At 61.6% G+C, this 112,936-nt stretch carries 105 protein-coding genes (1 of these 105 running past the window's edge); 52 read left to right on the top strand and 53 right to left on the bottom strand.

Going from position 1 to position 112,936, the window contains the following annotated elements; translation table 11 throughout:
• Positions 1-272 carry the 5' end (the start) of a YjfI family protein gene (locus AC193Q_RS16995; RefSeq protein ID WP_230679397.1) on the bottom strand. 310 nt of this gene lie to the left of the window's left edge, so the window shows 272 of its 582 coding nt (coding positions 1-272); its start codon is at positions 270-272; its stop codon lies off the left edge, out of view.
• A gap of 237 nt (positions 273-509) precedes the next feature.
• Positions 510-1,058 carry a cysteine hydrolase family protein gene (locus AC193Q_RS16990; RefSeq protein WP_047296893.1) on the bottom strand — a complete coding sequence of 183 codons (549 nt, stop codon included), beginning with the start codon at positions 1,056-1,058 and terminating at the stop codon, positions 510-512.
• A 100-nt stretch (positions 1,059-1,158) separates the two neighbouring features.
• Between AC193Q_RS16990 and AC193Q_RS16985 the strand changes: the two genes are divergently transcribed.
• From AC193Q_RS16985 to AC193Q_RS16975, 3 genes are all read left to right on the top strand, one after another.
• The gene (locus AC193Q_RS16985) at positions 1,159-2,139 is read left to right on the top strand and encodes a GlxA family transcriptional regulator (RefSeq protein ID WP_121187840.1); all 981 of its coding nucleotides are present in this window, start codon (positions 1,159-1,161) and stop codon (positions 2,137-2,139) included.
• A 233-nt stretch (positions 2,140-2,372) separates the two neighbouring features.
• A complete protein-coding gene (locus AC193Q_RS16980; protein ID WP_121187454.1) occupies positions 2,373-3,482 on the top strand; it encodes a DUF3182 family protein in 1,110 nt (369 codons plus the stop codon).
• The gene (locus AC193Q_RS16975; RefSeq protein ID WP_047296890.1) at positions 3,472-4,230 is read left to right on the top strand and encodes an alpha/beta hydrolase family protein; all 759 of its coding nucleotides are present in this window, start codon (positions 3,472-3,474) and stop codon (positions 4,228-4,230) included. The genes AC193Q_RS16980 and AC193Q_RS16975 overlap by 11 nt, the downstream gene beginning before the upstream one ends.
• Before the next feature lie 49 nt (positions 4,231-4,279).
• Here the strand turns inward: AC193Q_RS16975 and AC193Q_RS16970 are convergent, their stop codons facing one another.
• The 5 genes from AC193Q_RS16970 to AC193Q_RS16950 all read right to left on the bottom strand — a co-directional run bounded on the left by AC193Q_RS16970 (position 4,280) and on the right by AC193Q_RS16950 (position 9,644).
• A complete protein-coding gene (locus AC193Q_RS16970) occupies positions 4,280-5,254 on the bottom strand; it encodes a lysylphosphatidylglycerol synthase domain-containing protein (RefSeq protein ID WP_483878630.1) in 975 nt (324 codons plus the stop codon).
• Entirely contained in the window at positions 5,251-6,525 is a 1,275-nt protein-coding gene (gene clsB / locus AC193Q_RS16965; protein ID WP_047296886.1) for a cardiolipin synthase ClsB, read from the bottom strand. Before clsB ends, AC193Q_RS16970 begins: the two co-directional genes overlap by 4 nt.
• The gene (locus AC193Q_RS16960; protein WP_041074473.1) at positions 6,522-7,319 is read right to left on the bottom strand and encodes an endonuclease/exonuclease/phosphatase family protein; all 798 of its coding nucleotides are present in this window, start codon (positions 7,317-7,319) and stop codon (positions 6,522-6,524) included. The genes clsB and AC193Q_RS16960 overlap by 4 nt, the downstream gene beginning before the upstream one ends.
• Positions 7,316-8,242 carry a DUF72 domain-containing protein gene (locus AC193Q_RS16955; protein ID WP_476286325.1) on the bottom strand — a complete coding sequence of 309 codons (927 nt, stop codon included), beginning with the start codon at positions 8,240-8,242 and terminating at the stop codon, positions 7,316-7,318. Before AC193Q_RS16955 ends, AC193Q_RS16960 begins: the two co-directional genes overlap by 4 nt.
• A gap of 199 nt (positions 8,243-8,441) precedes the next feature.
• A complete protein-coding gene (locus AC193Q_RS16950) occupies positions 8,442-9,644 on the bottom strand; it encodes an MFS transporter (RefSeq protein ID WP_131671517.1) in 1,203 nt (400 codons plus the stop codon).
• A gap of 231 nt (positions 9,645-9,875) precedes the next feature.
• Here AC193Q_RS16950 and AC193Q_RS16945 point away from each other — a divergent pair, with 231 nt between their 5' ends.
• Complete coding sequence (locus AC193Q_RS16945) at positions 9,876-11,969, top strand: mechanosensitive ion channel family protein (protein ID WP_483878629.1); 2,094 nt, start codon at positions 9,876-9,878, stop codon at positions 11,967-11,969.
• Positions 11,970-12,111: 142 nt separating this feature from the next.
• Here AC193Q_RS16945 and AC193Q_RS16940 read toward each other — a convergent pair whose 3' ends face one another.
• Positions 12,112-16,413: a DEAD/DEAH box helicase gene (locus AC193Q_RS16940; protein ID WP_483878628.1), complete on the bottom strand. Its 4,302-nt coding sequence runs from the start codon at positions 16,411-16,413 to the stop codon at positions 12,112-12,114.
• Positions 16,414-16,737: 324 nt separating this feature from the next.
• On the opposite strand from AC193Q_RS16940, the gene AC193Q_RS16935 reads away from it, so the two are divergent.
• Entirely contained in the window at positions 16,738-17,622 is an 885-nt protein-coding gene (locus AC193Q_RS16935; protein WP_041074483.1) for a sugar nucleotide-binding protein, read from the top strand.
• Positions 17,615-18,544, top strand: coding sequence for an NAD-dependent epimerase/dehydratase family protein (locus AC193Q_RS16930; RefSeq protein ID WP_121187436.1), 930 nt, complete (start codon positions 17,615-17,617; stop codon positions 18,542-18,544). Before AC193Q_RS16935 ends, AC193Q_RS16930 begins: the two co-directional genes overlap by 8 nt.
• A gap of 265 nt (positions 18,545-18,809) precedes the next feature.
• Here AC193Q_RS16930 and AC193Q_RS16925 read toward each other — a convergent pair whose 3' ends face one another.
• The 5 genes from AC193Q_RS16925 to AC193Q_RS16905 all read right to left on the bottom strand — a co-directional run bounded on the left by AC193Q_RS16925 (position 18,810) and on the right by AC193Q_RS16905 (position 22,998).
• The gene (locus tag AC193Q_RS16925; protein WP_041074487.1) at positions 18,810-19,508 is read right to left on the bottom strand and encodes an OmpW/AlkL family protein; all 699 of its coding nucleotides are present in this window, start codon (positions 19,506-19,508) and stop codon (positions 18,810-18,812) included.
• A 248-nt stretch (positions 19,509-19,756) separates the two neighbouring features.
• Positions 19,757-20,275, bottom strand: a complete 519-nt coding sequence (locus tag AC193Q_RS16920; RefSeq protein WP_121187838.1) for a DUF3299 domain-containing protein — start codon at positions 20,273-20,275, stop codon at positions 19,757-19,759.
• 11 nt (positions 20,276-20,286) lie between these two features.
• Positions 20,287-21,552, bottom strand: coding sequence for an ABC transporter permease (locus AC193Q_RS16915; protein WP_108183943.1), 1,266 nt, complete (start codon positions 21,550-21,552; stop codon positions 20,287-20,289).
• A 1-nt stretch (position 21,553) separates the two neighbouring features.
• Positions 21,554-22,264, bottom strand: a complete 711-nt coding sequence (locus AC193Q_RS16910; RefSeq protein ID WP_003228669.1) for an ABC transporter ATP-binding protein — start codon at positions 22,262-22,264, stop codon at positions 21,554-21,556.
• Positions 22,265-22,395: 131 nt separating this feature from the next.
• Complete coding sequence (locus AC193Q_RS16905; protein WP_121187434.1) at positions 22,396-22,998, bottom strand: DUF2796 domain-containing protein; 603 nt, start codon at positions 22,996-22,998, stop codon at positions 22,396-22,398.
• A gap of 135 nt (positions 22,999-23,133) precedes the next feature.
• Between AC193Q_RS16905 and AC193Q_RS16900 the strand changes: the two genes are divergently transcribed.
• Complete coding sequence (locus tag AC193Q_RS16900; RefSeq protein WP_095668197.1) at positions 23,134-23,493, top strand: hypothetical protein; 360 nt, start codon at positions 23,134-23,136, stop codon at positions 23,491-23,493.
• A gap of 96 nt (positions 23,494-23,589) precedes the next feature.
• Here AC193Q_RS16900 and trxA read toward each other — a convergent pair whose 3' ends face one another.
• The 3 genes from trxA to AC193Q_RS16885 all read right to left on the bottom strand — a co-directional run bounded on the left by trxA (position 23,590) and on the right by AC193Q_RS16885 (position 25,775).
• A complete protein-coding gene (trxA, locus tag AC193Q_RS16895; protein WP_041074494.1) occupies positions 23,590-24,462 on the bottom strand; it encodes a thioredoxin in 873 nt (290 codons plus the stop codon).
• Positions 24,463-24,660: 198 nt separating this feature from the next.
• The gene (locus tag AC193Q_RS16890; protein ID WP_047296870.1) at positions 24,661-25,314 is read right to left on the bottom strand and encodes a class I SAM-dependent methyltransferase; all 654 of its coding nucleotides are present in this window, start codon (positions 25,312-25,314) and stop codon (positions 24,661-24,663) included.
• Positions 25,311-25,775, bottom strand: coding sequence for a YbaY family lipoprotein (locus tag AC193Q_RS16885; protein WP_041074498.1), 465 nt, complete (start codon positions 25,773-25,775; stop codon positions 25,311-25,313). The genes AC193Q_RS16890 and AC193Q_RS16885 overlap by 4 nt, the downstream gene beginning before the upstream one ends.
• 127 nt (positions 25,776-25,902) lie before the next feature.
• Between AC193Q_RS16885 and nrdR the strand changes: the two genes are divergently transcribed.
• The 12 genes from nrdR (at position 25,903) to AC193Q_RS16825 (ending at position 34,850) form a co-directional block, all read left to right on the top strand.
• A complete protein-coding gene (nrdR, locus tag AC193Q_RS16880; RefSeq protein ID WP_003228656.1) occupies positions 25,903-26,367 on the top strand; it encodes a transcriptional regulator NrdR in 465 nt (154 codons plus the stop codon).
• Positions 26,364-27,497 carry a bifunctional diaminohydroxyphosphoribosylaminopyrimidine deaminase/5-amino-6-(5-phosphoribosylamino)uracil reductase RibD gene (gene ribD / locus AC193Q_RS16875; protein ID WP_121187431.1) on the top strand — a complete coding sequence of 378 codons (1,134 nt, stop codon included), beginning with the start codon at positions 26,364-26,366 and terminating at the stop codon, positions 27,495-27,497. The genes nrdR and ribD overlap by 4 nt, the downstream gene beginning before the upstream one ends.
• A 47-nt stretch (positions 27,498-27,544) precedes the next feature.
• A complete protein-coding gene (locus tag AC193Q_RS16870; RefSeq protein ID WP_007955571.1) occupies positions 27,545-28,207 on the top strand; it encodes a riboflavin synthase in 663 nt (220 codons plus the stop codon).
• Positions 28,208-28,223: 16 nt separating this feature from the next.
• Complete coding sequence (ribBA, locus tag AC193Q_RS16865; RefSeq protein ID WP_007966103.1) at positions 28,224-29,315, top strand: bifunctional 3,4-dihydroxy-2-butanone-4-phosphate synthase/GTP cyclohydrolase II; 1,092 nt, start codon at positions 28,224-28,226, stop codon at positions 29,313-29,315.
• Between the two features lie 235 nt (positions 29,316-29,550).
• On the top strand, positions 29,551-30,027 hold the full coding sequence (gene ribH, locus AC193Q_RS16860) for a 6,7-dimethyl-8-ribityllumazine synthase (RefSeq protein ID WP_003228649.1): 477 nt from the start codon (positions 29,551-29,553) through the stop codon (positions 30,025-30,027).
• A complete protein-coding gene (gene nusB, locus AC193Q_RS16855; protein WP_047296866.1) occupies positions 30,024-30,524 on the top strand; it encodes a transcription antitermination factor NusB in 501 nt (166 codons plus the stop codon). The genes ribH and nusB overlap by 4 nt, the downstream gene beginning before the upstream one ends.
• 17 nt (positions 30,525-30,541) lie before the next feature.
• Positions 30,542-31,507: a thiamine-phosphate kinase gene (thiL, locus tag AC193Q_RS16850; RefSeq protein ID WP_095668201.1), complete on the top strand. Its 966-nt coding sequence runs from the start codon at positions 30,542-30,544 to the stop codon at positions 31,505-31,507.
• The gene (locus AC193Q_RS16845) at positions 31,504-32,007 is read left to right on the top strand and encodes a phosphatidylglycerophosphatase A family protein (protein ID WP_003228639.1); all 504 of its coding nucleotides are present in this window, start codon (positions 31,504-31,506) and stop codon (positions 32,005-32,007) included. The genes thiL and AC193Q_RS16845 overlap by 4 nt, the downstream gene beginning before the upstream one ends.
• A gap of 34 nt (positions 32,008-32,041) precedes the next feature.
• Positions 32,042-32,779, top strand: coding sequence for a transporter substrate-binding domain-containing protein (locus tag AC193Q_RS16840; protein ID WP_121187429.1), 738 nt, complete (start codon positions 32,042-32,044; stop codon positions 32,777-32,779).
• Positions 32,780-33,016: 237 nt separating this feature from the next.
• A complete protein-coding gene (gene ribA, locus AC193Q_RS16835) occupies positions 33,017-33,634 on the top strand; it encodes a GTP cyclohydrolase II (RefSeq protein WP_027612931.1) in 618 nt (205 codons plus the stop codon).
• Positions 33,631-34,050 carry a hypothetical protein gene (locus tag AC193Q_RS16830; protein WP_047296863.1) on the top strand — a complete coding sequence of 140 codons (420 nt, stop codon included), beginning with the start codon at positions 33,631-33,633 and terminating at the stop codon, positions 34,048-34,050. Before ribA ends, AC193Q_RS16830 begins: the two co-directional genes overlap by 4 nt.
• Complete coding sequence (locus AC193Q_RS16825; protein WP_121187426.1) at positions 34,050-34,850, top strand: cobalamin-binding protein; 801 nt, start codon at positions 34,050-34,052, stop codon at positions 34,848-34,850. The genes AC193Q_RS16830 and AC193Q_RS16825 overlap by 1 nt, the downstream gene beginning before the upstream one ends.
• Positions 34,851-34,963: 113 nt before the next feature.
• Here the strand turns inward: AC193Q_RS16825 and AC193Q_RS16820 are convergent, their stop codons facing one another.
• The 5 genes from AC193Q_RS16820 to AC193Q_RS16800 all read right to left on the bottom strand — a co-directional run bounded on the left by AC193Q_RS16820 (position 34,964) and on the right by AC193Q_RS16800 (position 41,372).
• Positions 34,964-36,850, bottom strand: a complete 1,887-nt coding sequence (locus tag AC193Q_RS16820; protein ID WP_483878627.1) for a TonB-dependent receptor domain-containing protein — start codon at positions 36,848-36,850, stop codon at positions 34,964-34,966.
• A gap of 154 nt (positions 36,851-37,004) precedes the next feature.
• Positions 37,005-38,903: a 1-deoxy-D-xylulose-5-phosphate synthase gene (gene dxs, locus AC193Q_RS16815; protein WP_121187421.1), complete on the bottom strand. Its 1,899-nt coding sequence runs from the start codon at positions 38,901-38,903 to the stop codon at positions 37,005-37,007.
• Between the two features lie 91 nt (positions 38,904-38,994).
• Positions 38,995-39,882, bottom strand: a complete 888-nt coding sequence (gene ispA / locus AC193Q_RS16810; RefSeq protein WP_121187419.1) for a (2E,6E)-farnesyl diphosphate synthase — start codon at positions 39,880-39,882, stop codon at positions 38,995-38,997.
• On the bottom strand, positions 39,879-40,121 hold the full coding sequence (locus tag AC193Q_RS16805; protein ID WP_007894317.1) for an exodeoxyribonuclease VII small subunit: 243 nt from the start codon (positions 40,119-40,121) through the stop codon (positions 39,879-39,881). Before AC193Q_RS16805 ends, ispA begins: the two co-directional genes overlap by 4 nt.
• A gap of 105 nt (positions 40,122-40,226) precedes the next feature.
• Positions 40,227-41,372 (bottom strand): Fic family protein, encoded by a 1,146-nt coding sequence (locus AC193Q_RS16800; protein WP_095668207.1) that lies wholly within the window; start codon positions 41,370-41,372, stop codon positions 40,227-40,229.
• Positions 41,373-41,653: 281 nt separating this feature from the next.
• On the opposite strand from AC193Q_RS16800, the gene AC193Q_RS16795 reads away from it, so the two are divergent.
• Genes AC193Q_RS16795 through AC193Q_RS16770 form a run of 6 tightly spaced genes read left to right on the top strand, consistent with a single transcriptional unit; the run spans position 41,654 to position 51,839 of the window.
• On the top strand, positions 41,654-42,445 hold the full coding sequence (locus tag AC193Q_RS16795) for a YfaP family protein (protein WP_047296857.1): 792 nt from the start codon (positions 41,654-41,656) through the stop codon (positions 42,443-42,445).
• Between the two features lie 38 nt (positions 42,446-42,483).
• Positions 42,484-44,196, top strand: coding sequence for a DUF2138 domain-containing protein (locus AC193Q_RS16790; protein ID WP_121187416.1), 1,713 nt, complete (start codon positions 42,484-42,486; stop codon positions 44,194-44,196).
• Positions 44,181-44,831: a DUF1175 domain-containing protein gene (locus tag AC193Q_RS16785; RefSeq protein WP_121187413.1), complete on the top strand. Its 651-nt coding sequence runs from the start codon at positions 44,181-44,183 to the stop codon at positions 44,829-44,831. The genes AC193Q_RS16790 and AC193Q_RS16785 overlap by 16 nt, the downstream gene beginning before the upstream one ends.
• Complete coding sequence (locus AC193Q_RS16780) at positions 44,828-49,402, top strand: alpha-2-macroglobulin family protein (RefSeq protein ID WP_121187411.1); 4,575 nt, start codon at positions 44,828-44,830, stop codon at positions 49,400-49,402. The genes AC193Q_RS16785 and AC193Q_RS16780 overlap by 4 nt, the downstream gene beginning before the upstream one ends.
• Before the next feature lies 1 nt (position 49,403).
• A complete protein-coding gene (locus AC193Q_RS16775; RefSeq protein ID WP_121187409.1) occupies positions 49,404-51,023 on the top strand; it encodes a DUF2300 domain-containing protein in 1,620 nt (539 codons plus the stop codon).
• Positions 51,024-51,026: 3 nt separating this feature from the next.
• The gene (locus AC193Q_RS16770; RefSeq protein ID WP_121187407.1) at positions 51,027-51,839 is read left to right on the top strand and encodes a DUF2135 domain-containing protein; all 813 of its coding nucleotides are present in this window, start codon (positions 51,027-51,029) and stop codon (positions 51,837-51,839) included.
• A 23-nt stretch (positions 51,840-51,862) separates the two neighbouring features.
• Here AC193Q_RS16770 and AC193Q_RS16765 read toward each other — a convergent pair whose 3' ends face one another.
• The 12 genes from AC193Q_RS16765 to exaC all read right to left on the bottom strand — a co-directional run bounded on the left by AC193Q_RS16765 (position 51,863) and on the right by exaC (position 63,237).
• Positions 51,863-52,297, bottom strand: a complete 435-nt coding sequence (locus tag AC193Q_RS16765) for a hypothetical protein (protein ID WP_047296849.1) — start codon at positions 52,295-52,297, stop codon at positions 51,863-51,865.
• A 15-nt stretch (positions 52,298-52,312) separates the two neighbouring features.
• A complete protein-coding gene (locus AC193Q_RS16760) occupies positions 52,313-52,873 on the bottom strand; it encodes a hypothetical protein (protein WP_121187404.1) in 561 nt (186 codons plus the stop codon).
• A gap of 157 nt (positions 52,874-53,030) precedes the next feature.
• Positions 53,031-53,270, bottom strand: a complete 240-nt coding sequence (locus AC193Q_RS16755; RefSeq protein WP_041064933.1) for a type II toxin-antitoxin system RelB/DinJ family antitoxin — start codon at positions 53,268-53,270, stop codon at positions 53,031-53,033.
• Positions 53,271-53,711: 441 nt separating this feature from the next.
• Positions 53,712-54,458: a S24 family peptidase gene (locus AC193Q_RS16750; RefSeq protein ID WP_047296837.1), complete on the bottom strand. Its 747-nt coding sequence runs from the start codon at positions 54,456-54,458 to the stop codon at positions 53,712-53,714.
• Between the two features lie 223 nt (positions 54,459-54,681).
• A complete protein-coding gene (gene ppa, locus AC193Q_RS16745) occupies positions 54,682-55,209 on the bottom strand; it encodes an inorganic diphosphatase (protein WP_003205933.1) in 528 nt (175 codons plus the stop codon).
• A gap of 112 nt (positions 55,210-55,321) precedes the next feature.
• Positions 55,322-56,134 carry a M90 family metallopeptidase gene (locus AC193Q_RS16740; RefSeq protein WP_047296836.1) on the bottom strand — a complete coding sequence of 271 codons (813 nt, stop codon included), beginning with the start codon at positions 56,132-56,134 and terminating at the stop codon, positions 55,322-55,324.
• 4 nt (positions 56,135-56,138) lie between these two features.
• The gene (locus AC193Q_RS16735) at positions 56,139-56,789 is read right to left on the bottom strand and encodes a DedA family protein (RefSeq protein WP_041064947.1); all 651 of its coding nucleotides are present in this window, start codon (positions 56,787-56,789) and stop codon (positions 56,139-56,141) included.
• Between the two features lie 275 nt (positions 56,790-57,064).
• Entirely contained in the window at positions 57,065-57,526 is a 462-nt protein-coding gene (locus AC193Q_RS16730) for a GNAT family N-acetyltransferase (protein WP_007958617.1), read from the bottom strand.
• Positions 57,527-57,640: 114 nt separating this feature from the next.
• Positions 57,641-58,465 (bottom strand): ethanolamine ammonia-lyase subunit EutC, encoded by an 825-nt coding sequence (gene eutC / locus AC193Q_RS16725; protein WP_047296920.1) that lies wholly within the window; start codon positions 58,463-58,465, stop codon positions 57,641-57,643.
• 5 nt (positions 58,466-58,470) lie between these two features.
• On the bottom strand, positions 58,471-59,865 hold the full coding sequence (locus AC193Q_RS16720) for an ethanolamine ammonia-lyase subunit EutB (protein WP_483878626.1): 1,395 nt from the start codon (positions 59,863-59,865) through the stop codon (positions 58,471-58,473).
• Positions 59,866-60,043: 178 nt separating this feature from the next.
• Positions 60,044-61,414: an ethanolamine permease gene (gene eat / locus AC193Q_RS16715; protein WP_047296833.1), complete on the bottom strand. Its 1,371-nt coding sequence runs from the start codon at positions 61,412-61,414 to the stop codon at positions 60,044-60,046.
• A gap of 302 nt (positions 61,415-61,716) precedes the next feature.
• Complete coding sequence (gene exaC, locus AC193Q_RS16710) at positions 61,717-63,237, bottom strand: acetaldehyde dehydrogenase ExaC (RefSeq protein WP_047296830.1); 1,521 nt, start codon at positions 63,235-63,237, stop codon at positions 61,717-61,719.
• A 463-nt stretch (positions 63,238-63,700) separates the two neighbouring features.
• Between exaC and AC193Q_RS16705 the strand changes: the two genes are divergently transcribed.
• The 4 genes from AC193Q_RS16705 to AC193Q_RS16690 all read left to right on the top strand — a co-directional run bounded on the left by AC193Q_RS16705 (position 63,701) and on the right by AC193Q_RS16690 (position 68,062).
• Positions 63,701-65,614 (top strand): sigma-54-dependent Fis family transcriptional regulator, encoded by a 1,914-nt coding sequence (locus AC193Q_RS16705; protein ID WP_047296829.1) that lies wholly within the window; start codon positions 63,701-63,703, stop codon positions 65,612-65,614.
• A gap of 177 nt (positions 65,615-65,791) precedes the next feature.
• Entirely contained in the window at positions 65,792-67,141 is a 1,350-nt protein-coding gene (gene mpl, locus AC193Q_RS16700; RefSeq protein ID WP_047296827.1) for a UDP-N-acetylmuramate:L-alanyl-gamma-D-glutamyl-meso-diaminopimelate ligase, read from the top strand.
• Entirely contained in the window at positions 67,138-67,785 is a 648-nt protein-coding gene (gene ubiX, locus AC193Q_RS16695; RefSeq protein WP_047296825.1) for a flavin prenyltransferase UbiX, read from the top strand. The genes mpl and ubiX overlap by 4 nt, the downstream gene beginning before the upstream one ends.
• Positions 67,778-68,062 carry a YceK/YidQ family lipoprotein gene (locus tag AC193Q_RS16690; protein WP_095668218.1) on the top strand — a complete coding sequence of 95 codons (285 nt, stop codon included), beginning with the start codon at positions 67,778-67,780 and terminating at the stop codon, positions 68,060-68,062. Before ubiX ends, AC193Q_RS16690 begins: the two co-directional genes overlap by 8 nt.
• A gap of 135 nt (positions 68,063-68,197) precedes the next feature.
• Here AC193Q_RS16690 and AC193Q_RS16685 read toward each other — a convergent pair whose 3' ends face one another.
• The 3 genes from AC193Q_RS16685 to AC193Q_RS16675 form a co-directional block, all read right to left on the bottom strand.
• Positions 68,198-68,839 (bottom strand): oxidoreductase, encoded by a 642-nt coding sequence (locus tag AC193Q_RS16685; RefSeq protein ID WP_007968134.1) that lies wholly within the window; start codon positions 68,837-68,839, stop codon positions 68,198-68,200.
• 27 nt (positions 68,840-68,866) lie between these two features.
• Complete coding sequence (locus AC193Q_RS16680; RefSeq protein ID WP_095668219.1) at positions 68,867-70,594, bottom strand: C13 family peptidase; 1,728 nt, start codon at positions 70,592-70,594, stop codon at positions 68,867-68,869.
• Between the two features lie 110 nt (positions 70,595-70,704).
• Positions 70,705-71,160: a MaoC family dehydratase gene (locus tag AC193Q_RS16675; RefSeq protein WP_003228575.1), complete on the bottom strand. Its 456-nt coding sequence runs from the start codon at positions 71,158-71,160 to the stop codon at positions 70,705-70,707.
• Positions 71,161-71,339: 179 nt separating this feature from the next.
• Between AC193Q_RS16675 and AC193Q_RS16670 the strand changes: the two genes are divergently transcribed.
• The 3 genes from AC193Q_RS16670 to AC193Q_RS16660 are packed head-to-tail and all read left to right on the top strand — an operon-like array spanning position 71,340 to position 73,019.
• Entirely contained in the window at positions 71,340-71,702 is a 363-nt protein-coding gene (locus tag AC193Q_RS16670; RefSeq protein WP_121187390.1) for a CidA/LrgA family protein, read from the top strand.
• Positions 71,702-72,418 (top strand): LrgB family protein, encoded by a 717-nt coding sequence (locus tag AC193Q_RS16665; protein ID WP_007960614.1) that lies wholly within the window; start codon positions 71,702-71,704, stop codon positions 72,416-72,418. Before AC193Q_RS16670 ends, AC193Q_RS16665 begins: the two co-directional genes overlap by 1 nt.
• Before the next feature lie 10 nt (positions 72,419-72,428).
• Positions 72,429-73,019, top strand: a complete 591-nt coding sequence (locus AC193Q_RS16660; RefSeq protein WP_007960613.1) for an LON peptidase substrate-binding domain-containing protein — start codon at positions 72,429-72,431, stop codon at positions 73,017-73,019.
• A gap of 119 nt (positions 73,020-73,138) precedes the next feature.
• Here AC193Q_RS16660 and AC193Q_RS16655 read toward each other — a convergent pair whose 3' ends face one another.
• Together AC193Q_RS16655 and AC193Q_RS16650 are read right to left on the bottom strand one after the other, a co-directional pair.
• Positions 73,139-74,455 carry a bifunctional DedA family/phosphatase PAP2 family protein gene (locus AC193Q_RS16655; protein WP_121187388.1) on the bottom strand — a complete coding sequence of 439 codons (1,317 nt, stop codon included), beginning with the start codon at positions 74,453-74,455 and terminating at the stop codon, positions 73,139-73,141.
• A gap of 114 nt (positions 74,456-74,569) precedes the next feature.
• On the bottom strand, positions 74,570-75,265 hold the full coding sequence (locus AC193Q_RS16650) for a DNA-3-methyladenine glycosylase (RefSeq protein ID WP_131671540.1): 696 nt from the start codon (positions 75,263-75,265) through the stop codon (positions 74,570-74,572).
• 177 nt (positions 75,266-75,442) lie between these two features.
• On the opposite strand from AC193Q_RS16650, the gene AC193Q_RS16645 reads away from it, so the two are divergent.
• From AC193Q_RS16645 to AC193Q_RS16585, 13 genes are all read left to right on the top strand, one after another.
• Entirely contained in the window at positions 75,443-76,714 is a 1,272-nt protein-coding gene (locus tag AC193Q_RS16645; RefSeq protein WP_047296817.1) for a glutamate-5-semialdehyde dehydrogenase, read from the top strand.
• Entirely contained in the window at positions 76,683-77,405 is a 723-nt protein-coding gene (gene nadD / locus AC193Q_RS16640; RefSeq protein ID WP_047296816.1) for a nicotinate-nucleotide adenylyltransferase, read from the top strand. Before AC193Q_RS16645 ends, nadD begins: the two co-directional genes overlap by 32 nt.
• 72 nt (positions 77,406-77,477) lie before the next feature.
• Positions 77,478-77,972 (top strand): ribosome silencing factor, encoded by a 495-nt coding sequence (rsfS, locus tag AC193Q_RS16635; RefSeq protein WP_047296815.1) that lies wholly within the window; start codon positions 77,478-77,480, stop codon positions 77,970-77,972.
• Between the two features lie 9 nt (positions 77,973-77,981).
• Positions 77,982-78,449, top strand: coding sequence for a 23S rRNA (pseudouridine(1915)-N(3))-methyltransferase RlmH (rlmH, locus tag AC193Q_RS16630; protein ID WP_003185785.1), 468 nt, complete (start codon positions 77,982-77,984; stop codon positions 78,447-78,449).
• Positions 78,450-78,459: 10 nt separating this feature from the next.
• Positions 78,460-80,355, top strand: a complete 1,896-nt coding sequence (mrdA, locus tag AC193Q_RS16625; protein WP_041064994.1) for a penicillin-binding protein 2 — start codon at positions 78,460-78,462, stop codon at positions 80,353-80,355.
• A 31-nt stretch (positions 80,356-80,386) separates the two neighbouring features.
• Positions 80,387-81,490, top strand: coding sequence for a rod shape-determining protein RodA (rodA, locus tag AC193Q_RS16620; protein ID WP_047296919.1), 1,104 nt, complete (start codon positions 80,387-80,389; stop codon positions 81,488-81,490).
• 17 nt (positions 81,491-81,507) lie between these two features.
• Positions 81,508-82,518, top strand: a complete 1,011-nt coding sequence (gene mltB / locus AC193Q_RS16615) for a lytic murein transglycosylase B (protein WP_047296814.1) — start codon at positions 81,508-81,510, stop codon at positions 82,516-82,518.
• Complete coding sequence (locus tag AC193Q_RS16610) at positions 82,518-83,528, top strand: septal ring lytic transglycosylase RlpA family protein (RefSeq protein WP_047296813.1); 1,011 nt, start codon at positions 82,518-82,520, stop codon at positions 83,526-83,528. The genes mltB and AC193Q_RS16610 overlap by 1 nt, the downstream gene beginning before the upstream one ends.
• A 187-nt stretch (positions 83,529-83,715) precedes the next feature.
• Positions 83,716-84,873 carry a D-alanyl-D-alanine carboxypeptidase family protein gene (locus AC193Q_RS16605; protein WP_003228546.1) on the top strand — a complete coding sequence of 386 codons (1,158 nt, stop codon included), beginning with the start codon at positions 83,716-83,718 and terminating at the stop codon, positions 84,871-84,873.
• Between the two features lie 85 nt (positions 84,874-84,958).
• Positions 84,959-85,234 carry a DUF493 domain-containing protein gene (locus AC193Q_RS16600; RefSeq protein WP_027612895.1) on the top strand — a complete coding sequence of 92 codons (276 nt, stop codon included), beginning with the start codon at positions 84,959-84,961 and terminating at the stop codon, positions 85,232-85,234.
• Positions 85,234-85,881: a lipoyl(octanoyl) transferase LipB gene (lipB, locus tag AC193Q_RS16595; protein ID WP_483878625.1), complete on the top strand. Its 648-nt coding sequence runs from the start codon at positions 85,234-85,236 to the stop codon at positions 85,879-85,881. Before AC193Q_RS16600 ends, lipB begins: the two co-directional genes overlap by 1 nt.
• 25 nt (positions 85,882-85,906) lie before the next feature.
• Positions 85,907-86,905, top strand: coding sequence for a lipoyl synthase (gene lipA / locus AC193Q_RS16590; RefSeq protein ID WP_162130488.1), 999 nt, complete (start codon positions 85,907-85,909; stop codon positions 86,903-86,905).
• Positions 86,906-87,032: 127 nt separating this feature from the next.
• Positions 87,033-87,980 (top strand): LD-carboxypeptidase, encoded by a 948-nt coding sequence (locus tag AC193Q_RS16585; protein ID WP_121187379.1) that lies wholly within the window; start codon positions 87,033-87,035, stop codon positions 87,978-87,980.
• 102 nt (positions 87,981-88,082) lie between these two features.
• Here the strand turns inward: AC193Q_RS16585 and AC193Q_RS16580 are convergent, their stop codons facing one another.
• The 5 genes from AC193Q_RS16580 to leuS form a co-directional block, all read right to left on the bottom strand.
• Positions 88,083-89,405 (bottom strand): lytic murein transglycosylase, encoded by a 1,323-nt coding sequence (locus AC193Q_RS16580; RefSeq protein ID WP_121187377.1) that lies wholly within the window; start codon positions 89,403-89,405, stop codon positions 88,083-88,085.
• Between the two features lie 61 nt (positions 89,406-89,466).
• Positions 89,467-89,631 (bottom strand): alternative ribosome rescue factor ArfA, encoded by a 165-nt coding sequence (gene arfA, locus AC193Q_RS16575; protein WP_047296807.1) that lies wholly within the window; start codon positions 89,629-89,631, stop codon positions 89,467-89,469.
• Positions 89,632-89,811: 180 nt separating this feature from the next.
• Positions 89,812-90,849 carry a DNA polymerase III subunit delta gene (gene holA, locus AC193Q_RS16570; RefSeq protein ID WP_025108700.1) on the bottom strand — a complete coding sequence of 346 codons (1,038 nt, stop codon included), beginning with the start codon at positions 90,847-90,849 and terminating at the stop codon, positions 89,812-89,814.
• 39 nt (positions 90,850-90,888) lie between these two features.
• Complete coding sequence (locus tag AC193Q_RS16565; protein WP_041065019.1) at positions 90,889-91,494, bottom strand: LPS-assembly lipoprotein LptE; 606 nt, start codon at positions 91,492-91,494, stop codon at positions 90,889-90,891.
• A gap of 88 nt (positions 91,495-91,582) precedes the next feature.
• Positions 91,583-94,189 carry a leucine--tRNA ligase gene (gene leuS / locus AC193Q_RS16560; RefSeq protein ID WP_483878624.1) on the bottom strand — a complete coding sequence of 869 codons (2,607 nt, stop codon included), beginning with the start codon at positions 94,187-94,189 and terminating at the stop codon, positions 91,583-91,585.
• Positions 94,190-94,445: 256 nt separating this feature from the next.
• Here leuS and AC193Q_RS16555 point away from each other — a divergent pair, with 256 nt between their 5' ends.
• The gene (locus tag AC193Q_RS16555; protein ID WP_047296802.1) at positions 94,446-94,769 is read left to right on the top strand and encodes a hypothetical protein; all 324 of its coding nucleotides are present in this window, start codon (positions 94,446-94,448) and stop codon (positions 94,767-94,769) included.
• A 105-nt stretch (positions 94,770-94,874) separates the two neighbouring features.
• Positions 94,875-95,636, top strand: coding sequence for an ElyC/SanA/YdcF family protein (locus AC193Q_RS16550; RefSeq protein ID WP_476286261.1), 762 nt, complete (start codon positions 94,875-94,877; stop codon positions 95,634-95,636).
• Between the two features lie 177 nt (positions 95,637-95,813).
• On the opposite strand, the gene lnt is transcribed toward AC193Q_RS16550, so the two are convergent.
• From lnt to miaB, 5 genes are all read right to left on the bottom strand, one after another.
• A complete protein-coding gene (gene lnt, locus AC193Q_RS16545; protein WP_483879637.1) occupies positions 95,814-97,337 on the bottom strand; it encodes an apolipoprotein N-acyltransferase in 1,524 nt (507 codons plus the stop codon).
• Positions 97,338-97,613: 276 nt separating this feature from the next.
• Positions 97,614-98,453 (bottom strand): CorC family transporter, encoded by an 840-nt coding sequence (locus AC193Q_RS16540; protein ID WP_027612886.1) that lies wholly within the window; start codon positions 98,451-98,453, stop codon positions 97,614-97,616.
• A gap of 5 nt (positions 98,454-98,458) precedes the next feature.
• Positions 98,459-98,953: an rRNA maturation RNase YbeY gene (gene ybeY, locus AC193Q_RS16535; RefSeq protein ID WP_095668226.1), complete on the bottom strand. Its 495-nt coding sequence runs from the start codon at positions 98,951-98,953 to the stop codon at positions 98,459-98,461.
• A complete protein-coding gene (locus tag AC193Q_RS16530) occupies positions 98,946-99,944 on the bottom strand; it encodes a PhoH family protein (protein ID WP_097089326.1) in 999 nt (332 codons plus the stop codon). The genes ybeY and AC193Q_RS16530 overlap by 8 nt, the downstream gene beginning before the upstream one ends.
• Before the next feature lie 284 nt (positions 99,945-100,228).
• Complete coding sequence (gene miaB, locus AC193Q_RS16525) at positions 100,229-101,557, bottom strand: tRNA (N6-isopentenyl adenosine(37)-C2)-methylthiotransferase MiaB (protein WP_483878623.1); 1,329 nt, start codon at positions 101,555-101,557, stop codon at positions 100,229-100,231.
• A gap of 133 nt (positions 101,558-101,690) precedes the next feature.
• Here miaB and AC193Q_RS16520 point away from each other — a divergent pair, with 133 nt between their 5' ends.
• Positions 101,691-102,020, top strand: coding sequence for a DUF1820 family protein (locus AC193Q_RS16520; protein ID WP_003185742.1), 330 nt, complete (start codon positions 101,691-101,693; stop codon positions 102,018-102,020).
• A gap of 166 nt (positions 102,021-102,186) precedes the next feature.
• Here the strand turns inward: AC193Q_RS16520 and AC193Q_RS16515 are convergent, their stop codons facing one another.
• The 4 genes from AC193Q_RS16515 to AC193Q_RS16500 form a co-directional block, all read right to left on the bottom strand.
• On the bottom strand, positions 102,187-102,741 hold the full coding sequence (locus AC193Q_RS16515; protein ID WP_047296791.1) for a tetratricopeptide repeat protein: 555 nt from the start codon (positions 102,739-102,741) through the stop codon (positions 102,187-102,189).
• Positions 102,742-102,966: 225 nt separating this feature from the next.
• Entirely contained in the window at positions 102,967-104,250 is a 1,284-nt protein-coding gene (hemL, locus tag AC193Q_RS16510) for a glutamate-1-semialdehyde 2,1-aminomutase (RefSeq protein ID WP_121187372.1), read from the bottom strand.
• 15 nt (positions 104,251-104,265) lie between these two features.
• Entirely contained in the window at positions 104,266-104,889 is a 624-nt protein-coding gene (thiE, locus tag AC193Q_RS16505; protein WP_041065048.1) for a thiamine phosphate synthase, read from the bottom strand.
• Between the two features lie 18 nt (positions 104,890-104,907).
• Positions 104,908-105,705 carry a hydroxymethylpyrimidine/phosphomethylpyrimidine kinase gene (locus tag AC193Q_RS16500; RefSeq protein ID WP_086793042.1) on the bottom strand — a complete coding sequence of 266 codons (798 nt, stop codon included), beginning with the start codon at positions 105,703-105,705 and terminating at the stop codon, positions 104,908-104,910.
• A gap of 473 nt (positions 105,706-106,178) precedes the next feature.
• Between AC193Q_RS16500 and AC193Q_RS16495 the strand changes: the two genes are divergently transcribed.
• From AC193Q_RS16495 to AC193Q_RS16480, 4 genes are all read left to right on the top strand, one after another.
• Positions 106,179-108,533: a hybrid sensor histidine kinase/response regulator gene (locus tag AC193Q_RS16495; RefSeq protein WP_121187370.1), complete on the top strand. Its 2,355-nt coding sequence runs from the start codon at positions 106,179-106,181 to the stop codon at positions 108,531-108,533.
• Between the two features lie 97 nt (positions 108,534-108,630).
• Entirely contained in the window at positions 108,631-110,280 is a 1,650-nt protein-coding gene (locus AC193Q_RS16490; RefSeq protein WP_121187369.1) for an acyl-CoA dehydrogenase family protein, read from the top strand.
• 192 nt (positions 110,281-110,472) lie between these two features.
• Positions 110,473-111,972, top strand: a complete 1,500-nt coding sequence (amn, locus tag AC193Q_RS16485) for an AMP nucleosidase (protein ID WP_167734182.1) — start codon at positions 110,473-110,475, stop codon at positions 111,970-111,972.
• 72 nt (positions 111,973-112,044) lie between these two features.
• Positions 112,045-112,680, top strand: coding sequence for a pseudouridine synthase (locus AC193Q_RS16480; RefSeq protein WP_041065061.1), 636 nt, complete (start codon positions 112,045-112,047; stop codon positions 112,678-112,680).
• On the opposite strand, the gene AC193Q_RS16475 is transcribed toward AC193Q_RS16480, so the two are convergent.
• Positions 112,675-112,884: a DUF2788 domain-containing protein gene (locus AC193Q_RS16475; RefSeq protein ID WP_003228500.1), complete on the bottom strand. Its 210-nt coding sequence runs from the start codon at positions 112,882-112,884 to the stop codon at positions 112,675-112,677. The two genes, AC193Q_RS16480 and AC193Q_RS16475, sit on opposite strands and share 6 nt — an antisense overlap.
• Positions 112,885-112,936: the final 52 nt, after the last annotated feature.

Below are 112,936 nucleotides of genomic sequence, written 5' to 3'. Positions count from 1 at the left end.
TCCAGCTTGATGCTGGGTTCGGAGCTCTGGATCAGAGACAGCGTGATCTCGTGCGAAGCCACCTCGTCCAGTGCCTTGAGGGCGTTGAAGAGGCTATCGATGTTCCAGTTGTTGCCTGCGCTCATGTAATTCTCCGACATGAATGAGCCAGCCAGAATCGGTTGGCGTAGCTGTTGCTCCATCTGCTTGAGCAAGCTTCGGTTTTCCGGAAGTACCCAAGTTTCGTGTTTCACATAACCGGCGGCAGCCAGGCCCGCGCGCATCTGCTTCATGTAGAAGCTCGACGGTTTTTTCGCGGACGGTTTCGAGCGCTCTCCCTTTGGGCTCTCTGACGCAACAGCGGGGGAGCGGCTTTTCATGGCAATGACTCCGTTATGAACATCTCACGCGTGAGCCACACTACAACCAATTCAAAGTGCCATCAATGGCTCACGCGTGAGATTTTCATGACAGATGAAAAACGCCCGCAACGTGGCGGGCGCAAGTTTTTACCGGTGTGTCGTGATGGATCAGCGCCCCAGAAACTCCTCGGCCGAGACCACGCTCGCGTAAGCGAAACCCAGTGCCGACATGAATGCCGCGTGGACCTGAGCGGCAGGCACCGTGACGCCGTTGAATTCCAGGTCACGGCAGGCGCAGGCGTCGTGGATTACCGTGACGCCGTAGCCCAGGTCCGCTGCCGCACGGGCGATGCCGTCGATGCACATGTGGCTCATGCTGCCGACAATCACCAGATCCCTGATGCCTTGTTCATCGAGAATCGATTGCAGCTCGGTCTCCCGGAACGAATTGACGAAGTGCTTGAGCACCACCGGTTCGTCCGGACGATTGAGTACTTTGGGATGCAGTTTTGCGCCGTCCGAGCCCGGGGTGAAAAACGGCGCGTCGGCCGAAGTGAATTCGTGGCGAATGTGCACCACCGGATCGCCCGCTTCGCGGAACGCGGCGAGCAGCCGTGCGGCGTTGTCGGCGGCGGCTTCAGCCCCCACCAGCGGCCACTTGCCTTGGGGGAAGTAGTCGTTCTGGATATCGACTACGATGAGCGCTTGTCTGGTCATGGGTGTGTCCTCGATGCATGGGCTGGAAGTGGATTCAGTATTGGCGCTGGCCGACGTTTCGAGGATTGGCCGGACCGACAATAAGCAGGGGAAAACTGACATGGGCGCAGAAAGGGCCGCCACGGTGGAACTGGGCGTACTGATGTACCCGGGCGTGCAACTGGCGGCGGTGCATGGGCTGAACGATCTGTTTGCGGTCGCCAACCGGATCGCTGCCGAGCGTCAGGCGGCGCAGTTACCGGTGCTGCGCGTCAGTCACTGGAAAGCCGACACCGGGCAGACGCCGCAGCGGGTGTACGACAGTCATCCCGGCGCTGACAGTCATTTGCTGGCAGTGCTGATTCCACCGTCCCTCGGCAGCTTTTCTGCGGCCAGCGTTTCAGCGCAATGGTTGCAATGGCTACGTGATCAGCATGCCCGTGGTGCAACCCTCGGCGGTGTCTGTGTGGGGTCGATGCTGCTGGCCGAAAGCGGCCTGCTCGACGGGCGTAGCGCCACCACGCACTGGACCTCGGCCAAGGCGTTTGCCGAGCGTTATCCGAACATCCGGCTCAAGGCGGATACGCCGATTGTCGATGACGGCGACTTGATCACCACCGCCGGGCTGATGGCCTGGTCGGAACTGGGCTTGCGCCTGGTCGACCGGCTGCTCGGGCCGAGCATCGCCAGCGGCACCGCGCGCTTTCTGGTGATGGAGCACAGCGACAGCGCCAGTGCCTGCGGGAGCAATTTTGCACCGATCCTCAGTCATGGCGACGCGGCGATTCTCAAGGTTCAGCATTGGCTGCAGAGCACCGGCGCCACTGATGTTTCGCTGACCTCGATGGCAGAGCGGGCGGGGCTGGAGGAGCGCACGTTTCTGCGTCGTTTCCGTGCGGCGACCGGGTTGAAACCGACCGAGTATTGCCAGCATCTGCGGGTCGGCAAGGCACGAGAGTTGCTGGAATACAGCAACGGCACTATCGATCACATTGCATGGACTGTGGGCTATCAGGACCCCGGCGCGTTTCGCGCGATCTTCAAGAAAATCACCGGGCTGACGCCAAGTGATTATCGGGCGCGGTTTGGTGTCTCGGGATAGTCCAGACACGCCATGACCTGTGGGAGCAAGCCCCCACCCACATTGAAATCTGGGGCTGCTGAAATCGTGCAAATTACCGGATCCTGACGCCCGGTCGTGCAGATTGAAACGGGCCTGATGCCATCACGTTTTCGGCAAGCATTTGATTCACCGAAGTTTTCCACAGCCCCCCGATTGGCCTGATCTCTGCACCGTTCATCACTCCATTCACCCATCCGCTGCAAGGGGGACGCATGACCCCGACGCCAGGCAGAAAAATCGTCGTCGCGCACTCGGTGCGCGCTGGCGCGCCACACCATGAAGTGCAGACCAACAAGGCGCTGGCTCGTTGGCTGGCGCAAATTCTCGGGCTCAAATTCGCTGGCAGCTACGACCCGGAAAAGCACCGTGGTCGGGATCTGTACTGGCTGCCGACGCAAACCATTGTCGGCGCCAGTCAGGCACAGGCCTTGGGCATCAAAAGCGCGGATGATTTATGGGGCGGATTCGTCGAACACGATTTCATCTGCACCAAAGCAATCAGTCACGGCCTGCGCAGCCATCTGGCCCAGGCGCCGCGAGGCTGGGCGCCGCTATTCTCCGAGCGCGTGCGCGACGTGGTGCTCGATGGCTTGACTGTGTTTGCCCTGGAAGACGCGCGGCCCGCCGCCGAGCACTTGCTGTACAGCGGTCCCATTCGCCTCAAACCGATTCACGCCTGTGCCGGTCGCGGTCAGGAAGTTATCAACAGCCTCGACGCGTTCGACGAAGTCCTCGCACGAGCGGATGCGGCAGCGTTGTTCCGCGATGGCGTGGTGCTGGAGCAGGACTTGAGCAAGGTCGTCACCCACAGCGTCGGTCAGTCATTCATCGGCGGCAAGGTGCTGAGCTACTGCGGTGATCAATACTTGACCAAGGATGCCCATGGCGAAGACGTATATGGTGGTTCGAATCTGTTGGTAGTGCAGGGCGGCTACGAAGATCTGCTGGCGTTGGACTTGCCGGATGACGTGCGACTAGCCATCAAGCAGGCCCAGATTTTCGACCGGGCGGCGGATGAGGCTTATCCAGATTTCTACGCCTCGCGGCGCAACTACGACATCGCTCAAGGCCTGGACAGCAATGGCAAACCGCGCAGCGGTGTGCTCGAACAATCCTGGCGCATGGGCGGTGCCAGCAGCGCTGAACTGGCCGCGCTGCAGAGCTTTGTCAACGCTCCGCAGATGCGGGCGATCCGTGTGTCGACCGTAGAAACCTACGGTGATCAAAGCCTGCCGGCGGACGCCATCGAAATCTATCGCGGCCCGGCCGAGAACAGCGACTTTCTCCTCAAATACGTAACGGTCAAATCCTATGACGGCTAGAAGCGAAAGCATTCAGATCGACATTGATGACGAACAGATGAGCGGGACGTTTCTCAGTCCCAAATCGAAAGTCCCCGGCGTGTTGTTTGTGCACGGCTGGGGTGGCAGCCAGGAGCGTGATCTGGAGCGCGCCAAGGGCATCGCCGGGCTGGGTTGTGTGTGCCTGACCTTCGACCTGCGCGGACACACCGGTGGCACCGGCATTCCGCTGACCCGGGTGACGCGCGAAGATAACCTGCGTGACTTGCTCGCGGCCTACGATCGCCTGTTGGCGCATCCGGCGCTCGACACTTCGGCGATTGCGGTAGTCGGCACCAGTTATGGCGGCTATCTCGCGTCGATTCTCACCTCGCTGCGCCCGGTGCGCTGGCTGGCGCTGCGAGTGCCGGCGCTGTATCGCGACGAGCAATGGCATACACCCAAGCGGGATCTGGACAAGGCTGATCTGCGTGACTATCGGGCGACGCTGGTGCGTGCCGACAGTAACCGCGCCTTGCACGCCTGTTCGCAGTTCACCGGGGATGTGTTGTTGGTGGAATCGGAAACCGACGACTACGTGCCCCACGCCACGATCATGAGTTACCGCGCCGCGTGTCAGCAGACGCATTCGCTGACGCACCGGATCATCGACGGTGCTGACCATGCGCTGAGCGACCCGGTTTCGCAGCAGGCCTACACCTCGATTCTGGTGGACTGGATTACCGAGATGGTGGTGGGTGAGCGGTTGAGCATTATTCAGTCCACATAGTGTGTTTTGTCTTTTCGGATACCTTCGCGAGCAAGCCATTACCAAAAACTCAGGAGGGCGTCTTCTCGATCCGCAACGCCTTCGCCTTGGCCTCGACCAGCAGGTACATCACCACGGTGATCAACAACGGCAAAAGAAAATAAATCGCCCGATACGCCAGCAATCCCGCCACCAGACTGCCCCGCGAAACTTCGTGTTGCAGCAGCGCGACGAACACCGCTTCCAACACTCCAAGCCCCGCCGGAATGTGCGTGATGACCCCGGCAATCGCACTGATCAACAGCACGCCAAGCACCAATGGATAATCCAGCTTGCCCGGCAGCAAGGTGAAAATCACCGCCGCCATCAACGACCAGTTCAGCGCCCCCAGCAGCAGTTGCAGGACGGCCATGCGCAGGGACGGCAGGTTGATTTCCACCCCGCGAATCGACCATTCGCGGCGCTTGGAGAACTGGCACGCGGCGAGGTAACCGCCACTCAGCAGCAACAACAGCACACCAATGCCCTGTAACGCATCGCTGCTGATTTTCCAGCCCGGCGGCATGCTCACCAGGCCACTGCTGAACACCGCGCCGGCGATCGTCATGTAGCCGAACCAGTTGGTGGCCAGGCTCAAACCGAGAATCTTGGCGATGTTGCTTTTGCTCACCCCCAGGCGCGAATACAGCCGATAGCGCATGGCGATCCCGCCGACCCAGGCGCTGAGGTTGAGGTTGAACGCATAGCTGATGATCCCCACCGGGAGGATCTGTTTCCAGGTCAGGTCCTGGCGGATGTAGGTGCGCCCGATCAGGTCGAAGCTGGCGTAGGTGAGAAAACTCAACAGGGTCACGCCGGCGGCGATGAGCAGTGTGCGCACCTTGAAGTCGGCCAGGGTCTGCAGCACTTCCGCCCATTCGATGCGGGTGGCAAACATCGTCAGCAACACGATCAACGCGAGGAAGAACAGCAGCGTCAGTGGGCGTTTCCAGCGACTCCATCGAGAATGCACGGCGGGCGCTGTCTGCGCTGGGGAATGGCTCATGACATGTGCCCCCGAAACGGCTTGAGCCGTGGTTTGTGCGCCGGCAGCCAACCGGCCATCGCCGGGAAATGCCGCAGGAAGTGGAACACCAGAAACCCCACGGTCATGTGCCAGATCCGTCCGCGTGGCACCTTGCTCGGGTCCATCGCCTTGCAGTGGTTATGGCTCAGGTCTTCGAGACGCTGGAACAAGTGCTGATTGAATGTGCGATCGCGGATCAGCACGTTGGCTTCCAGGTTCAGCGACAGGCTCAGCGGGTCGAGATTGCTCGAACCGACCGTGCTCCATTCCTCATCCACCAAGGCGACTTTGCCGTGCAGCGGGCGCTGGCAATATTCGTGGATCTGCACCCCCGCCTTGAGCAGGTAGTCGTAGGTCATGCGCGCCGCCAGTTTGGCCACCAGCATGTCCGGTTGACCTTGCAGGATCAGGCGCACCTCGACGCCACGGCGCGCCGCGTTGCGGATCTCGCGCAGCAGGCGGTAGCCGGGGAAGAAATAGGCGTTGGCGATCACCACCCGGCGTTTTGCCCGGCGCAATGCGTGCAAATACACGTCTTCGATATCGGTGTGGTGCTGATCGTTGTCACGAAACACCAGGCGCACCTGACCGTCGTGATCGTTGAAAGCCATGTCTGCCCGACGCTGGCGCCGACGTTGCCACCAGAAGCGTGCGCGGCCCGGCCGACCACTTTGCAGCAGGGCGAAGTGATGGATGTCGGCGACCGCCGGCCCCTGAACCTGCACCGCGTAATCCTGTTTCGCTTCGGGGCCGAAGTCGGCCAGGTGATCCCCGGAAAAGTTGATCCCGCCAATGAACGCGATCAGTCCGTCGACTACTACAATTTTGCGGTGCAGACGGCGGAACCAGTTGGTGCGAAAACCCAGGTGCTTGGGCGCCGGATCAAACATCTGCAGGTGCACGCCGGCGTCGCTCAATGCCGCGAGATAACCGGTGGTCAACTCACCACAGCCGAAACCGTCGAGGCTGACGGTGGTGCGCACGCCGCGCCGGGCGGCGTCGATCAGGATCTGCTGTAACTCTGCGCCGACCTTGTCTTCGAAAACGATGAAGGTCTCCAGCAGGATTTCACTCTTCGCCGCACGCATGGCGTCAAACACCCGAGGGAAATATTCCTCGCCGTTTTCCAGCAACTCGACACGGTTGTTGCCCTGCCAGTTGTACTCGACATCGACAGGTCCGGGCTCGCGTACAGGCGGGTTGATGCTGATCGGTTCCACGGCGGATTTCTCCAGCGGTGCGCTGCTCATAGTTCGATCTCCACCGATAACGGGGCGTGGTCGGAAAGGTGTGACCAAGGCCGTGTTGTCAACACGTTTGGCTGGCTGGCCTTGAGGTTACGTACGTAGATACGGTCCAGGCGCAGGATCGGCAGACGTGCCGGAAAACTGCGCGCCGGTTTGCCGTGATGTTCGGCGAACACTTCGCGCAGGCCGCAGGGCTCGAGCAGCGCATCGGCGCGCTGGCGCCAGTCATTGAAGTCACCGGCGACGATCACGGGAGCATCAGCCGGCAGTTGCGCGATGCGCTCGCCCAGCAGCTTCAGTTGCGCATTGCGATGGCTTTCGCGCAGGCCCAGATGCACGCAGATCGCATGCACCTCGACGCCATCGCCCGGCAGGCGCAGCACGCAATGCAACACGCCACGGTTCTCATGGCCGCTGATCGAAACGTCGAGGTTGTCGTGACGGATGATCTGGAATTTCGACAGCAGCGCATTGCCGTGATCGCCCTCCGGGTACACCGCGTTGCGTCCATAGGCGAATTGCGGCCACAGGCTGTCGGCGAGGAACTCGTACTGCGGCATCGTCGGCCAGTTGCTGTAGCGCTTGGGATGATGTTCATGGGTGCCGTGGACTTCTTGCAGAAACACCACGTCGGCGGCCACGCTGCGCACGGCTTCGCGCAACTCCGGGAGGATGAAACGTCGATTGAGTGCGGTGAAACCCTTGTGGGTGTTGACCGTCAGCACGGTGAAACGGCGCACCGAGGCTTCGACACGGGTCTGCTCGTCGGTGAACCCGACCGGTTCTGGAATACTCATGTCAGCACCCCTTCGGCAACGGGTTCGCCGGGGGCGGTGGCGAGTGTTTTATCCAGCTCAAAACAGTGGAGCAACCGGCGCGCGTCGTAGGGCGCGCGGACTTTGATGTCGTTGTCGAAATAGCAGAATACTTCGCGGGACTTGCGCGCCCGAGGCTTGAGGCGCGGCGCGATCAGGTGCGCATCGTCAGGCTGCTGACCGTGGTGCCAGGCCTCGATGCGTTTGGCCCAGTTCTGCAGCGCCGATTCGCTGTAGCCGCTGGCGTACAGCTCTTCGGCGCCATGCAGGCGCAGGTAGACGAAGTCGCTGGTAAGGTCTTCGCGATACGGCCATTTGCCGGCGGTGTCGGCGATCACCAGGGCGGTGTTGTAGCGTTTCAACAAGCGCACGAAGTCGGGATCGATGAAGCTGTCGTTGCGAATTTCGACGGCATGGCGCAGCGGTTTTTTGCGCCAGGCTTTCAGGCTGGCGTGGCCATGCAGGTGCGCGTCGTGCTGGCGGGCGAGGGCGGCGGCCGCCTCGGTATCGTGGGGCAACAATGAGAGGAAGTGTTCGAAGCGCTCGGGGTCGAATTTGAAGTTCGGCGGAAACTGCCAGAGGATCGGCCCGAGCTTTTCCTTGAGCTCCAGCACCCCGGAGGCGAAGAAATTCGCCAGTGGTTTCTCGATCTCGCGCAAGCGGCGCACGTGAGTGATGAAGCGCGGCGCCTTGACGCTGAACACGAAGTCGTCCGGCGTTTCGCTGTACCACTGCGCATAACGTTCGGGCCGTTGCAGGGCGTAGAACGATCCATTGATTTCGATGCTGTTGACCGCCCGTGATGCGAATTGCAGTTCGCGCTTCTGGGTCAGTCCCTTCGGGTAGAAATCCCCGCGCCACGGAGCGTAGCGCCAGCCGGAAATACCGATGTGAATCGTTGCCATGCCGCCCTCCCGTCGTCAGTCCTCATACAGCCTGTGTCTGTTGATGACTGTGGGCGGTTCGGGAAAGTTTCGACGGCGTTACGGACGGTAGTCTGTAAGAGCCGCCGAAGGCTGCGATCTTTTGATGTTGTTTTTCAAGATCAAAAGATCGCAGCCTTCGGCAGCTCCTACAGGGGATCTCATTGAGACAGCTATTTGATCAGTGACCGGTGACGACTCGTGTGGTGCTTTCGGCATAGGTCGGGCCGAGCCGATCCAGTCGCCCGCTCCACGCCGTCAGCGCGAGCGCCACCAACACCACCAGCCCGCCGATCCATGCTGTGTGAATCAGGCCAAGGTGTTCGACGATCAGCCCGCCGCCCCATGCGCCACCGGCAATCCCCAGGTTGAACGCCGCGATGTTCAGCCCCGATGCCACGTCCACCGCCTGCGGCGTGTGATGTTCAGCCTGACGCACCACGTACACTTGCAGCCCCGGCACATTGCCGAACGCCACCGCGCCCCACACCAGCACTGTGGCCAGCGCCAGCCATGGGTTGCCGGCGGTGAAGGTCAGTACGAACAGCACGGCGGCGAGCAGGGCGAAGATGATTTTCAGGGCGCTGATCGGCCCACGCTTGTCCGCCATTTTGCCGCCCCAGATATTGCCGGCCGCCACCGAGACGCCGTACACCAGCAGCACCAGGCTGACGGTACTGGCGCTGAAACCGGAGATGTCCTGCAGGATCGGCGCCAGGAAGGTGAAGGCGATGAACGAGCCGCCGTAACCGATCGCGGTCATGGCGTACACCAGCAACAGGCGCGGTTGTTTCAGCACTTGCAGTTGTTGCAACAGCGACGCCGGTTTGCTGTGGGCGATGTTGTTCGGCACATACAGCAGGCTGCCGATGAAGGCGATCACACCCAGCGCCGAGACCGCGAGGAAGGTTTCACGCCAGCCGAAATGCTGACCGATGAACGTGCCCAGTGGTACGCCGGTGACCAGCGCCACGGTGAGGCCGGTGAACATGATCGCAATCGCGCTGGCGGCTTTTTCCTTGGGCACCAGGCTGGTGGCGATGGTCGAGCCGATGGAAAAGAACACCCCGTGCGCCAGGCCCGTGACGATCCGCGCCAGCACCAGCGATTCATAACTGGGCGCCAGCCAGGCCAGCAGGTTGCCGAGGGTGAACAGCACCATCAGCGACAACAGCAACAGTTTGCGCGGGACTTTGCCGGTCAGGGCGGTCAGCACCGGCGCGCCAATGGCAACGCCCAGCGCATACAGGCTGACCAGCAGGCCGGCGGACGGCAGACTGACGCCGAGGTCGGCGCCGATGGTGGGTAACAGGCCAACGATGACGAACTCGGTCGTCCCGATGGCGAAGGCGCTGAGGGTCAGCGCGAGCAAGGCAATGGGCATGACAGCACTCCGGTAGAGGTTTGAATGGAGCGCAGTGTCGGGGTTTGGCTCGTGCGGAAAAATACAGGGCTGGGCATTTGATATTTGCCGCTGACGCAAATATCCACAGTCTGCTGTGAACCCTGTGGTGTGGGGAATGCAGTGGGCACTGGGGTTATTCAGGCAAAAACCGAACTTGTCCGCCATTCACCGATCAGTTCCTTACAGGTTCAGCCAAGAGGGATCGCAGTTTTGATCAAGTTCAGGATCGCCATTCTGCTGGGAGCGCTACTGTTTCTCGGCGCCAGCGAACTCGAAGCCGCCGCGCTGCCGGGGATTCCGGCTGCCGCTGAAGAGCCGGCCAAACCCGAGCCGATTGTGCAGGGCGGTCTGCTCGGCGCGATCAGTTCGAGCATCGACGACGTGCAGGACAAACTCGACCTCAATGAACATCTGGTCGATGCCTGGCGCCTGCGTGCCGACCGCGCGGCGGACGAAGTCGACAAACTGGTCAACCAGCCGTCGAACCGGTCCGGCTGGAGCGTCGCCGGGGATTTCCTGATGTTGTCCGGCGTCTGGCTCGGCGCGTTTGCGCTGCTGACCGTGATCGGCAGCCTGCTGGCCAAGCGGCTGAGTCAGGGCCGTTGGCTGCGGACCCGGCAGCGCAGTCAGGACCTGGTCGGCTACCTGCTGCCGTACACGCTGCCGGCGCTGATCTGTCTGCCGCTGACGCTGTACGTCAGCCACTTTCTGCAAGCCTCGGTGGGACGGGCGCTGGCGCTGTGTCTGGCGTATGCCACCAGCAGCGGTATTTTCTCCACTTCAATGTTGTTGTGCGTGGTGGTGATGTTCAACGTCGGGCACAAACGGCCTGCCGCGCGGATTATCCGCGACTACTGCCCGAAACCGCTGTTCCTGATCGGTTTCCTCGCGGCCCTCAGTGACGCGTTGACCAGCCCGCAGATCGCCCGTCAGTTGGGCGGCAACATCACCAGCAGCGTCGCGGTGTTCACCGGGCTGATCGCTTCGATCATCTTCGGTCTGCTGGTGATTCGCCTGCGCCGGCCGGTGGCACATCTGATTCGCAACCGGCCACTGGAACAGCGCCTGAAGCAGCCGTCGTTGCAGGAGTCACTGCGGATTTTTTCCGGGCTCTGGTACTGGCCTATCGTGTTGATGGTGCTGGTTTCGGTGGTCAATCTGATCGGCATCGGCGAGGACAATCAAAAGGCTCTGCGCTGCGCGTTGTTCACCACGGTGTTGCTGATCGGCACGGTGTTCCTCAGCACCATCCTCCAGCACCTGTTCAAGTCGCGCAAAGCCGAAGCGATCCAGCGCAGCAGCGCTTACAAGGAACGCTTTCTCAGCCTGTTGCACGCGCTGCTGCGGATCGTCATCGCGATTGCCTTCATCGATATTCTCGGGCGGATCTGGGGCGTTTCACTGCTCGATTTCGCTCAGAGCAGTACGATCGGCCGGGCGATCAGCAATGCGTTGAGCAGCATCGGCCTGATCTTCCTCGTCACCTGGCTGTTGTGGGTGGTGCTCGACACGGCGATTCAGGAAGCGCTGAAACCACCGGTCAGCAAACGCTCGTCGCGCCAGCCCAGCACCCGGGTGAAAACCATCCTGCCGCTGCTGCGCAACGCAATCAAAATCATCCTGGTGGTGATCTGCGCGATCACCACCATGGCTAACCTCGGGATCAACGTTGCGCCACTGTTGGCCGGTGCCGGGGTGGTCGGTCTGGCCATCGGTTTCGGCTCGCAACAACTGGTGCAGGATGTGATCACCGGGCTGTTCATCATCATTGAGGACACGCTGTCGATCGGCGACTGGGTGGTGCTCGATTCCGGGCATGCCGGCACCGTCGAAGGCCTGACCATTCGCACCCTGCGCCTGCGTGACGGCAAGGGGTTTGTGCACTCGGTGCCGTTCGGTCAGATCAAGGCAGTCACCAACCAGTCACGCCAGTTTGCCTTCGCGTTTTTCTCGGTGCAGTTCACCTACGACACCGATGTCGACAAGGCCATCGAACTGATCCGCCAGACCGGTGATTCAATTCGCGAAGACCCGTTCCTCAAGTACAACCTGCAAGGGCCGCTGGATGTATTTGGCGTGGACAGAATGGACTTGAACGGCGTGGTGCTGACCGCGCAATTCCGTACCGTGTCGGGCGGGCAGTATGCGGTGAGCCGGGCGTTCAATCAGCGTTTGAAAAAGCTTGTGGATAACAGCGCCGAGGTGCATTTCGCGCAAACTTATCCACAGCAGGTTTTGTTGCCAAGGCGGCAGGGTGAGGGGGAATGGGTAGCGAGCGAGGTGCCACAAAAGTCGAGTACTTGATGGGCGGATTGTGTAGTGGGGGTTCCGGCCTCTTCGCGGGCAAGCCCGCTCCCACAGGGTTCTGGGTGATGTTGAAATAGTAGGCACACCAAAAATCATTGTGGGAGCGAGCTTGCTCGCGAAAGGGCCGGAACTGTCGACATCAATGCCGGATCAGCTTGCTGCGCACCTGCTCCATGATTACCTGATCCAGCTCAGTCCAGAACACCTGCTTGCCGGCAATCTCGGCAGCAACCGGCAAACCATCTTGATACACCAGCCGATTACTCACCAACGCCGGCACTTTCGCCCCTGGCAACAACGTCCCTGCCAGGTTCAGCGGATCAACCCCGCACACCGCAACCAGACTGCCGTCATGCGCCCGGCGCCGAACCTCGCGCAGCAATGGAATCGCCTCCGGCAAGGCAAACTGCTCCCCCGCCAGACCACTGACAAAGCGCCCGCCGCGTATCTCGCCACGGGCTTCCAGCCGATGAAACGTGCGCAGCAATTCGCGCCAGCTCGGCAGCCAATCCGCTTCGCGCTCCAGCAGGCGCCAGAACACCACGCCATAGCGGCGCAGCAACGTCATGGCGACATGTTCGAGGGTTTCCGGTGACGCTATCTCAGCGCTTTCCTGCCGTGGCCCGCGGCGCAACAATGCCCAGCGCCCGGCATCGTCCATGCCACCGACAAACGCACCGCGCCCACGACGACTGCTGCGTTGCTGGCGCTTGCTCGCCGGGGTGATCAAGGCGCGCAAGCCGGCGAAGCTGTCGGCGTTTACCAGGCCGGCGCCGACCAGTTCCTGCAAGGCGATTTCCAGCTCGGTGCGCAGCAGATGCGCCTCGTGAATCAGCTCATCGAAAAACAGCGCGCCGTGCTGACTCAGCGCCTCATAAACCTTTTGCGTTTTCGGCGACAGTTCACTGACCGGCGTCTGCTCGGCCAGTCCACTCCACAGCCCGACCTGACTGCGCGGCAGCAGCACAATCGGCGTACTGCGCAACGCCGTGCCGCTGACTTTCTGTCGGGCGCTGAGGCGCGTCCACACCAGTTTGCCGTTGCGACACAGCTCATCCAGCCAGCTCGGCGAATAATCTTTCAGACGCGCCGGGAGAAGGTCGCTGTCCCACGCCGAAGCCGCTGCCGGGTAACCTTCGAACTGGCCGACAATCGCCGGCAGCACCGCGTGGCCCTGACCGCGCGTAGCAGCGGACAGGTGCTGCCAGTCGAACAGAAAGCGCATGAAATCCTGCAACGCCACCGGCTCGATTTCCCGGCGCAGACGCTTGACCGTGTAGCGATGAATGCGCGCCAGCAGATGTCGTTCGCACCATTCTTCAACTGCTTCGCCCGGAGTGAAATGACCACGCAGCACATAGCCTTCGCGCTCCAGCCGGGCGAGCGCTTGTGCGACTTGTGCAGTGGACAGCGCCAGCGGCTCGGCAATTGCCGGGAGCGGCAGCGGGCCGAACGCACCGAGGCGTGCGCGGACCACTTCGACCAGCGCGTCCTCGAAGGTCCACGGCTCCTTGAAGCCGGGCAGAGCCTCCTGCGGCGGGTGTAGCGTGGCGTGTGGATAAAGCGCCTGCAGGCAGGTCAGGCGTTCGCGTGCCAGCCACAACGAATGTTGAGGGTTGAGCTTCAGGCGACAGGCTCGACCACTGTCAGTCAATGTATCCAGCCATTCGCGCCAGGAGGCGTTGACCTGCGCCTCCGCCTCGCTGGCGCAGGCCAGGCTCATCAGCGCCTCGTGCATTTCATCGACGTTGGCCGGCGTCGGCCACGCTTCCTCGCGCACCGCGTTGATGGCGTCGGCGTCCAGTGCCCCGAGATCATCGGTGGATTGCGGATCGCTCCAGCGTCGGTTGATCACCGCTTGGGTGCGGCGTTCTTCCAGCGGTGCATCGTCGAGAAAGCTGTACGGTCGCGCACTGAGAATTTCCGCCGCCAGCGGCGATGGTGCCGGCAGATCGCGGCTGATCAACCGCACCTCGCCACGCTCCATGCGCCGCAGCAGCGTGAGCCAGCCGGCGCTGTCCATGGCCTCGTGCAAGCAATCGTCGAGGGTCTGTTCCACCAGCGGATGCTCGGGAATTTCCCGTTCGCCGGCGAGGTTTTCCAGGCAGGCGATCTGATCGGGGAACACGCTGGCGATGAGGTCTTCGCTTTTCATCCGCTGCAACTGCGGCGCGACTTTGCGCCCGCCGGTAAAACGTGGCAACGCCAGGGCCACGCCGGCATTCCAGCGCCAGCGCACGCCGAACAGCGGCGCGTCGAGAATCGCCTGAATCAGGATGTGCTCGGCGCTGTTGCTGTGCAGGTACCGCCAGACATCATCCAGTTCGAAACTGTGGCTGGTGGACAGCGACAGGACAATCGCGTCTTCGCTGGCGGCTGCCTGCAACTCGAAGTTGAACGTGCGGCAGAAACGCTTGCGCAAGGCCAGGCCCCAGGCTCGGTTGATGCGGCTGCCGAACGGTGAATGGATGATCAACTGAGTACCGCCGGACTCATCGAAAAACCGCTCCATCAGCAGCGTGTCCTGCGAGGGCAGGGCGCCGAGGGTCAGGCGAGCGCGGGCGAGATACTCCACCAGTTGTTCGGCGCTGGCACGGTTCAGGCCGAGGGTTGCGGTCAGCCAGTCGAGCGCCGGTTGCAGATCGCCGGGGCGGACGCCAAGCAGCTCGTCGAGGGTCGCTTGCAGGCGCGCCACCGCCGCCGACAATTCATCGCTGCGCCCCGGGGCTTCGCCGAGCCAGAACGGAATGGTCGGCGGCTGGCCCTGGGCATCCTCGACCCGCACCTTGCCGGTTTCCACCCGCAGGATGCGGTAGGAGGTATTGCCGAGCTGGAACACATCACCGGCGATGCTTTCCACGGCGAAGTCTTCATTGACGCTGCCGATGTTCAGACCCTGCGGTTCGAGCAACACGCTGTAGTCGGCATTGTCGGGGATGGTGCCGCCACTGGTCACGGCGGTCAGTTGCGCGCCGCGACGGCCACGCAGGGTGCGGCTGACGGCGTCGCGGTGCAAGTAGGCGCTGCGGATGCCCTGACGACCGTTGTAGCCTTCGGCGAGCATGGTCAGCAGCGCCTGATAGTGTTTCTCGTCGAGATCGCGGTACGGCGAGGCTTGGCGGAACAGCGCGAGCAAAGCGTCTTCGGGCCACTCCTGACAACTGACTTCGGCGATGATCTGCTGCGCCAGTACATCCAGCGGCGCTTCGGGGATGTGCAGGGTGTCGAGTTCGCCACGGCGCACGCAGTCGAGCAGCGCGGCGCACTCGATCAGGTCGTCGCGGGTGGTGGCGAACAAGCGGCCCTTGGGCGTGCCGCCGACCTGGTGCCCCGAGCGACCGACTCTTTGCAGAAACCCGGCAATCGAACGCGGCGAGGCGATCTGGCAGACCAGATCGACTTCGCCGATATCGATGCCCAATTCCAGTGAGGCCGTGGCGATCAGCACTTGCAGTTCGCCGCGCTTGAGCCGCTGTTCGGCGTCGAGGCGGAATTCCTTGGCCAGACTGCCGTGGTGCGCGGCGACTGCGTGCTTGCCGAGGCGCTCGCTGAGGTGGCGGCTAAGGCGTTCCGCCAAGCGCCGGGTATTGACGAAAATCAGCGTGGTGCGGTGCTCGCGGGCCAGTTCGGCGAGGCGGTCGTAGACCAGTTCCCAGACATCGTTGGCCATCACTGCCGACAACGGCACCGGCGGCACTTCGATGCCCAGATCCCGTGGCCGGGCGTGGCCGATGTCGATGATCTCGCAAGGGCGATCGGTGCCGACCAGAAACCGTGCCACGGCATCGATCGGCTTCTGTGTGGCGGACAAGCCGATGCGGGTCAAGGGTTCGGCGCACAGCGCCTGCAGGCGCTCGAGGCTCAGCGCCAGATGACTGCCGCGTTTGCCAGCCGCGATGGCGTGGATCTCATCGATGATCACCGTGCGTGTGCTGCCGAGCATTTTGCGTCCGGATTCGGAGCCGAGCAGCACGTACAGCGATTCCGGCGTGGTTACCAGAATGTGCGGCGCACTTTTGCGCATGGCGGCGCGGTCTTTCTGTGGCGTGTCGCCGGTGCGCACTGCCGTGGTGATCTGCAATTCGGCCAGGCCCATCTGGCGCAACTGCTCGCTGATTCCGGCCAGCGGATTTTGCAGGTTGATGCGGATGTCGTTGGACAGCGCCTTGAGCGGTGAAACGTAGACCACCAGGGTTTCGTCGGGCAGGCCCTCGGGGTTTTCCAGGCCACGGTGGACGAGGTCGTCGAGCACCGCGAGAAACGCGGTGAGGGTTTTACCGGAGCCGGTGGGCGCGGCGATCAGCGTCGAGCGGCGCTGGCGGATCAACGGCCATGCGCGGGCCTGGGCGGCGGTGACCGACGGGAAGGTGCTGCTGAACCAGGCGCTGACGGCGGGGTGAAAGCCAGTCAGGGCGGCGTCCTTGGGGATGGGCAGATTCATGCTCAAGTTATGCGGGTGGGGGCGGCAAGATGCAAGTACCGCTGGGGGATCTGCGCTGTTCATCAGGGCCTCATCGCTGGCCAGCCAGCTCCCACAGTGTTTGTTGTTGTTCAAAAGTTCGGCAATCAACACTGAACCCTGTGGGCGCTGGATTGCCAGCGATGGAGCCAGTTGATTCAGCACAATTCCCGGCGATCTACACTTTACGGGTGACGGTTGCGCACTAAACCCGCAAAATGCAACGATTCCGGCAATTATCGATGACGGTGTCACCCGCACCGTCGCTAAAGCCATCGTTCCAATCAGACTGGGCCTGCTGACTCTATGCGAATGCGCCTTATGTTACTGGGCGGCGGAAATGCCCTTGGGCAGGCGCTGATTCGCCTCGGTGCGGAAGAAGACATCGGTTTCCTCGCCCCCCGCCCGCCAGAAGACGGCTGGGATGCCGCGAGCCTGACGCAACTGCTCGACGATACCCGTCCGGATGCGTTGATCAACCTCGCCTACTATTTCGACTGGTTCCAGGCCGAGACGGTCAGCGAAAGCCGTCTGGCCGGCCAGGAACGCGCCATCGAGCGGCTGGCCGAACTGTGCCAGCACCACAACATCATTCTTGTGCAACCGTCCAGTTACCGAGTGTTCGACGGTTCGCGGGCGACTGCCTACAGCGAAAAAGACGAGCCGGTGCCGCTGGGCCTGCGCGGTCAGGCGCTGTGGCGCATCGAGCAAAGTGTCCGCGCGACCTGCCCGCAACACGTGTTGCTGCGCTTCGGCTGGCTGCTCGACGACAGCCCTGAAGGCACCCTCGGACGCTTCCTCGCCCGCGCCGAACAGCCAGATGAATTGCTCATGGCCGATGATCGCCGGGGCAATCCGACCCCGGTGGACGATGCGGCGCGAGTGATCATTTCGGTGCTCAAGCAACTCGATTGCGCGGCGCCGCTGTGGGGCACTTACCATTACGCCGGCCACGAGGCGACCACACCGCTGGCGCTCGGCCAGGCGATTCTGACCGAAGCACGCAGCCTGCATCCGCTGGCGATCGAAGCACCGACCGCTCAGGCCCATGCCGCGCGGCCGGATGCCGCCGAGGAACCGCAGCACGCGGTCCTCGCCTGCAAGAAAATTCTGCACACTTTCGGGATCAAGCCTCGCGCCTGGCGCGCCGCACTCCCGGCTTTACTGGATAGGTTTTATCGTCATGGCTGAAGGCCCTGTTTTAATCACCGGCGGCGCCGGTTTCATCGGCTCCCACCTGACGGATGCATTGCTCGCCACCGGCCATTCGGTGCGGATTCTCGATGATCTGTCGACCGGCAAACGCAGCAACCTGCCGCTGGACAACCCGAAGGTCGAACTGATCGTCGGTGACGTCGCCGATGCCGCGCTGGTCGCGCAGGCCATGCAAGGCTGCAGCGCCGTTGCGCATTTGGCGGCAGTCGCTTCGGTGCAGGCGTCGGTGGACGATCCGGTGAAGACGCACCAGAGCAACTTCATCGGCACCCTGAATGTCTGCGAAGCCATGCGCCAGGCCGGGGTCAAGCGTGTGCTCTACGCGTCGAGCGCAGCGGTATACGGCAACAATGGCGAAGGCGAGTCGATTGACGAAGACACGCCAAAAGCCCCGCTGACTCCGTATGCCTCGGACAAACTGGCCGGCGAACACTACTTCGATTTCTATCGTCGCCAGCATGGTCTGGAGCCGGTGATCTTCCGCTTCTTCAACATCTTCGGCCCACGCCAGGATCCGTCCTCGCCGTATTCCGGGGTCATCAGCATCTTCAGCGAGCGGGCGCAGAAAGGTCTGCCGATCACCGTGTTCGGCGATGGTGAACAGACCCGCGATTTCCTCTATGTCGAGGATCTGGTCGATGTGCTTGTGCAGGCAATCGACAAGCCTGAAGTGGAAGTGGGCGCGATGAACGTCGGCTGGAATCAGGCGATGAACCTCAAGCAGATGTTGCAAACGCTGCAGGAAGTGGTCGGCGAACTGCCACCGGTCAGCTATGGCCCGGCGCGCGCCGGTGACATCCGTCATTCGCGGGCGAACAACGCGCGTTTGTTGCAACGCTTCAAGCTGCCAGAGCCGACGCCGATGCGTGTGGGGCTGGCGCGGTTGCTGGGACGCTAAATCGAAAAAACAAAAAAGGCGCCTTTGCAGGCGCCTTTTTTGTGGGCGGGGTATCGCTTTAACGCTTGTGCAATCCCTGTGGCGAGGGAGCTCGTCGAATCGTCGCACCGTCCCGCTCGACTGCGCAGCAGTCGCAAATTCAGTCAACGCGGTTTTTCTGAAGCACCGCTTTTGCCTTGTTCAGGGCTGCTTCGCAGCCCAGCGGGAGCAAGCTCCCTCGCCACATTAGCCCGCATTCACCACCACGCGAATGTTCGAATGTTGCTTAGAACTTGTAGCCCAGACCCACCATGTACACAAACGGATCGACATCAACATTCACCTTGGCACGGGTGCCCGGTGCCACGGCGTTGTTCTCGACGGTGGCGCGAGTATCGATGTCGATGTAGCGCACCTGGGCGTTGAGCATGATGTTGTCGGTCAGCATGTAGTCGGCGCCGACCTGCCAGGCCAGGCCCCAGGAGTTTTTCGCTTTGAAGTTGCTGAAGCCGTTGGACTGGGCTTCGCTGCCGACGTGCTCGTCGTAGATCCAGGTGTAGTTGATGCCGCCGCCGATGTAAGGCTGGAACGGCGATTTCGCATCCAGCGGGTAGTACACGACGCTGAGGGTGGGCGGCAGGTGTTTCAGGGTGCCGAGTTTGCCGTTGGCCGCTGGCAGTGCGGTGCCTTTGATTTTTACGTCATGCTCGAACGGCGAGGCGGCCAGCAACTCGATACCGATGTTGTTGGTCAACATGTAAGCGAAGTTCAGACCCAGTTGGGTGTCGCTGCTCATGGTCGCCTTGCCGCCCAGGTTGGTGCCGCTCAACGGACCCTGATCGACTTTGACACTGGAGCTGTCGGCCTTCGGGTTGACGGTGATCGCACCGGCGCGAACGATGATGTCACCGGCTTCGTGGGCGTGGGCGAGCGGGGCTGCGAGCGCGACTGCAAACAGCGAGGCGCTGAGCAAGGACTTGTTCATGGGAGCTCCAAAAGGACGTTAAAAATGTCTGATGTCCTATGGTATGAAGCCAACTGATACGGTCTTTTGACTCAGCTCAATGAAACAGTGATGCCCCGGTTTTTTGTGGAACCTTGGCCGGCCCCTTCGCTGGCAAGCCAGCTCCCACGGGTTTCGTTGGTGTTCAAAAAATGGGTGAACGACTCGATCACTGTGGGAGCTGGCTTGCCAGCGAAGGGGCCATTAAAAACATCACAGAAGTGCCGGAACTACTCCGGCAGCTCATACACATAAATCTTGTCCGCCGCCATCTGATACCCGGCATCGGCCAGTTCGCTGGTGGATGCCTTGACCTGCAACGGTCCCTCGACCCAGTACGGCTGATACAGCTCGTCGAGCTTCACGCCCAGCTCGCTTTTCACATGCACGATCTGGTTCGACGGCGGTGGCGGCACGTGGATGCAGGCGCCGAAGTACGGCACCAGCAGGAAGTCGGTGGTGCGTCCTTCTTCATTGACTTCCAGCGGCACGATGTAGCCCGGCAGGCGGATGTTCTTCCCATCGAGACTTTGCACGACCGGCGCGTTGGGCATGTCCTGTTTCGCCGCTGGCGCCGACTCGGCGGAGAGCGCGTCGCCCATCTTCGACAGGTCGTGCAACGGCGTCATGTTCGGCACCTCCGGCGCGGCGTCCGGCGGGATCATCTCCGACCAGGTCAGGTCTTTCGGTGCCGCTGCCCACACGGGCAGGGCGACCAGCAACAGCAGCGCAAGCACAGCGCGGGGCATGGTGAACATCCTCATAAACGGATCGACAGGCCATCGGCCAAGGATTGGCGATACGCGCGCCAGGCCGGCACGCTGCCCATCAGCAGCGCGGCCGCCAGAATGCCACCGAGCAGCGTCCATTCATACTCGCTCGGCCACGCCAGCGGCAGATACAGCCCGTAATTGGCCTGCACGTAACCCTGCGCGGCGGCGATGCCGAGGTACAGCAACGCCAGTCCGGCGATTACGCCGGTCAGCGCCAGCGCGAAAGCTTCCAGCACCAGCAGACTCGCGATGTGCCACGGTCGCGCGCCGACCGAACGCAAAATCGCCATCTCGCGGCGGCGCTCGTTGAGGCTGGTGAGAATCGCCGTGAGCATGCCGATCAACCCGGTCAGCACCACGAACAGCGAGACCACGAACAGGGCCTTTTCAGCGGTGCTCATCAGGCTCCACAGCTCCTGCAAAGCCACGCCCGGGAGGATCGCCAGCATTGGCTCGCCCCGGTATTCATTGATCTCGCGTTGCAGGGCGAAGGTGGAAATCTTGCTATTGAGGCCGAGCATGAACGCGGTGATCGCCTGTGGCGTCAGATCCATGTTGCGTGCCTGATCCGCCGTGATTCGGCCGTTGCCGCGTGCCGGCACGCCGTTGTGCCAGTCGATGTGAATCGCCTCCATGCCGCCGAGGCTGATGTGCAGCGTGCGATCTACTGGCGTGCCGGTGCGCTTGAGAATGCCGACCACGGTGAACGGTTTGTCATCGTGCTTGACCAGACTGATCGCCGCTACGCCGTGGGCCAGCACCAGTTGGTCGCCGAGCTTGTAATGCAGCGCTTCGGCGACTTCGGCGCCGAGCACCACTTCGAACGGGTCGGTGGCGAAGGCACGGCCGTCGGCCAGTTCCAGATGTTGCTGACGACCGTACTGGTAATGCTCGAAATAGGCTTCGGTGGTACCCATCACCCGGTAGCCGCGATGGGAGTCGCCGAGGGACATCGGGATCGCCCACTTCACTTTCGGGTTGCTGGCGAAGTGTTCGAAGCTGTCCCAGCGAATGTTGTTGGTCGCGTTGCCGATGCGGAACACCGAGTACAGCAGCAGGTTCACCGAACCGGAGCGGGCGCCGACGATCAGGTCGGTGCCGCTGATGGTGCTGGCGAAACTGGCTTTGGCCTCGGTGCGCACGCGCTCGACCGCGAGCAACAGGCACACCGACAGGGCAATGGCGAACGCGGTGAGCAGGGCGGTGAAGCGGCGGTTGGCCAGGCTGGCCATGGCCAGACGAAACAGATACATCTCAGACCTCGGCAGACGTGGCGGCGCGATTGAGCTCGGCCAGGGACAGGTGACGGTCGAACAGCGGCGCCAGGCTCTGGTCGTGGCTGACGAACAACAGGCTGGAGCCGGCCTCGCGGCATTCGGCGAACAACAGACGAATGAAGTTTTCCCGGGCGTCGTAATCCAGCGCCGAGGTCGGTTCGTCGGCGATCACCAGTTCCGGCTGGCCGATCAACGCACGAGCGGCGGCGACCCGTTGCTGCTGACCGATCGACAGCGAATCGGCGCGACGGCCGAGGATGCTTTCATCCTTCAGACCCAGGTGGGCGAGCAGGGTGGCGGCAGCCTGGTCGACGCTGCCATGACGCTGTTTCGCCCGCTCGGCACGCAGCCTGGAGAAGTGGCAGGGCAACTCGACGTTCTCGCGCACCGAAAGAAACGGCAGCAGGTTGAATTGCTGGAAGATGTAGCCGGTGTGATCGACACGAAAGCGGTCGCGGGCGCCGGCACCGAGTTCGGTCAGTTCCTGGCCGAGCAGGCGAATGCTGCCGCGCCCGGGCTTCTGCACGCCACCGAGCAGGCCGAGCAGGGTGGTCTTGCCACTGCCGCTGGGGCCTTTGAGGAACAGGGTTTCGCCGGGCTCCAGGCGAAACGCCGGGATGTCCAGCAGCGGCGGGTGGCCGGGCCAGTTGAAGCCCAGGTCGGACAGTTCGATGAGTGCTTGGGTCATGGCACCAGTTTCATGTTTGATCACGGGCCCGTGTAGGAGCTGCCGAAGGCTGCGATCTTTTGATCCTGTTTTTAAGGCAAGATCAAAAGATCGCAGCCTTCGGCAGCTCCTACAGGGGATATTTCAGGCAGTCAGAATTTCAGGGCGGCAGCCTTGGCGGTCACTTCGGTGCCTTGCTGGCCGCTCGGGCCGATCAGTTGTACCTGAATTTTCTGGGTCGCCGGGAAGGTATTGAAGAGGTTCGCCAGATCCAGGGTCTTCAGAGCACCCGGGGCCGCGCAGCTGAATTGATAGTGGGCGTGGATTTCGCTGTGATCGTGGTGATGCGCTTCACCACCCTTGGCATCTTCGTCGTGGTCATCATCGTCATGCTCGTCGGCCGCCGGCTTGTCGCCGAACAGCGGACTTTGCAGTTCCTGGCTGGTGACCTTGCAACCGGCGGCGGCCGGCAGGCTGAACAGCGCCAGCGGGTTTTCCAGTTTGGCGCGGGCGGCGGCGACCTTGGCCTTGTCGGCGTCGCTGGTGGCGGCATGTTCGAAGCCCACCAGGTTCATCGCCGGGCTTTCCAGTTCCAGCTCCAGGGTCTGGCCGTCGAGTGCGGCGTTCAGTCGACCGACGCCATGTTCGTGGGCACCGAGGCTGCCGTGCTCGTGATCATGATCGTGCTCATCGGCGGCATGGGCGATGGCCAGCGGCAACAGGGCAAACGGCAAAGCGAGGAGCAGACGACGCATGGCGGTCTCCGGGAAGTAAAGTGAAGAGTTTGTTATGTAATCTTATAACGAAAGTGCGCAGAGTTTGCCCGTGCGCTTGGCGTTGCACAAGTCCCGTGGGAGCATGCAGGTCAGAAATGTGCAGGAGCGAAGCAGATGTTGCGGATACGCGGAACCGTTGGCGCGACCCCGGTGGATTTGACGGTGGAGCTGGATGACAGTGATTGGGCGAAGCTCGGCGCAGCCCTTGGCGCGCAGCCGCAGGGTGATCAGCCTGAAGCGGCATTGAGCACGCCGGCAGCGAAACCGCTCAACCAGGACGATGCGTTGTGGCAGGTTGCGCAGGATCTGTTGCGCAAGGCCGGGCAGCTCAGCGGGCCGGATCTGCTGGAGCAGCTTGAGGGATTGACTGGCAGCGCCTCGGCGGGCAAGCGCTTGCTGGTGCGCTTGCGCCACAGTTCACAGGTGAAAGTGGCGAGCGGCGGGGATACACCGCTTTACAGTTGGATCGAGTGAAACGAAAAAGATCGCAGCCTGCGGCAGCTCCTACAGTTTCATCCATGTTTTGCGGATGAACCTGTAAGAGCTGCCGCAGGCTGCGATCTTTTGATCTTAATAAAGCGCAGCGAACACCTTACGGCGGTATGCAGTCACCAGCGGATGATCATTGCCCAACAGTTCGAACACCTGCAGCAAGGTCTTGTGCGGCAGGCCTTCACCGTAGCTGCGGTTACGGATGAACAGCTTGAGCAAGGCCTCCAGCGCCGCTTCGTATTGCTGACGCGCCAGTTGCTGGATCGCCAGTTGATACACCGCTTCGTCGTCCTGCGGGTTCTGTGCAAGGCGCGCCTTGAGGTCGGCGGCATCCGGCAGGTCGCGGGCCAGGCCAAGGAATTTGATCTGCGCTTTGGCGCCGGCCAGTGCAGCCTTGTGCTCATCGCTCTTGACTGCGTCGAGCACGGTTTGCGCCTCACCCAGTTCGCCGCGTTCGGTCAGGCAGCGGGCGTAGAGGATCAGCGCTTTGGCGTTGCTGTTGTCTTCGGTGAGCATCACCACCAGCGCGGCTTCTGCTTCCGCGTAACGACCTTCATCGAACAGTGCCTGAGCCTGTTCGAACGGATCGGCGGCGGCCGGCGGCGGCATCTGCACATGCGGTTCGAGCAGGGCACGCACGGCCGACTCCGGCTGCGCACCGGCAAAACCGTCGACCGGTTGGCCGTCCTTGAACAGCACCACGGTCGGCAGGCTGCGAATGCCGAAGCGGGCGACGATGTCCTGTTCAATGTCACAGTTGACCTTGGCCAGCAGCAGTTCGCCCTGATAGCTCTCGGCAATACCTTGCAGCATCGGCATCAACGCCTTGCACGGCGCACACCATTCGGCCCAGAAATCCACCAGCACCGGTTTGTTGAAAGAAGCTTCGATCACCGACTGGTCGAAATCGGCAGTCGTGGCGTCGAAGATGTACGGCGTTTGCTGACTCATGGGGGATCTCGTAAAAGCGTGGATGGGGCAACTATACGGCTTGGCGGGGTGTGGCCGGAAGCGGGGCAGATTTGAGAGGTGTACCGCTAGGCAGGACGCCATCGCTGGCAAGCCAGCTCCCACAGGATTCTGTGTCGTAGAAGAAATGTTGGTTCGACTCGGTCACTGTGGGAGCGGGCTTGCCCGCGATGCTTTTGGTTAGCGCCGCGCATGGTAAAGACTGACATGTCTGAACTCTTCCGGCTCCGCCAGATCCGGCAAGGTCATCGCCTCAAGCATTTCGATCCGCTCATACAGCGGATGACGAAAGTCGCGAACCCGCGAATCCGCCACCAGCGCCTCACGGCCACGGCTGAGAAATGCATCGAGTAGCGGCAGGTTCTCGCGGTCGTAGAGCACGTCCGCCACCAGAATCAGATCAAAGCGATCAGCCTCGGCAAAGAAGTCCGTCGAATAACTCATCTGCACATCATTGAGTTCAGCGTTGGCCCGACACGCAGCAATCGCCAGCGGATCCAGATCACAGGCCACCACTTCCAACGCCCCGGCCTTGACTGCCGCAATCGCGGCGATCCCGGAGCCGGCGCCGAAATCCAGCACCCGTTTGCCACGCACCCACTCGGGAAACTCCGCCAGATAACGCGCCACCGCCAGGCCGCTGGCCCAGCAGAAGCTCCAGTAGGGCGGTTCGTGGAGGATGCGCCGGGTTTCATCCGGGCTGAATTCGCGATCCATGTTATCGCCGTCGATCAGCCACAACTGCAAATCGGTGCCCGGCAATCCGCAGGCCTTGAGCCGCGCATCACCGAGCAATTCACCCAGCGCCTGTTGCAGCTCGAGCGGTACGATCATGGTGCTTTGACAAATTGCAGCTGGCCCAGCGCCTGAGTGGTCGGCTGAGTAATGGTTTGCGACGGCAGGTGCAGGATCAACTGGCCCGATTGCGTGGCACGACCGCGCAGTTCAACCCGTGCGCCAGCCGGAAAGGCTTCCGGATTGAAGCGCAGGCGGAACGGCAGGATCTGGTTGTTGCCAATCAGGCTGGAACTGGCGAGCAATTGCTGCGGACGCGATTTTTCATCGATCACCAGCAGCGCCAGTTCGACTTCGGCTCCGGCCGGCACGCCTTGCAGGGTACCGCTCAGTTCCCGTTGATAGGCAGGCAGCGGACCCAGGTCGGCGGCTTCTTTGGCTTTTTTCTGCGCCTGTTGCGGCGCCGGGCCTGGTGTTGGCGGTTGCGGTTTGGGTTTATCGCTACCGCAGGCCACCAGCAGGGCGAAAAGACTGAGCAAAACGAGCGGTCGTAGCGACATTGGCAGCTCCAGAAAATGAAATCCGTGGATCAAACGATCATGGCAGTCTGTATACCGCAAACCCTATGGCTTGTCTTGCCACCGGGATGCGCTACCATGGCCCTCCCTTTTTTTGTTGCCAGCCACCATGCACTGTCCCTTCTGCGGTGCCAACGACACCAAGGTCATCGACTCGCGTCTGGTCGCCGAGGGCGAACAGGTGCGCCGCCGGCGTGAATGCCTGGCCTGCGGCGAACGTTTCACGACATTCGAGACGGCCGAACTGGTGTTGCCGCGCCTGATCAAAACCGACGGCAGCCGCCAACCGTTCGACGAAGAAAAACTCCGCGCCGGCATGCAACGCGCGCTGGAGAAACGTCCGGTGAGCGTCGAGCGTCTCGAATCCTCCCTGGTCCACATCAAGCACAAGCTGCGCGCCACCGGCGAGCGCGAGGTCAAATCCCTCGTGGTCGGCGAACTGGTGATGGCCGAGCTGCAAAAGCTTGATGAAGTCGCCTATATCCGTTTCGCTTCGGTATACCGACGCTTTCAGGACCTCAACGAATTCCGCGAAGAGATCGACCGCCTCGCCCGCGAACCGGTGAAAGAATGACCAGCGCCGCCGAGCAGGCGATCCTTGACGCCCGTTTCATGGCCCGCGCGCTGGAACTGGCGCGCAAGGGCCACTACACCACCCATCCCAATCCCCGGGTTGGCTGCGTGATCGTCAAGGACGGGCAGATTGTCGGCGAAGGCTTTCACGAGCGTGCCGGCGAACCCCACGCTGAAGTCCACGCCTTGCGCGCAGCCGGTGAGCTGGCCCGGGGCGCCACGGCTTACGTGACCCTTGAGCCGTGCAGCCACCATGGCCGCACGCCGCCGTGCGCCGATGCGCTGGTAAATGCCGGAGTTGCCCGGGTGGTCGCCGCGATGCGCGATCCGAATCCGCAGGTCGCCGGACGTGGCTTGCAGCGCCTGGCCGATGCCGGCATCGCCACCGAAAGCGGCGTGCTGGAAGCTGAAGCACGTCAACTCAATCAAGGTTTTCTGAAACGCATGGAACACGGCTTGCCGTTCGTGCGGGTCAAGCTGGCCATGAGTCTCGACGGTCGTACGGCGATGGAAAGCGGCGAAAGCCAATGGATCACCGGTCCAGCGGCGCGTTCCGCCGTGCAGCGTCTGCGCGCGCAGGCTGCTGTGGTGCTGACCGGGGCCGACACCGTGCTGGCCGACGGTGCGCGCCTGACCGTGCGCGCCGACGAACTGGGTCTGGATGCCGAGCAAACGGCACAGGCCATGAGCCGTCCGCCGCTGCGGGTGCTGATCGACGGGCGCCTGCGGGTGCCGCTGGATGCGCCGTTCTTCAAGGCCGGCCCGGCGCTGGTCGCCACCTGCATGGCGGTCGAAGAGCAATACGCCAATGGCCCGGAGTGTCTGATCGTGCCGGGCGATGACGGTCAGGTCGATCTGCATCAGTTGCTGATCGAACTGGCCAACCGTGGCGTCAACGAAGTGCTGGTCGAGGCCGGCCCGCGTCTGGCCGGCGCGTTCGCGCAGCGTGGTCTGGTCGACGAGTTCGTGATCTTCATCGCCGGCAAGTTTCTCGGTTCCACGGCGCGGCCGCTGCTGGACTGGCCGCTGGCCTATATGAAGGACGCTCCGGAGCTGAAAATCACTGAAATCCGCGCGGTTGGCGATGACTGGCGAGTCACTGCGACGCCAGTCGTTTCGGCGAGCGTATAATTCCCGGCCATCGCCTTAGCGCTGGCTTCGTTCTCAAGGAGAACCCCATGTTTACCGGCATCATCGAATCCATCGGCAGTATCCGTGCACTGACCCCCAAGGGCGGTGATGTGCGGGTGCATGTCGAAACCGGCAAGCTCGACCTGAGCGACGTCAAACTCGGCGACAGCATCGCCGTCAACGGCGTGTGCCTGACCGCGGTTGAATTGCCGGGCAACGGTTTTGCTGCTGACGTCAGCCGCGAAACCCTCGATTGCACCGCGATGAATGACCTGAAAAGCGGCAGCCCGGTCAATCTGGAAAAAGCCCTGACCCCGACCACCCGCCTCGGCGGGCATCTGGTCAGCGGTCACGTCGACGGTGTCGGCGAAGTGGTGTCGCGCAGTGACAATGCCCGCGCCGTGGAATTTCGCATTCGCGCGCCGAAAGAACTGGCCAAGTACATCGCCCATAAAGGCTCGATCACCGTCGACGGCACCAGCCTGACCGTGAACGCGGTGGATGGCGCCGAATTCCTGCTGACGATCATTCCGCACACCCTGAGCGAAACCATCATGGCCTCCTACAAGCCAGGCCGCCGGGTGAACCTGGAAGTCGATTTGCTGGCGCGTTATCTGGAGCGTTTGCTGTTGGGCGACAAGGCTGCAGAGCCGACGTCCGGTGGTATCACTGAAAGCTTTCTGGCCGCCAACGGCTACCTCAAATCCTGACTGAAGGGGGTGCCTTGTGGCGCTCAATAGCATCGAAGAACTGGTTGAAGACATCCGCCAAGGCAAGATGGTCATCCTCATGGATGACGAAGACCGCGAGAACGAAGGCGACCTGATCATGGCCGCCGAATGCTGCAAGGCCGAGCACATCAACTTCATGGCCAAGCACGCCCGTGGCCTGATCTGCATGCCGATGAGCCGCGAGCGCTGCGAGCTGTTGAAGCTGCCGCTGATGGCGCCGCGCAACGGTTCCGGTTTCGGCACCAAGTTCACCGTGTCGATCGAAGCCGCCGAAGGCGTCACCACCGGTATCTCCGCCGCCGACCGTGCGCGCACCGTGCAAGCGGCGGCGGCCAAAGATGCCAAGGCTGAAGACATCGTCAGCCCGGGCCACATCTTCCCGCTGATGGCCCAGGCCGGCGGTACGCTGGCCCGTGCCGGCCACACCGAAGCCGCCTGCGACCTGGCGCGCATGGCCGGTTTCGAGCCAAGCGGGGTGATCTGCGAAGTGATGAACGACGACGGCACCATGTCCCGTCGCGCCGAGCTGGAAGCGTTTGCCGCCGAACACAACATCAAGATCGGCACCATCGCCGACCTGATTCACTACCGGATGATCCACGAACGTACCGTTCAGCGGATTGCCGAGCAGCCGCTGGACAGCGAACTGGGCCAATTCAACCTGGTGACCTATCGTGATTCGGTAGAAGGCGACGTGCACATGGCGCTCACGCTGGGCACCGTTTGCGCCGAGGAACCGACCCTGGTTCGCGTGCACAACATGGACCCGCTGCGCGACCTGCTGATGGTCAAGCAACCTGGCCGCTGGAGCCTGCGTGCCGCGATGGCTGCGGTGGCCGAGGCCGGCAGCGGTGTGGTGCTGTTGCTCGGGCACCCGCTTGATGGCGACGTGTTGCTGGCGCACATCCGCGAAACTGCTGATCAGGCGGCGGTGAAAAAACCGACCACCTACAGCATCGTCGGTGCCGGTTCGCAGATCCTGCGTGACCTCGGTGTGCGCAAAATGCGCCTGATGTCGGCGCCAATGAAATTTAATGCGATATCCGGTTTCGATCTGGAAGTTGTAGAATACGTGCCCTCCGAATAATGACCCGGTGAATTCGGCATTGTTGATGTAGATCCTTGTGGTGAGGGGATTCATCCCCGACGGGCTGCGTAGCGGCCCTATTTGGTTGGGACTGCTGCGCAGTCCATCGGGGATGAATCCCCTCGCCACAGGGTGTAGTCGAACAGCAATGCGGTGTTTCCGGTCATGAATTTGTGGCTAATATCACTGAGGGATGCGTACGAGACGCGTCCCGGCTCTTTAAGAGATCTGACGAATGACCCTGAAGACCATCGAAGGTACCTTCATCGCCCCTAAAGGCCGCTACGCTCTGGTAGTGGGCCGTTTCAACAGCTTCGTGGTTGAAAGCCTGGTCAGCGGTGCAGTTGATGCCCTGGTTCGCCACGGCGTGAGCGAAAGCGACATCACCATCATCCGCGCACCTGGCGCCTTCGAAATCCCGCTGGTTGCGCAGAAAGTCGCCCAGAAAGGCGAGTTCGCAGCCATCATCGCCCTCGGTGCGGTCATTCGTGGCGGCACTCCGCACTTCGAATACGTGGCAGGCGAGTGCACCAAGGGTCTGGCCCAGGTGTCCATGGAATTCGGCGTACCGGTCGCGTTCGGCGTCCTGACCGTTGACTCCATCGAGCAAGCCATCGAACGTTCCGGCACCAAGGCCGGCAACAAAGGTGCTGAAGCTGCCCTGTCCGCTCTGGAAATGGTCAGCCTGCTGGCGCAGTTGGAGGCCAAGTGATTAGCGACGATAGCGATCGTTTCAACCCGCGCGATCCGAAACCTGCGGATGCCGGCAAGCCATCGAAGAGCGCCAAGCGCCGCGAAGCCCGTCAGCTCGCGACTCAGGCCTTGTATCAGTGGCACATGGCCCGGCAATCGCTGAACGAGATCGAAGCGCAGTTTCGCGTTGATAACGATTTCACCGATGTCGATGGCGCCTACTTCCGCGAGATCCTGCACGGGGTTCCGCAGTTCAAGACTGAAATCGACACCGCGCTCAAGCCATGCCTGGACATCGAAATCGAAGAGCTGGACCCGGTTGAACTGGCGGTTCTGCGCCTGTCCACCTGGGAACTGCTCAAGCGCGTTGACGTGCCGTATCGTGTGGTGATCAACGAAGGTATCGAGCTGGCGAAAGTCTTCGGTTCGACCGACGGCCACAAGTTCGTCAACGGCGTACTCGACAAGCTGGCTCCGCGCCTGCGTGAAGCTGAAGTGAAGGCGTTCAAGCGCTGATACGCGCTTGAGACCTCATGGGCGAGTTTGAGCTGATCCGCAATTTCTTCGCCGCCGCGCCTTGTGCGCAGGGCGGCGAGGGCGTTGCTCTGGGGATCGGCGATGACTGCGCCTTGCTGGCGGTTCCCCCCGGGGAACAGCTGGCGATTTCCACCGATACGCTGGTGGCCGGCGTGCATTTCGCCGACCCTTGCGATCCGTTTCTGCTCGGTCAGCGCTCGCTGGCCGTCGCGGTCAGCGACCTGGCCGCCATGGGCGCCACGCCCGTTGCCTTTACCCTTGCCCTGACTGTGCCGACGGTGACCGCCGATTGGCTGCAAGCCTACGCCCGCGGTTTGAACCGCATGGCGCAGAGCTGCGGCATCGCGCTGGTCGGCGGTGACACCACGCGGGGGCCGTTGAGCCTGACGGTGACCGTATTCGGTCGCGTTCCGGTCGGGCAGGCCTTGACCCGCAGCGGCGCACAACCGGGCGATCTGCTCTGTGTTGGCGGTGAGCTGGGCAATGCCGCCGGGGCGTTGCCGCTGGTGCTTGGCCAGCGCGAGGCCGAAGCAGATATCGCCCAGCCGTTGCTCGATCATTACTGGTCGCCGCAACCGCAACTGGCGCTCGGTCAGGCCTTGCGTGGCAAGGCCACATCGGCCCTCGATATCTCTGACGGCCTGCTCGCCGACTGCGGGCATATCGCTCTGGCTTCGGGGGTTCGACTCGAAGTTGAACGCGAGCGCGTACCGTTGTCCGATGCTTTAGTGGCGTTTCTCGGTCAGCGTGGTGCCGAACGGGCAGCGTTGAGCGGCGGCGATGACTATGTGCTGGCCTTCACGCTACCGTCCGTCGAGTTGCCGGCGCTGCTGGCCGATGGTTGGCCGATCCATGTGATCGGGCGTGTGGCGCAGGGCCAGGGTGTGGTGCTGCTGGATCGCGAAGGCCACGATATCACCCCGCAAATCCGCGGTTATCAACATTTTCAGGAGACACCGTGACAGATCACCCGAAACAGGTTCCGGCCGAATTCGTTCCGCCGTCGGTCTGGCGCAATCCCTGGCATTTCCTCGCGTTCGGCTTTGGCTCCGGCACCTTGCCGAAAGCACCGGGCACGTGGGGTTCGTTAGTTGCGCTACCCTTTATCCCGTTGTGGCAGATGCTGCCCGACTGGGGTTACTGGCTGATGCTCGGGATCACCATGCTGTTCGGCTTCTGGCTGTGCGGCAAGGTTGCCGACGATCTGCGGGTGCACGACCACGAAGGCATCGTCTGGGATGAAATGGTCGGGATGTGGATCACCCTGTGGCTGGTGCCGGAAGGCTGGTACTGGTTGCTTGCGGGGTTCCTGATGTTCCGCTTCTTCGACATTCTCAAGCCATGGCCGATCCGCTGGATCGACCGGCATGTCCACGGCGGCGTCGGCATCATGCTCGACGACGTGCTGGCCGGCGTGTTCGCCTGGCTGGCGATGCAGGGACTGGTGTGGATTTTCGCCTGATCCGGATCGTCAGGGTTAAGTGAGGAAACGAGGGATGGCTCGACGCTGGCTGGCGCTTGTGTTTTTGACCTTGCTGGGCACTGTTGCCAGTGCGCAGGAAGCTGCGCCGACGCCCGCGGTCATCCATCTGGCCAGCGAAGACTGGGAAGACTACACCGCCGCCGACGGCCACGGCCTGGGCTGGGACGTGCTGCGCAAGGTGTTCGAACCGGCCGGGGTGAAGCTCGACATCCGCACTGAACCCTATACGCGCTCCGTAGGTCTGGCCGAGCGCGGTGAAGTCGATGCCTGCGTCGGTTCGTATAAAAACGAGGCCAGCGACCTGCTATACCCGCGCTGGAACTTCGACACCGATCACATCTACGCCCTGGGCCTGGCGAGCAATCCGTCACCGACCCCGGAGACCCTCGGCAACTATCGCCTGGCGTGGGTACGTGGTTACGACTATCAGGATTATTTGCCCAATGTGCGCAACTACAATGAGGTCGTGCGGCGTACCGGGATCCTGTCGATGCTCACTCACAACCGCGCTGACTATTACATCGATGCCTTGACCGAAATCGATTACGTGCTTGGCCGGGCCAAGGATCCGACGCAGTTTCGCAAGACGCATATCGCCGAATTGCCGCTCTACCTGTGCTTCGCCGACACGCCGCAAGCGCGCACACTGTTGGCGCTGTTCGACAGGCGCATGGAGCAACTGGTCAAGAGCGGGGAGCTGAAGCCGGTTTTCGAGCAGTGGAAGCAGCCGTATCCGTTTGAGACGCCCTGATGCGAACCCCTGTAGGAGCTGCGGCACGCTGCGATCTTTTGATCTTGAACCAATGCAACCCGTCAAAAAGATCGCAGCCTCGTTTCACTCGACAGCTCCTGCAGGGATCCCGGTTGTCCGAGGAGTCATCAAACATTTTGATCGTTATGCCCGATAATTCAGCCTAAGCGTCTGCAGGAACCTGCTGTTACAATGCCGGCCTGCGAATCTTCAGACTTTTAGATCAGGAGCACACCGGTGCCTGTCGTTTTTGTCGCCGCTTCCAAGCTGCCAACGCCTTTTGCACAATTCACCATGCACGGTTTTCTCGATGAGGCCACCGGCCGCGAGCACGTTGTGCTGAGCCTGGGTGATTTCGCCGACGGTGCCCCGGTGCTCGGCCGGTTGCACTCCGAGTGCCTGACCGGTGACGCGCTGTTCAGCCAGCGCTGCGACTGCGGCTCGCAACTCGAAGCGGCACTCAAGGCCATCGCCCGTGAAGGCCGTGGCGTGCTGCTGTACCTGCGTCAGGAAGGTCGCGGCATCGGTCTGCTGAACAAGATCCGCGCCTACGAGTTGCAAGACGGCGGCGCCGACACCGTTGAAGCCAACGAACGTCTGGGGTTTGCCGCCGATCAGCGTGACTACGCCATGTGCCTGCCGATGCTCGAGCATCTGGGCGTGAAGTCGCTGCGTCTGATGACCAACAACCCGCGCAAGGTCAAAGCCCTGACCGACATGGGCATCGTCGTTGCCGAACGTGTGCCGCTGCACACCGGTCACAACCCGCACAACAAACTGTACCTGGCAACCAAGGCCAGCAAGCTCGACCACATGATGGGCAACGAGCATCAGGGCGAGGTAGACCGCGCGTGACCCGCGGTCAGGTGCGACGCCGCCTGGCGGTCGACTGGTGGAAGTATCTGGCGTTGGCGCTGCTGCCGCTGTTTGTCCTGAACCTGCTGTTCGGTCAGGGCGAGGGCATTGTGCCGGTGCTGACCATGCCATTGTTCATCGCCGGCGTTGCGTCGATGTTTGTCAGCCTGAAGTTCTTCGGGCGCTACAAACACGCGCTGATCACCACGCAGAAAGCCCTCGACACCCCTGATGAACCGGCGGCCTGGATTGCTTTGGCCACCCAGCGCCGTATTGCATTGCTCGCGGCATCGTTGCCGGCATGGATCGGTGCGCTGGCGGTGTTCGTCGGTCTTGAAGCCGTACCGCTGATGTTGCTGGCGCTGTCCACGGCCGTGCTGTTCTACCTCTACCGTATCCCGCGTCAACTCGGCTGATGCGCCGTCTGTGGCTGGCGGTTCTGCTGCTGGCCTGCGCGGGCCCGGTGCTGGCGAGTCTGCGGGTGGTCAGCCTCGCGCCTTCGCTGTCGGAAATCGTCGTTGAGCTGGATTCGGCGGACCTGCTGGTGGGCGTACTCGATGCTGGCGAGCGTCCTGCCGCCATTGCCGGTGTTCCCTCGGTGGGGCGCTATGGGCAACTCGACATGGAGCGCCTGCTCAGCCTCAAGCCTGATGTGCTGCTGTTGTGGCCCGGCAGTGTCGGCCCGGCGCAGCGCGACCAGCTCAAACGCCTGAACATCCCGACCTACGTCGCCGAACCGCACAATCTCCAACAGTTGTCAGCGCAGATCGAGACGATTGCCGCGCAACTGGGGCGACCTGAGCGTGGGACGAAACTGGCGGCAGACCTGCGCAAGAAAGTCGATGACCTGCGCCAGCGCTATCGTCGCGACACGCCGCTGAACGTGTTTTATCAAGTCTGGGACAAACCGCTGTACACCGTCGGTGGCGGGCAGATCATCAGCGATGCGCTTGAGGTGTGTGGCGCACGCAATGTGTTTGCCGACCTGAGTGTGCCGGCGCCGCAGGTGAGTATCGAGGCAGTGTTACAGCGCGATCCGCAGGTGATTCTGGCCGGTGATCAGGCCCAGCTGGATGCGTGGAAAGCTTGGCCGCAGGTAGCAGCAGTGAAGCAGGGGAAACTGCTGTTGATTACCGATAAAGGCCTTGAGCGCCCAAGCGGCCAAATGATCGATGCCACCGCCAGACTCTGCCAACTCATTCAGCCACACCGCTGACCCCTGTAGGAGCTGCCGAAGGCTGCGATCTTTTGATCTTGCTTGTGGCTGACTTGGAGTCGCTGAGGATCAAGATCAAAAGATCGCAGCCTTCGGCAGCTCCTACAGGGAGTTCAGTTAAGTCCTGGAGTCCAGGTGACCCCAAACATCCAGACTCGACCCTCCTCGCGATAGCCATACTGGCTGCCGTCATAGCTGTAATTCGCCCGGCTGTAGCCTTTGTCGAAAACGTTATCGACCTTCAGATCCAGCTTGATCTCGCGGTTCAGCGCCCAACTGCTGCGCAAGCCGAACAAGGCGTAGCCACCCAGCGGGTTTTCATTTTTCAGGTCGTCATAACTGTTGCTGACAGTCTGCCAACTCGCACCGACGCCGATCTGGTCAAACTGGCGAGCCATATCCCAGCTCAATGTGCGCCGCGCACGACGCGCCAGAGTGTGCCCGGTATCACGATCGCGCGGGTCGATAATCGCCACACCGAGATTGCTCTGCCAGCCGAACAGTTCCTGTTTCAGCGCGGCTTCGAAACCATTGATCCGCGCCGAGGCCACGTTCTCCGGGCGCGAGTTGCTGCCGAAGATGATCGCGTCTTGCAGATCCGTGCGGTAGATCGACGCTTCCAGACGGCTGCTATCGCTCAACTGACTGCGCCATTGCAGTTCGTAGCTTTTCGAGGTTTCCGGTTTCAGATCCGGGTTGCTGAAGTCCGGGTAGTACAGGTCGTTGAAGGTCGGCGCGCGGAAGCCTTCGCTGTAGCTCAGCAGCAGATCGTTGTCCGGGTTCAGCGGCAGGGTAAAGGTGCCGCTCCAGGTGTTCTGGCTGCCAAACTGCTGATTGTCGTCGTGACGCAGACCCAGTTCGGTGGAGAAGCTGTCGGCCTGATAGCGATGCTGGATGAACGCGGCGCGGTTCCAGCGGCTGTCTTCGTTGAATGCGGTGCTGCTGTTGACCCGGTCCTCGTACCAGTCGCCGCCGAGGATCAGGCTGTTGCGCGCATCCAGAGTCAGGTCGTTCTGCCAGTTCACCGAGTCGCGATAGGTATTGAATACCGTGCGCTCGTCGCTGAGCTTGTCGAAGGTTTTCTCGCGGTTCTCGCTGTGACCGAATTCGACGCGGGTTTTCCAGGTTTCGTTGAACCGTGCATCGACGTAGCTGCTGACACTGCTGACGTTGAAGTCGCTGTAGGGCTGCTGTTGCACCGATTCGAAGGTGGACGTATCGAAGCGGCCAAACGGATTGTCAAACTCGCTCTTGCCACGGTTATCCAGCAGGTTGGCGCCGACTTCAATGTCATCGGCCAGCGCATGGCTGAGGCTCAGGCTGACGGATTTATTGCGATAGGCATCGTGATCGCCGTCGCTGGGATAGGACTCGTGAGTGCGGTCGAGACCGGCGGTGTCATCGAGGCTGGCGCCCAAGTTGAAACGGGTCTTCTCGTCGCCACCGGACAGGCCGAGGCTGCGTTCCCAGGTCTGGTTACTGCCGAAGCCGACGTGCAGGCGTGGTTGCAGGCCTTGCTCGTTGCCGCGCCGGGTGAAGATCTGAATCACCCCGCCAATCGCATCGCTGCCGTAAATCACCGAGCGCGAACCGCGCAGCACTTCCACACGTTCGATCTGATCGATGTTCAGGTGCTGCAGGTTGCTGTCGCCGGAGGTCGAACTGCCGATGCGCTGGCCATCGACCAGCACCAGACTCTGCGCCGACTGCGTGCCGCGAATGTAGATCCCCGGCAGACTGCCGCGCCCGCCTGCCTGCGCCACTTGCACGCCCGGCACCCGTTGCAGCAGGTCGGTGACGCTGCCCGGTTGCAGGCGGTCGATGTCTTCGCGGGTGAACACCGTGTTGGCGGCGCTGCTGTCGTTGCGCGCTTCGACCTGGCGGTTGGCACTGATCAGCGTGTCCGGCAGTTTCAGGGCCTGATCGCGCTCGAAGGTGTCGGCGAGGGTATTGGCGGTGGGAAGCAGGAAGAGGGGCAGGGCGAGGCGCGCGAGTTTCATGGACGTTCCACTGGTGTTTCTGGTTTGCACAAAATTTCTAGCGACACAAAACACTGTGGGAGCGGGCTTGCCCGCGATGGCGTCGGTACATCCAACATCAATGTTGACTGTGTCGACCTCATCGCGGGCAAGCCCGCTCCCACAGGGATGGTGATTACTTGTTGAGCAGAGTCAGGCGCTCACGCACCGCCGCTTCGATCCCCACTTCATCCAGCCCGCACTCGGCCAGCATTTGCGCCGGTTTGGCGTGCTCGACGTAAATGTCCGGCAAGCCCAGGTGCAGCATCGACCTGAGGATGTTCTCGCGCGCCAGGAATTCGCTGATCGCACCACCGGCGCCGCCCATGATCGCGTTCTCTTCAATGGTCACCAGCAGTTCGTGGCTGCCGGCGATCTCGCGCACCAACGCTTCATCCAGCGGCTTGACGAAGCGCATGTCGACCACGGTCGCATCCAGCTTCTCGGCGACTTTCAGCGCTTCGGTCAGTTGCACGCCGAACACCAGCAGAGCGACTTTGCTGCCCTGACGACGAACAATGCCCTTGCCGATCTCGATCGGCTCGAGGTCTTTGTCGATGCTCGCATTCGGGCCGGTGCCGCGTGGGTAACGCACCGCCGCCGGGCCGTTGTACAGGTGGCCGGTGGTGAGCATCTTGCGCAGTTCGTTTTCATCGCTCGGGGTCATGATGACCATGCCCGGGATGCAGCGCAGGTACGACAGGTCGAAGCTGCCGGCGTGGGTCGGGCCGTCTTCGCCCACCAGGCCGGCGCGGTCGATGGCGAACAGCACGTCGAGGTTCTGCACCGCGACGTCGTGCACCAACTGGTCGTAGCCGCGTTGCAGGAATGTCGAGTAGATCGCCACCACCGGTTTGGCACCTTCGCAGGCCATGCCGGCGGCGAACGTCACGGCGTGCTGTTCGGCAATTGCCACGTCGAAATAGCGCAGCGGGAAACGTTCGCTGAATGCCACCAGGTCCGAGCCTTCCTTCATCGCCGGGGTGATCCCGACCAGACGCGGGTCAGCCGCCGCCATGTCGCACAGCCACTCGCCGAACACCGCCGAATACTTTGGCCCGCTGGCCTTTTTCGGCGCGGCGGCCGGAGCGTCGACCGGTTCGAGCTTGGTGATCGCGTGGTAACCGATCGGGTCGACTTCCGCCGGAGCGAAGCCTTTGCCTTTCTTGGTGACGATGTGCAGGAACTGCGGGCCTTTCAGATCGCGCATGTTGCGCAGGGTGGCGATCAGGGTCGGCAGGTCGTGGCCGTCGATCGGGCCAATGTAGTTCCAGCCCAGCTCTTCGAACAGGGTGCCGGGAACCAGCATGCCCTTGGCGTATTCTTCGGTGCGACGGGCGATTTCCCAGGCGCCGGGCAGGCGCGACAGGACTTTCTTGCTGCCCTCACGCATGCTTGCGTAGGTGCGGCTGGAAAGGATCTTCGCCAGATAATTCGACAGGCCACCGACGTTGCGCGAGATCGACATGTCGTTGTCGTTGAGGATCACCAGCATGTTGGCGTTGACTTCCGGCGCGTGGTTCAGCGCTTCGAAGGCCATGCCGGCGGTCAGCGCGCCGTCACCGATCACCGCAATCGCCTTGCGCTCGCTGTTTTGCAGGCGGGCGGCAATCGCCATGCCCAGCGCTGCGCTGATCGAGGTGCTGGAGTGGCCGACGCCAAAGGTGTCGTACTCGCTCTCGGCGCGACGCGGGAAGGCCGCGATGCCGTCCTTCTGGCGCAAGGTTTCCATGCGCTGGCGACGACCGGTGAGGATCTTGTGCGGATACGCCTGATGCCCGACGTCCCACACCAGCCGGTCATCCGGGGTGTCGAACACGTAATGCAGCGCGATGGTCAGCTCGATGACGCCCAGGCCGGCACCGAAATGCCCACCGGTCTGGCCGACCGTGTAGAGCAATTCCAGGCGCAACTCATCGGCCAGGGTTTCCAGCTCGGCTTCGCCTAACCGGCGCAGGCCGTCCGGCGTGTTCGCGCGGTCGAGCAGGGGCGTGGTCGGGCGCTTGCGGGGAATCTCATGAAACGTCGTGGGCATCAGGCGAATCGTTATAGGTATAAAAGATGCGGCAGTTTACCTGATGCATCGCCCCCTGCCCACGCGTTGGTCTTTTTTGGCGGATTCGCCGTCAGTTGCGCCGCTCGACAATATACCGGGCCAGGTCGCGCAAAGGCTCGGCGGCCGCGTCAAACGGTCGCAGCGCGTGCAGGGCTTGATCGCGCAGCTCAAGGGCATAGGTCTTGGCCGCCTCCAGCCCCAGCAGGGCCGGGTAGGTCGGCTTGTCGCGGGCGATGTCGGCGCCCTGGCGCTTGCCGAGGGTCTCGGTATCGCTTTCGACGTCGAGAATGTCGTCCTGCACCTGAAAGGCCAGACCGATGGCCTGTGCATAAGTCTGCAGGGCCTTGAGTTCATCCTGCTCGGCACGGCCGCTGGCCAGAGCGCCGAGTTTGACGCTGACTTCGATCAGCGCGCCGGTCTTGTGCCGGTGCATCTGCTCCAGCGCTTGTTGATCGAGCTTCAGACCGACCGAACCGAGGTCGATGGCCTGACCGCCGACCATGCCCGCCGGGCCTGCCGCGTGCGCCAGCGCCGTGACCTGTTGCAGGCGGATGTCGGCATCCAGATTGCTCAGGCGCGGATCGAGCAGGGCGCTGAAAGCCAGGCTCTGCAAGCCGTCGCCGGCGAGGATCGCGCAGGCTTCGTCGAATTTCTTGTGGGTGGTGGGCTGGCCGCGACGCAGATCGTCGTCGTCCATCGCCGGCAAATCGTCGTGCACCAGCGAGTAAGCGTGGATCAGCTCCACCGCGCAGGCCGCGCCGTTGGCTTGCTCAGCCTTGCCGCCCAGCGCTTCGCACGCGGCGTAGGCCAGCAGCGGACGCACGCGCTTGCCGCCGATCATCACGCTGTAGTGCATCGCCTCATACAGGCGCGACAGCTCCGGCAGCGGTGCCTTGAAGAGGATTTCCAGTGCCGCATTGACTCGCGCCTGGCTGGTCGCCGAATAGGCCGCAATCATTCTGGCTGGTCCGCGTCGAAGGGTTCCTCGGCGAGTTCGCCATCGCGCTCCAGCAGCACTTGCACTTTCTGCTCGGCCTGGGCCAGCGCTGCCTGGCAGTCACGGGTCAGACCGATGCCTTGCTCGAAAGCGGTCAGCGAGTCTTCCAGCGACAATTCACCGTTCTCCAGACGCTCGACCAGTGTTTGCAGGTCGGCGAGGGACTGTTCGAAATCCAGTGCAGCTTTTTTGCGGGCCATGGCGGCGATTTCCGGTTGACGTTAAACCGGCGCGACACTAGCAGATAGGGGGTTTATGGGCAAATGAGCGGGGCTTTCGTAAGCCCTCGCCAATGGGGCAGCGGTTCAATTGGAGGAATTGTCCGGGTAGGTGATTTTGTATCGCGTGCTCCGTCCGCCTCCGGGCATTCGCTGCAGACAACCCTTTTCCAGCAGTTCCGCCAGATGTCGCGTCGCCGTGGCTTTGGAGACCTTGGCAACCGCCTGATACTGCGCCGCGCTGATACCGTGTTCGAACCCGCGCTCTCCACCGTCGAGCAAACGATTGAGTACTTTGATCTGCTCCACCAAAAGCTCGGATTCACGGTGCGCCTGCCAAAACCGGGTTTTACCCAGCACACTTTCGATCCGCGCGATGGCTTGCTGCAGACTGCGTAAAAGCGTCTGCAGAAACCACGTGAGCCACTGGGTGACATCCAGTGTGGCTTTTTGACTGGCCTCAAGCACTCGGTAATAGCCGCTTCGGTCATCGAGGATGCTGGCCGACATCGCGTAAAACCGGATGGCCTGTGCTTCGCCTTGCGCCAGCGCCAGATCGGTGATGGTCCGCGTCAGGCGTCCGTTGCCGTCATCAAACGGATGCAGCGTGACAAACCAGAAATGCGCGATGCCGGCCCGCAGCAACGGATCCAGCGCTGTTTGATGCTGGCTGGCCTCGAACCAGGCAAGAAACCTGTCGAGCTGCCGCTCGAGACCTTGGCGCGGTGGCGCCTCGAAATGCACAGTAGGGCGGTCGAGACGACCGGAAACTACCTGCATCGGTTCGTCACCGCGAAGCGCACCGACATGCATCGACCTTGCGGTAAAGTCGCTTTCCTGATCCGGAAACAGCCATCGATGCCATTCCAGTAATCGCTCCAGCGTCAGTGGTTCAGCGAAGCGCCGGGTGGCGTCGAGCATCAGTTGCGCCAGGCCTTCGCTGCGTTGGCTGACTTTATCGCCGTCGGGCAATTCCAGCCCCAGGCGTCGAGCCAATGACGAACGCACTGAGCCGACATTCAACTGCTCGCCTTCAATCGCCGAGGAGGTCACGATGTTTTGCAGCAGTGCGTCGAGTTCGGTCTGAGCGCTCAGGGAGTTGCCAACAGATCCGGCCATGCCCATCAATTGGCCTTGTGCCTGCACGCACTCGCGCAACAGGGGTGCCAGACGTTCGGCCTGCCAGTTGAAATCAGGCCAGTCAGGTTGTTGCCAGATCCATTGAGTCGTCATCGGTTATTGCCTGTAATAGGGCTGTGAGCCGAATAGAATCGCTATTCGGCTCATTTGGTGAGCCGAATATGACGGCTATTCGGCTCACCGTCCACTTTACGGCGTGATTCTCGCCGCAAATCCACATGTATCCGATTGTTAAAAAACTGCCGAATCGCTAATCTTCGCGCCTTCTACGACCCGCTAGTCACGGGGTCTTTCAGACGAAACGCAGTTTCCACCGCTGTGAAGTACCGAGGATCGGGTGCAAGGTTTCGTTCAGGCATGGCAGGAGGCATTACATGCGTTCATTTCTTTGGCTGCTGATCGGTTGGGCTTGCGCGCCCGCGCTGCTGGCGGCGCCGACTGCCGAGCTGTCAGAGCCGTCCGGTGGCTGGCGTTATCACGGCCTGCTTGATCGCAGTGAAAACCCGCAAGTCGCCTATCCCACCCCGCCAATCGATCGTGGCATCCAGCGCAATCGCACGATGATCCAGGGCCAGCTCAAGGCTATCGGTCATCAGCGCGGGCCGCATACGCTGGCGGTCAACGGCAATCCATTGAATCTGTACACCGACGATGACGGGCGTTTCGCCCGGCCTTATGCGTTTGGCGCCGGCTCCAACAGTGTCGAAGTGCGCAGTGCCGAGGGTCAGTCGCTCAAGCGTGTGCAGTTCTATGAAGCGAACAACTTGCGCACTCCGGCGAAGATCCGCGTGGTGCTCGGCTGGGATGATCCCAAGGCCGAACTCGATCTGCACATCATTACCCCGGACGGCCAGCATGCGTTTTTCGCCCACACGGCATTAACCAACGGCGGCGGTCTGGATCCGGATGGCGTCGATGGCCCCGGCCCGGAAATGTTCACCATGACCGCGCCGCTGCATGGCACCTATCTGGTTTACGTCAACTATTGGGGCAACTTCGGCGACGGCGGCTATAACTTCGAGGAGGCCAGCAACCAGAACGAGGTCATCACCTCGCAAATCACGCTGGTGCTCAACGAAAACACGGTCGACGAAAAACGCGAAACATTCATCGTGCCCCTGCGGGCGATCGGTGATCTGCTGCTGGTCAAGACTTTCAACTATTAAGCATCCCGCTCCACGGATGAACTTCGGGTTTTGTGAACATGAGTGATAACGCTGCTTCTCCGGCTGTCCCGACTCCTGCCGGCCAACCTTCCCGGCGCTGGCCGGCGCTGCTGATCGGCCTGGCCCTGGTGGCTGGAGCAGCCGGTGGTCTTGGCTGGCTGCTGCACAAGCCCAAGGTGCCGGCGGCGGCATTGGCCAGCGACAAGCTCGGTCTGAGCCGTCCGGATGCGCTGCTGGAAACCCGCTCCCTGAGCCAGTTGCCCAAGGACCTGCTGACGGTGCCGTTCCTGAAGGCCACGCTCACCGAAGATTTCGTCTTCTATTACGAAACCCACGCCGACCGTCTCGGCCTGATCGGCAGCCTGCGGCGGATCATTTACGAGCACGACCTGAAGCTGCAGGACAGCCTGATCGAACAGCTTTTCGACCAACCGGCCGATGTAGCGTTGTGGCGCGGTGCCGACGGCCGGCTCAAGGATTTCCTGCTGGTGATGGATCGCGGCGGGTTGGCGAAGCTGCTCGAACCGTTGGCGAAAGTGGCGCTGGACGATTCGCAGCTCAGCGTGTTCGGCAGCCTCAAGGTCGGCGGTGACGAAGTGCCGCTGTACCAGCTCAGCTACAACGCCAGCAAATCGCTGTTGTTCGCGTCGCGCGGTGACAAACTGGTGGTGCTGTCCAACCCGAACAAATATTACGACCCGGCCAACGGTGAATCGGAAGAGTCCGGGCACGTCTCGCCACAAGCGCTGGCGGCCTTGCTCAATGGCGACAAACTGTTCCCCGAAGCCTTCGGTCTGCCAGGCAAGGCACCGGAGATCAAACAGCGTCTGTCGGTCAATTCCAGCGTCCTTGCCATGGGCTATCAGCGCTTCATCCCGAACTTCGCCGGGCTGCGTTTCGACATGGACGACAAAGGCTGGCACAGCTATCTCGCCATGGATGAGCTGGATAACCAGCCGGACTTCGATTTCAAACCGGTGTGGCAAGCCATGCCGCTGGGCGCCAGTGCCTGCGTGACCTTGCCGGTGGCGGCGGAACCGCAGAAACCGCTGCTGGTGAAACTCGGCGCCGACGAAGCCGTGGCGCAGAAACTCACCGAGCACGTCGCCGGTGCGGCAGGCCTGTGCTGGTACGCCGATTCGCGGTTGTACACGCCGTTGCTGGTCGCCAGCCTGAAGGATGAGGACAGCAGCAAGCTCGATGGCGACCTGGGCACGTTGTTCGGTTCGATGGTGGGCGCCTACGAGTCGAATGTCGATGAACACGCATTCCCGGTGGTCGAGAAACAGGAAGGCCAGAGCCATGTCTGGCAGCGTCAGGTCAGCTCCAATTTCGGCCCGTACGCCGCTAAGACTGCCGAGAATCCGGACGCGATCAGCGGCCGCGCCTTCATGAAAGTCAGCCTCGCCCGCCACGGTTCGACGCTGCTGTTTTCCCTCGACGACAAACTGGTGGACAAGGCTCTCGGTACTCTCGACAAGCGCTTCCCGCCGATGGCCGACGTGCTGCCGAAAGATGTGCTGATGCCGATCTACTTCGGCCCGGATTCGATGGCGCAACTGATGCAGCAGGAAACCCTCGACAGCCTGCCGCAGGACATGGAGCCGGTGTTCTACAACGCCGCGCAAACCTACCTGATCCCGAAACTGCGCACCCTCGGCGGTATGGGCAAATACGCCCTGACCTTGCCCGAAGGCAGCGAGCCAGACGGCCACTGGCAATGGCTGCCGCTGGAATGGAAAGCGCTGTGACGGCATTGATCCGCAGCCTCGGCTTGCTCGCGTTATTACTCAGCGCCAGTGCCCGAGCCATCGAAACGCCTGCGCTGGATCCGGCGCAGTCGCAGGTATTTCGCGCCTGGTTCGTGCGCATCGCTCAGGAGCAACTGAGCCAGGGCCCGAGCCCGCGCTGGTATCAACAGGACTGCGCAGGCCTCGTGCGTTTTGCCGCCAACGAAGCGCTGAAGGTCCACGACGACAAATGGCTGCGCAGCAATGGCCTGTCCAATCGCTACCTGCCGCCGGAACTGTCGCTCAGCGATGAGCAGCGCAAGCTCGCCCAGCAATGGCAGCAGGGCGGCGGCAAGGTCGGGCCGTACGTCAACGCGATCAAACTGATTCAGTTCAATAGCCATCTGGTCAGCCGCGACGTGTCCCAGGCACGCCCCGGCGACCTGATGTTTTTCGATCAGGGCGACGACCAGCACCTGATGATCTGGATGGGCCGCTACATCGCCTATCACACCGGCACGACCACCCCCACTGACAACGGCATGCGTTCGGCAAGCCTGCAGCAACTCATGACATGGAAGGACACCCGATGGATACCCGACGCAGCCAACCCCAACTTCATCGGCGTCTATCGACTGAACTTTCTCTCCCAATGACCGGTGCCCGCATGCTGCGACTCTGCGCTCGAATTCCTCTGCTGCTGGCGCTGTTGCTGCCATTGGCGACCGTCAACGCTGAAGATTCGGTGGAGCCAAGCGGCTACACGGCAGTCGCCGGTGAAAGCTTCTTCCTGCTGGCCGACAGCAGTTTCGCCGCCGACGAGCAGGCGATGGTGCGTCTCGAAGCACCCGGTCGCGACTACCGGCGCTTCCGCATGGAGCCGTATGGCGGCGCCGACATTCGCGTGTACCGCATCGACAAACCGCTGGATTTCCTCAAGCGCCAGAAGAACCTGCACCGCGTGGTCAGCGACGGTCAGTTCAAGGGCGAAGGCCTGTCCAACACCCTCGCGTACCTGTGGGACAACTGGTACCGCAAATCGCGGCGGGTGATGCAGCGCGCGTTCTCCTATGAGTCGCGCAAGCAGGTCACCGAGGAAGTGCCGGAGCTGAAGATGGGCACCGCCATCGCTGCGCCGACGCCGTACGACGCGCAGCCGCAATTCGCCTTGATTCCGGGTCTGCCGGTGGTCAGCCAGTTCCGTTATCCGCTGTGGCAGGCCAAACCGATCCAGCCGCCGGCCGGGGTCAATCTGGCCGGGTCCTCCAGCGAGTTCGTCAGCGTTGCGCCGGGTAACGTGTACATCCCGCTGGGCAACCTGAAGCCGGGCCTGTACCTGGTCGAAGCGCTGATCGGCAAGTACCGCGCGACCACCATGGTCTTCGTTTCCAACACCGTGGCGGTGAGCAAGATTGCCGGTGATGAATTGCTGGTCTGGGCCGCGCGCAAACACGAAGGCAGTTCGGTGCCGAAGGTCAATGTGCTGTGGACTGACGGCCTCGGCGTGATGAGCAGCGGTGCCACCGATGCCGATGGTTTGCTGCGCCTGAAACACGTCAGCCCCGAGCGCTCGTTCGTCATTGGCGAGGATGAAGAGGGCGGGGTGTTCGTCTCGGAAAACTTCTATTACGACAGCGAAATCTACGACACCAAACTCTACGCGTTCACCGACCGGCCGCTGTATCGCCCGGGTGATTGGGTGTCGCTGAAAATCGTCGGTCGCGAATTCAAGAATGCGCGGGATTCGGTATTGCCGGGTGCGGCTGACGTAACGGTCAGCGTACTGGATGCCACCGGCACCGAGCTGCAGCACCTCGACCTGAAACTCGATTCCAAGGCCGGTACACAAGGCCGGTTCCAGTTGCCGGACAACGCCGTGGCCGGTGGTTACGAGATCCGCTTCAACTACAAGGATCAGGCCTACAGCAGCGCTTTCCGTGTGGCCGAATACATCAAGCCGCACTTCGAAATCTCGCTGAACCTGGCCAAGCAGGATTACCGCACTGGTGAGCCGGTGAAGGGCAGTCTGGTGCTGCTGTACCCGGACGGCAAACCAGTGGCCAACGCCAAACTGAGCCTGAGCCTGCGTGCCCAGCAACTGTCGATGGTCGACAACGAGCTGCAATACCTCGGGCAATTCCCGGTGGAACTGACCAGCACCGAACTGACCACCGACAGCAAGGGCAACGCGACCCTCGACCTGCCGGCCGCCGACAAACCGAGCCGCTACATGCTCACCGTGTTTGCCAGTGATGGCGCGGCGTATCGGGTCAAGACCACCAAGGAAATCCTCATCGACCGTGGCGCCGCGAGCTTCCGCCTGAGCGCGCCGCAACGCTTCAGCGCGGTCAACGACAAAGTTGCGTTCCGCTACGTCAACGAGGGGGGCAGCGAGCAGAGCAAAGCCGTGACCCCGAGCAGCTACAGCTGGGTGCGTCTGGAAGACCAGAGTACCGGTGAAGGCAAACTGGCGGCGACCGACAAGGGCTTCAGCATTGCCTTCGAGCGTCCGGGTACCTACAACCTGACGCTGAAAGATCAACACGGTCGGGTCATCGGCGCCACCGGTCATTCGGTTACGGGGGAGGGTGTCAAAGCGGTGCCGGGCACTGTGGAAATCGTCCTCGACAAGCCTGAGTACAAGGCTGGCGATGAAGCGCTGGCGCTGATCACCTTCCCGGGGCCGGTCAACGATGCCCTGCTGTCGCTGGAGCGCGATAAGGTCGAGGCCACCGCGCTGCTGGCCAAGGGCGGCGACTGGCTGAAGCTGGAAAAACTCAGCGACACCCAATACCGCGCGCGGATTCCGGTGAAGGACAATTTCGCGCCGAACCTGACCTTCTCGGTGCTGTACACCAAGGGCGGGCAGTACAGCTTCCAGAACGCCGGGATCAAGGTGGTCGCACCGCAAATCGACGTGGCGATCAGCACCGACAAAGCGGTGTATCAGCCGGGCGACACCGTCACCGTCGACCTGACCACGCAGTTCGCCGGCAAAGCAGTGCCGGCGCACCTGACCGTCAGCGTGGTCGATGAAATGGTCTACGCGCTGCAACCGGAAGTCGCGCCGACCATCGACCAGTTCTTCTACCACCCACGGCGCAACAACGTGCGCACCAGCGCCAGCCTGTCGTTCATCAGTTACGACGTGGCGTTGCCGGGCAGCCCCGGCGCGCCGGGCAAGGCCAACCGCAGCGAACGCGGGGTAAAAGTGCTGGAGCGTCCGCGTCGTGAAGACGTCGACACCGCCGCATGGCAGCCAGAGTTGTTGACCGGTGCTGACGGCAAAACCCGCTTCACCTTCAAGATGCCGGACTCGCTGACCCGCTGGCGCATCACCGCGCGGGCCATCGCCGATGACGGTCAGGTCGGGCAGAAGAAGCAGTTTGTTCGTTCGGAAAAACCGCTGTACCTGAAGTGGAGCGGGCCGAGCAAATTCCGCAAGGGCGATCAGCCACAACTCGGTGTATTCGCTTTCAGCCAGGCCGAGAAACCGGTCAAGGCTGAGCTGGTCAGCCATTACGCCGGCGTCGAACAACGCCTGCCGGTGACGCTGAACAACGGCATCAACTATGTGCCGCTGCCAGCGTTCGCCCTGGCCTCCGGTGAGTGGACCGCCGAGCTGGTGCAGGACGGCAAAATCGCTGACGCCCTCGCCGTGCGCCTGAGTGCGACCGGTGACGGCTGGCAAGTCACGCAAACCCAGAGCCTCGACGTGGCCAGCGGCGACACACCGTTGAGTTTGCCAGCAGATGCCACCGATATTCGCCTGCGTCTGGATGACAGTCCGCAAGCGCTGTTCCGTTCCGCGCTCGATGATCTGCTGAGCTACCCGTACGGTGGCGTCGAGCAGACCGCCAGCCGCTTGCTGCCGCTGAGCATTGCTTATCCGTCGCTGGCGTCGAACCCGCAGATCCGCGATCGACTGCGCCTGATCATGCAGAACAGCCGCCTGCGTCTGGTGCAGATGGCCGGGCCGTCGGCGAGCTTTACATGGTGGGGCTTTGACGGTGAGCCGGACGCCTTCCTCACTGCTTACGCTTACTACGCCGACTGGAACGCCAGTCAGGTGCTGGAACTGACTCTGCCACCGGAGCATTGGCAGCGAGTGCTGGAGGTCTACGCCAAACAAGCGCCGAACACGCCATTGCTGCAGCGAGCGCTGATCCTGTCGTTCGCCAGGCAGATGCATCTGCCAGTGAACACCTTGCTCAGCGGTTTGATGGACGATCTGGCCAAGGCCGGTGAGGGCAACGCCGAAACCCTGATGGACGACGGTGAAGACAGCCTGGTGATGAGCGATCCGGATTCGGCGCTAGGGCTGGCGGCGGCGCGGGTATTGACTGCGGCGCTGGCGACCCAGTCGAAAGTCGCGTTGCCGGAGGCGTTCAATCGACAGGTCGGTGCGGCGCAACAGCGTCTGGCGGTCAGTTCGCAGCCGTTTGCCGAAGCGCTGAATTTGTCGCTGCAAGCGTTCGATCAGGCCCGCGCGACGGCGTTGCTGCAACGTCTGTTGCCGCAGCAATCGACCCTCGAACGCGCCCTGGCGCTGAGCTGGTTGCAACGCAGCATCGCTCAGGCCTCGCCGACCATCGCGCTGCTGCCGGGTGAAGGCTGGAAGAAAAACTACGGCGCCACCGGCGAGATGTACTGGACCTGGCAGGGTGCGACGCCGGTGCCGAGCGTGTTGTCGGTGTCCGGCACTCAGGAGCGTCCGCTGCGCGCGGCGCTGAGCTTCCAGACCCAGCAACCGGCGGTCGATCCAATGGCCGTGACGATCACCCGGCGTCTGTCGCGACTGGTGCCGGGCGACGAAGCGTTCACCTTCAAACTGGAGCCGGTCGGCGCTAAACCGCTGTCCAGCGACAGCCTGTACCTGGACGAAGTGATCCTCACCAGCAAGGCGCCGAAACCGCTGCGCTACGGCATGCTTGAAGTGCCGCTGCCACCGGGCGCCGATGTCGAACGCACCACCTGGGGCATCAAGTTGCAGGGCAAGGACGGCACCGAGCCGACCGCTCTGGAGAAGGCGCGCTTCGAGCCGGGGCAACTGGCCTACGCGGTGCCGGTGGATGCGCTGAGCGGCGAATTGCGTTTGCGCCATCTGGTGCGCTTCTCGCAGAAGGGCCAGTTCAACCTGCCGCCGGTGCGTTTCACTCAGGTCTACGCGCCGCAGCATCAGGCCCGGGAAGCGAAAGCCGCCCTCGGTCAGGTCACGGTCAACTGACATGAACCGGCCGCTGCTGTGGCTGCTGATGTGTGTGATGCCTGCGCTGGCGACGGCGCAGGATGAGCCGCTGCGGCTGGCGTACAAGGGTGAGTTGCTGTCGTTGAATCACACGCAACTGATCGCTCGCGAGCCGTTGCCGCCGACGCTGGAGACGCCGCTGGGCAGCCTGTGGAAATTGTTCGTCTACGCGTGGCTGGTGGATACCGGTGCCCGCGAGCCGGCGTATGAGTGTCGCGGACAGTCGAAGGACGAGGTTTATTGCTGTTCGGCGGGCGGCAGGATCGAGCGTGATCAGGCGTTGGTGAAATCCTGCGGCTTGTACTTCGAGCCGGCGCGGCTGGGCATTGCTGCTGCCGATTGGCGTACGTATTGGCAGGCGCGGCAGGCGCCGGCGTGGCTGCTGGATTTGCCAACCGTGCAACCGGCCACTCGGGTTTCCGTAGCTGACTTGCTGAAGGTGTTGTCGGTGTTGCCGGCGCAGGAGCAGATGCGCCGCGTGTTGCTCGACGTCGTGCTGAATGCGGCGGACGGCAATGTGGTTGGTGAGCTGGGCGGGCGCTTGCGGGTGAAAACCTGGAGCTGGCTCGGCGATCAGGATCCGCAGTCGCGCCAGGGTGGTTTCGCCGGTTGGACGGCGGACGGCTCGCCGATCTGGGCCGGTGGCCGGGGCACCAGTCAGATGGTTTTGCGCCATCACGGGCAGGCGTTGGCGACGGTGCTGCCTGCTTCCTGGCCGGCGGAAGCAGGGCGTTGTGTTGAGGTCGGACTGTTCTCGCGTTATCCGCTTTCGCGAGTTCTGTCGGGTGAGCGCGTTGCTGGTTCCGGGCCTTTGCAGGGCGACTACCGCGTCGAATTCGCCAACGGCAATGCGCTGGATATCCACAGTTCCGGCGAACTGTTTCTGCTCAACGACAAACTGGTCGCCAGACTTGATCGCGAAGAATACGTCGCCCGCGTCCTTGAGCGCGAAGCCAAACCTGAACCCGCCGAAGCTGCCAAAGCCTTGGCCGTGGCGATCCGCACCTATCTGCTGCAAAACGCCACGCGCAACGGCGATTGCCTGAGCATCGACGACAGTAGCAACCGTCAGCGCGTCGCTCCGCGCCCGGCCTCCGCCGAGTCGCGCAACATTGCGGCGTGGACCGCGGATCTGGTGTTGGCCGGCAGCACCGTCACCTATCACTCCGATCAACCCGGCCCGGACAAACTCGCCTGGCAACAAGCCGTCGAGCAGGCCAGCGCCGGCCAGCGCTATGACGCGATTCTGCTGCACGCTTATCCGCGCGCCAGCCTCAGCCGTTGGGACAACCCGGTCGCTTCCTGCGAAGCGCTGCCTGCCGCGCAAGACTGGCTGCAAAAGCAGCGTCGCGGCTGGCGTCCGACCCTGGAAAGCGAAACCGGCTACAACGAAGTCAGCACGTTCGCCGTGTGCAAACTGGCGTTCGGCCGCCCGTTTGTCGATCGCGAACGCCAGCGCATCTACGTGCGCGGCGTGCTCACGCTGCAGGATCGCCTCGACCTGACTCACGAATACCTGCACCTGGCCTTTGAGGCACATCCCAACGGCCAGGATGAAACCTACATCGAAGGGCTCGCCCGTCACCTCTTGCTGGAATAGACCATGACACTCCGTTATCCACAGGTCTTGCTGTTGCTCTGCGCGTTCAATGCATGGCCGATGGCGATGGCCGCCGACAGCGTCAAACTCGACACCCCGATTGGCGGCTGGCGCACCGGCGCGCCCGAGGGCGAAGGCGAAAACTTCCGCCAGACCGTCAACTACCCGGCCTCTTCGGTCAACACCCCGGTCGGCCAGGCCAACACCGCGCGCATCAGCGGCGAAATCAAAGCCACCCCCAAGAACAAGGAGCCCGGCCGGTTGATCGTCAATGGTGTCAGCATGCCGCTGAAAATCGACGACAGCGGCCGCTTCGACCGTCCGTTCTCCTTCCCCAACGGCAGCAACAGCGTCGAAGTGCGCAGCCCCGACGGCCAGCAACGCCATCGCACGCAGTTCCTCAACGCCAGCGGCGGCGCGACTCCGGCCAAACTGCGCGTGTTGCTGTCGTGGGACAGCGACGGTACCGACCTCGACCTGCACCTGATCACCCCCGACGGCGCGCACATCTGGTACGGCGATCGAGTCGCGCCCAATGGCGCGGCGCTCGACGTCGACGTCACTACCGGCTACGGCCCGGAAATCTTCGCCATGCCGGCACCGATCAAGGGCCAGTATCTGGTGTATGTGAACTACTTCGGCGGTGGTTATCGCGGGGATGATGAAGGCGGGGAAGAGGCGGTGCAGCCGCTGACCACGGCGCAGGTGTCGGTGATTACCGAGGAAGGCACGCCGAGCGAGAAGATGGAGACGTTTGTGGTGCCGATGCGGGCGGTGGGGGAGTTGACGTTGGTGAAGTCGTTCAGTTATCCCTGAGCAGGTAACTGCTCAGGGTTGCACTAGAAACCGGGCGGAATATAACCGGGCACGAACGGCACGTTGATGCACTTGCCGTGAATGATCTTTCCGTCCTCGATCCTGAACAGCACGATCTTTTTCGCCTTGTTGACGGTGGCTTCGAGTTTGCAATCGGAACTGTGGCCGACCGTCTGGTAATACTCGGTGTAAACCATGCCGTTACCGGTGTGATTCATTGAAGTCCCGGCCGCTTCCGTGGTGGTCCAACTGGACGATTTATACCAGGTGAGCACAGCCAGATTCTCGCCGTTGGCCCCGGTCTGTTTTTTCATCGAGTCGGGTTTGCCAAACAGATCGAGCGCTTCCTGAACATCGCGTCCTTCCCAGCGCGACTGCGCAATCAAGTGGCAGCCATTGATCAGCAAAACGGCGGGCGTTATCAGCAGCGCCAATAACGTTTTAGTCCATGGGTTCATCGTTATTCCCGCCGCTTACTTGTTGCCCAGGATCGAGTCGAGGTTATCCATCATCTGGCCTTTCTCCTGAATCGGCGCCAGTTTGAAGAACATCTGCTGCATACCCTGAATCATCTGCAGGTACTCCATCTTGCCCAGCGCAATCATGTCCTTTTTATTGGGTGAGCAAACAAACTCGCTGGTGCGCTGCACCCAGAACTCCTTCGGCTGCTGCCATTGGTCATTAACTTTCAGGTTGCGCATCATGTAGGCGATGCGATCAACCGACTGGCCATTGAGCATTCGGACCTTATTCGTCGAACACTGAACTTCGAGGTTGTAGGCATCGATCATCGGTTTGCCGGGTTCTTCATACACCAGTGTCACGGCGACCAACTTGGCCCCCTTGGTGTGCTTCGACGGCACGACTGAAGTGCTGTCGGCGACAAACATGATGTTCTTGTGGGGAATACCGTTGCCGTAAATGATCCACCAGTCACCAACAAGCTTCGGCTCGTCTGCCAAGGCTGAAGTGGTAGCGGTCAGGAGTACGGTCAGTAGAACAGCGAATTGATTGAGTTTGAAAAACGACGACATGGTGTTGCTCCATTCCTTGGTGCTTTTGTAATGCACAAAAACAGAATGGAAATTTAGTGGTGAGGTTGGGCGCGGGGCAATTAGGGCGGATGTGCTAATGGCTTATTGCGATGCCTGTTTGTTCCACTCCTTTAAAGCACGACGATCGAATTCAAGACTATAGGTCATCCAGACTTACCTTGACTCGTTGAGGGGAAGCGAGACGTTCGCTAACAACGGCAATGAGCGCTTCATCTTCTTCGCTGATAAGTGCGGTCTTGAACGGCAGTTTTCCCCGCTCAGCAACGTATTGAAGTGTTTGGCGCAGAAGCTCTGAAGGTGTGACGCCGAGCTTTTCCAACTCGGCGAAGGAGCGTTGTTTCAGCTCATCATCAATGCGGATGTTGATGGAGGCCATGATGCAATACCTGTAATGACGTTTGTCGTTACGGTAGCAGGGGCACCGAACCAGGCAAATGGGAATTCAGGTTTCAGACGTTAGGCCTGGCTTTCTTTCAGGCATTAAAAAGCCGGCTTGTGGCCGGCTTCTCGGGGACTGGCTTGGTTTATTTTTGGTAAACCGCGTCAGCCTTCAAAACGTACACCCGGATCTGCGTCCGGCTGTGGGACTTGGTCAGACGTTGGTCTGCCGCGTCAGGCGTCATCTGGGCCGCGGGAGCGGGGCGATGCGCAAATGTGGGGCGCAGGATACTGAGTTTTGTCGGGGATTCCCAGTCTCAAGTGCGGAATAGAGCCACTGCGGGGGGCAAAATTCGTCATTTGTACTGATTTTCGGGGCCTCTTCGCGAGCAGGCTCGCTCCCACAGGTGTTGGTGCAGGGTCGAAGGTCCGTATCCGATCAGAGAAACGGCACCACCGGCCGGCGTTTGCCCAGGGTCGACCACCAGAATACCCAGCCCAGGATATGGATTCGTTGCTCTTCGATCTGCGCGGCGCGAAAGATTTCGTCCGGGTGTTCGGCGCTGTTATGGCTGCGCAGGCGCAGGGCGTTGCCGGGCATACGGTGCAGGTATTTGATGCGCAGCATGCCGTCGTGTTCGATGGCGTAGATTTCGCCATCGACGACTTGGGTCAGGCCGCGGTCGATGCCGACGATAGAGCCGTCTTCGATGCGCTCGGCCATGCTGTTGCCGATCATGTGTGCGCAGATGGCGTCGGTGTGGCGGATTTCCAGTTGATCGAGGTGGGCGCGGGGCAGGCGGATGGTTTGTTCGGGGTCGAGGATGACGTGGGTTTTGCCGGCGCCGTTGGTGATCGGCGTTTCCTTGAAAAACGGCAGTTCGATGTCCCTGGGGTCTATGACGGTGTAGACGCCGCAGATGGCCTCGGCATCAAAGGTGTCGCCGTTGCTGGCAGGCGTCTGCAGGCGCGGTAACTCCTTGCTGCCTTCGCCGGTCTTCAGCCACTCGCTGTTGACCGAGAGCAGGCGCGAGACTTCCTCCATGCGATACGCCGGGACACCCCGGGTGTACCAGTTATGAATGTTTTGGGCTTCCGTGCCCCAGAACTTTGCGAATCCCGTGGTGGTGATGTTCGCTGCTTCCAGGAGTGCCTTGAATCTTGGACCGCTAGTGTTCTTTCTCATAAACACCGAGTCTACGGCCGTGCCAGAGCGGTTTGAATAAACCGGGTGTTCAAAAAAAGGCTGTATTTTGCGACTGGATGTAAGACGTGCTTGTGGGAAATCACTCACATCGAAACTTTTCTGTAGTCCGTGATAAACACCCTGTTTAAAACGCCATTGCTCAGGCACAAAAAACCCCGGATCAACCGGGGTTTTCTTCAGGCATCTTGCAGTCAGCAGGTGCTTAGCCCTTGTAGGCAGCAACCGACTTGGTGATCGCTTCGCGAGCGGCGTCAGCGCCAGCCCAGCCTTCGATCTTGACCCACTTGCCTTTTTCGAGATCTTTGTAGTTCGCGAAGAAGTGCTCGATCTGCTGGATCAGCAGCGGTGGCAGGTCGGTGTATTCCTTCACGTCGACGTACAGCTGGGACAGCTTGTCGTGTGGGACTGCGATGACTTTGGCATCGCCGCCGCCGTCGTCGGTCATGTTCAGGATGCCGACTGGACGCGCGCGGATCACCGAGCCTGGAGCAACCGGGTAAGGGGTCACAACCAGCACGTCGAGGGGATCACCGTCGTCAGCCAGGGTGTTCGGGATGTAACCGTAGTTGGCCGGGTAGAACATTGGGGTGGCCATGAAACGGTCAACGAACAGGCAATCGCTGTCTTTGTCGATTTCGTATTTGATCGGCGCGTGGTTGGCCGGGATCTCGATCGCGACGTAGATGTCGTTCGGCAGGTCTTTGCCAGCCGGAATCTTGCTGTAGCTCATTGGGCGTTGCCCCCGTAGTTGACCAAAAACACTTGGCCGGATTGACCAAAAAGTGGCGGCGATTATAGGCACATTCCTACGCCGACGCCACGTACCAGAAGTCGTGCAGCGCTTACGCGTGCGCCTGATAGACCGGGTCTGTGGCCTGAAGTTGCCGCAGCCTGCCCAACGGATCCTGCCGGTAGAAAAGCTGCAGTTGCAAGTAGACCTGTGGATAAGCCGCGTGCAGCAGATCCGGGGCGCTGAAAAAGTATTCGCTGGTGACCGCGAAGAACTCCGCCGGGTTTTCGGCGGCGTACGGGTCGATGGCGGTTTCGGCGTCGGGGTTGCGGTCGAGCTGGCGGTTGAGGTCATCGTAGGCGTGTTGCATGACCTCGGCCCAGTCGCTGACGCGCATGTCGGCGTGCAGCGGCGGCAGGCCGTTGGCGTCGCCGTTGAGCATGTCGAGTTTGTGCGCCAGTTCGTGGATCACCAGGTTGTAGCCTTCCCAGCCACCACTGGCCATCACCCCCGGCCAGGCGAGGATGATCGGGCCCTGTTGCCAGGCTTCGCCGCTGTGTTCACCGTCCCACTCGTGCTCGACACCGCTGGCATCGCGATGCCGTTGCGGGCTGAGAAAGTCATCGGGATAAAGGACGATTTCGTGGAAACCCTGATACCAGTTCAAGTCGCCGAGATTGAGCAGCGGCAACTGGGCCTGGGCGGCGAGCAACAGGCGTTGTTCCTGATGCAATTCGACACCGGGCAGGGCGGTCAGGTGTTTTTCTTCGAGGAACAGCACGCAGGCTTCACGCAACCACTGGTCTTCGGCGGCGCTGATGCCGTCGAGAAAACTCAGGTGATGGCGCACCCGTTGCCACATCTCGTCGGCAATCGGGTGCCTGGCCAGAATGCGCCGGCGACGCCAGGCGCTCAGTGACCACATCGGATCAGTGGGTTTCGACTTTGGCGCCGCCGAACCGGCTGCGCACCACACCGATGATCATCGGTACCAGCGACAGCAGGATGATGGCGACCACCAGCAGCGACAGGTTCTTTTTGATGAACGGCACGTTGCCGAAGAAATAACCCAGGGTCACCAGACCGCCGACCCACAGCACGGTGCCGAACACGCTGAATGCGAAGAAACGCGGATAAGGCATTTTCCCGACGCCGGCGACGAACGGTGCAAACGTGCGGATGATCGGCAGGAAGCGCGCCAGGGTCACGGTTTTGCCGCCGTGCCTGTCGTAGAAATCGTGGGTTTTTTGCAGGTAATCGCGACGGAAGATTTTCGAATTCGGGTTGCTGAACAGTTTTTCGCCCGCCGTTCGGCCAATCACGTAGTTGGTGCTGTCGCCGAGGATCGCCGCGAGCATCAACAGACCGCCCAATAGCACCGGATCCATGCCACCGCCCGCCGCCACGGCACCGGCGATGAACAGCAGCGAATCACCCGGCAGGAACGGCATCACCACCAGACCGGTTTCACAGAAGATGACTGCGAACAGAATCGCGTAGATCCACGGCCCGTAGTTGGTGACCAGCAAATCGAGGTACACATCGAGATGCAGGATAAGGTCGAGCGGGTTGAAATCCATGGGGGCACCTGTGGTAACGGCCCGACTCGGCAGGCCTGTGCGGATGATTCGGGTGTAAGCCTACAGCGGGGTGTAGTTTTTCTTACAAGCCGGAAAGCTCGGGATTATACGGTCTGAGAGGTGAAAAGCGCGTTGGTTTTGTAGCGAGGGATGTCGGGGTGTGATGAATTGTCAGGAATGACGGGAGGGGCTAAAAAGATCGCAGCCTTCGGCAGCTCCTACCTTTGGAATGCGTTATCCCTGTAGGAGCTGCCGCAGGCTGCGATCTTTTGATTTCAGAGCTCGTCGCTGATCGGCAACACGTAGTTCTTGAACTCGGTGTCTTCCTTGAAGCCAATGGATTCGTAGGTCTTCTGCGCCACCTCATTGTCAGCACTGGTGGACACGCGCATGCGCACGGCCTGGGTTTCCTTGGCCATTTTCTTCGCGGTGCGGATCAGGTTGTCGGCCACCAGCTGGCGGCGGGCATCTTCGGCGACATAGATATCGTTGAGGATCCACACGCGCTTGAGCGACAGCGAGGAGAAACTTGGATACAGCTGGCAGAACCCCATCAGTTTCTTGTCGTCATCATCGGCCAGGGCCAGATAAATCACCGATTCCTTGCGTCGCAGGCGCTTTTCGAGAAACGCGCGGGAGGAATCCGGGTAAGGCAGGGAACCGTAGAACTCGCGATACTTGACGAACAACGGGGTCAGCAAATCCAGGTGTTCGAGGGTCGCTTGAATAATCCGCATGATAGGTCTCGTCTTCAAGTGGCTGTCTTCAACTGCTCTGACGGCGATGGGAAACCCTGCGGCCGTGCTTCGATCCTGCCTTAAAACAGCGCAGAAACGCAATGCGGAAACGGTTCAGGTTGTGGGTGGATCAAGCAGGAAGTTTCCCTTCATGTCCGCACCGGTGTCCGACTCCAGCGTCTGTACTTGCGCTTCATCCTTCAGGTTGACCCCCGACAGCTGCCGCCGACAGGCTTCGCGCATCAGATACAACAAGCGATGCGCCGCCATGCCATAGCTCAAGCCCTCAAGCCGCACATTGGAGATGCAATTGCGGTAGGCATCGGTCAGCCCGACTTTTGGATTGTAGGTGAAATACACACCGAGGCTGTCGGGCGAGCTGAGGCCCGGACGCTCGCCGATCAGCATCACGACCATTTTTGCGCCCAGCAACTGACCGATCTCGTCACCGATGGCCACTCGACCCTGTTCCACCAGCACCACGGGGGCAAGTGACCAGCCGTCGGTGCTCATCTGCTCCTCCAGACGGCTCAGAAACGGCAAGGTATGGCGATGCACCGCCAGCGCCGACAAACCGTCCGCCACCACAATCGCCACGTCGACCCCGCCGGGATTGGCCTGCGCGTGCTCATGCAGGGCCTGCGCCGAGGTGTCGCTGAGCTTGCGCCCCAGATCCGGACGTTGCAGGTAGCTGTTGCGATCAGTCGCCGCGCTGTGCAGCAATAAACTGTCGCGCCCGCGTTCGCTCAGCTGCGCACTGAGCCCGGCATGATCGAACGGCAGATGCACCGCATCCCGCGCCTGAGCGTGGGCGAACTGGAAATCCAGCTGGGCGCGGGTTGGCAGGCTGGTGCCGGTACGGCCCAAGGCAATGCGCGCCGGGGTCAGGCGGCGCAACTCCAGCCAAGGGTTTTGCGGGTCCACAGGCGGTTTTTCCATCACACTCATCCCAGTTGCGCCAGCGCCTGGCGGAAGGCCGGCGGCAGGTTGTTGCCAAAGCGGACCTTGCCGTCCGCCTGGGTGAAAATACCCATGTTCGCCAGCCATTGCTCGAACTCCGGCGCCGGTTTCAGTCCCAAAGTCTGACGGGCGTAGAGCGCGTCGTGGAACGAGGTGGTCTGGTAGTTGAGCATGATGTCGTCGGAACCGGGGATGCCCATGATGAAGTTGATCCCGGCTACGCCGAGTAACGTCAGCAAGGTGTCCATGTCGTCCTGATCGGCTTCGGCGTGGTTGGTGTAGCAGATGTCGCAACCCATCGGCACGCCGAGCAACTTGCCGCAAAAATGATCTTCGAGGCCGGCGCGGATGATCTGCTTGCCGTTGTACAGATATTCCGGGCCGATAAAGCCGACCACGGTGTTCACCAGAAACGGCTTGAAGTGCCGCGCGACGGCGTAGGCCCGGGTTTCGCAGGTCTGCTGGTCGACACCGTGGTGGGCGTTGGCCGACAGCGCGCTGCCCTGGCCAGTCTCGAAATACATCAGGTTCTGCCCGAGGGTGCCGCGCTTCAGGCTCAGCCCCGCGTCATAGCCTTCCTGCAGTACATTGAGGTTGATGCCGAAACTGGCGTTGGCCGCTTCGGTGCCGGCGATCGACTGGAACACCAGATCCAGCGGCAAACCACGATTGATCGCTTCGATCGAGGTGGTGACGTGGGTCAGCACACAGGCCTGAGTCGGAATGTCGTAACGCTGGATGATCGCGTCGAGCATCTCCAGCATCGCGCAGATCGAGGCGATGCTGTCGGTGGCCGGGTTGATCCCGATCATCGCGTCGCCGTTGCCGTACAGCAGGCCGTCGAGAATGCTGGCGGCGATGCCGGAAGGTTCGTCGGTCGGATGGTTCGGTTGCAGGCGGGTCGACAGGCGTCCGCGCAGGCCGAGTGTGCCGCGAAATTTTGTGACCACGCGGATCTTCTGCGCCACCAGCACCAGATCCTGCACGCGCATGATTTTCGACACGGCGGCGACCATTTCCGGGGTCAGGCCGGGGGCGAGCTTGCGCAGGCTGGTCTCGTCCGCCGCATCGCTGAGCAGCCAGTCACGGAAACCACCGACGGTGAGGTGGCTGACCACGGCGAAGGCTTGTTTGTCGTGGGTGTCGATGATCAGTCGGGTGACCTCATCGGCTTCGTAGGGAATCAGCGCTTCCTGCAGAAAATGCGTGAGCGGGATGTCGGCCAGCGCCATTTGCGCGGCCACGCGTTCGCCGTCGTTGAGCGCGGCAACGCCAGCCAGGAAGTCGCCCGAGCGCGCCGGGCTGGCTTTGGCCATGACGTCCTTGAGGCTGTCGAAGCGATAGGTCTGGGCGCCGACGGAATGGGCAAATGCGGCCACAATATCCTCCTGTAAACGATAAACCCGCTGTAGGAGCTGCCGCAGGCTGCGATTTTTTGACTTTGATTTTCTAAAAACAAGATCAAAAGATCGTCTGAACGCGGCCCGAGTCTTCGGCAGCTCCTACAGAGTTCCAGCACAGTGCCTGGATGGGCGCTGTGCACTTTTATATGGCAGTTCAGATACCTTCGAGCATAGCGTCTGCCGGGGCGTCGGCGCGTTGTTTGGCGGTCAGCTGGAAGTACAGGTAGCCAGCGGCCATGAAGCCGAGGAACACGCAGCCGATCAGCGTGTTGAACCACGCCATCGCCACCAGGCACACCACCGCCAGAAACAACGCAATCGCCGGCACCACCGGGTAGCCCGGGGCGCGGAAGGTGCGTTCCAGGTGCGGTTCGGTTTTGCGCAGTTTGAACAGGCTGAGCATGCTGATGATGTACATCACGATTGCGCCGAACACCGACATGGTGATCATCGCGGCGGTCAGGGTCATGCCTTGCAGGTTGACCAGGCCGTCGCTGTAGATCGCCGCGATGCCGATCACGCCGCCAGCCAGAATCGCCCGGTGCGGGGTCTGGAAGCGCGACAGCTTGGCCAGGCTTTTCGGCAGGTAACCGGCGCGGGCGAGGGCGAAGAACTGTCGCGAGTAACCAAGAATGATCCCGTGGAAACTCGCCACCAGGCCAAACAGGCCGATCCACACCAGCATGTGCATCCACGAGGAGTTGTTGCCGACCACCGCTTTCATTGCCTGCGGCAGTGGATCGTTGATGTTCGACAGCTGGCGCCAGTCGCCGACACCGCCGGCCATCACCATTACGCCGATGGCGAGGAATACCAGAGTCAGAATGCCGCTGACATAAGCCCTGGGAATCGTGCGTTTCGGATCCTTGGCTTCTTCGGCGGCCATAGCCGCGCCTTCGATGGCGAGGAAGAACCAGATGGCGAACGGAATCGCTGCGAAAATCCCCGGGATCGAACCCAGTGTGAACTCGTTGGCGCCGGACCAGCCGTTGAGTACGAAGTTACTGAAGCTGAAGCCCGGCGCAACCACGCCCATGAACACCAGCAATTCAGCGACCGCCAGCACAGTGACCACCAGTTCAAAGGTGGCGGCGATGCTGACACCGAGGATGTTCAGGATCATGAACACGAAATACGCGCCGACCGCCGCGATTTTCGGGTCGAGTCCCGGATATTGCACGTTGAGGTAGGCGCCGATGGCCATGGCAATCGCCGGTGGGGCAAAGACGAATTCGATCAGCGTGGCGATGCCGGCGATCAACCCGCCTTTTTCGCCGAACGCTCGGCGACTGTAGGCAAACGGCCCACCTGCGTGGGGAATTGCGGTGGTCAGTTCGGTGAAACTGAAGATGAAGCAGGTGTACATGGTCGCGACCATCAGCGCCGTGACCAGAAATCCGAGGGTGCCGGCCGTGCCCCAGCCGTAACTCCAGCCGAAGTATTCGCCGGAAATCACCAGGCCGACAGCAATGCCCCAGAGGTGCAGGGTGCCGAGTGTGGGTTTGAGCTGTGTGGTGGAAGTCATAAGTCCTCTCTGTTTTTTATTGTTCGATCTGTTGGACTTTCGGGTGAAGCGGTTGAGGTGGATGGAAGCTGTTCACGCAGCGGCAGTTTTTTTGCAAAACCTGAATGACGGGTACGCAAGGGCCGTGCCAGAGCGGCCAGGCCTTGTGTTGTGTCATTGAGGACGCCATCGCTGGCAAGCCAGCTCCCACAGGTATCTGTGGTGTGCCCGTTATCGAGATCTGCAAAGATCCCTGTGGGAGCTGGCTTGCCAGCGATAGCTATTGGGAGGGCAACACAGAAACATCTGTGTTGCCCCGGGTTTTAGAAGAAGCCCAACGGATTGATGTCGTAGCTCACCAGCAGGTTTTTCGTCTGTTGGTAGTGATCGAGCATCATCTTGTGGGTTTCACGGCCGACGCCGGACTTCTTGTACCCGCCGAACGCGGCGTGCGCCGGGTACAGGTGGTAGCAGTTGGTCCATACGCGACCGGCCTTGATCGCGCGGCCCATGCGATAGGCGCGGTTGATGTCGCGGGTCCACAGGCCGGCACCGAGGCCGAACTCGGTGTCGTTGGCGATCGCCAGGGCTTCGGCTTCGTCCTTGAACGTGGTGATGCTCACCACCGGGCCGAAGATTTCTTCCTGGAACACGCGCATTTTGTTGGTGCCCTTGAGCAGGGTCGGCTGGATGTAATAGCCGGTCGCCAGATTGCCCTCGAGTTTTTCCACCTGGCCGCCGGTCAGCAGCTCGGCGCCTTCACCCTTGGCGATTTCCAGGTACGACAGGATCTTGTCGAATTGCTGCTCGGACGCCTGGGCGCCAACCATGGTGTCGGTGTCCAGCGGGTCACCGCGTTTGATCTGGCTGACTTTCTTCATCACCGCTTGCATGAATTCGTCATAGATCGATTCCTGGACCAGGGCACGGGACGGGCAGGTGCAGACTTCGCCCTGGTTGAAGAACGCCAGCACCAGACCTTCGGCAGCCTTCTCGATGAAGCTCGGCTCGGCCTGCATGATGTCTTCGAAGAAGATGTTCGGCGACTTGCCGCCCAGTTCCACGGTGGAAGGAATGATGTTCTCGGCGGCGCACTTCATGATGTGCGAGCCGACCGGGGTCGAGCCGGTGAAGGCGATCTTGGCGATGCGTTTGCTGGTGGCCAGTGCTTCGCCGGCTTCTTTGCCGAAACCTTGCACCACGTTGAGCACGCCCGGTGGCAGCAGATCACCGATCAGCTCCATCAGCACGCAGATGCCCAACGGTGTCTGCTCGGCAGGTTTGAGCACCACGCAGTTGCCGGCGGCCAGGGCCGGGGCGAGTTTCCATGCGGCCATCAGCAGCGGGAAGTTCCACGGGATGATCTGGCCGACCACGCCCAGCGGTTCATGGATGTGATAGGCCACGGTGTTGCCGTCGATTTCGGCCGCGCTGCCTTCCTGGGCGCGCAGGCACCCGGCGAAGTAGCGGAAGTGGTCGGCCGCCAGCGGGATGTCGGCGTTGAGGGTTTCGCGGATGGCTTTGCCGTTGTCCCAGGTTTCGGTGATCGCCAGGGTTTCGAGGTTCTGTTCGATGCGGTCGGCGATTTTCAGCAGGATCAGCGAGCGCGCCTGCACTGAGGTCGCGCCCCACGCATCGGCAGCGGCGTGGGCGGCGTCCAGTGCCTTGTCGATGTCTTCGGCAGTGGAACGGGGGAATTCGGCAATCGGCTGGCCATTCACTGGCGAGGTATTGGTGAAGTACTGACCTTTGACAGGCGCGACGAACTCGCCGCCGATGTAGTTACCGTACTTGCTCTTGAACGAGACTTTGGCGCCTTCAGTACCGGGGTGAGCGTAACGCATGATGTTGTTCTCCTTGGCTTTGTACTTATTAGAGAAACGCGCAAGTGCGCTTGCTATAAGCGTAGAGCAAAGGTCGGGCCATTGCCGCGCAGGGCAGGCAAATCAAGGCCTTGCGTAGTTTGTGTCGGACGGGCGGGCGCAGCCTGTGATGATTTCGGTACACAGCGGGTGACAGTTTGTACCGCTTTTGGCACAGCCTGTGACCGGCTGGTCTTGCCAGCATTGCAATGCGTCGATGGCTGGAGGATGCTGACTGCCAATTGTCCAGATGCACCCTTGTGGTGAGGGGATTTATCCCCGATGGGTTGCGAAGCAGCCCCAATAAAAAATTGTGGCGACTCAGATTCACCGCGTATGCCGGATTTACGACTGCTGCGCAGCCGATCGGGGATGAATCCCCTCACCACAAGGTATGTGCCAGCCAATAAAGAGGCGGTACTGATCTCGGGGAGAATAATAAGAAATGCACGACAACCATTTGAGTCGCCATGCCCAGCAGGTTCTCACCGTCAGTCAGGGCAAGCCGCACCTGCACGGACCCGGTGCCGATCCGTCGATTGCCCGTTCGTGGCTGCGCTGTCTCGAGGACTACCACCTCGATCCGGCCCTGACCATGGCGCCTACGGTGCTCGAACACGGGCGTGTGCTTGAAAGCCGCGAGCGCCTGCAACAGGTGTTACAGATTGCCGGCAATGAAATGAGCAGCCTGCATCAACAACTGTCCGGCGCCGGTCATGCGGTGCTGTTGACCGACGCGCGAGGAGTGATCCTCAACTGCGTCACCGCACCCGCCGAGCGCAAGATATTCGAACGCGCCGGGCTTTGGCTCGGCGCCGACTGGAGCGAAGCCTGCGAAGGCACCAACGGTATCGGCACCTGCCTGGTCGAGCGCCAGGCGCTGACCATCCATCAGGACGAACACTTTCGCGGTCGCCACACCGGCCTGACCTGCTCGGCGAGCCCGGTGTTCGACCCGCACGGCGAATTGCTCGCAGTGCTCGACGTATCCTCGGCGCGCCACGACGTTTCGCGCCAGAGCCAGTTCCACACCATGGCGCTGGTCAATCTGTCGGCGAAGATGATCGAGAGCTGCTATTTCCTGCGTTGCTTCGATAACCAGTGGTTGCTGCGTTTTCATCTGCAGGCCGAATCCGTCGGCTTGTTCAGCGAAGGGCTGCTGGCGTTTGACGGCGAAGGGCGGATCAGCGCGGTCAACCAGAGTGCGCTGAACCTGTTGGGGCATATTCGCGGTGGTTTGCTCGGCAAGCCGGTGGAAGCGTTTTTCGATTGCTCGCTGGACGAGTTGCTCGGCCGTGCCAGCGCCAATGCCAGCGCCAGTTGGCCGCTGCGCACCCGCGATGGGCGGCATCTGTTTGCCTTGCTGCGTGGCGAGTCGCGCAAACCGGCGAAAATCATGCCGGCCCCGGTCGTGGCCAAAGCTCAGCCACTGGCGGGCATCTGCCTCGGTGACGCCGCGCTGCAAGCGGATTTTCACAAGGCGCTGCGCGTGTTCGAGCGCGACGTGCCGCTGCTGATCAATGGCGAAACCGGCTCCGGCAAGGAAGCCTTCGCCAAAGCTGTGCATCATGCCAGCCAGCGTGCCAACAAAGCCTTCGTCGCCCTCAACTGTGCGGCGATCCCCGAGAGCCTGATCGAGAGCGAGCTGTTCGGTTATCGCGGTGGCAGTTTCACTGGCGCGCGCAAGGACGGCATGCGCGGCAAGCTGCAGCAGGCCGATGGCGGCACCTTGTTTCTCGATGAAATCGGTGACATGCCGCTGGCGCTGCAAACCCGTTTGCTGCGTGTGCTGGAAGACCGGCAGGTGGTGCCGATCGGCGGCGAGCCGGAGGCGGTCAACGTGCGGATCATCAGCGCCACGCATCGCCATCTGCTGGAGCGGGTCGAAGACGGCAGCTTCCGTGAAGACCTGTATTACCGGCTCAATGGCCTCGAAGTTGCGCTACCGGCGCTGCGCGAACGCAGTGATAAATCGCAGTTGCTGGATTTCCTGCTGGCCGAGGAGGCCGGCGGCGAGACAATCGTGATTGACGAGGCGGCCCGTCAGGCGTTGCTGGCGTTCAACTGGCCGGGCAACGTGCGGCAGTTGCGCAATGTCCTGCGTACGCTGGCGGCGTTGTGCGATGAAGGGCGGATCGGGGTGGAGGACTTGCCGGCGATGATTCGCCAGGCGCAGCCGCCGCTTGCGCTGAAGACGGTTGAGTCCGAGCATCCGCTGGAGGACGCCGAACGCCTGGCGTTGCTCAATGCCCTGGAGCAAGCGCGCTGGCACATGACCCAGACCGCGCAGCAGCTCGGGGTCAGCCGCAACACCCTCTACAGAAAGCTGCGCAAACACGGAATCGCCCGAACCGCATAAATCCCCCTGTAGGAGCTGCCGGAGGCTGCGATCTTTTGATCTTGTTCTTTACAGGATCAAAAGATCGCAGCCTCGTTGCACTCGTCAGCTCCTACAGGTGGGGTGATGGTGATCAGCTAAAGAGTGCGATTTCCCCCTCCCTGCGCTAACCTGCGGCGATGTTTTACGAGGTCGACTATGCACATTCATATTCTGGGTATCTGCGGGACTTTCATGGGCTCGATGGCGGTTCTGGCCAAAGAGCTGGGCCACCACGTGACCGGCTCCGACGCCAACGTCTATCCGCCGATGAGCACGCAGCTTGAGGCCCAGGGCATTCAACTGACCCAGGGCTACGACCCGGCCCAACTTGATCCGGCACCGGATCTGGTGGTGATCGGCAATGCCATGTCGCGCGGCAACCCGGCGGTGGAATATGTGCTGAACAAAGGCCTGCCGTACGTCTCCGGCCCGCAATGGCTGGCCGATCACGTGCTGCAAGGGCGCTGGGTGCTGGCGGTCGCCGGTACGCACGGCAAAACCACCACCAGCAGCATGCTCGCCTGGGTGCTGGAACACGCCGGCATGAGCCCGGGGTTCCTGATCGGCGGCGTGCCGCAGAATTTCTCGGTGTCGGCCCGTCTGGGCGGTACGCCGTTCTTCGTGATCGAGGCTGACGAATACGACAGCGCGTTCTTCGACAAACGTTCGAAATTCGTCCATTACCGCCCGCGTACCGCGATCCTCAACAACCTTGAGTTCGATCACGCGGACATCTTCCCCGATCTGCCAGCGATCGAGCGACAGTTCCACCACTTGGTGCGCACTATTCCGAGTGAAGGTCTGGTGATTCACCCGACCACCGAACCGGCCTTGCAGCGCGTGATCGAGATGGGTTGCTGGACCCCGGTGCAAACCACCGGTGCCGGCGGTCAGTGGCAGGTCAAGTTGCTCAAGGACGATGGCTCGGCGTTCGAAGTGCTGTTCGAAGGTGAGTCCCAAGGCACCGTTGAATGGGAATTGACCGGTCAGCACAACGTCGCCAACGCCCTGGCTGCTCTGGCCGCGGCGCGGCATGTCGGTGTGGTGCCTGCGATGGGCATTGCCGGGCTGAGCGCGTTCAAGAACGTCAAGCGCCGGATGGAGAAGGTCGCCGAAGTGCGCGGCATCACCATCTACGACGACTTCGCCCACCACCCGACGGCCATCGCCACCACCCTCGACGGTTTGCGCAAGCGCATCGGCGACGCACCGCTGATTGCGATTATCGAACCGCGCTCCAACTCGATGAAGCTCGGCGCGCACCGTGACGGTCTGCCGGACAGCGTGGTCGATGCCGATCAGGTGATCTGGTATGCCCCGGCCAACCTCGGTTGGGATCTGGCAGCCACCGCGGCACTGTGCAGCGTGCCGTCGATTGTCAGCGATTCGCTCGAAGGCATCATCGAACGGGTGAAGAGCCAGGCTCAGCCCGGCACCCATGTGGTGATCATGAGCAACGGCGGCTTCGGCGGCCTGCACGGCAAGCTCGCCGAGGCACTGCAATGAACTCGTTTGCCCAGAGCGGCGGTCCGGAACGCATCACGCTGGCGATGACCGGCGCGTCCGGCGCGCAGTACGGGTTGCGCCTGCTCGATTGCCTGGTGCGCGAAGATCGTGAGGTGCACTTCCTGATCTCCAAGGCTGCGCAGCTGGTGATGGCCACCGAGACCGATGTCACGCTGCCGCCAAAACCGCAGATGATGCAGGCTTTTCTCACCGAGTACACCGGAGCGGCTGCCGGGCAGATCCGTGTGTACGGCAAGGAAGACTGGATGTCGCCGGTGGCCTCGGGCTCCGGCGCGCCAGCGGCGATGGTTGTGGTGCCGTGTTCCACCGGTACCTTGTCGGCGATTGCCACCGGTGCCTGCAACAATCTGATCGAACGCGCAGCGGACGTCACCTTGAAGGAGCGTCGCCAGTTGATTCTGGTGCCGCGCGAGGCGCCGTATTCGAGCATTCATCTGGAACACATGCTCAAGCTGTCGAACATGGGCGTGACCATCCTGCCAGCGTCGCCGGGCTTCTATCATCAGCCGCAGACCATCGACGACCTGATTGATTTCGTTGTCGCGCGGATTCTCAATCTGCTGGGTATTCCTCAGGACATGCTGCCGCGTTGGGGCGAGCATCATCTGAGCAGCGATGAATAAGCTGCTGACGATTGTGCTGGCGCTGCAACTGGCCGGCTGCGCCACCGCGCGCACGCTGGATGCAGCCAAACCTGGCGCGCCAGTGGTGTATTCCGGAACGCGTCTGGATTTGTATGCGATGAATGGCGGATGTTGTGCGATGGATCGCTTCGGCGCTGAGGCGCCGAGCTATCCGGGGGTGGACCTGCCGGCGAGTGCGTTGCTCGATACGCTGCTGTTGCCGCTGTCGTTGCTGACCGTGATCGGCGTCGGGTTCCAGGCGACGGGTGGATTTTAGGGGAGTGCTGCGCACTCCATTCGCGGGCAAGCCACGCTCCCACAGTGATTGATGTCGTGCGACAGGTTTGTGTTCGCTGGAGACTACTGTGGGAGCGGGCTTGCCCGCGAAGAGGCCAGCCCAGGCACCACAAAACTACTTGCCGAGCTTGCGCAGCTCATCCGACTCGACGATCCGCACCCCATCCTGTTCTTCCAGTGCCAGACGCCACATCGCCCGGGCCAGTTGGCAGGCTTCGATGCCGCGGTATTTGCCGGGAATCAATTTGGAAAACGGCGCGGCCAGCTGTTCGCCCAGGCGCGGCTCGGTGCGATCGCCCAGCAACAGCGATGGTCGGCAGATGGTCAATTGCGGCCAGTCCTGCGCGCGCAACGCCTGCTCCATCTCACCTTTGACCCGGTTGTAGAAAATCGACGATTTCGGATCGGCGCCCAGTGCGCTGATCACGATCAGGTGTCGCGCGCCCATCTCCCGCGCGCGTTTGGCGAACGCAACGACCATGTCCAGATCCACCGCGCGGAACGCGGCTTCGGAACCCGCCTGTTTGATGGTGGTGCCGAGGCAGCAATAGGCGATATCGACGCGACCACTGAGCTGCGGCAGAAACGCCTGTGGGTCGCCCACCGGGTTTTCCAGGTGCGGATGTTCCGCCAGCGGCCGGCGGGACGGGGCGAGCACGCGGGTGATCGTCGGCTCGTTGAGCAAACGGTCGAGCAGGTGCTCACCGGTCAGTCCGGTGGCTCCGGCAAGCAATACGTGCTGAGGCGTCAAGTACATAGTGTTTCTCCCTTGATACTGTTCAGCTTAGTTGCTGTTTGTGGCTCCGTCGTTCAACGCAGCACTCTGCAACGCTTTTCTGGCCTGCTGCTTACGCAGCAGTTGCCAGTGCGCCAGCACGGTTTTCGGTGCCCAGATCTGCGGCTCCGAGGCTTCGAAGTTGTCCGCTAGTTCGCGCTCGGCGACGGTGGCCTTGGCCAGTTTGAAGGCTTGCTCCAGGTCGTCGGTCTGGTTCAGCGCCTGAGCGAACAAGGCGTCGCCGAAGTAGGTGAAGTTGGCTTCTTCCGAGCAACCGAACGACACGCGGTCGGCGCGCGAGGCGGTCATGATCAGGGTGCGCTCATCTTTCAGCGCGGGGATGAAACCACCGGAATAGCACGATGAAATCACGATCACCTTGTCGCGATTCTTCAGCGGCGCCAGCACCGTGGCGAGTTCGTCGGCGGGCAGGTCGGCCAGTTCCATGCGCGGCTGGTCGAGCACCAGTTCGTGTTCGGCGGTGCCGTGGCTGGTCAGGTAGATGAACACCAGGTCTTCCGGGCCGCTGCGCTCGGCCAGGGTCTGCGCGGCGCGGCGCAGGTTTTCGCGGGTGGCCATCGGCCGGTCGGTGAGGTGGTCACGGTGGTTGACCAGACGGATCTGGCCGTAAGCGCCGAAACGTGTGGTGAGCATGTTGGCGACGTAGTCGGACTCGCGCAGGAACACGCTTTGCTTGCCGTCGCCACCGAGGGTCAGGGTGTACAACTCCACCGCCGGGGTCGAGGCGGGCACGGCGGCCAGCGCGTTATCGAGCAGGCGGCCCTGGGCCAGCAAGCCGAGTTCGAGGGTGTCGGGCAGCAGCTTGCCGTCGGCGTCACGCACGCGCTGGCCGTTGATCCAGGTGCCGCTGAGTACGGTGCCGTCGGTCAGCACCAGGGTGCCGCGCCCGGCGTAGCTGTCGCTGTCGAACTCGCCGATGTAGAAGCTGCCGTCAGACAGGTTCAAACGGCCCTGGCCGCTGAAGCGCCAGTCATTGAAATAGCCGATGTAGTGGCTGCCGTCGGCGCCGATCAATTCGCCCTTGCCGGTCAGCGCGCCTTCCTTGAACTGGCCGAGCCAGACGTCGCCGTCGGCGTTTTCATAGCGGCCCTTGCCGTGCAGTTGGCTGTTCTTGAAGCCGCCGACATAGATGTCGCCATCGGCGCTGTTGAAGGTGCCATTGCCTTCGAGCTGGCCGTTGACGAAATGGCCGCTGAAGGTGTTGCCGCTGGCATCGCCGCGCTGGCCTTCGCCGTTGGGTTTGCCGTGGGCGAACTGGCCCTGATAGGAACTGCCGTCGTCCATTTCCAGACGCCCCAGCCCGGAATACTGGTCAGCCTTGAACTCGCCACGGTAAGTCATGCCGTTTTCTTTCAGCGTGCCTTCGCCATCGCGTCGGCCCTGCTTGAAACCGCCGGTGTAACTGCTGGCGTTGGTGGTCAGACTGCCTTGGCCGTCGAACAGGCCCTGCTGGAACTGGCCGCGATAAACCTCGCCGTTACTGCCGTGCCATTCGCCCTGGCCATGCCATTGGCCCTTGTCGAACTGCCCGGCGTACCAACTGCCGTTGGGATAGTCGACGCGGCCCTGGCCTTGCAGCAAGCCGTTGACCAGTTCACCGCGATAGCGTCCGCCGTCCGGCAGCCTTGCATCCGGGGGCAACAGCGATTCGCCGTCGCCGCACGCGGTCAGCATCAGGGTCAGGGCAAGGGGTGCAAGAGAAGCGAGTGGGCGCATAGCGGGATCCGGGCAATTAGGCGACCGAGTATGCCGCAGCCATGTGACCTTATACAGCCGGGAAAACAGCGCGGATGCGAAACAGCGTGCGCTGTTTCGCATCCGGTGACTTAAACGAAGCAGAGCGACAGCGGTTCGGCGATATAGGCCGGTTTGTCCGAGCCTTCTATCTCAAGCGTCGCGGTGGCCTTGAGCAGCCATTGACCGGGTTTTTTCTCGGTGACTTCGGCCAGGTCGACTTTCAGGCGCACTTTTGAATTGACCTTCACCGGCTGGATGAAACGCACGCTGTCCAGGCCGTAATTGACCACCATCTTCAGGCCTTGCGGCAGCACGAGGATGTCTTCCATCAGTTTCGGGATCAGCGACAGCGACAGGAAACCGTGGGCAATGGTGCTGCCAAATGGCGTTTGCGCGGCTTTGACCGGATCGACATGGATGAACTGATAATCCCCGGTGGCTTCGGCGAACAGGTTGATGCGCTCCTGATCGATGGTGAGCCATTCGGAACGTCCGAGTTCCTTGCCGACATAATCTTTGAGCTCTGCAACGGGAACATAGGGCATTGAGACTCTCCTTGGGTTCATCGGTTTTATAGTTTTTCAGGTGGGGGATTTGACCGCCCTGCGAACCACTGTAGATCATCATGGCGTTTTGCTCCGGTCAACCGACCATGCTTTTGGCGAATGCCGATCCATAGCGCCGCCGTGCTTATAATGCCGAGGACTTGCGGGGGAGATGTCTGATGTTGTTACGTGGCCTGACCATGCTGGTGCTGTTTCAACTGCTCGGCACGGCACTCAACCATTTGCTGTTGCCGGTGCTGCCGGGGCCGATCATCGGCCTGCTGCTGTTGCTGGTGTTCCTGATCATGCGTGGTGAAGTCGGCGAGCCGCTGAACCTCGCGGCCGGCAGTCTGTTGCGTTATCTGCCGTTGCTGCTGGTGCCGCCAGCGGTGGGCGTGATGGTGTATGCGAGCGACATTGCTGCTGATTTCTGGGCGATTGTCGGCGCGCTGGTGCTGTCGTTGATCCTGTCGATGGCCTTCGCTGGGGTGCTGATGCAACGGCTGGTCAAGCGCCACGCGCCCCGGTCGGAGGAATCCTGATGCTCTTCGATTGGCAAGGTGCCTGGGCTTCGGTCATTCATCATCCGCTGTTCGGCATCGGCATCACCCTCGGTGCCTATCAACTGGTGCTGGCGGCGTTCGAGAAAACCCGCTGGATCTTTCTGCAACCGGTGCTGGTCTCCATGCTGTTGGTGATCGGCGTGTTGGTCGGCTGCGGTCTGACGTACGCCGAGTACCGCAAGAGCACCGAGATCCTCAGCATTCTGCTGGGCCCGGCGACGGTGGCGTTGGCGGTGCCGTTGTATCTGAACCTCAAGCGCATCCGCCAATTGTTCTGGCCGATTTTTACTACGCTGGTGATAGGCGGGGTAGTCGCCACGGGCATGGGCGTGTTGCTCGGCTGGTGGTTCGGCGCCGAGCACATGATTTTGATGACCATGGCGCCAAAGTCGGTGACTTCGCCGATTGCGATGCTGGTGGCCGAGCAGATCGGTGGTGTCGCGGCGCTGGCGGCGGTGTTCGTGTTGATCACCGGAGTGATTGGCGCGATCTTCGGCCCGGCGTTGCTGACCCGGCTCGGCGTGCACAGTCCTGAAGCGCGCGGCATGGCGCTGGGCATGACCGCACACGCGGTTGGCACCTCGGTGGCGCTGCAGGAAAGCGATGAGTGCGGCGCCTTCGCGGCGCTGGCGATGAGTCTGATGGGCGTGGCCACGGCGGTGTTCCTGCCGTTGGCGGTGTCGATGGTGGTCTAAGGAAATGTCTATGAGTCTGCCGCTTTTCCCGCTGAACACAGTGCTGTTTCCCGGCTGCAACCTCGACTTGCAGATCTTCGAGGCGCGCTACCTGGACATGATCGGCCGCTGCATGAAACAGGGTGGCGGCTTTGGCGTAGTGTGCATCCTCGACGGCCACGAAGTCGGCGTCGCGCCCGAAGGCTTTGCCCTGGTCGGCTGCGAGGCGCGGATCACCGATTTTCAGCAACAGGACAACGGCCTGCTCGGGATCCGGGTGCAGGGCGGGCGGCGTTTTCAGGTGTTGCGCACAGAGGTGCAGCGCGATCAGTTGATCCTCGCCGACGTCGAATGGCTGGACGATGAGCCGGAGCAACCACTGCAGGACGAAGACGCCGATCTGGTGGCGTTGCTCAAGGCCTTGGCCGAGCACCCGATGGTCGAGGCGCTGAACATGGGCACCGAAGCGCTGGGGCAGCAGTCGCTGGCCAATCAACTGGCGTATCTGCTGCCGTTCGCCGAAGAAGACAAGATCGACCTGCTGCAACTCGACGATCCGCAGCAGCGACTGGATGCGATCCAGGCGCTGCTCGATGAGCTGCAGGGCGAGCTGTTCGCCTGAGCGAAAAAGATCGCAGCCTGCGGCAGCTCCTACATGAGATTCATTTCATACCCGCGCCATCTTGCGCATGTGAAATCAAAACCCTGTAGGAGCGGCCGCAAGCTGCGATCTTTTGCTTCTCAATAAGCGTAACGCAACATCGTGTCCGGCAAATGCCGCAGAACGAACAGGCTGAACAGCACCAGCAGTGCCGGCAGAATCAGCCACCAGACCTTGAACGGCATGGCGTTGAGCGGCGCCTTGCGCTGACTCAGCCACAAGCCCGCCGCACACACGCATGCCGCCAGCATCGCACCTGCCAGAATATCCGTCGGCCAATGCGCGCCCAGATAGACTCGTGAAAAAGCAATCGACAGCGCCGGAATGCAGCCGAGCAGCAGCCAGGTCAGGCGCATGCGCGGCGGTTGGCCGCGACCGGCGAGGACTGCGAGTACCAGAAACAATGCGAACGAACCGGAAGCATGGCCGCTAGGCATGCTGTAGCTGGTCAGTGGATCGGTCAGCACCTCCGGGCGGACCCGGGCGAAAAACTGTTTGGTGACGGTGTTCAGTAGCGCGGTACACAGCAGCGTGCCGCCGGCAAAGATTGCCTGACGCCATTGCCGGCACAGCAGCAACAGGCCGGTGAGCAGGGCGCTGAACATCAGCATGTTGCGGAATTCACCGATCAGGGTGAACGTCACCGCAATCTCGTCCAGCATCGGTTGGCGATGTTCCTGCACCAGGGTCATCACGCCCTGGTCGAGGGCGTGCAGATACGGATAGCCAATAAACAGGCCGATCAGAATCAACAGGCTCATGCTGCTGATCCAGATCGTCGCCCGACGATGCTGGCGCAAGCTGCTGTTGACGCTCAGGCCGACCATCACTGCGATACTGGCGGCGACGATGCCGGCCTGCAGCCAGAAACCTTCCGGCAGCGGCAAACGGATCGCCGCGCCGGTGGCCCAGCCCGGCAGCAGGTAGGCGACGCTCCAGCCGGCCGCCGCCAGCAGGCTGACGGCGGCGAAGCGCGGGAAGGGCATGTCGCACATCCCGGCGACCATAGGCAGCATCGGTCGCAGCGGACCGATGAAGCGCCCGACCAGCAGACTGGCGATGCCGTAACGCTGGAAGTAGGTTTCAGCCCCGGCCATCCATTCCGGATGGTGGCGCAAACCTGGCAGGCGGCGGATGTTCTGGTGGAAGTGACGGCCCAGGTAATACGACACCGCATCGCCCAGAATCCCGCCGAGAAAGCCCAGCAGCAGGGTTTCACTCAACGACAGTGCACCGCTGCCGGCCAGTACGGCGACGGCAAACAACAGCACGGTGCCCGGCACGATTATTCCGGCAATGGCCAGACACTCCACGAATGCGACGATAAACACCGCAGCGGCCAGCCACTGCGGATTGGCCGCCAGCCATCCGGTTACGCTATCGAGCCATGGGCCCATACCAAAAAACTCCAAACCATTGATGATCCCTGTAGGAGCTGCCGCAGGCTGCGATCTTTGCTGTTAAAAGATCAAAAGATCGCAGCCTGCGGCAGCTCCTGCAGGGTTACGTGTTTACAGCAGGAAATAATCGCGACCTTCGACCTGACCCCGGCGCAACGGGTTCCGCGTGCACCACTGGGCATACGTGGCGTCGACGAACCGGTACATCAGGTGCTCGTCGCGGCCCTGGGGAATGCCCAGGCGTGTGGTCTGAATGATCTGCGTCGGCGTCGGGCCGGTGTCTTCCACCAGCAGCAGTTCATGGTCGAAACGCTTGGCGTCCCACATCGGTACCTTCAAGCCCAGCGCCTTGCACAGCAACGTCTGGCCGGCGCACAGTTTTTGCGAAGGACGCGGGCGGCCTTGGGCATCGGGATTGTTCAACAGCATCTGCGCCAGGCTCGCCGGCCCGCTGACCTCATCGACCCATGGGTAGGCGGATTTGATCAACACCGCATTGCCCGGCCCCTGAGCGCTGAAGTTCAGTGAATCGCCGCCACGGGCGTAATACATATAAATGTGTCCACCATCCAGAAACAAAGCCTTACGCTTTTCCGTGTAGCCGAGGGAGGCATGACTGCCTTTTTCCGCGCAGTAATAGGCTTCGGTTTCGATGATCCGGGCACTGAGCCACAGATCGCCGACCCGGTGGCGGATGACTTTGCCGAGCAGATCGCGCGCCAGCACTTGCGCGTCACGGTCGAAAAAAGTGTTCGGAAGGCCCAGTGGCAGGCGCTCGGCGGTGGCGCGAACGGTCAGGTTGGACATGGCAAACGGTGGTTATCCAGGCGAAGGAGGTCGCGATGATAACAATCCCCGGCTTAATTACGGCTGAACGTCGGCAAATTGCAGTCCATTTCGACCATCCGCCCGTCACCGCTGTTAGTCCCGGGACGCGACAGCTATAATCTGCCGCTTTCCTCTTTGCCAAGACCCCAGCAGACCATGACTGAGTCCGTTCTTGACTACATGACCCGATTGGGTCGCGCCGCCCGCGAAGCTTCCCGGGTCATCGGCCGTGCCAGCACCGCGCAGAAAAACCGCGCCTTGCAGGCTGCTGCCAATGCGCTGGACGCTGCGCGCGCCGAGCTGGCCGCAGCCAACGAACAGGATCTGGCCGCTGGTCGCGCCAATGGTCTGGAGCCAGCCTTGCTGGAACGTCTGGAACTGACTCCCGCGCGCATCGATGGCATGATCGTCGGCCTGCGCCAGGTGGCAGCACTGCCGGATCCGGTCGGTGCGATCCGTGACATGAGCTTCCGCCCGTCCGGCATTCAAGTCGGCAAGATGCGCGTGCCGCTGGGTGTGATCGGGATCATCTACGAATCCCGGCCCAACGTGACCATCGATGCCGCCAGCCTGTGCCTGAAGTCCGGTAACGCGACCATCCTGCGCGGTGGTTCCGAGGCGATTCATTCCAACCGGGCGATTGCCGCGTGCATCCAGCGCGGTCTGGCCGAGGCCGAATTGCCGGCAGCCGTGGTGCAAGTGGTCGAAACCACCGACCGTGCCGCCGTCGGCGCGATGATCACCATGCCTGAGTACGTCGACGTGATCGTGCCGCGCGGTGGCCGTGGCCTGATCGAGCGCATCAGCCGTGACGCCCGCGTGCCGGTGATCAAGCACCTGGACGGCATCTGCCACGTTTATGTCAGTGCCCACGCCGATCTGGCGAAAGCCCAGCGCATCGCCTTCAATGCCAAGACTTACCGTTATGGCATCTGTGGCGCGATGGAGACCCTGCTCGTCGATCAAAGTGTTGCCAAGGATTTCCTGCCGTCGATGGCAGCCCAGTTCCGCGAAAAAGGCGTCGAGCTGCGTGGCTGCGAGCGCACCCGGGCGATCATTGACGCGAATGCGGCCAGCGAGGACGACTGGAGTACCGAGTATCTGGCGCCGATCCTGTCGATTCGCGTGGTCGACGGACTGGATCAAGCCATTGAACACATCAACCATTACGGCTCGCACCACACCGACTCGATCGTCAGCGAAAACCTCGCCGACACCCGACGTTTCGTCGCGGAAGTCGACTCGGCATCGGTGATGATCAACACCCCGACCTGCTTCGCCGATGGATTCGAATACGGATTGGGTGCCGAGATCGGCATTTCTACTGATAAGCTGCACGCCCGCGGCCCGGTGGGTCTCGAAGGGCTGACCTGCGAGAAGTACATCGTGGTCGGTGATGGCCAGTTGCGCGGCCAGGCGACGGTCTGACTTGACCGACCTCGACCTGACAGCGCCGCAAACCGGCAGCGAGTCTCGCCCGCAACGCATTGGCGTGCTGGGCGGCACGTTCGATCCGGTGCACATCGGCCATTTGCGCGGTGCGCTGGAAGTCGCTGAAGCGCTTGGGCTCGACGAGCTGCGCATGATGCCCAGCGCCCGGCCGCCGCATCGCGATACGCCGCAGGTGTCGGCGCAGGATCGGCTGGCCATGGTTGAGTGCGCGGTGGCCGGAGTGCCGCCGCTGGTGGTGGACGCCCGCGAATTGCAGCGGGACAAACCGTCCTGGACCATCGATACCCTGGAGTTGATGCGTGCCGAAATGGCCGCCGAGACCCAGGTTTTTCTGCTTTTGGGCTGGGACGCATTTTGCGGCCTGCCCACTTGGCACCGCTGGGAGGAGTTGCTCCAGCATTGCCATATCCTGGTGCTACAGCGCCCGGACGCCGACAGCGAACCGCCGGATGCCTTGCGCAACCTGCTGGCAGCGCGTTCGGTGAGCGACCCGCTGGCCGTCAAAGGGCCGAGCGGACAGATTGCATTCGTCTGGCAGACACCGCTCGCGGTTTCCGCCACCCAGATCCGTCAACTGCTGGCCAGCGGTAAGTCGGTACGTTTCCTGGTGCCCGACGCGGTCCTGGCCTACATCGATGCGCACGGTCTGTACCGTGCGTCGAACTGAACAAGGCGTGCTTCACTGATACGAATCCACGTATCGCCAAGCCGCCGAATACATGAGCAAAACGAGTTTTATATGACCGACAAAGATGTAAGCAAAGTTAAGCGCAAAGGCACGTTCAAGAGCGCGCCGCTGCCGGAAGTCGCCAACACCAACGAGCCGCTCAAGGGCGACGAGCTGGTCAAGGTTGCCGTGGCAGCCCTGGAAGACGTCAAGGCACAAGACATCCAGATCATCGATGTTCGCGACAAGCAGAGCATCACCGATTACATGATCATCGCCACCGGTACCTCCAATCGCCAGATCAACGCGATGCTGGACAAGGTCCGTGAAGAGGTCAAAAAGCAAGGCGCCAGGCCGCTGGGCGAAGAAGGCAAGGGCGACAGCGACTGGGTGCTGCTCGATCTGGACCTGGTGATCGTGCACATGATGACTGCCTCGGCACGTCAGTTCTACGACCTGGAGCGCCTGTGGGCCGGTGCCGAGCAAAGCCGTGCGGCAGACGCCAAGCACCACAGCCCGGAAAACACCCACGAGCATTTCACCAAGCTCAACAAAGACCAGCTGTAAGGGATTGCTGTGCGACTGCGACTGATCGCCGTCGGTTCACGCATGCCCAAGTGGGTGGAAGAAGGCTGGCATGAGTATGCCAAGCGTCTTCCGTCCGAGCTGGCGCTGGAACTGGTGGAAATTCCGCTCAATACCCGTGGCAAGAACGCCGACGTGGCCCGTTTCATCCGCCAGGAAGGCGAAGCCATGCTGGCCAAGGTCGGGCCGAATGAGCGGATCGTCACGCTGGAAGTGCATGGCAAGCCCTGGAGCACCGAGCAACTGGCGGTCGAACTCGACCGTTGGCGGCTGGATTCGCGCACGGTCAACTTCATGGTCGGTGGCCCCGAAGGGCTGGCGCCGGAAGTCTGCGCTCGCGCCGACCAGCGCTGGTCGTTGTCGCCGCTGACCTTGCCGCACCCGCTGGTGCGGATCCTGATCGGCGAACAGCTGTACCGTGCCTGGACCGTGCTGTCCGGTCACCCTTACCACAAGTAGTCCTGCCCTCATGTCTCAGCCGATCCGCATCAAGGACCACGAAAAGGACGCCCGCCTGGTGCGTAGCCGCGTCGTGTTCGGGGCTGTTGCGGTCATGCTGTTGATCGGCGTACTGATTGCGCGGCTGTACTACTTGCAGGTGATCCAGTACGAGTACCACTCGACACTCTCGGAAAACAACCGCGTCCATGTGCAGCCGATTCCGCCGACCCGCGGGTTGATCTTCGACCGCAACGGCGTGGTGGTGGCGGACAATCGTCCGAGCTTCAGCCTGAGCATGACCCGCGAGCGCTCCGGCGACTGGCAGCAAGTGCTCGACGTGATCGTCGAAGTGCTGCAACTGACGCCCGAGGACCGGGTAATCTTCGAAAAACGCATGCGCCAGGGGCGTCGGCCGTTCGAGCCAGTGCCGATTCTGTTCGAGCTGACCGAAGAGCAGATCGCCCGGATCGCGGTGAACCAGTTCCGCCTGCCCGGGGTGGAAGTGGTCGCGCAGTTGGTGCGTCATTACCCGCAGGGCGCGCATTTTGCGCACTCGGTGGGTTACATGGGGCGGATCAACGAGAAAGAGCTGAAGACCCTCGACCCGGTCAACTACAGCGGCACCCATCACATCGGCAAGACCGGCATCGAGCGTTTTTACGAGCCGGAACTGCACGGGCAGGTGGGTTACGAGGAAGTCGAGACCAACGCCCGCGGCCGCGTGCTGCGCGTGCTCAAGCGGACCGATCCGATTCCCGGCAAGGACATCGTCCTGAGTCTGGACATCAAACTGCAGGAAGCGGCGGAAGCTGCACTGGGCGGGCGGCGCGGCGCGGTGGTGGCGCTCGATCCGAACACCGGTGAAGTATTGGCAATGGTCAGTCAGCCGAGTTTCGACCCGAACCTGTTCGTCACCGGCATCAGCTTCAAGGCCTATGCCGAGCTGCGCGATTCCATCGACCGGCCGCTGTTCAACCGGGTGCTGCGCGGTCTGTACCCGCCGGGTTCGACGATCAAGCCAGCGGTGGCGATTGCCGGTCTCGATGCCGGTGTGGTGACGGCGTCGAGCCGGGTGTTCGACCCCGGTTACTACATGCTGCCCAACTACGATCACAAGTACCGCAACTGGAACCGCACCGGTGACGGCTTCGTCGACCTCGACACGGCGATCATGCGTTCCAACGACACCTACTTCTATGACCTGGCGCACAAGCTGGGCATTGATCGGTTGTCGGCTTACATGAACAAGTTCGGCATCGGCCAGAAGGTCTCGCTGGACATGTTCGAAGAATCTCCCGGCCTGATGCCGTCCCGCGAGTGGAAGCGTGCGACGCGCAAACAGGCGTGGTTCCCGGGCGAGACCCTGATTCTGGGGATCGGCCAGGGCTACATGCAGTCCACACCCTTGCAACTGGCGCAGGCCACGGCGTTGGTGGCCAACAAAGGCATCTGGAACCGGCCGCACCTGGCCAAGACCATCGAAGGCGCCAAACCGGTAGATGAAAACCCGATGCCGGATATCGTTCTGCGCGATCCGTCGGACTGGACCAAGGTCAACCACGGCATGCAGCAAGTGATGCACGGCGCCAGAGGGACCGCGCGCAAGGCGGCAATCGGTGCGCAATACCGCATCGCCGGCAAGTCCGGTACGGCACAGGTGGTCGCGATCAAGCAAGGTGAAAAATACGACCGGTCCAAGGTTCAGGAGCGCCACCGCGACCACGCCTTGTTCGTCGGTTTCGCTCCGGCCGACAACCCGAAAATCGTTGTTTCGGTGATGGTCGAGAACGGTGAGTCCGGCTCCGGTGTCGCCGCGCCGGTCGTGCGTCAGGTCATGGATGCCTGGCTTCTGGATCAGGAGGGTCGATTGAAGGCCGAATATGCCGGTCCTATCAGTGCGGAGGCTACGGCCCGTGATGAATAATTTTGATCGCATGCTCTCCAGTGAGGATGTGATGCGTCGTCGTGCGACGCTGCTGCAACGTCTGCATATCGATGGCCCGCTGTTGATCCTGCTGCTGATTCTCGCCGCGGGCAGTCTGTTCGTGCTGTATTCGGCGAGCGGCAAGAGCTGGGATCTGCTGGGCAAACAAGCCACTTCGTTCGGCATCGGCCTGGTGTCGATGATCGTCATCGCCCAGTTCGAACCGCGGTTCATGGCCCGCTGGGTGCCGCTCGGTTATGTGGTCGGCGTGGTGCTGCTGATGGTGGTGGACATCATGGGCCACAACGCCATGGGCGCGACGCGCTGGATCAATATCCCCGGAGTGATTCGCTTCCAGCCCTCGGAGTTCATGAAGATCCTGATGCCGGCAACGATTGCCTGGTATCTGTCCAAGCGCACGCTGCCGCCGCAGCTCAAGCACGTCGGCATCAGCCTGATGCTGATCGGTGTGCCGTTCATTCTGATCGTGCGCCAGCCTGACCTCGGGACGTCGCTGCTGATTCTGGCCGGCGGCGCGTTCGTGCTGTTCATGGGCGGGCTGCGCTGGCGCTGGATCCTCAGCGTGCTGGCTGCGGCCGTGCCGGTGGCGATCGCCATGTGGTTCTTCATCATGCACGACTACCAGAAGCAGCGGATCCTCACGTTCCTCGACCCGGAAAGCGACCCGCTGGGCACTGGCTGGAACATCATCCAGTCGAAAGCCGCGATCGGTTCCGGCGGCGTGTTCGGCAAGGGCTGGCTGCTGGGCACCCAGTCGCACCTGGACTTTCTGCCGGAGAGCCATACCGACTTCATCATCGCCGTACTCGGCGAAGAGTTCGGTCTCGTGGGCATCTGCGCGCTGCTGCTGATCTATCTGTTGCTGATCGGTCGCGGCCTGGTGATCACCGCCCAGGCGCAGACGCTGTTCGGCAAATTGCTCGCCGGTGCGTTGACCATGACGTTTTTTGTTTATGTTTTCGTCAACATCGGTATGGTCAGTGGCCTGTTGCCGGTGGTGGGGGTGCCGTTGCCCTTCATTAGCTACGGAGGAACTTCGCTGGTGACACTGCTGTCAGCGTTTGGGGTTTTGATGTCGATTCATACGCATCGCAAGTGGATCGCACAGGTTTGAATAAGGTGAAGAGTTCAATGCAAGTCATGCGCAGCTGGGCGACTCGTTACGCGCCGTGGGTCGGCCTGGTCGGCATCCTTGGCAGCGCGCAGGAAGTGCTGGCCGGCGATTACGAAGGCTCGCCACAGGTGGCTGAATTCGTCGGCGAAATGACCCGCGACTACGGTTTTGCCGGCGAGCAACTGATGGCCGTGTTCCGCGAGGCCCAGCGCAAGCAGGCGATTCTCGACGCCATCTCCAAGCCCGCCGAGCGGGTCAAACAGTGGAAAGAATATCGCCCGATGTTCATCACCGACGCGCGCATCGCCCGTGGTGTGGACTTCTGGCGCCAGCACGAGGCCGTACTGGCCCGTGCCGAACAGGAATACGGCGTACCGGCACAAGTCATCGTGTCGATCATCGGCGTCGAGACCTTTTTCGGACGCAATACCGGCAATTACCGGGTGATAGATGCGTTGTCCACGCTCGGATTCGACTATCCTCCCCGTGCCGAATTTTTCCGCAAGGAATTGCGTGAGTTCCTGCTGCTGGCCCGTGAGGAACAGGTCGATCCATTGACCCTCAAGGGCTCGTACGCCGGGGCGATGGGCTTGCCGCAATTCATGCCGAGCAGCTTTCGCGCCTATGCGGTGGATTTTGACGGTGACGGTCACATCAATATATGGACCAATCCGGATGATGCGATCGGCAGCGTGGCCAGCTATTTCAAGCGTCACGGCTGGGTCGCCGGGGAACCGGTGGTGAGCCGCGCCGACGTGCGCGGCGAACAGGTCGACGAAGGTCTGACCACCGGCATCGAGCCGACGAAAACGGTTGGAGAGTTGCGGGCGCTGGGCTGGTCAAGTCATGATGCGCTGCGCGATGATATGCCGGTTACTGCATTTCGCCTCGAAGGCGACAACGGCCCTGAATACTGGATGGGCCTGAAGAATTTCTACGCGATCACGCGTTATAACCGCAGCGTGATGTACGCCATGGCCGTACATCAACTGTCTGAAGAGCTGGTAAAAGCACGGGGCGTCAAGTAATGCGGGCATTGCCTATCAATAAACCCCTGAAGCTGGTGGCATTCGCCGCGTTGGCGGTGCTGGTCGCCAGCTGTTCGACCAGCCGCGCGCCGACCCAGAAGACCCCGTCCACTGCGGTGCGTGCGCAGCCGGGACTGGACATCAACCGCGCGCACAAAGATGGCGCGCCGTGGTGGGATGTCGATGTTTCGCGCATCCCCGACGCCACGCCGACCCTGCACACCGGTCCTTACAAGGCCAACCCGTACACCGTGCTGGGCAAGACCTATTTCCCGTTGCAGGAATCCAAGACCTACGTCGCCTCGGGCACCGCTTCCTGGTACGGCACCAAGTTCCACGGGCAGAACACCGCCAACGGCGAAGTGTATGACCTGTACGGCATGAGTGCCGCCCACAAGACTCTGCCACTGCCCAGTTACGTGCGTGTGACCAACCTGGACAACAACCGGAGCGTGATCCTGCGGGTCAACGATCGCGGGCCGTTCTATTCGGACCGGATCATCGACTTGTCCTACGCAGCTGCGAAGAAGCTCGGTTATGCCGAAATCGGCACCGCGCGGGTCAAGGTCGAGGGTATCGATCCGCAGCAATGGTGGGCCGCCAAGGGCCGTCCGGCGCCGCTGATGCTCAACGAGCCGCAAGTCGCGCAGAATAGCGCCCCGGTGATCACGGCGTCGGCCGGTACCATCGAGCAGTGGACCCCGCCGCCGCAACAACATGCCTCTGACACTGTCCCTGTACAGATCAGCGCAAAAAAAAACGCTTCTGCACCAGCGTCTGGCCAGTATCTGCAGGTGGGCGCGTTCGCCAACCCGGACGCTGCAGAACTCCTGAGGTCGAAGCTCAGCGGGATGGTGAGCGCTCCGGTGTTCATCAGCTCGATCGTGCGCAATCAGCAGACCCTGCACCGGGTACGCCTGGGGCCGATCGGTTCGCCGGGTGAAATCGCCCAGGTGCAGAACAGTGTACGCCTGGCCAATCTCGGCTCGCCGAGCGTGGTCACCGAGTAAGAAACGTAGCACTTGATTGACGGTTCACTTGCGGTTTTGGGGGGTGGACCAGGTTGTTGGCTCGTCGAAGAACAAAAGCCCGGCAAGGGTGACTGGAGTGAGCAACTGAACACGCGATGGCCCGTTAGAAGGCTGTCTGAATAGTTTTGCCTTCGGGCAAGTTTCCATTAGCGATTTCGAGAGACGGATGAACATCACCACCTTTGCCAAACGCCTGTGTCTGCTAGTCCCGCTGCTCCTCTCGCCAGCCGCCTTCGCGGCCGAGATGATGCCGTCGCCACCTCAACTGGCTGCAAAAGCCTACGTGCTCATGGACGCCAGCAGCGGCAACGTGCTGGTGGAGAACAACGGTGACCAGCGTCTGCCGCCAGCCAGCCTGACCAAACTGATGACCGCGTACATCGCTACGCTGGAAATCCGTCGCGGCCAGATCGGTGAGAACGACCCGGTGACCGTCAGCGAAAACGCCTGGCGTACCGGCGGTTCGCGGATGTTCATCAAGGTCGGCTCGCAGGTGACCGTCAGCGACCTGCTGCACGGCATCATCATTCAGTCCGGCAACGACGCCAGCGTGGCGCTGTCCGAGCACATCGCCGGCAGCGAAGACGCGTTCGCCGATCTGATGAACAAGACGGTCGCCGATCTGGGCATGACCAACTCGCACTTCATGAACCCGACCGGTCTGCCGAACCCTGAGCACTACTCGTCGGCTCACGACATGGCGATCCTGGCCCGTGCGATCATCCACGAAGACCCGGCTCACTACGCGATCTACTCGCAGAAAGAGTTCTTCTGGAACGGCATCAAGCAGCCTAACCGCAACCTGCTGCTGTGGCGCGACAAGACCGTTGACGGTCTGAAAACCGGTCACACCGACGAAGCCGGCTACTGCATGGTGTCCTCGGCTGTACGTGACGGCCAGCGTCTGATTGCTGTGGTGTTCGGCACCAACAGCGAAGTGGCCCGCGCCGCAGAAACCCAGAAGCTGCTGACCTACGGCTTCCGCTTCTTCGAAACCCAGACCTTCTACCAGAAGGGTACCGAACTGGCTCAGGCCCCGGTGTGGAAAGGCACCACCAGCCAGGTCAAGGCCGGCCTGGCTGAGGACCTGACCATGACCCTGCCAAAAGGCCAGCTGAAAAAACTCGCTGCCAGCATGACCATGAACCCGCAACTGACCGCGCCAATCGCCAAGGGCGACGTGATCGGTAAAGTCGAAGTGAAACTGGACGACAAGGTGGTGCACAGCGCCGACCTGATCGCTCTGGACGCTGTCGAGGAGGGTGGTATCTTCCGCCGCATGTGGGATAGCATCCGTCTATTCTTCTACGGCTTGTTCAACTGATTTGTGTTGACCTGCATGGCCCCGCCCCGTTCCGGTGCGGGGCCATGTGCGTTACCACGGCTTGCGCTCTAGAGGCCGTTACGCCATGACCGATACCGAAGTAAAGGCGCCAAAGATCGAATTTCCGCAAACTGATTATCCGATTAAGGTGATCAGCGATACGGGCGTCGGCAACAAAGACAAGATCATCGACATCGTCAAGAAACACGCGACCATCAATGATGAGCGCATCGACGAGCGTCAAAGCAGCAACGGCAAGTACACCACCATCCAGTTGCACATCGTCGCGACAGACCAGGATCAGCTGTACAACATCAACAGCGAACTGCGGGCTTCCGGTTTCGTGCACATGGTGTTGTGATGCCGGGCAAGCTGGGCTTTCGCGAACTTGGCCAGATGGCTTACGAGCCGGTCTGGCATGCCATGCAACGCTTCACCAACGAACGCGGCAGCAATGCCGCCGACGAAATCTGGCTGGTCGAGCACCCTCCGGTGTTCACCCAGGGTCAGGCCGGCAAGGCCGAACACCTGCTGCTGCCGGGTGATATCCCGGTAGTACAGGTCGATCGCGGCGGGCAAGTGACTTATCATGGCCCGGGCCAGTTGGTCGCCTACCTGTTGCTGGATGTGCGCAAGCTGGGTTTCGGCGTACGTGATTTGGTCACGCGCATGGAACAGTGCCTGATCGAACTGCTGGCCAGCTACGGCGTCACCGCCGCCGCCAAGCCAGATGCTCCCGGCGTCTACGTCGACGGAGCGAAAATCGCGTCTCTGGGTTTGCGGATTCGCCACGGTTGCTCCTTTCATGGCCTGGCCTTGAACGTGGATATGAACCTGGAACCGTTTCGACGGATTAATCCCTGCGGCTATGCCGGGCTGGCGATGACCCAGCTGAGCGATCACGCAGGATCGATTGAATTTGCCGAGGTAAGTGCCCGGCTGCGCGCGCAGCTCGTCAAACACCTCGACTATGCTGAGCAGACGACCCTGACGGGCGGAATCGACTGATATGACTACTGATGCAGTGCAAACCATGATCCCGACGCTCGACGTGACCGAGCGCCCGGCCCCGCGTCCCAAGGTTGAAGCCGGCGTCAAGCTGCGCGGCGCCGAGAAGGTTGCACGCATCCCGGTAAAGATCATTCCGACCACCGAACTGCCGAAGAAACCCGACTGGATTCGCGTACGCATTCCGGTTTCGCCGGAAGTCGACCGGATCAAGAGCCTGCTGCGCAAACACAAATTGCACAGCGTCTGTGAAGAAGCGTCCTGCCCGAACCTGGGCGAGTGCTTCTCCGGCGGCACCGCGACCTTCATGATCATGGGTGATATCTGCACCCGTCGTTGCCCGTTCTGCGATGTTGGCCACGGTCGTCCGAAACCACTGGACGTCAACGAGCCGGAAAGCCTGGCCATCGCCATCGCCGATCTGAAACTCAAGTACGTGGTGATCACCTCGGTTGACCGCGATGACCTGCGTGACGGCGGTGCCCAGCACTTTGCCGACTGCATTCGCGAAATCCGCAAGCTGTCGCCGAATGTGCAACTGGAAACCCTGGTTCCGGACTACCGTGGCCGCATGGACATCGCCCTGGAAATCACTGCCGCCGAGCCGCCGGATGTGTTCAACCATAACCTGGAAACCGTGCCGCGCCTGTACAAGGCTGCGCGTCCGGGTTCGGACTACCAGTGGTCGTTGACCTTGCTGCAGCGTTTCAAGCAGATGATGCCGCACATTCCGACCAAATCCGGCCTGATGCTGGGTCTGGGCGAGACCGACGACGAAGTCATCGAAGTGATGAAGCGCATGCGTGAACACGACATCGACATGCTGACGCTGGGCCAGTACCTGCAACCGTCCCGCAGCCACTTGCCGGTGCAGCGTTTCGTGCACCCGGACACCTTCGCCTGGTTCGCCGAAGAAGGCTACAAGATGGGCTTCAAGAACGTCGCTTCCGGTCCGCTGGTACGTTCCTCGTATCACGCCGACGAGCAGGCGAAACTGGTCAAGGCCGAGCTGCTCGGTTCCTGATCCGGCGCTGAGCGCTTTGCGAAAATACCCGCCTCGGCGGGTATTTTTGTTTGCGCCTGCCGCGCACTCTTTTGTTTGTCTTTGTACCTGACTACTGTGTGTGCATGAGTTCACAGGGAGACCATGGATGACCGTTCGACCGACCCACAGCCTTTTTCCGCATAAACCCGTACCGGCGCTGCCATCCGAAGGGCTGATCGGCGTGATTGCCCCCGCCGGCCCCGGCGCGCTGAACACGCAAAAGGCTGTGCAGTGGATGCGCACCCGCGGTTATGCGCTGAAGGTGTTCCCCGGTGTTTACGAGAAGGATGGCTATCTGGCCGGCAGCGATGACGTACGCCTCCATGACCTGCACGCGGCATTCGCCGACTCAGAAGTCGACGCGATCATCTGCCTGCGTGGCGGCTACGGTACGCCGCGCTTGCTGGACAGGATCGATTACGACCTGCTGAGTCGTCACGCCAAGCCGTTTGTCGGCTACAGCGACATCACCGCGCTGCATCTGGCAATCAGTCGCTACGCCGGGTTCGTGACCTTCCACGGCCCGCTGCTCAACGCCGATCTGTTGGGCGACAAGGAACCACCGACCGTCACCTCATTCTTCGCTATGCTGCGCGGTCAGTTGAAGGCGGGCAGTGTGCTGAGCCATCCAGTGGCTTATCCGTTGACCACGGTCGAACCGGGCATCGCTCACGGGCGCTTGCTCGGCGGCAATCTGGCGATGATTGCCTCGACGCTGGGGACGCCTTATGAAATCGACGTGGAAGGGGTGATTTTGCTGATCGAGGACGTCAACGAGCCGCTGTATCGCATCGACCGTTTGCTCACGCAGATGCGTCTGGCCGGCAAACTGGCCCGATTGCGCGGGGTGCTGGTCGGTGATGTGGCCGGGGTCGATATCGATGCGTTGAACCGTCTGCTCAAGCAGACGTTCGAGCCGTTGCGGATTCCGGTGCTGTCGGGGTGGCGCAGCGGGCATTGTGATCCGAACCTGACGCTGCCGATGGGGGCGCTGGTTCGCTTGGATGCAGGGAAGAAGGAGTTGATGCTGGAGCAGGATGTGGTCACCCGATAATGCTCGGGTGACGCAAAAAGATCGCAGCGTTCGGCAGCTCCTGTATGGGATTGATACATACCCTGTAGGAGCTGCCGAAGGCTGCGATCTTTTGATTTTGCTTTATTGAGTACGCAGGCTCTCAAGCAACTTATGCGTCGGGTACCCGTCCGCGGGCCAGCCAAACGCCTGCTGGGCACTGCGGATCGCCTTGCGCGTATTGGCGCCGATGATCCCGTCAGCCGTGCCTGCATCGTAATTGCGTGCGCTCAGCAGGGTCTGCAATTCGATACGCTCGGTACGGCTCAGTGGCAGGTCATCTTTCGGCCACGTGCCGTTGATCAGGCCAGCGCCATTGAAGCGCTCGGACAACAGGCTCACCGCCAGTGCATAGGACGACGAGTTGTTGTATTTGAGGATCGCCCGGAAGTTGTCGAGGATCAGAAACGCCGGGCCACGATAACCGGCTGGTAGCAGCAGGGCGGCGGACAATTGTTCCGAGCCGGCCGGTGCCTGACTGCCATTGGGCAGGCTCACGCCCAGTTGACGCCATTCGGCGACAGTTTTGCGAATCGCGCCATCGGCCAGGGTGTAGTTGAAGCTGCTCGGCAATTGCACTTCGAAGCCCCACGGTTGACCACGCTGCCAGCCGGAGCTTTGCAGGTAGTGCGCGGTAGAGGCCAGAGCATCGGCCGGGCTGCCCCAGATGTCGCGGCGACCGTCACCGTCGAAATCCACCGCGTGGGTATTGTAGGTGGTCGGAATGAACTGGGTCTGGCCCATCGCACCGGCCCACGAGCCCAACATCTTCTCTGGGGTGATATCGCCCTGTTGCAGGATCTGCAGCGCCGCAATCAGTTGCGCATGGGCAAAGCCCGGACGACGACCTTCGTAGGCCAGGGTCGCCAGCGAGTTGATCACTGACTTGGTGCCCTGGAACTGGCCGAAATTGCTTTCCATGCCCCACACCGACACCAGTGCCTGACGATCGACGCCATATCGCTGTTCGATGCTTTGCAGGATGTCGGCGTACTGACTGATCAGCGCCTGGCCCTTGCGCACTCGCAGTGGCGAGAGGGCGCCGTCGAGGTATTCCCACACCGGACGTGAGAACTCCGGCTGGCTGCGGTCGGCCTTGATCACGCTGGCATCGAAGCTGACATTGGCAAACGCGCGATCAAACAGCTCGGCGCGGATCCCGGCCGCCAGGGCATCCTTGCGGAAACCGGCCTGCCATTCGGCAAAGGTCTGGGTGGGCTGAAGATCAAGAGGGTCGGCGGACGGCACTACCGGCGGGATGATTGCCGGGGCTGTTGCGACAGGGGCGGCTTGGAGAGGTTGCGCATCGGCGGCGGTAGGTTTTTCCGCGCAGGCGACAAGCAGAATGAAGCTGGAGGCAGCGATCAGTTGGCGAACGGGCCAACGACGGGAAAGACGAAAGGGCATGCACGGTTCCAGGGGATACGATTCAGGTACAGACCTTAACATGACCGGGGGGTACTGCGCTTCAGGCAGCCAGAAAGTAAGAAGCCTCCCAGCTGTCAGACTGGAAGGCTTCGCGGCGGTAGCTGCCTTTGCCCTTGGACGGTCGTTCCTGGCGGCTGCGGAACAGGGGTTGGGCGACGATGGATTTGGCCTTGTTCGGGCCATGTTTTGATGGCTTTTTGCTCATGAGGGTTCTCTCGATTGAGTGGTTTTGCGGGGGAAATAATCTGCCGATGTTGGACGCCTGTCCAGTCCCTGATAGGTAGGAATGTTCTGACGCTTTCGCGAGCAGACTCGCTCCCACATTTGAATGCGTTTCAATGTGGGAGCGAGCCTGCTCGCGAAGAGTCGTTTGCGGTATGACAGATTATTCGGCGGGCAGCGAAAGGCGTTGGCCCGCCATCAACAACGCCAATCGGCTCAGGCTCATCCATGGCGAGCCGGCGGCCTGACCCTTGATCTGCGCATCGATGCGCTGGGCTTCAAGCAGCAACTGCGCCCAGCGTGGCGCCGAGTAGCGTTGCAGGGCTTTGCTCATCAGCGGTTTGCGTTTGTCCCAGACCGGCGGTTTCGCCTGACTGAAGCACTTGTCCAGCGGTGTGCCCTGGCTGTACTGCAGCGAGATATTGGCCAGCAGGCGCAACTCCCGTGCCAGAGCCCAGAGAATCACCGGTGGCTCGACGCCTTCACCGCGCAGGCCTTCGAGCATGCGCAAGGCGTGGGCCGGTTCGCCGTTGAGTACGGCATCGGTCAGGCCGAACACGTCGAAGCGCGCACTGTCGGCCACCGCGGCCTGCACGGTTTCGACGGTGATCTGCCCACCTTCGGCCATCAGCTTGAGCTTTTCGATTTCCTGCGCGGCGGCGAGCAGGTTGCCCTCCACGCGTGCGGCAATCAGTTCGACCGCATCCTGACTGGCCGATAACCCGGCCTGGGAGAGGCGCTGACGAATCCAGCTCGGCAGCTGATTGGCATCCACCGGCCAGATCTGAATGAACTGGGTCTGCTGACCTTCGACCAGCGCCTTGCCCCACTTGGTCTTCTGCGCACTGCCGTCGAGCTTGGGCAAGCTGATCAGCAGCACGGTGTCTTCGGCGGGGCGTGAGCAGTATTCGATCAGTGCGGCAGCGCCCTTGTCACCGGGCTTGCCCGAAGGCAGGCGCAGTTCCAGCAGACGTTTTTCGGCGAACAACGACATGCTGGCGCCGGCCTGCAACAAGGTACCCCAATCGAAATTGGCGTCGGCGGCGAACACCTGGCGTTCGTCGAAACCTTGCTGGCGGGCAGCACTGCGGATGGCGTCGGCGGCTTCCTGACACAACAGCGGGTCATCGCCGCTGATGATATAGACGGGCGCGAGCGCGCCTTGCAGGTGTTTGCCGAGTTGAGCGGGAGCGAGCTTCATAAGAGAGGGCGAACGGGGCGCCTGAGCGCCCCGTACGTCTTACTGCTGCGGCAGTTCGAGCGGCGACTGACGCGGTGTTTCCGCTTCAGCCTTCTGTGCCGCCTTCAGTGCATCGGCTTCGGCCCGGGCACGGTCGTTGGCCGCTTGCTGCAATTGCTGCAGTTGGCCCGGCGTCAGCTGTTGCAGGCGCAGCATCATGCGCTGAACCAATTCGCGACGGGTTTCGCGACGGGCGTCGTTGGCTTCCTGATCGGAGCCGACGAGGTTGTTGCCGTCGTGAATGAACACTTTCTGCACTTCGAGCTTGTCGCTCAGCAGGTTCAGGTTATGTTCGCCAACAATGTCATAGTTCAGCACGGTGCTGACCTGGTATTCGCCCGTACGGCCGGCCCCGGCGTAGCTGAGGATACGCTGGCTCTCCTGCTCGTCAGCCAGGTACAGCTTGTACGGTGCACCGTTGTAAACCTTGACGCCGCTGGACTCCAGCACCTGACGCAGTTGGGTGACGGTCTCGCCATAAGCGTTGCGGGCGCTCAGGTCGAGCTCCTTGATCGTCAGTTCATTGGTGCCGGTACCACGCAGCTGGAAACCGCAGGCGCTCAGCAGAACGGCGAGGCCCATCACCAGCAGATTGCGTTTGATCATTGTGTTGCTCCCCTTGAAACCATGTGGGCCGACCCTGCGGCCCGAAAGGTTTTACAGTGCGCCAGGCGAACCTGGCGCCCAATCCAATTTAGCTGGCGACGATGTTGACCAGTTTCCCTGGTACAACGATCACTTTGCGAATGGTCAGACCGTCGACGAAACGCAGCACGTTTTCGTTGGCACGGGCAGCCGCTTCGACTTCTTCGCGGGTGGCGCTGGCCGGCATTTCGATCTGGCCACGCAGCTTGCCGTTCACTTGAATGACCAGTTGCAGGCTGTCCTGTACCAGTGCGTTTTCATCGACCGCAGGCCAGCCCGCATCGATCACCGGGGCAGCATGGCCCAGTTGCTTCCACAGCTCATGGCTGATGTGCGGCGTGATCGGAGCCAGCAGCAGCGTCACGGCTTCCAGGCCTTCGTGAATCAGCGCGCGGTCCTGTTCGGTGCCTTGCGCGGCTTTTTCCAGCACGTTCATCAGCGTCATCACCTGAGCGATGGCGGTGTTGAATTTGTGGTTCTGGCCGACGTCGTGACTGGCCTGCTTGATGGCCAGGTGGATGGCGCGGCGCACGGCTTTCTGTTCGTCGTTGAGAGCGGCGAGATCCAGTTTCCCCGGCAGGCCCTGGGTGACGTGGGTCTGCGCCAGACGCCAGACGCGCTTGAGGAAACGGTGCGAGCCTTCAACGCCGGAGTCCGACCATTCGGCGCTCATGTCAGGCGGCGAGGCGAACATCATGAACAGGCGGCAGGTGTCGGCGCCGAACTGGTCGATCATCGACTGGGGGTCGACGCCGTTGTTCTTCGACTTGGCCATTTTCTCGGTGCCACCGATTTCCACCGGCAAGCCGTCGGATTTCAGTTTGGCGCTGATGACCTTGGCTTTGCTGTCGCGCTCCAGTTCCACATCCGCCGGGTTGAACCAGGTGTAGGCACCGTTGGCTTCGCGACGATAGTAAGTCTCGGCGATTACCATGCCCTGGGTCAGCAGGTTCTTGAACGGCTCGTTGGAGCTCACCAGACCTTCGTCACGCATCAGCTTGTGGAAGAAGCGCGCGTACAGCAGGTGAAGAATGGCGTGTTCGATACCGCCGATGTACTGATCCACCGGCAACCAGTGGTCGGCCGCGGATTTTTCCACCAGACCGCCTTCAAAGTGCGGCGAGGCGTAACGGGCGTAGTACCACGAGGACTCGACGAAGGTGTCCATGGTGTCGGTTTCACGCTTGGCAGGCTGGCCGCATTTCGGGCAGCTGCACTCGTAGAATTCCGGCATGCGCGCCAGTGGCGAACCGGCGCCGTCCGGCACCACGTCTTCCGGCAGGACCACCGGCAATTGGTCCTCCGGCACCGGTACGTCGCCACAGGCGGCGCAGTGGATGATCGGGATCGGGCAGCCCCAATAGCGCTGACGGCTGATGCCCCAGTCGCGCAGGCGGAACTGGGTGCGCGAGGCGCCGAGGTTTTTCTTGATCAGGGCGACTTCCATGGCGTCGAAGGCGCCGGTGAAGTCCAGGCCGTCGAACTCGCCGGAGTTGATCAGCGTGCCGTGCTCGCCGTAGGCGTCCTGCCACGGCGCCGGGTTGGTGTCGCCGGAGCTGGTGCGCACCACCGATTTGACCGGCAGGTTGTACTTGTGGGCGAATTCGAAATCGCGCTCGTCGTGCGCCGGCACCGCCATCACGGCGCCGTCGCCGTAATGCATCAACACGTAGTTGGCGACCCATACCGGGAGTTTTTCACCGGTCAGCGGGTGCTCGACGAACAGGCCGGTCGGCAGGCCTTTCTTCTCTTGAGTGGCGACGTCGGCTTCAGCGACGCTGCCGCCCTTGCATTCAGCGATGAACGCTTGCAGCTCAGGGTTGTTCTGCGCGGCCTGGGTGGCCAGCGGGTGCTCGGCGGCCACGGCAACGTAAGTTGCGCCCATCAGGGTGTCCGGACGGGTAGTGAAGACCTTGAGGGTGCCTGCTTCGCCGATCGAGTCGACGTTGTAAGGGAACTGCACTTCCATGCCGCGGGATTTGCCGATCCAGTTGCGCTGCATGGTCTTGACCTGTTCCGGCCAGCCCGTCAGTTCGTCGAGGCTCTCCAGCAGCTCATCCGCGTAGGCGGTGATCTTGAAGTAGTACATCGGGATTTCGCGCTTTTCGATCAGCGCGCCGGAGCGCCAGCCACGACCGTCGATCACCTGTTCGTTGGCCAGCACGGTCTGGTCGACCGGGTCCCAGTTCACGGTGCCGTTCTTGCGGTAGATCACGCCTTTTTCGAACAGGCGAGTGAACAGCCATTGTTCCCAGCGGTAGTAATCGGGCTTGCAGGTGGTCACTTCACGGGACCAGTCCACCGCCAGGCCCAGGCTGCGCAGCTGGGATTTCATGTAGGCGATGTTTTCGTAGGTCCACTTGGCGGGCGCCACGTTGTTCTTCATCGCGGCGTTTTCCGCCGGCATGCCGAAGGCGTCCCAACCCATCGGTTGCAGAACGTTCTTGCCTTGCATGCGCTGGTAGCGGGAGATCACGTCGCCGATGGTGTAGTTGCGCACGTGCCCCATGTGTAGCTTGCCGCTGGGGTAAGGGAACATCGACAGGCAGTAGTAGGTTTCCTTGCCTGGCTGTTCACTGACTTCAAAGGACTTTTGCTCGTCCCAGAACGACTGGGCGGCGGCTTCGATTTCACGGGGCTGATATTGTTCGTGCATGGCTACTTTTGTACTGGATAGGGGTGGCCTAATCCTCTTCAACGCGCCCTCCGGGGGATGCTCCGGACAGGCTGGAAGTGGAATGACAGGAAGCGCCGTAGCATACATGACCGCGCTTGGCCTAGGGAAACCCTGATTACAGCTGTCTGGCCCCCGAAAACCGTGGCGAGGGCCGTTGGTCGCGGCGTTCAGCCGGTTTGTGCAGCGAAGCTAAGCTCTTATTGGGGAGTGAGTCTTATCATCAATGAGGTGAGGGATGGTGGAGCAACGGCAAAAAAACGTGACGAAACCCGAGTTGTACGAACGGTTGATGGATCGTCTGGGCATGGCGCTCGACGCTGCCAAAACCGCTGGCCGGCTGCGCGATGAGCGCCCCGTGGAACTGGAATTGCGTGGCTTGAGCCCCGCCGAGTTCAAACTGGTCAAGGCCTATCTGGATCGCAGTGAGCGTGAAGCGCATGGATACCTGTCGCAGGCAGTGAAACAGCTCGATACAGCACATTCAGCCAAGGTCATCTGGCTCAAGGACAAGGCGCCCGGCAGAGACACCGTCAAGGTTCGTTCTGTACAGGCCAAGTAAACGCATGGCAGGTCAGATAACGGATCTTTTCCAACAGGATCCTGCCTATCGGTTGTAACGCATCATTAACACTCTTAGGCTTCGGGCATCTCTGGAGATGCCCCGATGCCTTTTCGTTACTTCATCAAACAACTTCTGTTGCCGCCCGGCATTCTTTTGCTGCTGTTGCTGGTCGCCTGGTGGCTGCGCCGCTCACGGCCGCGACTGGCCGGCTTGTGTTTTGCCATTGGGCTGGGTGGCTTCTGGCTGATGAGCCTGCCGGTGGTCGTGCAGTCGGGCGCCAAGGCACTGGAACGTGAGCCGCCGCTGCCCCGTGATGCCTGGTCAATCCTGGCGCAGCGGGCCGATGCCATCGTGGTGCTGGGTTCCGGGCGCGAGCGCGGTGATCTGGCTTGGGGTGAGGATCAGCCAACCGGCGTGGGGCTGGAGCGTCAGCGCTATGCGGCGCGACTGGCCAAGGCCTCCGGGTTGCCGATTCTGACCAGCGGTGGCCTGCATTACGGCACGCCGCCGACCGAGGCGAAGTTAATGGCCGATTCGCTGCGCGATGACTTTGGCGTGACCACGCGCTGGCAGGAAGGCGAGAGTCGCACAACCTGGGAAAATGCCAAATTCAGCGCCGACATCTTGTTGCCTCAAGGCATAAAACGCGTGGTCGTCGTCACCCAGGCCTGGCATATGCCGCGCGCCGTGTGGTGTTTTCAGCAGGCAGGATTTGAAGTGGTGCCGGCGCCCGTAGGGTTTCTCGGGACCGATAATGCGCGACCGTTTGGTGGCTGGCTGCCGGAGTTCAAATCGATCTGGCAGAGCGGGCAGTTGCTGAATGAGGCGGTAGGGCAGGTGGGGTATTCGCTGTTTTACCGCTAAGAGCACTGTTTTGAGAGGACTTCTGTGGCGAGGGGATTTATCCCCGATGGGTGGCGAAGCCGCCCCAAAACAAAACCTGCATCTCGGCCTTTCAGGTAAAACGAGTGCAATGGATTTGCGATGACTGCGTCATCGATCGGGGATAAATCCCCTCACCACAGTGTTCATGGATTGCTTTTAAAGGGTTTTCGACATCCGGCTCGCCATCAGCGCCCAGCCAAACAGCAGCACACAGATGATGATCAGCGGCCACGAGCGCCATTGCAGGTACGGCGTCAGGTTGTGCATCGGCACCACTTCGCCATACAGAATGCCCTGCTCGAACTGCGGGATCTGCTCGGTGATCTGCCCGAACGGGTTGATCAGTCCGGTCACGCCATTGTTCGTAGCACGGATCATCCAGCGGCCCGCTTCAAGTGCGCGCATCTGCGCCATTTGCAGGTGCTGCAACGGGCCAATCGAGGTGCCGAACCAGGTGTCGTTGCTGATCGTCAGCAGCAGATCGCTGCGTGCCGAGAGACCTGCAGCGAACTCCGGGTACACCACTTCGTAGCAGATGAATGGTGCGATCTGATAACCCTTGGCCTGCAGCAGCGGCTGATCCGCCGGACCGCGAGCGAAGTCGGACATCGGCAAATCAAAGAACGCGATCAACCCGCGCAGCAGATCCTGCAACGGTACGTATTCGCCGAACGGCACCAGTTTCTGCTTGAGGTAGGTGCCATCGCCTTCGCCGACCACGGTAATGCCATTGAAGAAGCGTTTTTCGTGACGAACCGTCTCGCGGATCGGTACGCCGGTGATCAACGCCGATTTACGCTCGGCGGCGAAGTTACCCATCATGTTCAGGTAGCCTTCGGCGGACTCCTTGAGCACCGGCACCGCGGTTTCCGGCCAGATCAGCAGGTCCACCGGTTTGGAGCGGAAACTCAGGTCGCGGTACAGCGCCAGTTGCGCATTGAGCTGCGCCGGGTCCCACTTCATGCTTTGTTCGACGTTGCCCTGAATCGCGGCAACGCTCAGGGCCGGACCGGACGGACTGGTCCAGGCGTGGCCCTTGAGCGCAATGCCCGCCACCCATGGCCCGACCAGCAACACCAGGCCAGCCGCGATAAAGCCCTTGCGACCGGATTGCAACAAGCGGGGCGCGTTGTAGATCAGCGCTGCAGTCAGCGCCAGAACGAACGATACCAGCCACATGCCGCCGACCGGCGCGAGCCCGGCCAACGGGCCGTCGAGCTGACTGTAGCCGGAGTAGAGCCACGGGAAACCGGTGAGGAACCAGCCGCGAAAGGCTTCCTGGCCGACCCACAGTGCGGCAAACGCCAGCGCATCGGCCAGCGGTGCTTCATTGCGGCGCAACCAGCGCGCCCAGACCCAGGCGGGCAGGGCGAAGAAAAACGCGATCGCTGCGGTGAACAGCAGCATCAGGAACCCGGCCAGCAACACCGATGCACCACCGAAATGGTGGATGCTGTAGTAGATCCAGCTGGTGCCGGCACCGAACAGTCCGAAACCGAAGCACCAGCCACGGCCCAGCGCCTGACGCGGTTTCAGCTCACGCAGGCCGGCGTAGAACAGGCCGACCGCGAGCAAAGCCAGTGGCCAGATGTTGAACGGGGCCAGGGCGAAGGTGGTGATTGCACCGGCCGCCACGGCCAGCAGGTTACCGGGCCAGCCGGGGCGGGTTGTCCAGCGCAGGGGGTATGTCATCAGCTATTTCCTGTATCGCGCCGGGTCTGCTGTTACGCAGGGCAAGGCGCGAGGAGTGAAGTTTGGTTTTTCAAATGAACGACGAGCAACGCAGCCCTGCGTAACAGCAGGCCCGGCCCTCCGGGTTACGCCTGAAAGCGGGCCATGCTGCGTTGCAGTCCTTGGAAAGGGAATGCCATTCCCTGCGGACTGCGCCTTGCCTGGCCCGCTTTCAGGCGCAACGCGATACAGGAAATAGCTGATGACATACCCCAATCCTTAGATTTAACGAGCGATTGGCGTCAGTCGCAGCAAATGAATGCGACGGCTGTCGGCATTCAGGATGCGGAAACGATAGGCGCCGATTTCAGTGATTTCGTTACGTTTTGGCAAGTGCCCGAACGCGCTCATCACCAGACCGCCGACCGTGTCGAACTCGTCGTCGGAGAATTCGCTGTCGAAAAACTCGTTGAAGTTCTCGATCGGCGTCAGGGCCTTGATCAGGAAGTCACCGCTGGGCAGCGGCTTGATGTAGCTGTCTTCTTCGACGTCGTGCTCGTCTTCGATGTCGCCGACGATCTGCTCCAGCACGTCTTCGATCGTCACCAGACCGGCCACGCCGCCGTATTCGTCAATGACGATAGCCATGTGGTTGTGATTGGCGCGGAATTCACGCAGTAACACGTTCAGACGCTTGGACTCCGGCACGAAGGTGGCCGGGCGCAGCAGGTCCTTGATGTTGAAGCTGTCGCCGTTCTCCTTGAGGATCAGCGGCAGCAGGTCCTTGGCCAGCAGCACGCCCATCACGTCGTCATGGCTTTCGCCAATGACCGGGTAGCGCGAGTGCGCCGAGTCGACCACGGCCGGGAGGAATTCACGGGGTGTCTGGTTCGCCTTGATGCTGATCATCTGCGAGCGCGGGACCATGATGTCGCGTACTTGCAGGTCAGCCACCTGAATGGCGCCTTCGACGATGGCCAGCGCTTCGCTGTCCAGCAGTTTGTTCTGATGTGCATCACGCAGCAGCTCAAGCAGCTCCTGACGGTTCTTCGGCTCGTGGGCAAAAGCCTGGGTCAGTTTACCCAGCCATGACTTCTGCCCGTTGCTCGATCGATCTTCGCTCATAGCGATTACTCTGAATCCTTTGTTGTAACGATAGGGGATGTTTCGGTTTCGTCGTCCGCGTACGGATCGGGATAGCCCAGTTCGGCAAGCAACTCGCGTTCCAGTGCTTCCATTTCTTCAGCTTCGTCGTCATCTATATGGTCGTAACCGAGCAGATGCAAGCAGCCGTGAATGACTAGATGTGCCCAATGGGCCTTGAGTTCCTTGCCTTGTTCGGCAGCTTCGCGCTCGACCACGGCCACGCAGATCACCAGATCGCCGAGCAGCGGGATGTCGAGGAATTCGTCCGGGACTTCCGCCGGGAACGACAGGACGTTGGTTGCGTAATCCTTGTGGCGCCAGGTGTGATTGAGTTCGCGGCCTTCTTCCTCGTCGACCAGGCGAATGGTCATTTCCGAGTCGGCGCTGCGCTGGCGCAGGGCCAGTTCGCACCATTGGCGGAACTCGGTTTCACTCGGGGCGCTCGCTTCGGTAGCGACTTGCAGATCCAGCTCAAGCATCGCGCGAGGTTTCCCTGGCGGCTTCGGCACGGGTCTCGAAGCGCTCGTAGGCCTCGACGATCCGCTGCACCAACGGGTGGCGCACGACGTCTTTGGGCTGGAAGTGGGTGAAGCTGATGCCCGGAACATCCTTGAGTACTTCGATCACATGATGCAGGCCGGACTTGGTGCCGCGCGGCAGGTCGACCTGGGTGATGTCACCGGTGATCACGGCGGTGGAGCCAAAGCCGATCCGGGTCAGGAACATTTTCATCTGCTCGACGGTGGTGTTCTGGCTTTCGTCGAGAATGATGAAGCTGTTGTTCAACGTACGACCGCGCATGTACGCCAGTGGCGCGACTTCGATCACCTGACGCTCGATCAGCTTGGCCACGTATTCGAAGCCGAGCATCTCGTAGAGTGCGTCATAGAGCGGGCGCAGGTACGGGTCGATCTTCTGCGCCAGGTCGCCGGGCAGGAAGCCGAGCTTTTCACCGGCTTCAACCGCCGGACGCACCAGCAGAATGCGGCGGATCTGCTCGCGTTCCAGGGCATCGACTGCGCAGGCCACCGCCAGATAGGTCTTGCCGGTACCGGCCGGGCCGATGCCGAAGTTGATGTCGTTGCCGAGGATTTCCTTCACGTAGCGCAGCTGATTCAAGCCACGGGGGCGAATCATGCCTTTCTTGGTGCGCAGGGCGACGGAAGCTTCAGCGGGAGCGTGATTGTCCAGTTCGACGACGGCCGATTCCTGGAGAAACAGGTGCACCATGTCCGGTGACAGCTCGGTACCCTTGGTTTCGCGGTACAGGCGGCGCAGCAGGTTTTCCGCAGACGTGGTGTGCTTGGGGTCGCCGATCAGTTCGAACTGGTTTCCGCGATTGCGGATCTCGATGGCCAGGCGCTGTTCGATCAAGCGCAGATGCTCGTCGAACTGCCCGCACAGATTGGCGAAGCGGCGAGCCTCAAAGGGCTCGAGGATAAAACGATGTGGTTCTATGGGTGCGTTCAAGGTCGTATTTAGCCGCCCTGGGGCAATTAAGATGAAACCAAGGATAACGCCAGTGGCGTGGGTGCGAAAGCTCTTAAATATCGATGCGAGTTTGGAGCGCCTTTCTGTGGCGGGTGGAGTTATCTGTGGCGAGGGGATTCATCCCCGATGGGCCGCGGAGCGGCCCCAAAACCAGAGCTCTTGGTATGGCAGATTCACCGCAACTTCAGCGTTGGGTCGGCTGCGCCAACCATCGGGGATAAATCCCCTCACCACAACAGTCCTACTACAGAAAGCGCGCGATGTTATTGGACCAGCGAGCCGCGCAGCGAATGCGGTTGCGCCGCGTCGATGTGCACGTCGGCGAACTGGCCGATCAGGGTCGGATTATCGCAGCGGAAGTTGACGATACGATTATTCTCGGTGCGCCCTTGCAGCTCGCCCGGGTCTTTCTTCGAATAGTCAGTAACCAGAATGCGCTGGATCGAACCGACCATTTGTCGGCTGATATCGAACCCTTGCTGATTCAAACGATGCTGCAAGGCATTCAAGCGTTCTTTCTTCAGTTCTTCCGGGGTGTCATCGGCCAGATCGGCCGCCGGCGTGCCCGGACGCTGGCTGTAGACGAACGAATAGGAGAAGTCGAAGCCGACATCGGCAATCAGCTTCATGGTCTGTTCGAAGTCTTTCTCGGTCTCGCCCGGGAAGCCGACGATGAAATCCGAACTGATGCAGATGCCCGGCACGGCGGCGCGCAGTTTGCGCAGTTTGGATTTGTATTCCAGCGCGGTGTGGTTGCGCTTCATTGCCGCGAGGATCCGGTCGGAACCCGACTGCACCGGCAAGTGCAGGTGTTTGACCAGTTCCGGCACTTCGGCGTGGGCCTGAATCAGGCTGTCGGAGAACTCCAGCGGGTGCGAAGTGGTGTAGCGAATGCGGTCGATGCCATCGACGGCGGCAACCACGCGGATCAGTTCGGCAAGATCGGCCAGACGCCCATCATGGGTCAGGCCGCGATAGCCGTTGACGTTCTGCCCCAACAGGGTCACTTCACGCACGCCATTTTCGGCGAGGTGGATGATCTCGGCGATCACGTCATCGAACGGCCGGCTGACTTCTTCACCACGGGTGTAAGGCACCACGCAGAACGTGCAGTATTTGCTGCAGCCTTCCATCACCGACACGTAGGCGCTCGGGCCATCGATGCGCGGCTCGGGCAAGTGGTCGAATTTCTCGATTTCCGGAAACGAGACGTCGACTTGCGGCAACTTGCTGCTGCGCGCGGCGTCGATCATTTCCGGCAGACGGTGCAAGGTCTGCGGGCCAAAGACCACGTCGACGTACGGGGCGCGATCACGGATCGCCGCACCTTCCTGGCTGGCCACGCAACCACCGACGGCGATCACCATGTCCGGGTTGGCCAGTTTCAGTTCGCGCCAGCGGCCGAGCTGCGAGTACACCCGATCCTGGGCGCGCTCGCGGATCGAACAGGTGTTGAGCAGAATCACGTCGGCATCTTCAGCGCGCGCGGTGACTTCCAGGGCCTGGTGTTCGCCCAGCAGATCAACCATGCGCGAGCTGTCGTACTCGTTCATCTGGCAACCGTGGGTTTCGATGTAAAGCTTCTTGGCCATGGAGTAGGGTCGTCACGTGATTCAAAGAACCCGGCATTATAGGGAACAAGCCCTCAGGTTCCTACCGCTGCGCGTCCGGTGGCTATGCTATAGTTTGCGCCCTCATTTTTATCCCCGATGTTATCCCCCCGCCATGACCAAACGCGAAGCTCCAATCTATAAGGTGATTTTCCTCAACCAGGGCCAGGTGTTCGAAATGTACGCCAAGCAGATCTATCAAAGTGATTTGTGGGGTTTTCTGGAAGTGGAAGAGTTCGTCTTTGGCGAGCGCACGCAAGTGGTGGTCGATCCGAGCGAAGAGAAGCTCAAGGCGCAGTTCGAAGGCGTGGTGCGCAGCTTTGTGCCGATGCATTCGATCGTGCGCATCGACGAGGTGGAACGTCTGGGCACCCCGAAAATCAGCGAAGCCCGCGGCGCGGTCGGCAATGTGATGCCGTTTCCGATGCCGATGCCTGAGAAGTAAGCCCGGATCTGGATTTGAAATGATTTGTGGCGAGGGGATTTATCCCCGATCGACTGCGAAGCAGTCGCAAGTCCATTCAGCAAGGTATGTCAGAAGGAACTTGATTGCAGGGTTTTGGGGCTGCTACGCAACCCATCGGGGATAAATCCCCTCGCCACAAAAGGTCTTATGGCAATGGCGAGAACGGCGTGCGCCCATCGGCGTTCTGCAGTTCCATCAGGTATTTACGGAAAATTTGCCCCAGCACCTGGGTCGCGGTTTCGAGGTCTTCGCGGGACATTTTTTCGGAGACTTCGTCAGCGGTGTCCAGCGCATCTTCGGCGCCGTTGACCGCGGCCATCTTCAGCACGATGTACGCCTGAATGTTATTGGCCTGCACGCCTTCGCCGTGGAAAAACATGGTGCCGAGCTTGAACTGCGCCTGAGCGTGGCCTTGCAACGAGGCCTTTTCGAAATAGCTCAGGGCTTGATTGAGATCGCGTGGCGCATTCTTGCCGTCGTAGTAGAACTCACCCAACTCGTATTGCGCTTGTGCATCCCCTTCGTCCGCCGCTTTCTGGCAGGCGGCCAGTGCCTGCGTGACGTCTTGCGGCTGGGTATTGAGGGTGCAACGACCCATCGCCGGGATCAACAACGAGTTGCCGCCTGCTTGTGCATGCGCGAGCAGGGGCTGAAGGAGCAACAGGCAGCCCAAGGCAAGGGTGCGGCCGGTGCGGTTCATGGGAATCGACTTACCTCTGAAGGGCACGCGGACCCATCGAGGGATCCAATAAGCGCGCATTATGAAATAAGCAGGGCCAACCTTACAAAGTCTTTACTCGTTTTTCTGCTGCGCGGGGAATATATCGCCCACTTTATTGCCGATTTTTAGCAGAGGCGTGGGAAAAACGGCTTGGGTGTAGGTAAAAGCTGACGCTGGCGATGGCCAACGTCAGCGGCACGGCGATTACTTCAGTGCGGCGAAGGCGCGCTCGGCTGCGTCCAGAGTGATTTTCAGCTCGGCTTCGCCGTGGGCGATCGAGGTGAAACCGGCTTCGAAGGCGCTCGGTGCGAGGTACACGCCGCCTTCCAGCATCAGGTGGAAGAAGCGACCGAACAATGCCGCGTCGCTGGCCATCACGTCTTCAAAAGTGACGATGTCGTCGGCACCGCTGAAGTACAGGCCGAACATGCCACCCGCTTGCGTGGTGACGAACGGAATGCCCGCCGCATCGGCGCGTTGTTGCAGGCCATCGAGCAGGCGCGTGGTGTAATCGGTCAACTCGGCGTGGAAGCCCGGACGGCTGATCAGGCGCAGGGTGGTCAAACCGGCAGCCATTGCCAGCGGGTTGCCCGACAGGGTGCCGGCCTGATAAACCGGGCCCAGCGGCGCAATGCGCTGCATGATTTCGCGCTTGCCGCCGAAGCAGCCGACCGGCATGCCGCCACCGATGATCTTGCCGAACGTGGTCAGATCCGGGGTTACGCCGTAGTACGCCTGAGCGCCACCGAGGGCCACCCGGAAACCGGTCATCACTTCGTCGAAAATCAGTACCACGCCATGCTTGTCGCACAGCGCACGCAGGCCTTCGAGGAAACCCGGCGCCGGCGGCACGCAATTCATATTGCCCGCCACTGGCTCGACGATGATGCACGCCACGTCCTGACCGACTTCGGCGAGCATCTTCTCAACCGCGTCGATGTCGTTGAACGGCAGGGTCAAGGTGTGTTTTGCAAACGCTGCCGGTACACCGGCGGAGCTCGGCACGCCTTGAGTCAGTGCGCCGGAACCGGCCTTGACCAGCAGGCTGTCGGAGTGACCGTGGTAGCAGCCTTCGAACTTGATGATGCTGTCACGACCGGTGTAACCACGGGCCAGACGGATTGCGCTCATGGTCGCTTCGGTGCCGGAGCTGACCATGCGCACCATGTCCATCGACGGCACCAGCGAGCAGACCAGATCGGCCATTTCGGTTTCCATCGCGGTCGGCGCGCCGTAGGACAGGCCGTGCTGCAGTTGATTGCGCACCGCGTCGAGCACGTCCGGGTGGCTGTGGCCAAGGATCATCGGACCCCACGAACCGACGTAATCCACATAACGCTTGTCGTCTTCGTCAGTGACGTAGGCGCCTTCGGCGTGCTTGAAGAACAGCGGTGTGCCGCCCACGCTCTTGAACGCGCGCACCGGCGAGTTCACACCACCGGGAATGTGTTTCTGGGCATTGGCAAACAGGGTTTCGGAACGAGACATGTTCGGGCTCTCAAATCAGATTTTCAGAAGTTCGTTGAAGGCGCGGGCGCGGCGGGTCACTTCGGCGGTGCTCTGGGCACCGAACAAGCCGTGGACCACCGCCAGCAGGTCGACACCGTGGGCCACCAGCGGGGCGGCGTTGTCGAGGGTGATGCCGCCAATCGCACAGACCGGCAGATGCAGCTTGCGCTTGGCCTCGTCGAGCAGATCGAGGCTGCAGCTTGGCGCGCCGGGTTTGGTGCTGGAATTGAAGAAGCGACCGAAGGCGACATAACTCGCGCCTTCCTTGGCGGCCTGTTCAGCCAGTTCGAGCTGCGCATGGCAGGTCGACCCGATGATGGCTTTGGAGCCGAGCAAGGCGCGGGTCGGCGACAGCGGGCCGTCGGTCTGTCCCAGGTGCACGCCGACGTTCAGGCGCGCGGCCAGTTCGGCGTCATCGTTGATGATCAACTGCGTCTTGTAGCGTTCGCACAGGTCACGCAGGGCTTCGGCCTCGCGCAGGCGTCGGGCCTCGTCGCTGCTTTTGTCGCGGTATTGCAACAGGGTGACGCCGCCTTCCAGCGCCGCCTCCACGTACGACAGAAACTTGCCCGCCAGCAACTGGCTGTCGGTGATGGCGTACAGGCCACGTAGTTTCATCAGGCAGACCTCACGACGTTACGAGCAAAAATCCAGCGGCAGACGACGCGGCACGAACTGGCCTTTGCCCAGTTGTTCGGCATCGCGCAGGGTGCGCCAGGTGTAATCCAGTGCCGTGCGTACGGCGCTGGCGAGGTGTTCGCCCTGGGCCAGACGACCGGCGATAGCGCTGGCCAGGGTACAACCGGAACCGTGATAGCTGCCTGGCAGACGCTGGCAATAGAAGGTGTCACGCAGGCCGTCACGGCCGTACAGGCGATTGTGGATTTCAGTTTCGTCGCCGTGGCCGCCGGTGATCAGCAGGTTTTTGACGAACGGCAGGAGTTTTTCCGCGCACTCGTCTGCGGTGCCTTCGGGCAGTTCAGCGAGGATCCGCGCTTCGGGCAGGTTGGGGGTGGCAATGATCGACAGTGGCAGCAGACGCTCGCGCATCGCGTAACCGACTTCATCCTTGCCCAGGCGTCCGCCGCCGCCGGCACGCAGCACCGGGTCGCAGACCACCGGCAGGTGCGGGTGCGCAGAAAGCAGTTCGACCACGGTGTCGACCATTTCCAGCGAACCGAGCATGCCCAGTTTGACCGCTGCGACTTCGGAGTCGTTGAGCACGGCATTGGCCTGGGCCAGTACCCACTCACGGTCGAGGACGCGGAAGTCAGTGACGTTGACGGTGTCTTGCACGGTCAGGGCGGTGACGGCCGGAGCCGCGTGGCAACCCTGCGCGAGCAAGGCTTCGATATCTGCCTGCAAGCCGGCGCCACCACTGGGGTCGTGGCCGGAGAGACAGAGGACAACGGGGCGGGAGCTGTAGATATTCATGGTGCGCGAGCTTACCACCAAACCTGATTTTGGGGTTCAGTCCTGACGGTGTTTGGCTAGAGATTGTCTGACACATTGCGGCCATTAGTCGGGTAGCAATGGTGGCGAGGGGATTTATCCCCGATGCGCTGCGAAGCAGTCGCAAATCCATTTTACGAATCGTGTCTGAAAGAATCTGGTTGCATGGTTTTGGGCCGCTTCGCGACCCATCGGGGATAAATCCCCTCGCCACAGAGGTATGCACAACATGCGCCGTTGTAGCGAGTTGACCAACTCAACAGCTCTAGTCCGCAGCTTTGCTCTGAAACGCCCGTTCTAGAGCCTTTGCAGGAAAAATTTCGATGGTGCTCAATGGCCATCAACGGCTATGCTAGTCTGGATCCAAACCAATAACAGGTAATACCGGTTTTACGTCTACTCAAAGGGAATGGGGGGCTTCCTGACACAACCGGACGAGCCACGCTGGGGCTTCAATGCGCTATTTGCTGATATTGCTGTTCTGCTTGCCCCTTCTCGCAAGCGCCGTCGAGTTCGACGAAAATACCCAGAGCCTCCCGCTGGGCCGCTCCTTGCAGGTGTTCGAAGACCCGAGCGGTCAGGCGAACATCGCCGACGTTCGCGCTCAAGCGGCGGCGGGCAATTTCAAACCCCACGACAAAGCCACGCTCAATGCCGGTTACTCGCGCTCGGCGTTCTGGCTGAAGATCGACCTGCATTACCGTCCGAACAATCCGGCCGCACAACGCACCTGGCTGCTGGAGCTGGCGTATCCGCCGCTCGATCACCTCGACCTTTATATGGCCGATGCCAATGGCGACTACCGGCTGATCCGGCAAACCGGCGACGCTTTGCCGTTCGCCAGCCGCGAGATCCGGCAGAACAATTACCTGTTCGACCTGACCTTCGCCCCTGACCAACAAAAAACCGTGTACCTGCGTCTGGCCAGTGAAGGCTCGATCCAGGCCCCAGTGACGTTATGGTCGAGCACGGCTTACCTCGAAGACCAGCCGGTGCGCCTGTATGTGCTGGGGATTATTTATGGTGTGCTGCTGGGGATGCTGGTCTACAACCTGTTCATCTACCTGAGCGTGCGCGACACCAGCTACCTTTATTACATCTTCTACATCGCCTCGTTCGGCCTTTATCAACTGTCGGTGAACGGCGCGGCGGTCGAGTATTTCTGGCCGGACAATCCGTGGTGGGCCAACGCCGCCACGCCGTTTTTCATCGGTTGCGCCGGGCTGTTCGGCAGCCAGTTCGCCCGCAGTTTCCTGCAGACCAGAACCCACAGCCGCTGGCTCGACTATCTGCTGATCGCTTTGATTGCGTTCGGTGCGCTGGTGGTCGGGCTGTCGCTGATGACCAGCTATGCGCTGTCGTTGCGCCTGGCGACCCTGTTGGCGCTGGTGTTCACCGTGGTGATTTTCGCTGCCGGGATCCTCGCCTGGTGGCGCGGCTTGCGGGTGGCGCGTTACTTCATCATTGCCTGGTCGGCGTTTTTGCTCGGCGGTATCGTCAATACGCTGATGGTGCTCGGCTTGCTGCCAAACGTGTTCCTGACCATGTACGCCAGTCAGATCGGCTCGGCGATCGAAGTCGCGCTGCTGTCGCTGGCGCTGGCCGACCGCATCAACGCGATGCGCGAGCAACAGGCGCAGACCCTGTTCGATGCCGGGCAGAAACTCGAAGTGCTCAACCAGCAACTGGCGCACAGCAACAAGCTCAAGGATGAATTCCTCGCGACCCTGACCCACGAATTGCGCACGCCGATGAACGGCGTGATCGGTTCGCTGGAACTGATGCAGACCATCGAACTGGAGCCTGAACTGGAGCAATACCAGCAAACCGCCGCCGGTTCTGCGCGGGACATGATGCGCATGGTCAACGGCATCCTCACCCTCACCGAATTGCAGGCCGGCAAGCTCAAGGCGACGCCGGGCAGCTTCAGCCTGCGCGCGGTGGTCGAGGCCTTGCGCGTGCAGTTCGACGGCAACGCGGCGAGCAAGTCGCTGGACTTCAAGGTCGAGGTGCTGCCGACCCTGCCGGATCGCTTGCACGGCGACAGTGCAAAACTGGCGCAGTGCCTGGAGTGCCTGCTGGACAATGCGATCAAGTTCACCCGGGTCGGTGGTCTGGCGCTGCGGGTGACCGGCAAGCCGACGGCGGACAACCGCTTGGCGTTGTCGTTTGCGGTGATCGACACCGGCATCGGTTTCACCGATCTGGGCGAGGCGACGCTGTATCAGCGCTTCTTCCAGCTCGACGGTTCGATGACCCGCGAATACGGCGGCCTGGGCGTGGGGCTGGCGATCTGTCGGCAACTGGTGGAGTTGCTCGGCGGCAAGCTCACCCATCGTTCCGAACCCGGGCGTGGCAGCCGTTTTCAGCTGGACGTCGAATTCGAACTGCCGGCGGTCGAAGCGGTGCCGAACCCGGCTCCGCTGCAGGAGCGGATCCGTGCGCCGCAGGACTGCACGGTATTGCTGGTCGACGACAACAGCGTCAATCAACTGGTGATGCGCGGCATGCTGCTCAAGCTCGGTTTCCGCGTGCGCACGGCGGACAACGGCGCGGCGGCACTCGATTGCCTGCAACGGGAAAACTTCGATGCGGTGCTGATCGATTACCAGTTGCCCTCCCACGAAGGGGCGTCGCTGTGCTGCCAGATTCATGCGTTGCCCGGCTGCGCCAGTCTGCCGGTGTTCATGCTGGCGCAGGGCACGGATCGCGAGCATTGCGCGCCGGGTACGCGCATCGATTACCTGAACAAACCGGTGAAATTCGAAGACCTGCAAGCGGCGCTGGAGCGTCGGGTGCTCAGCGCGTAACAGGGTGAAAGCGCCGACAGTTCGGCGCATATGACACTTTGATCAGCCACGGGCCGGTGCTTAACTGAATCCCTTGGCTGACCAAAGGAGCCCCGTCATGAACCTGCATCAGTTCGCCGAAACCCACGAAGTCACCAACCAGCCACCGTCGCTGGACGGTGCCAACCTGTACCGCATCGACCTGCCATTGCAGGAGTGGTCGCGCCGCTTTGGCGCCGGTTGGGCCGAGTCGCGGATCGATGCCTACGGTGCGCTGGCCGGCGGACCGCTGATGACAGCCGGGTTCCTCGCCAATCAGAACAAACCGGTATTCGTCAGCCATGACCGGTACGGCCATCGCATTGATCTGGTGGAATTTCATCCGGCCTATCATGAGCTGATGCGCACCGCGATCGAACATGGCCTGACCTCGTCACCCTGGACTCATCCGCAGGACGGCGCGCATGTTGCCCGCGCCTCGATGACCTATCTGCACAGCCAGGCCGAGGCCGGTAGCGGCTGCCCGTTGACCATGACGTTCGCCAGCGTCCCGGCCCTGCGTTTGCAGCCGGATCTGGCCGGGCAGTGGCTGCCGAAAATCCTCGCTACCGAGTACGACCCGCGCAACGTCGGTATGGCGCACAAGGCCGGCGTGACCATCGGCATGGCGATGACCGAGAAACAGGGCGGCACCGATGTGCGGGCCAATACCACCAAGGCCTATCCGGTGGGCGCCAGTGGTCCGGGCCAGGCCTATGAACTGGTCGGGCACAAGTGGTTCTGCTCGGCGCCGATGTGCGATGCGTTTCTGACCCTGGCGCAAACCGACAAGGGACTGACCTGCTTCCTGCTGCCGCGCCATCGTCCGGACGACACGCGCAATCAGTTCTACATCCAGCGCCTGAAAAACAAACTCGGCAACCAGTCCAACGCCTCCAGTGAAGTGGAGTTTCGCGGCGCGCTGGCATGGATGGTCGGCGAGGAGGGGCGCGGCGTACCAACCATCATCGAGATGGTGGCGATGACCCGTTTCGATTGCATGGTCGGCTCCAGCTCGCTGATGCGTCAGGCGCTGACTCAGGCCAGCCACCACTGCGCGCATCGCAAGGTCGGCGGCAAATTGCTCAGCGAACAGCCGTTGATGCAGAACGTGCTGGCCGATCTGGCGCTGGAAAGCGAGGCCGCACTGGCGCTGAGCCTGCGCATGGGCAAGGCGCTGGATCATCTGGATGATCGTCACGAAGCGCAATTTGCCCGGCTGGTGACGGCGGTGGGCAAGTACTGGATCTGCAAACGCGCCCCCGGAATGATCAACGAGGCCGCCGAGTGCATGGGCGGCGCCGGGTATGTCGAGGAGAGCATTTTGCCGCGGCTGTATCGCGAAGCACCGGTCAACTCGACGTGGGAAGGCTCGGGCAACGTGCAGTGCCTCGACGTGCTGCGTGCACTGTCGAAAGAGCCGGGTGTGCTCGATGTGCTGTTCAGCGAGTTGGGCAACGGCCATGGCGACAAGCGTCTGGCCGCGCATATCCAGCAGTTGCAGGCGCAGTTCAAGGACACCAGCGATATTCAATACCGCGCGCGGCAACTGACTGAAGATATAGCGCTGGGGTTGCAAGCCAAGTTGTTGCTGGAGGCGGGGAATGCGGCGGTCAGTGATGCGTTTATTGCCAGTCGGCTGAGCGGTGGCGGCCGGGTCTATGGCGCATTGCCGCGGGGCCTGGACGTCGAAGCCATCGTCACCCGCTCAACCCCGCAGGGTTTCTGACCCCGGTCCCTCGAACACTGCAAAACCCTGTGGGAGCTGGCTTGCCAGCGATGGCGACCTGTCAGTCAACATTGATATCGAATGTGCCGGCCTCATCGCTGGCAAGCCAGCTCCCACTGGGATTCGCTTTGTTTGAAAGATTTGGGTACAGCCACAACGCCACTGTTCCCGTGAGGCCACGATGCAGGCAAGATGAAGCTCTGCAAGTCAGAACACAGGAAGCTGATCGTGACCGAAGCGTTTATTGTCGTTCAAACCGCCGAGCAAGCCGTGGATCGTCTGGCCGAGCTGCATGAGCGGGCCACCACTGCGCTGAACTCGGCGCTCAAGCGTTACCTCAAGGATCGCGTCGAGCCTGACGCCGAACAGCGTGCTCTGTTTCGTTATCCCGAACTGCGTCTGACCTACCTGTGTCAGGGCGAAGTCCCGCAGACCACCCGCGCCTACGCCAAGGTGCAACTGCCGGGCACTTACAGCGTCACCGTCACCCATCCTAAGGCGTTCCGCAAATACCTGCTGGAACAACTGGTGCCGTTGATGCACGACTTCACCGTGACCGTGGAAGTCGGCGTCAGCCAGCAGAACATTCCGTACCCGTACGTGGTCGAGCAGGGCGATGAGCTGGCCGGCTCCGGCGTCACCGCTGCGGTGCTGGCGCGGGTGTTTCCGAGTACCGACCTGTCCGCCGCCACCGATGGCATCGCCGACGGCCTCTATGACTGGGAAAACACCGATCCGCTACCACTGGCGCTGTTTGACGCCGCGCGCGTCGACTTCTCGCTGCGTCGCCTGGTGCACTACACCGGCAGTGACTGGCGCCATGTGCAGCCGTGGATTCTGCTGACCAACTACCATCGCTACGTCGACCAGTTCATCGTCCATGGCCTGGAGCAACTGCGCAACGACCCGCGTTTCGTGCGCATGGTCCTGCCGGGCAATGTGATCATCGAGAAGGGCATGGATCACGGCGAAGCCTCGGCGATTGCCGCTGGCGTGGTCTGGCACCGCTACCAGATGCCGGCCTATCACCTGATCGCCAACGACGGCCATGGCGTGACCCTGGTCAACATCGGCGTCGGCCCGTCCAACGCCAAGAACATCACCGACCACCTGGCGGTGCTGCGTCCGCATTGCTGGCTGATGATCGGCCACTGCGGCGGCCTGCGTCAGTCGCAGACCATCGGCGACTACGTGCTGGCACACGCCTACATGCGTCGTGACGGGATTCTCGATCGCGTGGTGCCACCGAACATTCCGATTCCGGCGCTGGCCGAAGTGCAGCTGGCGCTGCAACAAGCCGCAGCCAATATCACCGGCGAGAAGGGCGAGGAACTGAAAAAGCGTCTGCGCACCGGTACCGTGCTGACCTACGATGACCGTAACTGGGAATTGCGCTGGGCGCAGGAACGTCCGTTGATCAACCTGTCCCGCGCTGTGGCGGTGGACATGGAAAGCGGCACCATTGCCGCCCAGGGCTATCGCCTGCGGGTGCCTTACGGCACCTTGCTGTGCGTCTCGGACAAACCGCTGCACAGTGAAATCAAGCTGCCGGGTTCGGCCAACGCGTTCTACGAGCGCGCAGTCAGCCAGCACTTGAAGATCGGCATCGCGGCGGTGGATCTGCTGCGCACCGAACTCAACTCGCTGCACTCGCGCAAACTGCGCAGCTTCGACGAGCCGCCGTTCCGTTAACGGTTAGTCGTGGTCATTTGGCGGTCGGGGCACTAGCATTAGCAGCCCTGACCGTCAGATGTTCTTTTCGCCATGTCCCGTCCCCCGCGTCCTCCTTCCCGCCGCCCTGGCGCGAAGCCTTCCCCCTCAGCGCCACGTCGTGTCGCCAAGGCGCCGCCGGCCGAGCCGAAGCTGATCCTGTTCAACAAACCGTTCGATGTGCTGACGCAGTTCAGTGACGAAGGCGGGCGGGCGACGCTCAAGGATTTCATCGATGTGCCGGGCATTTATCCGGCCGGACGTCTGGATCGCGACAGTGAAGGTTTGTTGCTGCTGACCAATGACGGTCAGTTGCAGGCGCGGATCGCCGACCCGAAACACAAGTTGCCGAAGACGTACTGGGTGCAGGTCGAAGGCGAGCCGACGGCTGAACAACTGCAACGCCTGCGCGACGGTGTCGAGCTGAACGACGGCATGACGCTGCCCGCCGAGGCGCGGCAACTGGATGAGCCTGAACTGTGGCCACGCAATCCGCCGGTTCGCTTTCGCAAAAGCGTGCCGACCCGTTGGCTGGAGTTGGTGATTCGTGAAGGGCGCAACCGTCAGGTACGGCGGATGACTGCCGCGGTGGGGCTGCCGACGTTGCGGCTGGTGCGGGTGCGGATTGGCGACTGGACGCTCGAAGGGCTCGATCAGGGCCAGTGGAAGGAAGTGCCTGCGCGGTTATAGAGCGCCGGATTCGATCAGGCCGATTACCACGCTCTTGATGATGAACGCGGCCACGCCCAGACCCAGCACGAAGAACAGAATGAACGAGCCGAAGCGCCCGGCCTTGGACTTCTTCGCCAGATCCCAGACGATGAAACCCATGAAAATGATCAGGATGCTGACCAGGCCAGTCATCATCCACTCTTCGAATACTGCAGGATCCATCGGGCATCTCCGGCGCGCACAGGGCTGAAAGGGCTGGGCGATTATACGCCTG

The sequence above is a fragment of the Pseudomonas sp. F2 genome, from assembly GCF_057174385.1.
The sequence above is the reverse complement of the archived record's forward strand: the minus strand, read 5'-3'. Positions and strand labels throughout refer to the sequence as shown.

Excerpts from the sequence above, each read along its gene's own strand:
- AC193Q_RS16990 (WP_047296893.1), bottom strand. The coding sequence starts at position 1,058 with ATGACCAGACAAGCGCTCATCGTAGTCGATATCCAGAACGACTACTTC.
- AC193Q_RS16985 (WP_121187840.1), top strand. The coding sequence starts at position 1,159 with ATGGGCGCAGAAAGGGCCGCCACGGTGGAACTGGGCGTACTGATGTAC.
- AC193Q_RS16980 (WP_121187454.1), top strand. The coding sequence starts at position 2,373 with ATGACCCCGACGCCAGGCAGAAAAATCGTCGTCGCGCACTCGGTGCGC.
- AC193Q_RS16975 (WP_047296890.1), top strand. The coding sequence starts at position 3,472 with ATGACGGCTAGAAGCGAAAGCATTCAGATCGACATTGATGACGAACAG.
- AC193Q_RS16970 (WP_483878630.1), bottom strand. The coding sequence starts at position 5,254 with ATGAGCCATTCCCCAGCGCAGACAGCGCCCGCCGTGCATTCTCGATGG.
- clsB (WP_047296886.1), bottom strand. The coding sequence starts at position 6,525 with ATGAGCAGCGCACCGCTGGAGAAATCCGCCGTGGAACCGATCAGCATC.
- AC193Q_RS16960 (WP_041074473.1), bottom strand. The coding sequence starts at position 7,319 with ATGAGTATTCCAGAACCGGTCGGGTTCACCGACGAGCAGACCCGTGTC.
- AC193Q_RS16955 (WP_476286325.1), bottom strand. The coding sequence starts at position 8,242 with ATGGCAACGATTCACATCGGTATTTCCGGCTGGCGCTACGCTCCGTGG.
- AC193Q_RS16950 (WP_131671517.1), bottom strand. The coding sequence starts at position 9,644 with ATGCCCATTGCCTTGCTCGCGCTGACCCTCAGCGCCTTCGCCATCGGG.
- AC193Q_RS16940 (WP_483878628.1), bottom strand. The coding sequence starts at position 16,413 with ATGAATCTGCCCATCCCCAAGGACGCCGCCCTGACTGGCTTTCACCCC.
- AC193Q_RS16935 (WP_041074483.1), top strand. The coding sequence starts at position 16,738 with ATGCGAATGCGCCTTATGTTACTGGGCGGCGGAAATGCCCTTGGGCAG.
- AC193Q_RS16930 (WP_121187436.1), top strand. The coding sequence starts at position 17,615 with ATGGCTGAAGGCCCTGTTTTAATCACCGGCGGCGCCGGTTTCATCGGC.
- AC193Q_RS16925 (WP_041074487.1), bottom strand. The coding sequence starts at position 19,508 with ATGAACAAGTCCTTGCTCAGCGCCTCGCTGTTTGCAGTCGCGCTCGCA.
- AC193Q_RS16920 (WP_121187838.1), bottom strand. The coding sequence starts at position 20,275 with ATGCCCCGCGCTGTGCTTGCGCTGCTGTTGCTGGTCGCCCTGCCCGTG.
- AC193Q_RS16915 (WP_108183943.1), bottom strand. The coding sequence starts at position 21,552 with ATGTATCTGTTTCGTCTGGCCATGGCCAGCCTGGCCAACCGCCGCTTC.
- AC193Q_RS16910 (WP_003228669.1), bottom strand. The coding sequence starts at position 22,264 with ATGACCCAAGCACTCATCGAACTGTCCGACCTGGGCTTCAACTGGCCC.
- AC193Q_RS16905 (WP_121187434.1), bottom strand. The coding sequence starts at position 22,998 with ATGCGTCGTCTGCTCCTCGCTTTGCCGTTTGCCCTGTTGCCGCTGGCC.
- AC193Q_RS16900 (WP_095668197.1), top strand. The coding sequence starts at position 23,134 with ATGTTGCGGATACGCGGAACCGTTGGCGCGACCCCGGTGGATTTGACG.
- trxA (WP_041074494.1), bottom strand. The coding sequence starts at position 24,462 with ATGAGTCAGCAAACGCCGTACATCTTCGACGCCACGACTGCCGATTTC.
- AC193Q_RS16890 (WP_047296870.1), bottom strand. The coding sequence starts at position 25,314 with ATGATCGTACCGCTCGAGCTGCAACAGGCGCTGGGTGAATTGCTCGGT.
- AC193Q_RS16885 (WP_041074498.1), bottom strand. The coding sequence starts at position 25,775 with ATGTCGCTACGACCGCTCGTTTTGCTCAGTCTTTTCGCCCTGCTGGTG.
- nrdR (WP_003228656.1), top strand. The coding sequence starts at position 25,903 with ATGCACTGTCCCTTCTGCGGTGCCAACGACACCAAGGTCATCGACTCG.
- ribD (WP_121187431.1), top strand. The coding sequence starts at position 26,364 with ATGACCAGCGCCGCCGAGCAGGCGATCCTTGACGCCCGTTTCATGGCC.
- AC193Q_RS16870 (WP_007955571.1), top strand. The coding sequence starts at position 27,545 with ATGTTTACCGGCATCATCGAATCCATCGGCAGTATCCGTGCACTGACC.
- ribH (WP_003228649.1), top strand. The coding sequence starts at position 29,551 with ATGACCCTGAAGACCATCGAAGGTACCTTCATCGCCCCTAAAGGCCGC.
- thiL (WP_095668201.1), top strand. The coding sequence starts at position 30,542 with ATGGGCGAGTTTGAGCTGATCCGCAATTTCTTCGCCGCCGCGCCTTGT.
- AC193Q_RS16840 (WP_121187429.1), top strand. The coding sequence starts at position 32,042 with ATGGCTCGACGCTGGCTGGCGCTTGTGTTTTTGACCTTGCTGGGCACT.
- AC193Q_RS16825 (WP_121187426.1), top strand. The coding sequence starts at position 34,050 with ATGCGCCGTCTGTGGCTGGCGGTTCTGCTGCTGGCCTGCGCGGGCCCG.
- AC193Q_RS16820 (WP_483878627.1), bottom strand. The coding sequence starts at position 36,850 with ATGAAACTCGCGCGCCTCGCCCTGCCCCTCTTCCTGCTTCCCACCGCC.
- dxs (WP_121187421.1), bottom strand. The coding sequence starts at position 38,903 with ATGCCCACGACGTTTCATGAGATTCCCCGCAAGCGCCCGACCACGCCC.
- ispA (WP_121187419.1), bottom strand. The coding sequence starts at position 39,882 with ATGATTGCGGCCTATTCGGCGACCAGCCAGGCGCGAGTCAATGCGGCA.
- AC193Q_RS16805 (WP_007894317.1), bottom strand. The coding sequence starts at position 40,121 with ATGGCCCGCAAAAAAGCTGCACTGGATTTCGAACAGTCCCTCGCCGAC.
- AC193Q_RS16800 (WP_095668207.1), bottom strand. The coding sequence starts at position 41,372 with ATGACGACTCAATGGATCTGGCAACAACCTGACTGGCCTGATTTCAAC.
- AC193Q_RS16795 (WP_047296857.1), top strand. The coding sequence starts at position 41,654 with ATGCGTTCATTTCTTTGGCTGCTGATCGGTTGGGCTTGCGCGCCCGCG.
- AC193Q_RS16790 (WP_121187416.1), top strand. The coding sequence starts at position 42,484 with ATGAGTGATAACGCTGCTTCTCCGGCTGTCCCGACTCCTGCCGGCCAA.
- AC193Q_RS16785 (WP_121187413.1), top strand. The coding sequence starts at position 44,181 with ATGGAAAGCGCTGTGACGGCATTGATCCGCAGCCTCGGCTTGCTCGCG.
- AC193Q_RS16780 (WP_121187411.1), top strand. The coding sequence starts at position 44,828 with ATGACCGGTGCCCGCATGCTGCGACTCTGCGCTCGAATTCCTCTGCTG.
- AC193Q_RS16775 (WP_121187409.1), top strand. The coding sequence starts at position 49,404 with ATGAACCGGCCGCTGCTGTGGCTGCTGATGTGTGTGATGCCTGCGCTG.
- AC193Q_RS16770 (WP_121187407.1), top strand. The coding sequence starts at position 51,027 with ATGACACTCCGTTATCCACAGGTCTTGCTGTTGCTCTGCGCGTTCAAT.
- AC193Q_RS16765 (WP_047296849.1), bottom strand. The coding sequence starts at position 52,297 with ATGAACCCATGGACTAAAACGTTATTGGCGCTGCTGATAACGCCCGCC.
- AC193Q_RS16760 (WP_121187404.1), bottom strand. The coding sequence starts at position 52,873 with ATGTCGTCGTTTTTCAAACTCAATCAATTCGCTGTTCTACTGACCGTA.
- AC193Q_RS16755 (WP_041064933.1), bottom strand. The coding sequence starts at position 53,270 with ATGGCCTCCATCAACATCCGCATTGATGATGAGCTGAAACAACGCTCC.
- AC193Q_RS16750 (WP_047296837.1), bottom strand. The coding sequence starts at position 54,458 with ATGAGAAAGAACACTAGCGGTCCAAGATTCAAGGCACTCCTGGAAGCA.
- ppa (WP_003205933.1), bottom strand. The coding sequence starts at position 55,209 with ATGAGCTACAGCAAGATTCCGGCTGGCAAAGACCTGCCGAACGACATC.
- AC193Q_RS16740 (WP_047296836.1), bottom strand. The coding sequence starts at position 56,134 with ATGTGGTCACTGAGCGCCTGGCGTCGCCGGCGCATTCTGGCCAGGCAC.
- AC193Q_RS16735 (WP_041064947.1), bottom strand. The coding sequence starts at position 56,789 with ATGGATTTCAACCCGCTCGACCTTATCCTGCATCTCGATGTGTACCTC.
- AC193Q_RS16730 (WP_007958617.1), bottom strand. The coding sequence starts at position 57,526 with ATGCGGATTATTCAAGCGACCCTCGAACACCTGGATTTGCTGACCCCG.
- eutC (WP_047296920.1), bottom strand. The coding sequence starts at position 58,465 with ATGGAAAAACCGCCTGTGGACCCGCAAAACCCTTGGCTGGAGTTGCGC.
- eat (WP_047296833.1), bottom strand. The coding sequence starts at position 61,414 with ATGACTTCCACCACACAGCTCAAACCCACACTCGGCACCCTGCACCTC.
- exaC (WP_047296830.1), bottom strand. The coding sequence starts at position 63,237 with ATGCGTTACGCTCACCCCGGTACTGAAGGCGCCAAAGTCTCGTTCAAG.
- AC193Q_RS16705 (WP_047296829.1), top strand. The coding sequence starts at position 63,701 with ATGCACGACAACCATTTGAGTCGCCATGCCCAGCAGGTTCTCACCGTC.
- mpl (WP_047296827.1), top strand. The coding sequence starts at position 65,792 with ATGCACATTCATATTCTGGGTATCTGCGGGACTTTCATGGGCTCGATG.
- ubiX (WP_047296825.1), top strand. The coding sequence starts at position 67,138 with ATGAACTCGTTTGCCCAGAGCGGCGGTCCGGAACGCATCACGCTGGCG.
- AC193Q_RS16690 (WP_095668218.1), top strand. The coding sequence starts at position 67,778 with ATGAATAAGCTGCTGACGATTGTGCTGGCGCTGCAACTGGCCGGCTGC.
- AC193Q_RS16685 (WP_007968134.1), bottom strand. The coding sequence starts at position 68,839 with ATGTACTTGACGCCTCAGCACGTATTGCTTGCCGGAGCCACCGGACTG.
- AC193Q_RS16680 (WP_095668219.1), bottom strand. The coding sequence starts at position 70,594 with ATGCGCCCACTCGCTTCTCTTGCACCCCTTGCCCTGACCCTGATGCTG.
- AC193Q_RS16675 (WP_003228575.1), bottom strand. The coding sequence starts at position 71,160 with ATGCCCTATGTTCCCGTTGCAGAGCTCAAAGATTATGTCGGCAAGGAA.
- AC193Q_RS16670 (WP_121187390.1), top strand. The coding sequence starts at position 71,340 with ATGTTGTTACGTGGCCTGACCATGCTGGTGCTGTTTCAACTGCTCGGC.
- AC193Q_RS16665 (WP_007960614.1), top strand. The coding sequence starts at position 71,702 with ATGCTCTTCGATTGGCAAGGTGCCTGGGCTTCGGTCATTCATCATCCG.
- AC193Q_RS16660 (WP_007960613.1), top strand. The coding sequence starts at position 72,429 with ATGAGTCTGCCGCTTTTCCCGCTGAACACAGTGCTGTTTCCCGGCTGC.
- AC193Q_RS16655 (WP_121187388.1), bottom strand. The coding sequence starts at position 74,455 with ATGGGCCCATGGCTCGATAGCGTAACCGGATGGCTGGCGGCCAATCCG.
- AC193Q_RS16650 (WP_131671540.1), bottom strand. The coding sequence starts at position 75,265 with ATGTCCAACCTGACCGTTCGCGCCACCGCCGAGCGCCTGCCACTGGGC.
- AC193Q_RS16645 (WP_047296817.1), top strand. The coding sequence starts at position 75,443 with ATGACTGAGTCCGTTCTTGACTACATGACCCGATTGGGTCGCGCCGCC.
- nadD (WP_047296816.1), top strand. The coding sequence starts at position 76,683 with ATGGCCAGTTGCGCGGCCAGGCGACGGTCTGACTTGACCGACCTCGAC.
- rsfS (WP_047296815.1), top strand. The coding sequence starts at position 77,478 with ATGACCGACAAAGATGTAAGCAAAGTTAAGCGCAAAGGCACGTTCAAG.
- mrdA (WP_041064994.1), top strand. The coding sequence starts at position 78,460 with ATGTCTCAGCCGATCCGCATCAAGGACCACGAAAAGGACGCCCGCCTG.
- rodA (WP_047296919.1), top strand. The coding sequence starts at position 80,387 with ATGCGTCGTCGTGCGACGCTGCTGCAACGTCTGCATATCGATGGCCCG.
- mltB (WP_047296814.1), top strand. The coding sequence starts at position 81,508 with ATGCAAGTCATGCGCAGCTGGGCGACTCGTTACGCGCCGTGGGTCGGC.
- AC193Q_RS16610 (WP_047296813.1), top strand. The coding sequence starts at position 82,518 with ATGCGGGCATTGCCTATCAATAAACCCCTGAAGCTGGTGGCATTCGCC.
- AC193Q_RS16605 (WP_003228546.1), top strand. The coding sequence starts at position 83,716 with ATGAACATCACCACCTTTGCCAAACGCCTGTGTCTGCTAGTCCCGCTG.
- AC193Q_RS16600 (WP_027612895.1), top strand. The coding sequence starts at position 84,959 with ATGACCGATACCGAAGTAAAGGCGCCAAAGATCGAATTTCCGCAAACT.
- lipB (WP_483878625.1), top strand. The coding sequence starts at position 85,234 with ATGCCGGGCAAGCTGGGCTTTCGCGAACTTGGCCAGATGGCTTACGAG.
- lipA (WP_162130488.1), top strand. The coding sequence starts at position 85,907 with ATGATCCCGACGCTCGACGTGACCGAGCGCCCGGCCCCGCGTCCCAAG.
- AC193Q_RS16585 (WP_121187379.1), top strand. The coding sequence starts at position 87,033 with ATGACCGTTCGACCGACCCACAGCCTTTTTCCGCATAAACCCGTACCG.
- AC193Q_RS16580 (WP_121187377.1), bottom strand. The coding sequence starts at position 89,405 with ATGCCCTTTCGTCTTTCCCGTCGTTGGCCCGTTCGCCAACTGATCGCT.
- arfA (WP_047296807.1), bottom strand. The coding sequence starts at position 89,631 with ATGAGCAAAAAGCCATCAAAACATGGCCCGAACAAGGCCAAATCCATC.
- holA (WP_025108700.1), bottom strand. The coding sequence starts at position 90,849 with ATGAAGCTCGCTCCCGCTCAACTCGGCAAACACCTGCAAGGCGCGCTC.
- AC193Q_RS16565 (WP_041065019.1), bottom strand. The coding sequence starts at position 91,494 with ATGATCAAACGCAATCTGCTGGTGATGGGCCTCGCCGTTCTGCTGAGC.
- leuS (WP_483878624.1), bottom strand. The coding sequence starts at position 94,189 with ATGCACGAACAATATCAGCCCCGTGAAATCGAAGCCGCCGCCCAGTCG.
- AC193Q_RS16555 (WP_047296802.1), top strand. The coding sequence starts at position 94,446 with ATGGTGGAGCAACGGCAAAAAAACGTGACGAAACCCGAGTTGTACGAA.
- AC193Q_RS16550 (WP_476286261.1), top strand. The coding sequence starts at position 94,875 with ATGCCTTTTCGTTACTTCATCAAACAACTTCTGTTGCCGCCCGGCATT.
- AC193Q_RS16540 (WP_027612886.1), bottom strand. The coding sequence starts at position 98,453 with ATGAGCGAAGATCGATCGAGCAACGGGCAGAAGTCATGGCTGGGTAAA.
- ybeY (WP_095668226.1), bottom strand. The coding sequence starts at position 98,953 with ATGCTTGAGCTGGATCTGCAAGTCGCTACCGAAGCGAGCGCCCCGAGT.
- miaB (WP_483878623.1), bottom strand. The coding sequence starts at position 101,557 with ATGGCCAAGAAGCTTTACATCGAAACCCACGGTTGCCAGATGAACGAG.
- AC193Q_RS16520 (WP_003185742.1), top strand. The coding sequence starts at position 101,691 with ATGACCAAACGCGAAGCTCCAATCTATAAGGTGATTTTCCTCAACCAG.
- AC193Q_RS16515 (WP_047296791.1), bottom strand. The coding sequence starts at position 102,741 with ATGAACCGCACCGGCCGCACCCTTGCCTTGGGCTGCCTGTTGCTCCTT.
- hemL (WP_121187372.1), bottom strand. The coding sequence starts at position 104,250 with ATGTCTCGTTCCGAAACCCTGTTTGCCAATGCCCAGAAACACATTCCC.
- thiE (WP_041065048.1), bottom strand. The coding sequence starts at position 104,889 with ATGAAACTACGTGGCCTGTACGCCATCACCGACAGCCAGTTGCTGGCG.
- AC193Q_RS16500 (WP_086793042.1), bottom strand. The coding sequence starts at position 105,705 with ATGAATATCTACAGCTCCCGCCCCGTTGTCCTCTGTCTCTCCGGCCAC.
- AC193Q_RS16495 (WP_121187370.1), top strand. The coding sequence starts at position 106,179 with ATGCGCTATTTGCTGATATTGCTGTTCTGCTTGCCCCTTCTCGCAAGC.
- AC193Q_RS16490 (WP_121187369.1), top strand. The coding sequence starts at position 108,631 with ATGAACCTGCATCAGTTCGCCGAAACCCACGAAGTCACCAACCAGCCA.
- amn (WP_167734182.1), top strand. The coding sequence starts at position 110,473 with ATGAAGCTCTGCAAGTCAGAACACAGGAAGCTGATCGTGACCGAAGCG.
- AC193Q_RS16480 (WP_041065061.1), top strand. The coding sequence starts at position 112,045 with ATGTCCCGTCCCCCGCGTCCTCCTTCCCGCCGCCCTGGCGCGAAGCCT.
- AC193Q_RS16475 (WP_003228500.1), bottom strand. The coding sequence starts at position 112,884 with ATGGATCCTGCAGTATTCGAAGAGTGGATGATGACTGGCCTGGTCAGC.